Origin of the sequence: Streptomyces sp. NBC_01707 (genome assembly GCF_041438805.1) — a bacterium.
In the GTDB taxonomy this organism is placed as follows: domain Bacteria; phylum Actinomycetota; class Actinomycetes; order Streptomycetales; family Streptomycetaceae; genus Streptomyces.
In genome coordinates this window covers 1,604,903-1,720,245 of record NZ_CP109190.1, presented here as the reverse complement: position 1 = coordinate 1,720,245, position 115,343 = coordinate 1,604,903, and the positions used below count along the sequence as shown (strand labels likewise).

The following is a 115,343-nucleotide window of genomic DNA, read 5'->3' as shown; positions in this document are numbered from 1 at the left end:
GGACCGTGCTGGCCGATCCGGAGGGGAACGAGTTCTGCGTCGTTCGCCCTAAGGAGACCCTCATCGGCTGAGGGGCTTCTTCTGATCCCTGGTGGCCGGAGACTCCGGTGTCACCGGTACCGGTGACACCGGTCGGCGACGGCTCGGAGTTCATGGCGTTCTCGGCGCGCCCGACCGTACCGGGCGCACGTCGGTGCGATGCCGCCGGACTACGGGGGCGCGACGTACTACTGGGGGGCCGGTCCGTAGTGCACGGTGACCCGGTCGAACCCCAGTGAGCCGAGCAGGCCCTTGAGCATGTTCGTGGTGTTCTTCTCGGCGCGGGCGGTCAGGCCGCTGTCCTTGGCGGCCTCGCCGATGTGCCGGGCGGCGAGTTTGTTGACCGCCTGCTCACTGCTGGGGTTGTCCGAGAAGAAGTCGCCGATTCGGTCGAGGAGCCCGCGTTGCTTGGACACGGCGTAGGAGCGGTCCGGGTCCAGTGCGGGCTTGCCCAGTACGGCATGCGGCAGTCGGATGTCGGCCGTGGTGCGCTCCTTGTTGATCACGACACCGTCACTCGCCACCTTCCCGAGATCGACGGACGCACCGACGGTGCCGGCACCCACGTACAGGGTGCGGGTGCCACGAATGGCATCCGGCAGGAACTTCGCGTCCTTCTCCAGATCGACGACGACCTGGAAGTTGCCGGAAGCGGCCTCGTACGAGCTCATGTCCTGAATCGACTTCAGCACTGCCGGTCCCGAGCGGTCCTGTGTCTTTTCGCCGAAGAAGTCACCGATGCCGGGAAGCACGCTGAGACGGGTGCCCACAAGCAGCAGAGCGAGTGCGGCCGCGCCGAGCACGACCGCTTTCACCCACCGCCGGGGGCGGTAGGGCCTAGGGTCACGCTCTCCCGGCCTCCCCGATGATCCGAGGTGTTCGGAACTCCCGCGTTGCTTGCCGGCTCTCCTTGCGTCAGTGGACGTCATGGCATCCGTGTGACCCGATCGCCACCTTCCAATCAGGTTGACCGGTCACAATCAGACAGATCCTGTACCTCGAAGCAGACGCCGGCTCCGGCGGTTCGACTGGACCGGTTCGGGCCGCTGGTCACGCGGGCGGCGCACCTCGGCGGGTCTGCCGGCCGCGACGTTTCCGCCGCTTCCGTCGACGGGCTCTCCGGTACGACGTCCTCCTCAGCGATGCGGTGTCGAGTGTCTTGCCGGCCCCTTTCGGAAGCTGGGGGCGTGTCGGTTGTGAAGGGAGGCGTTCGTCGTAGGGTGAGAGGCGGCCGAAGGAGGCCGACGGGCCGAGGGAGCCATGTATGACGCGGTACCTGATCTCGTTCGATGACGGCGCGATGACCTTCCCCGAGGAGGAGTTGCCCGAGGTGGCCGAGGCCTCGCACGCGGTGGTGCGCAAGGCTCAGGACGCCGGTGTGTGGGTCTTCGGTGGTGGACTGCAAAGGCAGCAGGCGAGCGTCGTCGCCACCGACGGGACCGTCACCGACGGCCCGTACCCGGAGACCAAGGCGGTGCTCGGCGGGTTCTCGATCATCGATGTGCCATCGCGTGAGGACGCGCTGGAGTGGGCTGCCGAGATCGCCGCCGCGTGCCGCTGCGCGCAGGAGGTCCGGGAGATCATGCCCGACGCGGCCGTCTGATCGAAGACGATCCGCCGCGGCCGAAGCCTGGATCGGATGTGGCTTGTGACCTGCGGGATCGGCATGCTTCGGGCCTGTCGGCGACGCGGTTGGCCACCCGTTCGCGGACGGCCCGCCAAGACCACCCCGCACCCAGCCCCACCCCGCCACAGTCCCCGCACTTAAGCCGTTGACCAGCCGTGGTGGAGAAGCCCGGCCGGAGTGCAAGTCCGCTTGCGGGCCGTTCTCATGCAGTCCGTCACTCCGGCCGTCACCGCCTGTACCTTCCGAAGCGCCTGTGCCTGCGTGATCACGGCAAGCCCTGAAGGAGAGACCGCATGAGTACGACCGACCGACAGAGAAGAGCTGCCATGTTCGTCGGATCTGACGACGACCCCCGGCTCGATGCTCCCTCGACCGGCGACGAACGAGGCATGCTCGTCGGGTTCCTCAGGGCTCAGCGCTCGACGCTGGAACTGAAGTGCGCCGGTCTGCACACGGAGCTGTCGCGGCGCTCCGTGGGACCGTCCACGCTCTCGCTGCTCGGCCTCGTCCGCCATCTTGCCGACGTGGAACGGCGATGGTTCCGCCAGGTCCTTGCCGGTCAGGACGCACCACCGCGCTTCTCCTCGTCGGCCGAGCCCGACGGCGACTTCGACGGCGCGGTGTCCGATCCCACCGTTGTGGCCACGGCGTGGGAGGCATGGCGCGCCGAGGTGGAGTTCGCCGACGCCTTGGTCGCCGACGCGCCCCACCTGGACCTCGTGGGCGAGGACGCATGGCGCGGGACGGTCTCGCTGCGCTGGGTGCTCATCCACATGGTCGAGGAATACGCCCGGCACAACGGACACGCCGATCTGCTCCGTGAGCGCATCGACGGCGCGGTCGGCGTGTGATGCGACGGCTGACGGAGGCCGTGGTGAACCGGGGCAGGATGCGACGCGGTACGGATGTGCGATCGCTCCGGTCGATGGCCTGCCATGTGCGCTCCAGGAGGTCCGGGACCAACTCCGTGTCCGCCACCTTGATGTCCGCCACCTCGAGCTGCCGGGCAGAGGCGTCCGTCGTGTCCTCTCGGTCAGGCGGCCTGGTACACGTGTGCGCGGGCGCCCCGCCATTCGATCACGTCGGGATCGTCGAGAACCCGCTCCGGGGCAGCCAGTCCGGCGCCGGTCAGAAGCACGACAAGGTCGTGATCGCTGTGCACGGTCCCCAACCGCCGTTCGCAGCCGTCGGCGTGCATCGTCACAAGTCTGCCTCCGGAAGGCGTGGGGGCCTGAACGGTCCAGCGAGGTGTCACCATGGCTTCAGGGTGTCTCCAAATGCCCCTCGGTGTAACGCACTTGTGCGCCGTACACCCGTCTGGCCGATCGGCGTTTTGTTCGGAACCGTGTGATCTGGTTAGCTGCTTCTGCCGCCCGGTCTGAGCAACTGTCAGTGACTGACCGCGACCGGGCGCAATTCCGCCCCCCTTCCGGGGAAGGGGGGCGGAATTGAGCTGTCCGGGCTCAGATCTTCGTCCGCCCACGGGCGTTGCGCAGCAGAACTGCCCCACAGGGCGGGCCTTTCGAATCGGACAGCCGACTGCCTGGCCGGTCCGTGATCTTCGAGGCCCGGACAGTCTGCCGCTCCGGTGTCGGAGGGGCTGGACCGGTCGCCACTCGCCGCGGTGCTCGGAACGGTCGTCGGTCCGAGCCGTTGTCGTACCGTGCGGCGGGCGATCCGCGCCCGCGGCATGAGCGGGCCGTCCGCTACCGGCGGATGCCGCTCGGCGGGGCGGTCACGGTGAGCCGGGCGCCACGGGTCCGGTCCGAGGACGGGCCCGTCTCGATCGTGAACTCTCCCGGCTCCACCGCACGCTCCCACGAGCGGGTGACGGAGGCCAGGGTCCGCGCCCCCACCGGAAAGGAGACCTCGGCCCGCTCCCCGGGCACCAGCTCGATCCGGGTGAAGCCGCGCAGTTCCCGCACCCGCGGCCACGACGTCCCGCCGAGCACCCGGCGCACGTACAGCTGCACCGTCTCGCGCACGGACCGGTCGCCGGTGTTGTGCACTTCCACCGTGCACAGGAGAGGCTCCTCGGCTCCGTGCGCGTCCGCGTCGAACTCCGCCACCGCGACGCACGTGCGGGACAGCCGGGGTGCGCCGTACTCCACCGACGTATAGGTCAGGCCGTGACCGAACGCGTGACGTGCGGTCGTCGGCTGGTCGACATAGCCGCGGTAGCCGTGGTCCTTCCCGTTGTAGAAGACGGGCAGCTGGGCCGACGACCGGGGAACCGAGACGGGCAGCCGACCCACGGGATCCGCCGCACCGAACAGCACGTCCGCCACCGCGCGCCCGCCCCACGGGCCGGGGTACCAGGCGCTCAGCACCGCCCCGGCCCGGTCGGTGAGGTCCGGCAGCGCGTGCGGTCTTCCCTGGACCAGCACCACGACGACGGGGGTCCCTGTCCCGGCGACCGCGTCGAGCAGAGCCGACTGTCCTTCGGGAAGCCCGAGTTCGGCCAGGTCCACACCTTCCCCGCAGGTCATCTCCACGGGATTGCCGGAGGCGACGACGGCGGCTCCGTTGTCGTCGAATCGTGTCTCCGACGCCCGGGCGCTGGAACCGCCGAGCACCATCACCGCGACATCGGCACCGGCCGCGAGAGAGACCGCCTCGGGGAGGGCCGACAGATCGGCGCCGACGAGATCGCTGCCCCGGGAGTGTGCGACCTCCGTGCCGTCCGGAGCCGCCGCGACGAGGCCGTCGAGAACGCTGATGCCCGTGCCGGACCGCTGGGGAGCGGTGTAGTCGCCGATCTGGTGCGGTACGGAGTCGGCGTTCGGGCCGATGACCGCGATCCGGCGGACGCGGTCGGTGAGCGGGAGCGTCATTCCGTCGTGTGTGAGGAGCGTGACGGATTCCCGGGCGATACGCTCGCTCAGCAGTTCCGGCCCCGGAGCCGGCGCGCGCTCCCCGGTGTACGGGTGCTCGAAGAGGCCCAGCCGGAACTTCAGAGCGAGGATCCGCCCGACCGCGGTGTCGAGGCTGCTCTCGTCGACCAGGCCGCTCCGCACGGCCTGCTCCAGCCGGGGGAAACAATCGTCCCAGAGGCTCAGGTCGGTTCCCGCCTCCAGTGCCAGCGCGCCGGCCGCCACCGGGTCCCCGGCCAGCCGCACCAGGCGGTCGAGCGCGAGCCCGTCGGCCATCACGAGCCCGGTGAACCCCCACCGTTCGCGCAGTATCCCGGTCAGCAGCTCCCGGTTTGCCGCACAGGGGATGCCGTCGAATTCGTTGTACGCCGCCATGACACCCGCCGCCCCGGCCCGGATCCCTGCCAGAGCGGCCTCCAGATGGATCTCGTGCAGCTCGCGGGCGCCGAGCTCGGTGGCCGCGCTGTTGCGACCGCCGACCGTGGCTCCCTGCCCGGCGAAGTGTTTGAGTACGACTGCGGCCCGGTCCGGCCCGAAGCGACTCCCCGGCGGCCCCTGGACGCCGCGCACCAGGGCTTCGGTGAACCGCGCCGCCAGGTACGGATCCTCGCCGAAACACTCCTCCGCGCGGCCCCAGCGCGGATCCCGCACCAGGTCGAGCGCGGAGACCAGCGCCACGTGGCCGCCGCGTGACCGGAGTTGCGCGGCGGCGAGGGCGGCGGCCTCCTCGTACAGCTCAGGGTTCCAGGTGGCGCCGACCGCCAGGTTGACCGGCAGCAGGGTGCCGTCCAGCGCCTGGAGGCCGTGCGGCATCTCCTCGACCAGCAGTACGGGGATGCCGAGCCGGGTGTTTTCCACCACGTACCGCTGGACGGCGTCGGAGACCCGCGCGCCGTCCGCGGCGCCGATGCCGGTCTCCGCCGTCACACCCGACCAGGGGTCGGCGCGCTGCAACCCGTAGAGCGCGCCCATCCCGTCGTGGGCGGCCACCTCCGTCCGGAACGCCTCGGTCAGCTCGTGCCCCGAGGAGGTGCGTTCGTACGCGTCCCACCCGTACATCCGTTGGTTGACCTGGCCCACCTTCTCGGTGAGCGTCATCCGCGCCAGCAGGTCACGCACCCGGTCGGCGACGGGGGCCGTGGGATCACGGAAGAGCGGCTCGGACATCGGGTGGCTCACTTTCACGGGCGGCGGGACAGGGTGGGTGTGCGGTACGGCATTTCGTACGGCAGGGCTGCTCCCGTTCGGTGCGGTCCGGTCACGTGTGTCCCGACCGGACCGAACGACAAGGCCCCGGCCGTCAGCGCAGTTCGAGGACGCGCACCCCGTACGGGGCGATCACCACGTCCGCCACCGGCTCGCCGCCGGCCAGCTCGCGCAGTTCTCCGTCCGCCGACGGACGGACGGTCAGTTCCTCGCCCGACTGGCTCACCAGCCACACGTAGCGGCTGCCGTCCTCGTGGACCAGGGTGTCGGCGGCGACGTACGGCGTGTCGACCGTCACCGGTCGTGCGGCCCCGGCCAGTTCGGCGAGCGCCGCGTACAGGCGGTGCGTCTGCTCCGGGTTGGCGCGGGCCGTGCGGGCGGCCATGTGCTCCAGCGGATAGGTGGCCAGGACCGTACGTCCCTCGCCCGTCTCGTGGCACAGCAGCGCCGGGCGGCCGTGCGCGTCGGCGGCGACGACCCGTGCACCGGCCGGGACCACCGGCAGGTAGGCGCGGCTGTCCTCGTTGCCGGCGACCGGGAACGTCAGGGTCTCGCCCGCGACGATGGAGCCGAAGTCCTCGATGAACGTCATCTCCACGACGTCGTCCTCGATCGGCTCCGCGACACCGTAGGAGAGCTGGAGCTCCACGCCGAACAGGCCGTCCAGGTCGTGGAACCACGGGCCGCGTGTCGTCGGGTGCTCACCCGAGCAGAACGACAGGTAGACCGTGGCGCCCTCGCGGGCCCGGCGCTCCAGCGCCCGCCGCGTGCGGGTGGTCAACTGCCGCGTCGAGGGCAGCAGATACAGTGCGGCGTCGTCCGGCAGCCCGTCCGCTTCCCGGACGAACGCCACCGGCAGGTCCGCGCCGCGCGCGGCCACGTACCCCTGGTGCAGCGAGGTGAAGATCAATGGCCGGTCGGCGGGTCGGCTGTAGGGGTAGCCGCGCTCCAGGAACGCGGGCACGACCAAGGCGGTGTCGGCATCCGTCCGGCGGCAGCGTGTGAAGTCGATCCGCTTCAGCACTTCGGCGAAGTCGGCCAGTTCACGCAGCGGCTCCTTCGGCCGGCCGGTGTGGTCGGTGATCCCGAAGTGCATCTCGAAGGGGTGGTGGTCGTACGGCGACTGCTCCCAGAGCTCGTCGTAGTCCGTGTTGTTCCAGGCGATCCAGCCGGTGGCGCCGCCGAGCAGCGAGTTGTGCAGGGTCTGCCGGTAGAACACGCCCGCGTTCGCCGTCGAGACCGTGTCGGTGGAGAGCCCGAACTCCTCCAGCACGACCGGCCGGCCGGTGACGGCGGCGAGTTCGCACTCGAACGCGGCGCGGTAGTGCTGGCGTGGCCGGTCCGTGTCCGAGCGGTAGACGTGCGGCCCCACGAAGTCCACGTACTCGGCGGTCTCGCGCAGCGAGAAGCCGTTGTCGCGGCCGGTCACCTCGATGCCCCAGGCGCCGTCCCCGAGCGACACGGGCTGGGTGCCGCCCGCCGCGCGCACCGCGTCGCACATGAACTGCGCCCAGGCGGTGACGACCTCAGTGGAGGGTGGGTCGACCTGGTGGATCCGCCCGTAGCCCGGCATCTCGTTGGTGATCAGCCAGCCGGTGACCGCGGGGTGGTCCTTGAAGCGCCGGGTCATCTGGGAGACGAACCACGCCTGCCGCCCGACGAGCCACACGTCCTCGTACAGATCACGGTCCCCGCGCCAGGCGGGGTCCCAGTTCTCACCGGACATGTGGCCGACGATGAAGGTGGGTACCGTCCCCATCCCCGCCTCGGTGTGGGCGTCCAGGAAGTCACGGAAGCGGTCGCACAGCTCCTCGTCGATGCGTCCGGGCTCGGGGTGGAAGTCGGGCCAGTAGAAGAACGACCGGGTCATGTTCAGCCCGTGGTCCCGTAGGACGGCCAGCTCCTCACGTACCGTCTTCGGCTCGTAGTTCCGCCACATCAGCGGACCGCCGGTGCGGGACCAGAAGTTGGCGCCGAGCCAGGGGAGAACGGCGGAGTCATGGGTGAGCTGGGCGCTGTGGCGTCGCATGGTCTTTCTGTGACCTCTTCGATGTGCGGGGGTGGATCGGTACGGCCGGGGCGGGTCGTTCCGGGCCGGGCCGGGGGAGCCGCGGGACAAGGCGGGGCCGTGCACCGGCGGGCCGCGTGCGGTGCGGAGCGGATGACGCATGGTTCAGGGCGCTGACGGCACGGGACCGGTCGACTCCCGTACGACCAGGCGCGGACGTCCGTCGAGGACCGGCGGGGGTACGTTCTCACCGCACCGGACGAGCAACGTGCGGGCGGCCGCCGCACCGACACGTTGCACCTGCTGGTCCACGGTGGTGAGCCGGGGGTGCAGCCAGCGGCCGAGCGGCAGGTTGTCGTACCCCACCACCGACACCTCCCCGGGCACCCGGAGCCCGCCGCGCTGGGCCGTACCGATGCCGCAGACGGCCATGGAGTCGTTGGGGAACACCAGAGCGGTCGGCCGGTCGGGCAGGGCGAGCAGTTCCTCTGTGACGGCGACGGCCGCCTCCTCCGTGAAATCGGTGTGCCGGACGGCGACGGGACGCAGACCCGCCTCCGCGAGGGCTTCCTCGAAGGCGGCCAGACGGAGCCTGGTGTGCATCAGGTCGGCCGGACCCGCGACGTACGCGAGACGCCGGTGGCCGAGCTCCAGGAGGTGTGCGACGGCCTCACGGACACCGGCGCCCTGCTGCCCGAGGCCGACGCCGGGAACCGCCGACGCGGGGTCCGGTGCGCCCAGCAGGACGGCGGGCAGCCCGAGGTCCCGCAGCAGCTGCGGGCGCGGGTCGTCCGCCCGTGCGTCGGTCAGCACGGCACCGTCGATCCGGCCTTCGGCGACCAGCCGTTCGTACAGTGCGCTCTCCTGGGTCATGTCGGCGACCAGGTGGAGCAGCAGACCGTAGCCCCGGGGCGCCAGTTCGCCCTCCAGACCGGTGATCAGTTCGCTGAAGTGCGGGTCGGCACCGAGCACGTCCGTGGGGCGTCGCACGACGAGCGCGATCGTCCGGGTCCGTGCCCGGCGCAGGGCTGTCGCGGACGCGCTGGGCGACCAGCCCAGTTCGGCGGCCGCGTCCAGGACTCGGCGGCGGGTGGCCTCCGAGATGCGCCCCGTGCCGTTGACAGCCTGGGAGACCGCAGCGGTGGAGACCCCTGCCGCGGCGGCCACGGCCTTGATCGTGGGACGGACGGCCCCCTCGGCGCTCGCGCGGGTCCCGCGCTCTCCGGAGGGACCATCAAGGGTCCGGCCCGGACGCGCGACCGGGACGCCGGACCCCGGCGACACCCCCGCGACGCTTCCTGCGTCCTCGGGACGCCCCCTGAGACGTTCCTTCACATCTTCACCGCCCCGCTGACGAGAGCCTGCTGCATGCGCTTCTGGAGCACCGTGTACACCACCCAGACCGGGACCAGTGTGAGCACCGTGCCCGCGGTCAGAATGCCGTAGTCGGTGCCGGTCAGGGACTTCAGGGTGGGCAGGGCCACCTGCACGGTGCGCTGCTCGGGGTCGGGGCCGATGATGACGAGCGAGTACAGGTACTCGTTCCAGAAGGTCAGGAAGTTCAGCAGGAGGATGGTGGCGATCCCCGGCGTGCACATGGGCGTGTAGATGTGTCGCAGGACGGCGAAGGTGGACGCGCCGTCCATGCGCGCCGCCTCCTCCATCTCGCGCGGGATGGTCCGCATGAACTGCACCAGGATCACCACCGAGAGCGGCATCGCCGTGGCCGGCAGGAACAGCACCATGAACGCGCGGGTGTGGAACAGCCCGGTCACGGCGGCGAGCAGGAACGTGGGGAAGAGCGCGGCGAACGTCGGAACCAGGAACCCCAGCGAGAACACCCGCTCGACGGCCGCGCCGAGAGGTCCCTCGGTGCGGGCGATGGCGAAGGCCGCCGGAACGGCGAGCGCCAGTGTGAGAGCCAGCGCCAGCACGGTGACGAGCACCGAGTTGGCGACGGCGGGTCCCAGGTCCGCGGAGGAGAACGCCTCCCCGAAATTGCCCAGGGAGAGAGAGGTCGGCAGGGAGAACGGGCTCCCGAAGATCTGGTCGTTCGTCTTGAACGCCGAGACGAGCAGGTAGTAGAGGGGGACCACGAGCAGCGCCGCGTAGAGCCACGCGAGGATGTGCGCCGGCAGCCAGGACCTTCCGAACTTCATGGAACCGCTCCGATCAGTAGTTCTGGCGGAAGACGCGACGGATGGTCAGCAGCCCCGCCAGACCGACCAGGAACAGCACGACACCGACGGTCTGGCTGTAGCCCAGGTCGGCCGCGATGAACGCCTTCTGGTAGACGAGGAAGGACAACGTTGTCGACGAACTTCCGGGGCCGCCCTGGGTGAGCAGCAGCACGTTCTGCGCGGAGCCGAACAGGGTCCACAGGAACTGAAGCATCGTCACGACACCGACGAAGTCACGGATCACGGGGAAGTGGATGCGCCACATGGCACGCCAGTGACCGGCACCGTCGAGCTGGGCCGCCTCACCGATCTCGTCCGGCACGCTCCCCAGCCGGGCGGCGAACAGCACGGCCGTGAAGCCGATGCCGCTCCACACGTCGAGGATGATCAGACAGAACAGGGCGGTGGACGGCGAGGCGAGCCAGGCATCGGTCAGCGAGCCCAGACCGACCTTGTCCAGTGCGCCGTTGAGCAGCCCGTCCGGCGAGAGGACCGCGTAGAACACCATCGCCTTGGCCGGGGTGGAGATCAGACCGGGGACGAAGAGCAGGTACCGCAGGACGCGGTGACCTGGCGGCTTCTGTGCGACGTAGTACCCCAGCATGTACGCGCCCACGATCATCACGGGTAGCGCAATGACGAGTTGGGTGGCGGTGTTGCCCACCGAATCCCAGAACACCGGGTCGTCGAGGACGGTACGGACGTTGCCGAGACCGGCGAAGGAGACGGGCTGGAGCATGCCCGGCCAGTGCAGCGCGCAGATGACGAAGATGGCAACCAGTGGGCCGACCATGAAGACGAGGTACCAGGCCAGCGCCGGCACGGCGAGAACGACCCCGCCCTGCTGACGGCGCGAGGGAGCGGAGGGGTGCGGCGAGGGCGGGGCCGGCCGGCGGACCGAGGCGCCGCCCGGGGCGGACGAGAGCAACGTCATGAGGGGACTCGCAGAGGGCTCGGGCGCGCGGATCAGGCCGTGCGGTAGGCGGATTCGAGGGCGGAGCGCACGGCAGCCGCGCTCGTACCCCGGGTGAACGCGGTGCTGGTTGCCGTGATCAGAGGCTGGGTGGCCGTCGGGGGGACGTACAGGTCCGGCAGGAGGACCTGACCGACCCGGTCACCGAGCTGCTGGGCCTTGGCCACCAACGGGAACTCCTTGCTGACCGTGTCCGTCACGAGAGCCATGTCCCGGCCGCTCTCGGTGATGAAGCGCGACACCACGTCGGGCCGGTACATGAAGCGCAGGAACTTCTCGACCGAGGGCAGCTTCTTGACGCCGTTGGGGCTGATCCAGAAGCCGATGAGGGTGTACGAGCGCAGGATCGTGGGCTTGCCGTGCGAGGCGCCGGGAGCCAGCGGCCAGCCGCCGATCTCCGTGTGCCCGGCCGGCCCCGCGGGCACCTTCGCCAGTGCCGAGGACATCGCGGACTGGATGGCGGCCGCCTCGGTGTTGTACTGCGTGGTCATCGTGTCGGAGGTAAGCCCCTCCGCCTTGTCGGCGAAGACTCCGGCGTCGCGGAGCTGGACGAAGTAGTCGATGCCTTCGCGGGCACCCTTGCTGCTGAAATCGCCGGTCGTATAGACCTTCCGGGCCTCGTCGGGCGTGAGGAAGGTCTGGATGATCTGGGCCAGCAGTTTCTGTCCCGTCCAGTCGTTGCCGCCGACGGTGACCGGGGCGACCCCCTTGGCCCGCAACTTACGTGCGGCACCGATCAGTTGGTCCCCGGTGGTGGGAACGGAGTCCACGCCGGCCCGCTCCAGCAGGGCCGTGTTGTAGGCGACGGGCCAGTTGGTGGCGAAGTACGGGAAGGCGCGCAACCGGCCCTTGCTGTCGGTCCACTCCTCCAGCGCGGCGGGCAGGACGCGCTCGCGCAGCCCCCAGTCGTCGAGATACCCCTTCACGTCGACGGTGGCACCGGCATCGGTCCAGGCCAGGGTCTTGTCATAGAGATTGACCATGACCACGTCCGGCTCCTTGCGGGCCAGTCGGGAGGTCTCGTACACCTGGGGCAGATCGTCGCCGTTGACGAGGTTCTTGACCCGGAGGCCCGGGTTCTCCTTGTGGAACGCCTTCACGACGGCCGTATAGGTGGCAGAGCCCGGCGCGGTGGTGCCGAGCTGGGTGTGCACGAGCAGGGTGCCGGGGTCGGAATCGGCCGAGGCGAGCGTGGAACAGCCGGACAGGGCGGGGAGTGCGGCAGCGGTGGCGAGGCCGGAACCTGCAGCCAGGAAACCGCGCCGACTCAGGGATGAGCGCACAGCGGGATGTCTCCAACCAGGACGTCAATCATGTTGGTTAATCGATGTACCAGTGAGCTGCGAGAAACCTAGAGGCACTTACTGGAATGGTCAACCCCCGGTTGCGCATGGCGAAAACACGGACATGTCCGGCGATTGGAAGGGGGTGCTCGGCCGGTGTCCATGAGCCCGTCGGGGCGTTCCGGTGGAGCTTGACTCCTGGTCAGGTCATGAGTGTTTCCGTGCCGCCGGCAGGGGAGTTGACGGGGTGTCGGCGTCGGCCTTCCCCGCGGTCGGCGTGCGCGAGATGACAACTGCGGGCGGACTCACCACCGGATCGTGGCCGGACAGCAGCGCACGTCGAAATCGTCGTTCAGCCCTCGACTGTCCGGAGGCGCGTCCAGTGGCCCGAAGGGCCATAGGGGTCACACGCAGAGTGACGGCAACCCGGTGTGCCTCATGCATTTAGAGTATGAATGCCTAATATGTGCGGCATGTCGTGACTGCTGCAATTACTGAGAGTCATATACGGTGGCGTGCGTCGCGTCGGCCGGTCACCGGCGCATGTCTGGTCGTTCAGCCGGCCACATGTCTGGCCCTTCAACCATCTGGAAGGAGTGAGCGTGAAAGCTCGCTTTGGCGTGAGTCGGGGAAAGGCGCTTGCGGTCTCAGTACTGGCCGCGATCGTCACCTCGACCCTCTCAGGATCGGTTTCTGCACTCGCAGACACAAACCAAGCACGTTCAGAACACTGGGGCGTGATCGCCCGTAACACGATCGGCTCTCCTGTCGCCGATCTGAGGGACGGCCCGTACGGCTCGTACGACAAGACGGGAATCTACGCAAGGCCGCCCTACGGGCAGGGCAGCCTCGGGATCGCGGTGGCGGACAACACGGAGAAGGCCGAATTCGGCAACGAGGTCGACTTCTACGGCGATCCGGTGCTGGGCCTGAAGAGTGTCGGGTTCCGCGTCTTTCAGACCGGCGAGAACGTTCTCCTCGGCGGATCGGCCAACTTGCCGAACATCAGGTTCGAGATCGATCCGAACCTGACGTCGCTCCCCGCCACCAACTACGCCTCGTTGGTGTGGGTGCCGGCTGCATTCCCGACGACGTACGAGAACCAATGGAGCCCGTACATCGATGCCACGACGAACGGCCACTGGTTCCTCACGGGCGCCGCGGGCGGCGCGACCGGCTGTGCCACGAACTGTACCTGGGCGCAGATCAAGAGCGCGCTCGACGACAGTGGCAGCACCGGTAGACCGACCATCCACACCGCCGCGGTGAGCAAGGGCCGCGACAACGCGTGGGTCGGCGCCATCGACGGTCTCCGGATCAATCAGAACATCTATGACTTCGAGGCCGACGGTGTGAGAGCTCGTCGCGTCAACTGATGCGGCTGTCCAGGCCTGGACCGTCAACAGCCGGTCCAGGCCTGGACATGACGTCGCGGGTGCGCGGTCGCTCCCTCCCTCGCACCACGCGCGATGAGGCTGCTGTCGGTCGTCCGGTGCCGCCGCAGTCCACGTCCGGGACACCGCACACATGCACATTCTCGGTCTGCCTGATCAGGGCCCGCGAACCGACCAGCAACGTCGCGGCCTTCTGCGACACACATGGGGCCTGCTCCGGGCCACTCCGGATCCGGCGTCAGACGGATCGATTCTCCGCGCTGACCATCCAGGCGTGCTTCTCCAGCGAGTCGATGATCGCGTGCAGCAGGTCGGCCGTGGAGGGATCTTCGCTGTCGACCTGGTCATGGCGGGTGCGCAGCGTATCGACGGTGGCGCGCAGGCGTGCAGTGACGAGGTCGACAACGGCGCTCACACTCTGCTCGCCCTCCGGAAACGCGGGGAGAGTGGTGGTCGCTGCCACGGTGTCGGTTCGGCCGTCCGGGCAGGCTGCGAGAGCCCGCATGCGCTCGGCGATGGTGTCGGCGGCCTCCCGCGCCTCGTCGACGATCTCATCCAGTTGCAGGTGGAGGTCGCGGAAGTTGTGGCCGACCACGTTCCAGTGGGCCTGCTTCCCCTGGAGGTGCAGTTCCACCAGGTCCACCACGATCTGCTGCAGGGCCTGGGTGAGCTGCGGCGACGCCGTGAAGCCGGTGGCATCGGCCTCTGAACGCCGGGAGCCCCCAGAGGCAGAGGATGCGGTCATGGCGTCGCTCCTTCGAAAGCACAAGGGACGGGCACTCGAACGCGAGGCCCGTCGACTGACATCGACAAGCCTACGAAGGTCCTTCCGCGCCGCCACCGGGGTTCGGCCGCGCGGCCGTTCGGCCGCGTCGGTGCCAGTTCGCCAGGTATGTCCCGCACATATGGCGTGCTTCCGAACCCAAGCTGCCGCGTCATCCGGCATCACCCGCGCCGACGCCCTGAGCTTCGGTGCGTACCGGCCCGAGCTCTCTGGACCGCGGCCGGGTCGCCCGATCGGACGCACCCTTCCGGATCGTGGCCCGGTGCCGGCCGAGGCCACGGCTCGTGGTGGTGGCCCCAGGTGGTGCCTGCCGACAGGGGCGCCATGACGATGGACTCGGCGGATGCGGCCGATGGGGTCAACACGCTGACGGACCGGCTTCGGGGCGTGTGCCGGTGCGGGGGAGTGGTGGTGTTGCGCTGTGCCACGGACGGAGGAGCGGCAGCAGCAGGAGGACCGAGCCGAACGGCAAGGCCGGACTTGGACGATGGTCAGGGTTGACGCCCGCGCGGTCTCCGGCCACTCCCGGTCCCGTGCGGGACAGTCCTCAGTGCGTGAACTCCACTCCCGGTCGCACCACGCCGGGGGCGGTGGGCGGCGGTCGGGCGACCCCGGGCCCTGCCGGGTTCGTCCGACGCCACCTGAATCGAGAGCGCGTCCGTCACCCGAATTGCCCTGGCCGGTAGTCGCCCCCGCGCTGTCGAGTGATGACATTCAGTCGGTTGAAGGCGTTGATGACGGCGATCAGGGACACCAGGGCCGTGAGCTGCTCCGCGTCATGATGCTTGGCCGCGTTCGCCCAGACTTCGTCTGTGACGCCACCGGTGTCGGCGAGGCGGGTGCCCTGCTCCGTGAGTTCCAGAGCGGCCCGCTCCGCGTCGGTGAAGACCGTCGCCTCCCGCCAAGCCGCGACCAGGTTCAGCCGTACCGGTGTCTCACCTGCGTGCGCGGCATCCTTGGTGTGCATGTCGAGGCATCCTCCGCAGCCGTTGATCTGGCTGGCGCGGATCTTCACCAGTTCCTGTGTTGCCGCCGGCAGCGTCGAGTCGGCCACGACCTTGTTCGCCGAGACGAGGTACTTCGCGAACTTCGGCCCGAGGACGGTGCCGTAGGGGTTGAGCCGGGCTTGCATGAAGATCTCCTTCGTTGTCCGTGAGGTTCCACCTACTTGGACGAGAAGGACTTCCAGTACGTAACACCGCGCCGATCGACAACGCCCCGTGGACGACCGGACGGCGAGCACCGGGCGACCCAACGGTTTACGGCGCAGGCAGCGACAGCGCAACGCCGCGCGCTCCTGCGAGGTCCCGTCAGGGGTGCAGAGTTGTGGATGGCTGCTCCGACGGCCGGTTGCCCCCTGGTGCCGGTGTCTGGATGCAATGGCATGGTCGTCAGCCATGGACAATTGGTTTTTGCAGACAGGCAGTGGGGCGCGATTCGATTGGGGGCCCGTCGGCGCGCGACGGCTCGCGGTGGATATCGCGTGTTTGGTGGTCGTCGACGTGTTGTCGTTCACGACCTCGGTGACGGTGGCTGTGGAGTCCGGGACGCGAGTCTTCCCTTACGCCTGGCGTGACGAGTCCGCGTCGACGTTCGCTGACGACATGGACGCGCGGTTGGCCGTCGGGCGGCGCATGGCCACGTCGGCGTCGCCGTGGTCGTTGTCTCCGGCGGCCCTGAGAAGCGCTCCGTTCGCCCCGCGGCTGGTCCTGCCCTCTCCCAACGGTTCGTCGATCGCCGCCGCGGCCGGTGGGTCGATGGTGGTTGCGGGTTGCCTACGCAACGCGTCAGCGGTGGGCCGTTGGCTTGCCCAGCACGGTTACGGAACCCTCGACCGCCCGGTCGCCGTGATCGCCGCGGGCGAGCGATGGCCCGACGGCAGCCTGCGCCCCGCGCTGGAGGATCTGCTCGGCGCCGGAGCGGTCCTCGCGGCACTGCGAGAGCAGTGTGGCGGCCCGCTGTCGCCCGAAGCGGCTGCCGCCGCCGACTGCTTCGAGGCGACGCCGGATGTCATGAGCGCGGTCACCGGCAGTGCATCCGGCCGGGAACTCACGGGCGGAGGCTTCGCCGGGGACGTGGACATCGCGACCGAACTGGATGTCTGCGACATCGTTCCGATCCTCACCGACGGAGCGTTCACGGCGGCCGGATGACCACGCCTGGCCGGCTTCGACCATCGACGCGGCGCTGCACCAAGGGCTTTCCTGTAATCCCTGGCGGGCGCACGACGACAGTCACGGCACCTCGCCGCGTTGTCGGAACGCCTGAATACGTCCACCATGAGGACGCCCCTCCGCCTTGCGATGCACTGCATCTGAGGCCGCGCGCTGAGCCACCAGGCATTACGCCTGGCCGGGATGTTCCGGCAGTCCTATCGACGCGAGACGTTCCCGGTCGCTCACCGACAGGATCTCTACGATCCGACCATCGACCACGGTGCACGCCATCACGCCCAGCAGCTTGCCGTTCGCGCCCCACGCCACGACCCCGGGCTCACCGTTGATGAGGGCGGGACGCGCAGTCACCGTGGCACGAGCACCGCGCTGAGCCCTGTCGGCCACCTCGGCCGCCCCCAGCCTGACGACCACGCCACGCGTGGTGCAGGAGCGCCACGCCACGTCCGGGTCGAGTATGCGGAGCAGCCCTTGGAAGTCACCGCTCCGGGCTGCGGCGAGGAACGCATCGACCACTGCGCGCCGCTGCTGCCGATCCTCGGCGGTACGAGGTGTGTCCTGTACCTTCCGACGGGCCCGGCTGGCGAGCATCTTGGTAGCGTCCGTGGACCTGCCGATGATCCGACCGATCTCCTCGAACGGTACGGCGAACATGTCGTGCAGCACGAACGCCAGCCGCTCGGTGGGGCGGAGGGTGTCGAGCACCACCAGCAGTGCCAGCCCGACGGATTCGGCGAGCAGCGCGTCATCCTCGGGCGCTCCGCCGTCGTCCTCGGTGACCACCAGCTCGGGCAGTCGGTCGTCGTACGACGCCTCGGGCCGGCTCTTGCGCGAGCGTAGGACGTCAATGCAGATCCGGCCGACCACGGTGGTCAGCCAGCCGGCGAGGTTGTCGATCGCGGCCGTGTCCTGGCGCGCCAGCCTCAGCCATGCCTCCTGCACCGCGTCCTCGGCGTCCGCGCGCGATCCGAGCATCCGGTGGGCCACCGCCACGAGGCGCCCACGCTGCTGCTCGAAGGCTCCCGCCAGAGCTTCATCCGGACCTGGGCCGGTCATGTTGTCACCTTCCGCGAGCGAGTTCCGTCATGACTGTGACGGGCCTGAAAGGGCCGAGGTAACCGATCGACGAGCACCCTGCTGCGCCGCTCCTCGGGGTGTCCAAGTCCGCCGCCGACTGTATTGTCGTCCGCCGCGTGTCGTCATCCCGCACCGCGTGTGAGAAGGGCCGGAAGGTCAACTACCACAGGATATGGGGAACTTGATCACCATCCCGCTTGAGTTCCCGGTCCGGAAGTAACGGCTCGAACCCACTGCGCGGCGGTCAACGGCACACCTGGTCCGACGACCGACCGGTGTCGACGAAACGTTCTGGAGTCGACACATGATCGGTCGCCTGGAGAAGACAGTGCTCGACTGCCCTGATCCTCGTGCGCTCGCAGCCTTCTATGCCGAACTCCTGGGCATGCGGGTCAACGAGGACTCGGAGAAATGGGTCGTGATCGGTACTGAGCCCGGCTCGCGACAACTGGCCTTCCAGCACACCGACCACTGGAGGCCCCCGGTCTGGCCCGATCCGCAGCACCCGCAGCAAATGCATCTGGACATCCGCGTGGAGGATGCCGACGCTGCGGAGCGCGCAGTTCTGGCACTGGGAGCCAGGCGTCTTCCTGGTGAGTGGGAAGGGCGCTACCGGGTCTTCGCGGACCCGGTGGGCCACCCGTTCTGCCTGGTGTTCGGCCGCCGTGGGGTTGCACATGCTCATCCACACGACAGGCCTTAGCGCCGACCGACATCGTCCGAACATGGTCCGGCGCCGGGCGGCCGGTACCGCTGGGTGGGGGCGTTGGCGTACCACGGTGTGGTTGTGGTTCCGGTGGTGGGCGTTGACGTCGGTGCAGGGGGTTCTCGCCCTGGGGCCAGGTCGCCCGGCCCTTGCGGCCGCGGTCTCGTTGTTCGGTGTTCACGGCAAGCTGCAGGTCGCAGCGGCCTCCATGGATTGCCGGAGCGTGGGCGACGGGTCGGCAGACTTTCAGTCGGCGACGTGGCGGGGTGCCTTCTGCGGGATGCAGAAAAGCGCGAGGGCGGCGGCCGCCAGGTATGCGGTCGCGCCGATGGCCATGCTGGTCCGCAGTCCGGTCGTGAAGTCGGCCGCCGCGGCCAGTAGCGAACCTCCCAGCGCTACGCCTGCGGCGCTGCCCACCTGGCGGGCGGTGTTGAACAGGGCGGAGGCGGTGCCGGAGTACTTGTCGGGGGCGGCTGACATCGCGGTGGCGGTCGATCCGGTGAGGGCGAAGGACGTGCCGAAACCCGCCGCCATCATCGGCGCCACGAGCAGGAGGTAGTCCGGGTTCGGTCCGGCCGCGGCCCAGCCTGCCAGGCCCGCCGATCCCAGGAGCATGCCGGTGACCACAAGCGGGCGGTGTCCGGTGGTGCCTGCCAGTCGCCCCGACAGGACGGAGGCGAACATGGTCATGGCGACTGCCGGGAAGAGAGCGATCCCGGTGCGCAGCGCAGTCAGACCGCGCTGGTGCTGGAAGTACAGACTGGCGGTGAAAATCATGCCGTAGAAGGCGAAGTTGAACAGCAGGCCGACGGCCGCGCCCCCGCTCATCGCGCGGGAGCGCAACAGCCACAGGGGCACCACGGGTGTGCGGGCCAGGCGCTCGCGCAGGACGAACGCGGCGGCTGCCAGCAGACACAGGCCGGCCCCGATGAGGATCAGTGGGTCCGCCCAGCCACGTCGTCCGGCCTCGTTCAGCGAGGCGGTGAGCAGGGCCACCATTGCGATGAGCGCGCACTGAGCCGGCCAGTCCATGGGTCGGTCCGGGCGCCGGGCCGAAGCGGGCACGCGGCGCAGTGTCAGCAACAAGCAGGCGCATCCGACGGGCAGGTTGATGAAGAACACCCAGCGCCAGCCCAAGGTGGTGACCAGAAGGCCGCCCAGAAGAGGGCCTGCGCAGGCGGCGATACCCGCCATGGAGCCCCAGATACCGAAGGCCCGGGAGCGCTCGGCGGGTGAGGGATACGCCTGTTGGAGCAGGGCGAGGGAGCCGGGCACGATCAGTGCCGCGCCGAGTCCCTCCAGGAGTCGCGCGGCGACCAGGGCCCCGGCACTCCGGGCCAGTCCGCAGCCGGCCGAGGCGGCGGTGAACACCACCACTCCGGTACAGAAGATCCGGCGGTTTCCCAGCCGGTCGCCCAGCGCGCCGCCGGTGAGCAACAGGCCGGCGAAGACCAGGGTGTAGCCGTCCGTGATCCACTGGATCCCGGTGAGCGAAGCCGACAGTTCCCGTCCCACCACCGGAGCGGCGACGTTGATGACCGTCACGTCCAGGATGACCATGAAGTAACCCGCGCACACCGCGAGGAGAGGGGCCAGGGAACGGCCGGACTCCGCAGTCACCTCCGGTCGATCGGCTCGGGGACCACCGGCGCGCACCATGGCGACAGGGTATTCCTGGGACAAATGCATCCCGCGGCTTGAACGGCTCAGCGGCGCGCCGAACTCCCGGGCTGCACCATGCCTCAACGGCGCGCTTCCGGACCCCGATCACTCGACGCCGTACGTGGCCGGTCCTGCGCCGGTGAGGCCTCGGTTCCACGCAGGTCCTTGCGCAGGATGCTGCCGGAGGCCGACCTGCCGGGCCGCGGCGACGAACTCGACCCGGCATACGTTCTCGTACGGCGAGACGCGGGCGGCGACGACTGCAGGCCGGCCGCTTTCCATCCGCGGTCCGGATGCCGGTCGACGAAGGCTTCGGCCGTCTCCTTCGCCCTCCGCGTCGAGGACGCCGATCACGGCAGCGTCCTCGATCTGCGGATGGTCGGAGACAGTGCCTCGAGCCCGGCCGGGGGAACCCGGCAACCCTGGTGCTCGATGAGCACCTTGAGACGGTCGACGGGGTCACCCGTGCGGAGCGCGTCCAGGTCGGCCGACGGGGCCGACCTGGACGTCATGATCAGGCGAGGTCGAACCGGTCGAGGTTCATCACCTTGTCCCACGCCGCGACGAAGTCCTTCACGAACTTCTCCTTCGCGTCATCGCTCGCGTAGACCTCCGCGAGCGCGCGCAGCTCCGAGTTCGACCCGAAGACGAGGTCGGCGCGCGTGCCGGTCCACTTGACCTCGCCGGTGGCGTCGTCGCGGCCCTCGAAGGTGGTCGCGTCCTCGGACGTCGCCTTCCACGTCGTGCCCAGGTCGAGCAGGTTGACGAAGAAGTCGTTGGTCAGCTTCCCGGGGGTCCCGGTGAGGGCACCGTGCGAGGACTGCTGGTGGTTCGCGCCCAGGACGCGCAGGCCGCCGACGAGGACCGTCAGCTCCGGAGCGCTCAAGGTCAGCAGGTTCGCCCGGTCGAGCAGCAGGTACTCGGCCGGCAGCCGGTTGCCCTTCCCGAGGTAGTTGCGGAAGCCGTCCGCGTTCGGCTCCAGTGCGGCGAAGGACTCCGCGTCGGTGTGCTCGTCCGTCGCATCGACGCGGCCCGGGGTGAAGGGCACCTGGACGTCGTGACCGGCGTCCTTGGCGCCCTTCTCGACGGCGGCGACGCCGCCGAGCACGATCAGGTCGGCCAGGGAGACGTGCTTGTCACCGGAGTTGAAGGCACGCTGGATGCCCTCCAGCGTGCGCAGTACCTCGGCCAGCTGGTCAGGTTCGTTGGCCTCCCAGCCGCGCTGCGGCTCCAGCCGGATGCGCGCGCCGTTGGCGCCGCCGCGCTTGTCGCTGCCGCGGAACGTCGAGGCCGACGCCCATGCGGTGGAGACCAGCTGCGAGACGGTCAGGTCCGAGCCGAGGATCTTCGCCTTGAGGGCGGTGATGTCCTCGGCGTCGATGACCTCGCCCTCCGCCTCCGGCAGCGGGTCCTGCCAGAGGAGGGTCTCCTCCGGGACCTCCGGGCCGAGGTAGAGCGACTTCGGGCCCATGTCGCGGTGGGTCAGTTTGTACCAGGCCCGCGCGAAGGCGTCCGCGAACTCCGCGGGGTTCTCGTGGAAGCGGCGGGAGATCGGCTCGTAGATCGGGTCGAGGCGCAGCGACAGGTCCGTCGTGAGCATCGAGGGAGCGATCTTCTTCGAGGGGTCGTGGGCGGCGGGGACGGTGCCCTCGCCCGCGCCGTCCTTCGGCTTCCACTGGTTGGCGCCCGCGGGGCTCTGGGTCAGCTCCCACTCGTAACCGAAGAGGTTGTCGAAGAAGCCGTTGCTCCACCGGGTGGGCGTGGTGGTCCAGGTGACCTCCAGGCCGGAGGTGATGGCGTCGGCGCCCTTGCCCGTGCCGTACGTGCTCTTCCAGCCCAGGCCCTGCGCCTCGATCGGGGCGGCCTCGGGGTCGGCGCCGACGCTCTCCGCCGGGCCCGCGCCGTGGGTCTTGCCAAAGGTGTGACCGCCCGCGATCAGGGCGACCGTCTCCTCGTCGTTCATCGCCATCCGGCGGAAGGTCTCACGGATGTCGCGGGCCGCGGCGATCGGGTCCGGGTTGCCGTTCGGGCCCTCCGGGTTGACGTAGATGAGGCCCATCTGCACGGCGCCGAGCGGGTTCTCCAGCTCGCGGTCGCCGGTGTAGCGCTCGTCGTCGAGCCAGGTGGTCTCGGGCCCCCAGTACACGTCCTCCTCGGACTCCCAGACGTCCTCGCGGCCACCGGCGAAGCCGAACGTGTCGAAGCCCATCTGCTCCAGGGCGACATTGCCGGTGAGGATCATGAGGTCGGCCCAGGAGAGGCTCCGGCCGTACTTCTTCTTCACGGGCCACAGCAGGCGGCGGGCCTTGTCGAGGTTTCCGTTGTCCGGCCAGCTGTTGAGAGGGGCGAAGCGCTGCTGGCCGGCTCCGGCGCCGCCGCGGCCGTCGCTGATCCGGTACGTGCCCGCGCTGTGCCATGCCATTCGGATCATGAACGGCCCGTAGTGGCCGAAGTCGGCGGGCCACCAGTCCTGCGAGGTCGTCAGCACCTCTGCGATGTCCTGCTTCACGGCCGGGAGGTCGAGGGTCTTGAACGCCTCGGCGTAGTCGAACTCCTCGCCGAGAGGGTTGGCCACGGCGGGGTTCTTGGCAAGGATCTTCAGGTTGAGCCGCTCCGGCCACCACTGGCGGTTTCCGCCGCCTTGAGTCGGGTGCGGGGCGCGCCCGTGCGCGACCGGGCAGCCACCGCCGCCCTCCGCCTTCGCGTCTACGACGATTGCATCATGGTTCTCAGACATGGGAATCCTTCCGGACCAGGCGGATCACGGTGCTCAGGAACTGTGGATGGTCGAACAGTTGGGCAAGGGCCCCAGTGGTCGACGTCGGCCTTGTCGATGGAGAAGGCTCGGACATCGGATGCGACAGGAGCAGGAGGCTTCGCCGACCGCGCACCCGGCCTCGACGACACGGTGCGCCCCTCGAACCGGGCCGGGTTTCCGGCCGGTTCGATGCGACGTACGAGTCGCGCCGAAGTGAGCGCGTGGAGGGTCTCGCAGACGTGAAGGGAGTTGCGGCCCATGCGATCGCGCACCCTGGCGGTGATCGTCTCGACGCCGAGGTGGTCACCGTCCTGGACGGCCTCAAGCAGCGCGACGCGGGCGGCTGTGACCCACAGGCTGGCACTGCGCAGCTCCTCGGCGGTGATCCGTCACGGCTCTTTCTCCTGCGGTACTGGAGTGTTCCTGTCCCTTGGCCGGCAACGAAACCGATCCTACAATGGACAGAATCCAAGTCAAGAAGCGCGCCAAACCCATATCCAGCAGGAACCCGGACGTGCGTCGGCAACTTCGGGTGTCCGACCGAACCTGAATAGGTGAACCGATATGAGTGACCTGCTGGAGCGACTGCGAGGGCGTGACTGGCGGATGACCTCCCAGCGGCGTGTCGTTGCGGAGGTCCTCGATGGCGAACATGTGCACCTCACGGCCGACGAGGTGCACGCCCGTGCGGTACAGCGGTTGCCCGAGATCTCCCGGGCGACCGTCTACAACGCCCTGGGCGAGCTGGTCGCACTCGGCGAGGTCCTGGAGTTCTCCACCGACGGCCGTGCGAAGCGTTACGACCCCAATGCACAACACCCGCACCAGCACCTGGTGTGCTCCGGCTGCGGGATCATCCGTGATGTCCACCCGACCGGCAATCCGCTGACCGACCTCCCGGCGGACGAGCGGTTCGGCTTCACGGTGTCCAAGGTCGAGGTCACCTACCGCGGGTTGTGTCCGTCGTGCGCCCAGGCGGCCGTGTCCGATCATTGATCCTGTGCCGGGTCGTGGTGGATGGACGGATGTGGCATGGAGCCGGACTGCGCCGTCGCAGCCGGTGGCGCGACCGGGGGAAAGGCTGCGGCTGCAGGTGACCGACGGTCCGGTCCGGTGAGGCGAACAGCGCAGGAGCGAGGACCGACCATGCCCTACGAGTAAGGTCGGCACGGTGATCGAGACCATCGTCCTGGACATCGGCGAAACCCTCATCAGGGACGACCGGTACTGGCGGTCCTGGGCGGAGTGGCTCGACTTCCCACAGCACACCGTCAGCGCTCTCGTCGGGGCCGTCGTCACCCAAGGCCGCGACAACACGGACGCGTTGCGGATCCTCCGCCCCGACATCGACGTCGGCGCCGAGTACCGTGCGCGCGAAGCTGCCGGCCGGGGCGAGCACCTCGACGAGACGGACCTCTACCCGGATGTTCGGCCGGTCCTCGCGGCCCTTCGCGAGTTCGGCATCCGCGTCCTCGTCGCCGGGAACCAGAGCGAGAAGGCCGGCATCATGCTGCGTGCCCTGGACCTGCCCGCGGACCTCGTCGTCACCTCGGCGGAGTGGGGGGTCGCGAAGCCCGATCCGGCATTCTTCCAGCGGGTTCTGCAGGAGTCCGGTGCTGCTCCCCACGAGACGGTGTACGTCGGTGACCACCCGGTGAACGACGTGTTCCCCGCCAAGGCGGCCGGGCTGCGGGTTGCTCACATCCGCCGTGGACCGTGGGGGAATTGGTGGGGTGACGACCCGGACGTCGTCGCGACCGCGGACTGGTCCATCGGCTCACTCACGGACCTGACCGCCATCGTCGGCGAGTGACGCAACCGGACGGCCTCACCCGGGACCCTGCTTTCGGGTGGGGCCGTCCGCGTGTCCGAGGCGTGGCCGCGCAGCAGGTGCGGTGGGCAGGCGCGCCGCCCACCACCGCGGCATCGCCGGCCCCCGGCCCGACAGCGTCTGTCCGGGGCGGCCGGTACGCGGGAGGCGGTCCTGCGCGAGCCGTGCCGCCCGACGCGGCCGGACCCACCGACGTGGTGGGGAGGTGCTCGGTGGTGCCGTCGCAGGTCGAGGGCCTTGGGCACCGGGGTTTTCACCGGCCGTCCGGATTCCGTCTCCCCGGCGGTCGGCTGCCGGTGGCCCGGGCAGAGCTACCGTGCGCGCATGCTGGTACCGGACGCGATCGTCGACCCGCGCCGCTGCCGGTGGCTCGGGTTCGCGGGCTCGGTCGCGATCGCGGTGGGCGGGCTGACTGCAGGGGCGTTGCCGGTGCGCGACGCGGCAGGTCCGTACGGCGGTCGGCTGGGGCTGGCCGGGGCGTACTTCGGGCTGGTGCTGTTGGTCGCCGCGTGGTGGTGGCTGGGGCGAGCGGTGCGCGGGCCCGAACCCCCGGGCGAGCGGTTCCTGTTGGTGACACTGGGAATCTGGGCGATGCCGTTGGTGCTGGGGCCGCCGCTGTTCAGCCGGGACGTGTACAGCTATCTGGTGCAGGGCACGATGGCCGCTGCGCACATGGACGTGTACGCGCACGGCGCCGACCGGCTCGGCGGACCGCTGGCCGCCGAGGTGCCGCCGATCTGGCAGCACACGCCGACGCCGTACGGCCCGGTCTTCCTGGTGGTGGCCAGGGCGGCGGTACCGCTCGGCATCGTCGGCATGCGGCTGGTGGCGTTGTTCGGCGTCGCCCTGATGATCGCCTTCCTGCTCGTACTCGCCGAGCGCTGCGGCACGGATCGTTCGGCCGCGCTCTGGCTGGGTGCGCTCAACCCGCTGCTCCTGCTGCACCTCGTCGCGGGCGCGCACAACGACGCGGTGATGCTGGGGCTGCTCGGTGCGGGCCTGGTGGCGGCGTCCGGACGGTGGCCGGTGTCGGCCGCGGTACTGGTCACGCTGGCCGCGTTGGTGAAGGTGCCCGCCGTGCTGGGGCTGTTCGTGGTCGCGTCGATCTGGTCGAACAGGCTGCACGGGCGTGCCCGGCTGGTCAGGACCGGACTTGCCACCCTCGCCGTCGCGGTGGCGACCACGGTGGCCGCCACCGCCGCCACCGGCACCGGCTACGGCTGGATCGGAGCCCTCGGTACCCCCGTCTCCGCCCACAACTGGTCCCTCACCGGCACTCTTGGCCGCCTTACCGGAGCGGTGCCCGCCTGGCGCTTCCTGGGTGTCGCCGCGATCGCCGTCGTACTGCTCCTGGTCTGGCGCCGCCGCCACGGCCTCGGCCCGGTGTACGCGCTCGGGCTCGGCCTGGCCGCCGTCGCCCTGCTCGGCCCCGCGATCCGCCCCTGGTACGTGCTCTGGGCGCTGTTTCCCATCGCGGCCGCCGCACCGCGCGGCCGGGTGCGCCGCTGGGCTGCCGCCGGCAGTGGTGTGCTCGCCCTCGCCGTCCTCCCGGACGGTTTCGCCCCGGACGTAAGGCAGTTGGTGCTGGCGGTGAGCGGCGGCGGGCTGGCGGCGCTGGCCCTGCTGACCTGGCGGGCAGTGGCCCGGCTGCAAGCCGTCGACGCCCCGGGAACGCTTCCGTGACCCGGCCGCAGAAGCTGCTCCGCACGGTGCTCCCCGTCGCCGGCGCCGTGCTCTTCATAGCGACGGTGCCGTACCACCGGGACTGGTTCGACCTCTACATCTACTACGGGACCGTCGACGACTGGATCCGGCACGGCGGCCGGATCTACGACTACCTCCGGCCCGGGACCGGGTACGGCTTCACCTACCCGCCCTTCGCCGCCGTCTGCATGCTGCCCATGCTCCTGGTCGGGCGCACCGGCGCGGTGGTGGGCTGTGTGCTGCTCAGTGCGGCCGCGTCGGTGCTGCTGTTGCGCGGTCCACTGCGCGAACTGCCCCTGGGCCGAGGCGGCCTGGTGGTGACCGGGTGCCTCTTCGTGATGCTGGAGCCGGTGCGGGACACCTTCAGCCTGGGCCAGGTGAATCTGCTGCTGATGGCGCTGGTGTACGCGGACGGCGGGCGCGGCCGTTTCGGTGGCGTCGGCATCGGTCTGGCGGCGGCTTTCAAGCTCACGCCGGCCGTCTTCATCGGATATCTGCTGCTCACCGGCCGCCGCCGGGCCGCTGCCGTCGCCACGGGTACGGCGCTGGCAGCGACCGCGCTCGGTGTGCTGGCGGCGCCGCGCGCGTCATGGGTGTTCTGGACCCGGGCGCTGTGGGACACACATCGGGTCGGCGCCTTGGACTACGTGTCCAACCAGTCGCTCCAGGGTGCGCTGGCCCGGCTGGGCGCGGGCCGCCCGGTATGGGTGCTGGCCGTGCTCGCGGTGCTCGTCCTCTGGGCGTACCGTGTGCGCCGGGCGACCGCGGTCGGTGACGACGAGACCGGGATGGCACTCACCGGCCTTGCGGCATGCCTGGTCAGCCCGGTGACGTGGGTGCACCACCTGGTGTGGGCGGTGCCCGCCGTCGCCTTGCTCGCCAGAACCGGCCGTCGCGCCGTTGCCGCGGTCCTGTACGTGGTGCTGTGCAGCAGCGTCGTATGGCTGTGGCGTGATGACCCGTCCGGCGTGGACGGTTTCCTCGGCGGGAGCACGTACGTCTGGATCTGCCTGGGGCTGCTGGCGCTGTGGCCGCAAGCGTCCTCCCGGCCTCCGTCGCGCAGCTGTGCTGGGCGCGCGGATGAACCGGGTCTTGAGGCAGCCCCCTGAGCCGGCCGGCCACCGGCTCACCCAGGGCCGCGCGTACTGCTCGGCGTCCCGGACGATCCGGCTGACGCACCGCCTGCCGTGGGCGGTGACCGCCGCACGACCGACCAACTTTCAGACCACCTTCGAGCGCACCAGGGCGCCGAGCACCAGCGCCCCGGGGATCAGCGGCAGCCATACCGTGATGATGCGGTAGCCCAGGACCACGGAGCCGGCGGCTGTGACCGAAGCCCCGGCGGCGACGAGAGCGACGACCAGCGCCGCGTCGACGGAACCGATGCCACCGGGCGTCGGGACGGCGGCGGCCGCGATGCTGGCGGCGAGATACGCGAGCGCGACATGCATCACCGGTACGGCTACGCCGACGGCCAGCGCGACCGCGACCAGTCCGGCGGCCTGCAGGACGGGAAAGGCCAGAGAGCCGCCCCACAGGGCGAGCGCCCTGGCGGGCCTCGCATGCAGCGCACGCGCGTCGGTCAGAGCGGTGCCGAGAAAGGCACCGATGACCCTGCGGAGCGGCCGTACGGCGACCACCGCGAGCGCTGCCGCGCAGACCAGCCCGCCCGTCGCCCACACGAGCGGAAGGGCAACCGTATTCGGGACGAGGCCGTCCAGCCGGAGCGCGCCGGGGCAGGCGGTCAGAAGCGTGAGCAGGAGCACGACCCGCGCCGCTGCCTCCGCCAGCAGGTACAACGCGAGTGCGGCCGACGACTGGGCCAGCGGGATCCCGCAGCCCCTGAGGAAACGCAGATTGACCGCGCCCGCGCCCAATCCGGCCGGCAGGACGTGATTGGCGGCACCTGAGGCGAACTGGGTGGCGAACAGCCGTCGCGCAGGGAGCGGTTCGAGCACCGCGCCCTGGCGCGCGAAGGACACCGCCACCCAGCCCAGCCCGGTGACCGCCAGCGCGGCCAGCAGCCAGTAGCGGTCGGCGTCGAGCAGTCCGCGGCCGCCGGAGGCGATGACAGGCCAGTTCAGGACCATCCAGACGCCGATGACAGTGATCGGGACCAGGCAGGCAATTTGTCGCAGGAACGGCATGTGGGGTAGGGCCATCGGTCTCGGTCGTCCCTGCTCGTCGTGCACCCGTCGAGAGCGGGCTCGCCGTCAGCGTCCCCGCCCTGCACGACGTCCCGGCGTCGCGCGGCTGACGTCCGGTGGGCGGGGTGGTGGCCGCAAGGGGAGTCGGCACCGCGTAGGAGGCATCGGCTCCGGTCGTCGGGGGCCCGCCCCGCTGCCCGCCGGACCGCGGGTGGGGCAACGGACCGGGCAACGGTGCCCGGCGGCTGCCGCATACCCCAGCCGATGCAACTCCCCTCGCGCCCTCTCGGCCCACCGGCCGGAGGGCGGTACGGCCCGGGAGGGACAACCGCGTGACTCCCGGGCCGGGCACCGGACTCAGGCGGCCGTCCGGCCGCCCGTTGCGGCCGGTTACGCGGACGGCGCCATGAAGTCCTTCGGCGCCAGCGCCCGGTTCACGATGCGGGTGTCGCCGATCCAGCCGTAGAAGCCCTGGTCGAACTGCTCGGCGAACTGGGTGCCGCCGATGACGAACGGCTTCCCGAGCGTCGCGATGCCGGTCGCCGACCGGGTCGGGTTCCGGGCGATCTTCGACCCGTCGACGTACATCACCGTGCGGTGACCGTTGTTGACGACCGCTATGTGGGTCCAGCGGCCCACGGGCAGCGCGTGGCTCCAGGAAGTCGGGTCGGCGTCCTGGACGTGCGGGTAGAGCACGAACTGCAGGAAGCGCTCAGGCGTGACATTGAGGCTGCAGGTGGGCTCCTCCGTCGACCAGCCGGTGGTTTTTCCGGCGTCGCCGTTGCGGCCCTCCCAGCTGAGGATGCCCATCCAGGCGTGGTCGCCCTCGAACGGCTCCGGCAGCTTGATGAAGGTCTCGATGGTGAAGCCCGAGGTGAACGTCAAGCTGTTCAGCGGTGCCTGGGCGGACGTGGTGAGGATCGCGCCCCGGTCCGGCGACTTGCCGCCGTCGAAGCGGAGGCTGGCGTGGGCCGGCTGCTCCGTATGGTGGTCGCCCGACCAGGTCAGGGCCTTCGAGGGGCTGTCGTGGAGCAGTTGGACCCGCAGGTCGTTGCCGTGCCCCGACAGATCGCGTGCCACGGTGCCCGCGGCCACCGCGGTGCCGGCGGTGCCGGCACCCGCGAGACCGGAGGAGTCGAACCGCCAGTAGGCGACGGTGCCCCGCGGCATGACCCGGGAGGCCGGACGCGGCGCCGGAGGAACCACCGGTGCGAATGCCCGGAACCGGTCCGCGAAGTCGATGTCGAGCGAGAACCGGTCCACCGGACCGGTCAGTTCGATGGTCTCCGCCTCCAGCGGCGTGCGCTTCTCCGGGTCGCGGGCGAGGAACCACGGGGAGAACGTCTCGACGTCGACGACCTGCCGGACCAGGTCGAACGAGTAGAGCCGGACCATACCCGCACCGCCGTAGTAGCGGTCCTGGTAGTTGGTGATGTGCACATGCACGTCATGGCCGGCGTCGTTGGTGAGCACAGTGCGCCCCGGAGGCCAGTAGTGGCCGCCGAGTGCCATGAAGATCTGGTCGTTGCCGCGGATGATGCGGTCCCAGAGCAGCTGTCCGTTGTCGGACAGGTGCGCCTGGCCGTTGTCCTCGGCCCAGGCGATGTCATGGGTGGTGAGGATGACCGGCAGCGTCGGGTGGGTGTCGAGGACGCCCTGCGCCCAGGCCAGCCCCTTCTCGGAGGCGCGCCAGTCGAGGGCGAGCACCAGCCACTCGCGCCCGGCCGCCCGCAGCACGTGGTAGCTGTTGTAGCCGTCGGGCGACGCGCCTCCGAAGGTCGGCATGGAGGTGAAGCGCTGCGGCCCGAACGCCCGGAGATAGGCGGTGTCACCGCGCTGGTCGTCGGTGCCCGAGTTGATGTCGTGGTTGCCGGCGAGGACGCTGTAGGGCACCTTGCCGTGGATGGTCCGGAAGGTGTCCGCCGCGAGATCGATCTCCTCCTCGCTGCCGTGCTCGGTGACGTCGCCCAGGTGCGTCATGAAGGCGATGTTCGCCTCCTGGCGCTGGGCCACCAGGTAGTGGAATGTCTCCTTCAGCGGCTCCGGGTCCGCGCTGTCCGCGTCGAAGAGGTACTGGGTGTCCGGCAGGACCGCCAGTGCGAAGCGCGGACTCTCCGCGTCGAAACGGTGGGTGCCGGAGCCGGCTGTCGACGGCTGCCCGGTGGCGGCCTGCGCGGACTGCGTGCCCAGCACCGTACCGGCCGCTCCGACCGCCGGTACGGTCAGTGCCGCCTGCAGCAGGCTGCGGCGACCCGGTCCGGGATGACTGGTTCTGCTCATGCGATCTCCCTGAACTACCCCCGTATGACAGCAGGGACGATGCCGATCGCCGATAGCCGGAAGTTGAAGGTGGTCTAAACCACAAGGGCCGGATGGCGGACGCCTTCGAGCGGCGAAAGTCGGGCGGGCGGCCGCCGTGGATGGGCGAACGGTGCGTACCGGGCACCCGGTGACCTTGCGCGTCGTCTCGGGGGTCGGTGGTCGCCGGAGCGCGTATCGAAAGTGGATCAGTGGCCGGGCCGCCGGGAGGGACAGGGCCGGTCCGCGCGTCAGTTCCCGTCAGCCGGCCTCCCGTCGGGCACCATGCGGCCATGGCACAGAAGATGAGCGACGCCGAGTGGCGCGCATTCGTCATGTCCGGCACCCGAACCGGCAAGCTCTCCACCGTCCGCGCGGACGGCGGCCCGCACATCGCCCCCGTCTGGTTCCTGCTCGACGGCGACGATCTGGTGTTCAACACCGGTCAGAACACGGTCAAGGGTCGCAACCTCGCCCGGGACGGCCGGGTCGCGCTGTGCGTGGACGACGAGCGGCCGCCGTTCGGGTACGCGGTACTGCAAGGTCGCGCGGAACTCGGCGACGCCCTCCCGCAGGTACGGGAGTGGGCCACCCGGATCGCGGCCCGTTACGTGGGTGCCGACCGCGCCGAGGAGTACGGCGCCCGCAACGGCGTCCCCGGCCAACTGGTCGTCCGGGTGCGGATCGACAAGGTGCTCGCGATGTCGGGCATCATCGACTGAAGGACCGCTCCAGGGGTGGGCATCGCAGTGCCGTGTCGTGGGCGGTGGAGGCCGTCGCCGGTGAGGTGCCCTGGTCCGGGACCGTGTCGAATCTCACGACCTCGTCCGGCAGGTGTTCTTGTCGACGGCCTCCCACGCCACCTTCAGACCTTCGTGGGGGGTTGCGCGGCTCGCCCGCGTACCGCTCTTCGATTCGGGGCCCCGGTGGTCGATGCGGCCGCCCCGGCCTGCCCGGGCACTGGTCCCACCACGTGCCTCTTGTCCGGCTCTCCGTGTATTGGCCGATCCTTCATCACTTCGTCACCTCACGGTGTTCGGCCCGGTCGCCGCGCGATTCAACCTGATTGTGATGGGCATGCCAATCACAGTCGCGTGCCCCCGCCACGCGTCGACCAGGAGGACGCAGTGAAATACAGAGCACGGACCCGCAAGGTCTCGCTCGTCGTCGGCAGCGCCATCGCGCTGGTCATCGCTGTTCCCGGCAGCGCTCTCGCTGCCCCGCCCACCGCCCTGCCCGCGAACGCGGACGGACTGGAGCAGACGTTCCAACCCGCATACGACTACGACACGGACGGCTGTTACCCCACTCCCGCCATCGGCCCCGACGGAGCCATAGCCCCCGGCCTCAACACCAGCGGGGCCGTCAACGGTCAGTGCCGCGACTCCTGGGACCTCGACAACACCAACGGATACGCGCGCTACAAGTGCAACAACGGCTGGTGCGCCATCCTGTACGGACTCTATTTCGAGAAGGACCAGGCCGTGGCCGGCAGCGGGCTCGGCGGGCACAGGCACGACTGGGAGCACGTCGTGGTGTGGGTACAGGACAACGAGGTCCGCTACGTATCCACCTCCGCCCACGGCAACTTCAACGTCTACGGCCGTGACCAGATCCAGTGGGACGGGACGCATCCCAAGATCGTCTACCACAAGGACGGCGTGGGCACGCACTGCTTCCGGCCCGCCAATTCAGGTGACGAGCCGCCGGAGAACCACTACCACGCGTGGCAGTTCCCCCGCCTGATCGGCTGGAACGGCTTTCCCGACGGCCTACGGGACAAGCTCAGCCAGGCCGACTTCGGTAGCGCCGTCTTCGGTCTCAAGGACGGCAATTTCAACTACCACCTCGAAAAAGCCAAGCCGGCGAACATCTCGTTCGACCCCAACGCCTGACGGGCGGAAGGGACGCAGATCCCGACCGACGCGCGCACGAACCTCCACGGTGGGCAAGGGCGCGCGTCGGCAGCGGTGGGGCCGGCCGCGGATGTGGCCGGCCCCGAAGCGGACGCTACGCGTGGGTCACCGTTCGCCCGCTGTTGTATCCCTCGGTCAGCAGCGCGGGCCGCCCCGACCGCAGCGCCTCCGCGGGCCAGGAGAGCGTCACCGTGCGCGACTCACCGGGCAGCAGCCACACGTAGTTGTCGCTGTAGAGCGTCGGCAGCACGCGCCCGCCGCCGTCGGCGTCCAGCAAGGACAGCCGCACCATCGATGCGACCGCCGAGCCCCGGTTGCGTATGGTCGCGGTCATCGTGCGGCGCTCACCCGACCGGGAGACGTGGCCGAGGTCGGCGGTGACCTTGACGGTCCTGGCCTTGTTGAGCGCCTTCATGTCGGCTGTCTCGCGATAGCGCCAGTAGGTGTTCTCCGACAGGGTTCTGCCATGGCTGTCCTCCAGGGTCAGCCGCAGGAGGTGCAGGCCGGGCAGACTCTTCCCGAAGGCGGCCGTGAACGCCGGTGTCGTGCCCGAGGAGGCCACATCCACCTTCGTACGGAGGGTGGACCCGAGCTGCCGACCGTTCAGGTCGAAGAGCCGGGCCGTGACCGTCACAGCCTTCAGGCCGCGCGCGGTGTGGTTGACCGCGACGACCTTCCACTCCTGCGGGTCCGCCTGCACATGGACGGCCTCGCAGGCCTTGCGCGCCCCGTAATAGGTGCCGTTGACATCGAAGTCGTAGTCGTAGGTCTGCCATACGGTGCTGTGCCATGCCGGGTGGGACATCCAGAGCATCAGGCCGCTGGCGTCCTTCCACAGATTGGCGTTCCAGGCCTCGAACATGGCCCGGGTGTTCTCGTAGTTGACGAACTGAGCCTTGCGGGCGAAGTCGTCCAGCCCGTCGGCGGTGTCGAGCCTGGCCTCGATTGCGGCACGGTAGTTCTGCGGCGCCTGGTTCCCCCTGGTGCTCCAGTCGTGGTAGTACCACGCGTCACCGATCGGCCACTCGGGCTCGTCGCCGACGAGGCTGCGCATGCTCTCCGCGGTGGACACCACAGGCATGCCGATCTCGGTGTGGAAGCCGAAGTGACCGCCGCCGTAGGTGGACCGGGAGAAGTAGCGCTCCGGCTCCACCCAGCCGTACGGGCCGCCGCCGGAGATGATGCCGCCGGCCGAGTTGTTCTGGTAGAAGACGCCGGGTGCCTCAGACCGGACCGCCTCGCGCATGCCGGTATCGATCGCCGCGGGCGGGTTGCCCTCGTTGGCACCGCACCAGACGACGACACTGGGGTGGATGCGGTAGCGCCGTACGGTGTCCCGTGCCAGGCTGTTGAAGGCGTCGTGGTCCGGTGGATCCATGGCCCACGCGTTCGGGAAGTCGTTCCACACGAGCATGCCGTACGCGTCACAACTGGCGAAGAACTCCTCCCTGTTGCTGCTGCCGAGCCAGTTGCGGATCATGGTGAAGTTCATGTCCCGGTGCATCCGCACCGCCGTGTCCATCCGCTCGGCCGGCATCCGGCGCAGCAACTCGTCCCAGCCCCAGTTGCCGCCCCGGCAGAAGACCCGCACGCCGTTGACGCTGATCTTCAGCGGTTCCGGGGTGTTGTCGATCGACTTCACGTCCGTCCAGGTGTCCCCGTCGTCGGAGATCTGGACGACATACGTCTTGGGGTAGGCCGACTCCCACACGACGACGACACGGTCGAAGGAGACCGACTCGCCGAGGTCCACCCGGATCCACTGGTTGTCCTCGTACGCCGAGGACCAGCGAGTGCCGGGCTTGCCGTCGGTGGCGTTCTGAGCCGTGTTCGAGCCGTCCTCCGTCGAGGCCGTGGCGGTCTTGTGCAGGGCCAGGTCGGTGCCGGGCGCCGCGCTGTCGATCACCGCCAGACTCCACAGCGACGTTCCCCAACTCGTCGCCCGCTCACCGCCATTGAGTCGCACATACCGTGCGGTGCGGTGGCCGAGATCCACGCTCTGCAGGCTTGCGTTGGCGTTCTGGAACGGCAGCGGAACCGCTGAGTTGTCGACGGACTCCGCATCTGTCCAGGTGTCACCGTCGGCGGATACCTGCACCACGTACGTCTTGGCGTACGCCTGCTCCCAGACGAGCTCCACCCGGTCGAAGGAGACGGACTCGCCGAGGTCCACCTGGATCCACTGGTCGTCCTCGAACGCGGACGACCATCGAGTCTTCGCGTCCCCGTCCGTGACGTTGGCGGCCTCGTGGCCCGGCTCGTCCACGGTCGAGGCGGTGGCGGTCTTGTGCAGGGCCAGGTCGGTGCCGGGCGCCGCGCTGTCGATCACCGAGAGACCCCACAGCGACGAACCCCAGTCCGTGGAGCGCGTCAGGCATCTGATCCGTACGTACTGCGCCGTCCTGGGGCCCAGCGCCACCGACTGCGTGTACGCGTTGGTCCCGCCGTCGAAGGGCAGTGGCACCGCGTACTCGTAACCGAACTGACGGATGCCGAAGCGTGTGGTGCGCCGGTCACTCTCCTCGCCGTCGACCGAAGCGACGAGCGTGAGGTCGTGCAGGGCCGGCTCGCCGTAGCCGTTCGGCCACCACAGCTCAGGGTTGCGCAACCGCAATTGCGCGTGGTCGGTGGGAGTGAAGATCACGTCGGTGCTCTCACCACCCGGCACGGTGACGGTCCGCGAGACCCGCACGTCGTCGAACGACGCGTTGACCGTCACGCGGCGCTCGGCGGAGTCGGCGTTGCGCACCGGCACCACGATCGTCACCTCGGCAGTGCCGGTGTCGGGCAGGTGGGGGAGCGTGGTGTCGACGCGCGGGTCGCCGATGACCGCGTGCCCGGTCGAACGCAGCCGCACATGGTTCCAGATGCCGGAGACGCGGTCGCGTACCGCCGGCATCCAGTCCCAGCCGGAGGCGGCCAGGTACGTGGGCGAGTTGCGGTTCATCATGGTGGCACCGGCGTCCACGAAGGCCAGGCCCGCCTCGCTCTTGTCCCCGGGGCTGCCGGGGAAGGGCATCGGCGTGATCCGTACGGCCAGCGCCTGCTCGCCGGACGTCAGCAGACGTGTCACGTCGTGGGCGGAGCGGGCGAAGGGGTAGGTCAGCCCGCCCACCTGCTGCCCGTTGAGCCAGATGTCGGCCTTGTGGTTGACGCCGTCGAACTCCAGCCAGACATGGCGCCCCGAGCCGGTGCGCAGGCCGCGCGGCAGTCGGAAGCCGCGCCGGTACCACCACGCGTGGCGCGACAGGGCCTCCGGGATGTGGAGGTTGTTCATCCCCGCGACCGGGTCGGGGAGGTGGCCCTGGTCCACCAGGGAACCGAGCACCGTACCCGGTACGGTCGCGGGCAGCCAGCGACTGGTGTCCACCGAGGGCAGGGACAGCTCGGCGCCCTCGGCCCCGGCCCAGTCGTCCATCGTCAGGGTCCAGCCCGACTCCAGCGGGACCGTACCGTCGGCGGCGGCCTTCAGCGCGGGTGCCTCGTGGTCGTGCGTGCCCCAGTCGGTCCACCCGGTGGCGGCGGGCCTGTGACCCTTGACCGTGCCGTACACCTCGAAACCGTTGAGACCCAGTGGGTTGGAGTTCGACCGCTTCGTCACGGTCATCCGAACCCAGCGTGCCGTGGAGGGACTGTCCAGCTCGATCTCCACCACCCCTCCGACGCCGGAGGCGGTCCGGTACACCGTGGTCCACGCGTGGTGGTCCCGCGACGTCTCGATGGTGAACTCCACCGCGCAGCTGGACAGGATCTCCTGCCCGGTCGTGCTGTCACGCGGATTGCCGCTGGTGGACGGCGTGAAGACGGGGTCGTCCTTGGTGGCTTCGAACGTCAGCCGCAGCGAGTCGACCACGCACTCGGACTGGAGGTCGACGGAGATCCACTGCGGGTCTCCGTCGGCGGCGCGCCACCCGCTGCCCTTCACGCCGGTGGAGTTGAGCCTGTCCACCACGAACTCGGCGGGTGTGGGGGCGTAGTCGACCGACGACACCTCGACCGGGCGGTACATAGCGAGTTCGCCGCGGGAAAGGCTTGCGCTGCCGGTGGATGTTGCGGACCCGGCCGCATGGCTCGTGCCGGGGAGCGCGACCCCGAGCCCGAGGCTCGCGAGCAGTGTGGAGCCGGTCGCGACAACTGCTCTGCGGGAAGGGTGAGATGACTGGTCAGGCATGAGTGACGTGATCCGTTTCAGGTGAATCCCTCAAGAGCAGGCGGCCTGCACAGCCCGCCTGACAACGTTGCCATAGGCTGTAATCCTGTGGAGGTTCTGTCAAGAGTCGGCACGATCTCCGGCTCGTGGAACCTGGGAGTCCGGTCCGATCCGCCGGGAGGGGCGGGCGATGTGGGGCGCGGAATTCGCCAGGACCTCGGTGGCCACCGTGGCGACGTCCCGGGCGGCCGGCGAAGAGGAGCGTCGGGCTGCCGTGCGGGTCGTCAGGTGGTCCCGCGGCGCGTGACTCGGTGGACAAAACGCCCTCCGTAAATGCGTTTTTAAGTTAATTAGCAATTAATGTTGACAGGTTTCGAGGGTCCGACCACAGTTTCCGCCGTGGCACCGACGCCCTGCGCGAACGCCGGGCGGGGTTGCCTCATGGACCCCAACTCTCGGGAGATTCAAGTGACTTCGCATCGTGCAGGGATGGCGCGAGTGCGGCGTACCGCGGTCGTGCTCGGCGCCGTGGTGCTGGTCGGGACGGCAGTGCCCGCGGCGCAGGCCGCGGACGACCAGGGCGCGCCGCAGTACTACGACAGCGGCCTCGCCCCCACGCCGTACATGGGATGGAACACGTACTACGGGCTCGGCGCCCCGACGGAGGACCAGGTCAGAGAGGTTGCCGACCATCTGGTCGGCAGCGGGCTGCGCGACAGCGGCTACAACATCGTCTGGCTGGACGGCGGCTGGCAGGCGGACGCCCCGCGTGACGAGGCGACCGGCCGGCTGGTGGCGAACCCCACCCGCTTCCCCTCGGGGATTCCGGCACTGGTGACCTACCTTCACCAGCGGGGCCTGAAGGCCGGGATCTACACCGACGCCGGCACCTACGACGGCGGCAAGAGCTGTGGGCTGGGCAGTCGCGGTCACTACGAGCAGGACGCCCGCCAGTTCGCCGGGTGGAAGATCGACGCGATCAAGGTGGACTTCCTGTGCGGGATCGGCGAGAAGCTTGATCCCGGACCGGCGTTCAAGGAGTTCAGCGACGCCGTGGCCAAGTCCGGGCGGCGGATGCTGCTCAACCTGTGCAACCCGCTCACCGACGACTGGGGTCTGCCGCACACCCCCGAGCAGGACGCGCACAACTCCTTCGTCTACGGGCCGACGACCGCCGATTCCTGGCGCACCGGCACCGACATCGCCTGGGGCACCCCGACGGCGGGGGAGTGGCCGAACATCCTGCGCAACATGGACGCCAACGCCTGGCACCCCGAGGCCCAGGGGCCGGGCCACTACAACGACCCCGACTACCTCATCCCCATGCGCAAGCTCGCCGAGGGCGGCTACGAGCTGTCGGAGGAGGAGTCCACCACGCAGTTCGTGATGTGGGCCGAGATGGCTTCGCCGCTGGTGCTGGGAAGCGACCCCCGCACCCTGCCGCAGTCCATGATCGACACCCTGCGCAACCCCGAGATCATCGGTGTGGACCAGGATCCGCTCGGCATCCAGGGCGTGCGCGTGGCGACCGACTCCGTCGGTGACGTGTACAGCAAGGTGCTGAAGGGTGCCGGCAAGCGCGCGGTCGTCCTGCTCAACCGCTCCGACCAGGCGCAGGAGCGTACCGTGCGGTTCTCCGACGCCGGCCTGAACGGCCCGGTCGCGGTGCGCGACCTGCGGGCCCGTGCGGCCCGGGGTACGCACACCGGCTCGTACACGGTGTCGGTGCCCGCGCACGGCACCGCGTTCCTCGAGCTGACGGGTACGGATGACGCCCCCGGTACACAGCTGCCCGGACGGTCGTCGGCGAGTCCGGCGCTGGTACGCGACGGCGACCGGCTGACGGTGTTCACCCGCGGCACGGACGGCGCCCTGCGCGCGCAGACCGCGCGCGGCGGCGACTGGTCGAAGGCCGCGACCACCGATCTGGGCGGGCCGACGCACGGCCGCATCCTGGGCCAGCCCGCGGCCTACGCGTCGTCCGGCGGCCGGATCGACGTCTTCGTCCGCGGCACGGACGACACGGCCTACCGGCGGGTCTACGCCGACGGGCGCTGGGGACGCTGGCAGAGTCTGGGCGGGACGCTGACGGACGCGCCGACCGCGGCCTTCGCCGCCCCGGACGACTGGACGCTGTTCGCGCGCGGCGCGGACGGCAGCGTGTGGTCGCGCGGCGCCGCCTCCGGTTGGACGTCGCTCGGGGCGCCGCAGGACCGGCCGTTCTCCGGGAGGCCGTCAGCCGTCGTCGACGACGCAGGGCGGCTCCACGTGGCCGTGCGTACCGCTGACGACGCGGTGTGGTGGCGGACCCGCGACACCTCGGGGACGTGGTCGTCGTGGACCGCGCTGGGCGGCACGATCAGCGGCAGTCCGACACTGGTCGCCTCCGGCGGCACGGTGCACCTGTATGCGCGGGCCGGTGACTACACGCTCTGGCAGCGCAGTTGGACCGCGGCGGACGGCTGGGCCGGCTGGACCCCGCAGAACGACTTCGTGAGCGGCGTCTTCGACGGCGCGCTCGGCGCCGTCGCGGGGCCGGACGGCAGCGTGCTGGCCGCCTTCCGTGGGGTGGACGGCCGCGTCCACCAGAGCGAGCTCTGAGCTCGGTCTCACCCGCCCCGTCCCGCTCCATCAGTTCCACCGGGTGTGCCTCCGGGCCGTTCTGGGGCCAGAGGCACACCCTCCGAAGAATAAATTAGTAATTAATCTTGACGGCGCTCCGACCTCTGCGACAGGCTGTGTCTGCCGCACCCAGAGCCGGGCCGTCAGGGGGCCTCAACTCCGTTCCGTGGGCACATAGGGAGTGCACAGATGACCGCCTTCAACGCCACCCGCCGCAAATTCATCGTAGGAGCAGGCGCCGTCGGCGCCGGCACGCTCCTCAGCGGCTGCGTCACCCAGAGTCCGTCCGCCACCGGAGGAAAGTCCGGTGGCCCGGTGACCCTGCAGTCCAACCTCTCCTCCCCGCAGGCCAAGACGGCCATGAAGGCGATCACCGCCGCATTCGACAAGCGCGGGGACGCCAAGGCGCAGCTCAACACCGTCGCCTCGGAGACCTTCCGCACCCAGCTGCCGACCTACCTCACCTCGGCCACCCCGCCGGACGTCTACACCTGGTACCCCGGGTCGGTCGCCGAATCGTATGCCAAGAAGGATCTCCTCCTCGACATCAGCGACATCTGGGAGAAGCCGGAGCTCGCCGGCTACTCCGACGCGCTGAAGAAGCTGTCCACCTCCGCCTCCAGCGGCAAGAAGGTCTTCGTACCCACCAGCTACTACTGGTGGGGCATGTTCTACCGGAAGTCCAACTTCGCCAAGTGGGGCGTGCAGGAGCCCAAGAGCTGGGACGAGTTCCTCGACCTGTGCGACAAGCTCAAGAGCAAGGGCGTAGCCCCGATCGGGCTCGGCGCCGGCGGCGACACCCCGTGGGTGGCCTCCGCATGGTTCGACTACCTCAACATCCGCGTCAACGGCGCGACGTACCACCGCGAACTTCTCGCGGGCAAGCACCGTTTCGACGACCCCGAGGTCCGGAAGGTCTTCGACCGCTGGGACGAGGCCCGCCCCTTCTTCGACCCCAACGGCACGGCGATCCCCTTCCAGGACGCCACCACCGCGCTGCTCCAGGGCCGCACGGGCATGATGCTGATCGGCACCTTCTTCGCCGACGCCGCACCCAAGGACGCCCTCGGCGACCTGGACTTCTTCCAGTTCCCCATCATCGACCCGAAGATCCCGGTGGCCGAGGAGGCTCCCACCGACGGCTACTTCGCCAGTGCCCGCACCAAGCGCATCGACGGCGTCAAGGAACTCCTGCGCTACCTGGCCACCGCCGAGTCCCAGGAGATGTACCTCAAGAGCTCCTCGGGCACCACGCTGCCGACCCACCCCGACGCCAAGGACAGCGGCACGCCCCTGGTGCTCAAGGGCCGCAAGCTCATCGAGGGCGCCGCCGACCTCACCCAGTTCTTCAACCGCGACTCCAGCGACGCCCTCCAGCCGACCGCCGACACGGCGCTGGTCCACTACCTGGCCAAGCCCAAGCAGATCGGCTCCATCCTCACCACCTGGCAGCGCGGCGCCCAGAAGATCTGGAGCCAGTGACCATGGCGCTGATCGGCTCCGCACGACGGTCCAGGGCCACGCGGGTGCCCCCGGTGGTCCTGGCCTTCGTCCTCCTGCCGCTGCTCGCCGAGGCCTTCTGGGTCTTCTGGCCCGCCATGCAGGGCTTCTACCTCTCGTTGACCTCGTGGGACGGCCTGTCGGCGCCGACCTTCGTCGGACTCGGCAACTTCAGCGAGATGGTGCACGATTCGGTCTTCCGCACCGCCGCCTGGAACACGGTGCTGTGGTTGGTGCTCTTCGGCGGGCTGTCCGCCGCCCTCGGACTCGGTGCCGCGCTGCTGCTCCAGCAGGAGCGGCGCGGCGTCGGGTTCTACCGGGCGGCGCTGTTCCTGCCGGTGGTCTTCTCGCTGGTCGCCACCGCGTTGGTGTGGCAGGCCATGTACCAGCCGGACGGCCTGATCAACAATGTGCTGTCGGCCGTCGGCCTCGGGAACTGGCGGCACGCCTGGCTGGCCGACCAGGACACCGCCTTCTACGCGGTGATCGTGCCCGCGCTGTGGCGCCAGGTCGGTTACGTCATGGTGCTCTACCTCGCCGGCCTCAAGGGCATCGACCCCGCACTGTACGAGGCGGCCAAGGTCGACGGCGCGAGCCGGCTGCAGCAGTTCCGGCACATCACGCTGCCGCAGCTCAAGAGCGTCAACGCGGTCGTCCTGTCGGTCATCGTCATCGACTCGCTGCGGTCGTTCGACGTCGTGTGGGCGCTCACCCGTGGCGGCCCGTACCACTCCTCCGAACTGCTGAGCACCTACATGTACTCCACCGCGTTCCAGTCCCTGCGGCTGGGCTACGGCTCCGCGCTCGCCGTCGTCATCTTCGTGCTGGCCTTCGGTGTCATCGCCAGCTACCTCGTGCGCGCCTTCCGGGAGGCCGACTGATGACCGCGACCCACGTCTCCGAAACCGTGAAGGACCGATCGGAGCCGGCCCCCGTGCCGACGCCGGCGGCCGGCCGGCCGTTCGCCCGCGGCCGCGCCTGGCGCACCACCGGTTTCCACGTCTCGGCGGGCCTGCTGTCCGCTCTGTGGCTGCTGCCGATCGTCCTCGTCCTGGTCACCAGCACCCGCACCTTTGACGACATCGCCGCGCACGGGGTGGGCAGTTGGCCGCACTCCTTCACCTTCGACGGCTTCCGTCAGGCGTGGGTGGACGGAGGCCAGCAGCAGGCCCTCATCAACAGCGTGCTGGTCTCCGTCCCCACCGTGCTGCTCTCGCTGGGCCTGGCCTCCATGGCGGCGTTCGCACTCAGCCGCTACGACCTGCCGCTGCGCCGCGTCCTGCTGCTCCTGATGCTCGGCGGCAACCTGCTGCCCCCGCAGATCCTGCTGATCCCCGTCTCCAAACTCAGCGAGATGCTCGGCATCTACGACCAGTTGTACGCGCTGATCGGGGTGCAGGTCGGCTTCGGCGTCGGCTTCTACGTCTTCGTCCTGCACGGCTTCATGCGGTCGATCCCCGGAGAGATCCAGCAGGCCGCGGTCATCGACGGCGCGAGTCCCTGGCAGATCTACTGGCGGATCATCCTGCCGCTGGCACGCCCGGCGCTCGCCGCGCTGAGCGCCCTGTCGTTCACCTGGATCTTCAACGACCTGCTGTGGGCCATCACCGTGCTCCGTACGGACACCCAGATGCCCATCACCGCGTCCCTCATCGGGCTGCAGGGTCAGTACGTGTCCATGTGGAACGTCATCGCGGCCGGATCGGTGATCGCCGCCGCCCCGACCGTGGCCGTCTTCCTCCGCTTCCAGCGCCACTTCGTGGCCGGACTCAACCTTGGGGCCGTCAAGTGACCGGGCACGAGCAGTGGTTGCTGCGCACCGACACGACCACCTATGCCGTCACCCTCGGCGGGGACGGCCGCTGGGCCGAACTTGCCGCGTGGGGGCCGCAGGGCGTGGAACAAGGTCCGTCGCCGATGGACTGGTCGCGGCGCACTCACTTCATCACCCCGGCCGATGCGGCGCCCGCCGAGTACATCCCGTACGGGCTGCGGCCGTTCACCGGAGCAGACCTGATCGCCCAGCTCCCCGGCGGCGACCGCGGCAGTTGGTGGCGGTTCACCGGTGCCACTGCGGACGGTGACCGAGCGCTGCGCCTGGACTTCACCGACGAGGTCCTCGGTCTGCGCACGACGCTGTGCTACGAGACGGTCCCCGGCACCGATGTCATCCTGCGCTGGACGGAGCTGACCTGCATCGGCGACCGGGAACTGCGCGTCGAGCGCTTCGACTCCGCCGCCGTCAACGTGCCCGCCCAAGGCGGCGCCCGGCTGACCTACCTGGCCGGCCAGTGGTCGCAGGAGTTCCAGCTGAAGCAGCTGGAACTGGAGCGCGGCCGCTTCGAGATGGAGAGCACCCAGGGCGCCGCCGGTCACGCGTACGCCCCCTGGCTCGCGGTCCAGGACGCTGCCGCCCCGGCCGAGGGCGCCACCCCCACCTACGGCATCGCCCTGGAGTGGTCCGGGAACTGGCGGATCAGCGCCGACGCCGAACCCGGCGGTTCGGTGCGGGTCCGCGCCGGCCGGGTGCCGCACGAGGGCGCCGTCCGCCTCGCTCCTGGCGCCACCCTCACCACGCCCCGGCTGGCCTGTGCCTTCAGCGCGGACGGCCTCGACGGGCTGGCCCGTGTGTGGCACCGCTACGAGCGTCGGCTGACCGGCGACCGTATGGACCGGCCCCGCAAGGTGCTCTACAACTCCTGGGAAGCGACCGGCTTCGACGTCGACGCCGCAGCGCAACTGGAGCTAGCCAAGGCCGCCGCGGACCTCGGCGCCGAACTGTTCGTCGTCGATGACGGCTGGTTCACCGGACGCCACGACGACACCGGCGGCCTCGGTGACTGGGAGCCGGACCCGGCCGGATTCCCCGACGGTTTCGACCGGTTCGTCGACGAGGTCCGCGCGCTCGGCATGGACTTCGGCCTGTGGGTCGAACCCGAGGGGATCAGCCCCCGATCCAAGCTGTACGCCGAGCACCCCGAGTGGGTCTACCGTCTCGACGGCCGCCCCGCCACGCTCGTACGCAATCAACTCCTGCTCGACCTCGGCCGCACGGACGTGCAGGACTTCGTCATCGCCACCCTCGACCGGCTCCTCGGCGACCACGCCATCAGCTACCTGAAGTGGGACATGAACCGGCCACCCACCGAGCGCGGCCGCCCCTCGGGCGACGATCCGGAACACCTGGATCTGGACGCCGCTCACGTGGCCGGCTACCTGCGGGTCCTGGACCACCTGCGTACCGCCCACCCACACGTCACCGTGGAGGGCTGCGCCGGCGGCGGCGCCCGTGTCGAGCACGCCACCCTCGCCCGCACCGACGTCGTATGGCCCAGCGACAACACCGCGCCGCTGGACCGGCTGCGTATCCAGTACGGCTACCTCCATGCCCATGCCCCGCACACCATGAGCTCCTGGGTCACCGACGCCCCCGGCGTATTCGACCCGCGGCCCCGCTCGCTCGCCTTCCGGTTCGTCAACTCCGTCGCCGGCGTGCTGGGCATCGGCGCCGACATCCGCGAGTGGACCCCGGAGCAGCGCGCGGAGGCGACCGGGTGGATCGACCGCTACAAGGACGTCCGCGACGTCGTCCACCACGGCGAGGTCCACCTGTTGGGCAGCCCGGCCGACCCCACCTGCGGCATCCAGTACGAGGAACCCGGTGGCGGACGCCTGGTGGTGACGGCCTGGAGCACCGGGGCCCTGGACGGCGCGCCCCTGGTGCCCGGCAGGGCTGCCCGGCTGCGGCTGCGCGGCCTGGCGCCGGACGCGGTCTACACGGACCAGGACTCCGGCACCCGCTACAGCGGCACCCATCTGCTCCACTCCGGACTGCCGTTCGCCTGGACCGCCGGGCACGACGCGGAACTGGTCGTCCTGGTCCGGCAGTGACGACCGCGACAGAATCTGCACTCCCACCCACCACCCTCGGACAGGAGACGAACCGCCCCATGAACCCAGCGGCCCGCTTCACCAACCGTGTTGCCGTAGTCACCGGCGCCGCCTCGGGCATCGGGGCGGCCACCGCGGCGCGCCTCGCCGCCGAGGGCGCGGCCGTCGTCCTCGCGGACATCGACGCCGAACGCGGCGAGGACACGGCGGCGCGGCTCCGCAAGGACGGCGCGAAGGCCGTCTTCGTCACCACCGACGTCGCGCAGGAGGAGGACTGGCAACGGGTGATGGACGCCGCCCACACCTTCGGGCCCGTCAACGTCCTGGTCAGCAACGCCTTTACGGTCCAGGTGCTGCCCGCCCACGAGATGACGCTCGCCTCCTGGGAACGGCAGCTGTCCGTCAACCTCACGGGGGCCTTCCTCGGCTTCAAGGCGGCGCTGCCCGATCTGCGCGACCACCGGGGAGCCGTGGTGCTCACCTCCTCCGTGCACGCGCACCGCGGCATCCCGGGCCACCCGGCGTACGCGGCGAGCAAGGGCGCCCTGCTCTCGCTGTGCGGACAGCTCGCGGTCGAGTACGGCCCGCAGGTACGGGTCAACGCCGTGCTGCCGGGGCCCATCCTCACCGCCGCGTGGGACAGGGTGCCGCAGCACGAACGTGAGTCGAGCGTCGAGGAGACCGCGGCCCGGCGCTTCGGCACCCCCGAGGAGGTCGCGGCAGCCGTGGCCTTCCTCGCCGCCGACGAAGCCTCGTACATCACCGGATCGAGCCTGCTCGTGGACGGCGGCTGGAGCGTCGTCAAAGCGTCCGCCTGACGGGCCCGGCCGGCCCGCCACCCCAGCCCCCGACCGACCAGCAAGAAAGGCAAACACATGACGCCATACGCGCGCCGCGGAGTGCACGGCCAGACCGTGGAGACCCTCGCCCGCCGGGTGCTCAGCGGCGAGATCCCCGAGGGAGCGACGCTCGACATGGCGGCCCTGCAGAGCGAACTGGACGTCAGCCTGACGGCCCTGCGCGAATCTCTGAAGGTCCTCGCGGCGAAGGGCATGGTCGACGCCCGCCAGAAGCGCGGCACCTTCGTGCGGCCGCGCGCCAACTGGAATCTGCTCGACGCCGATGTCCTGCGGTGGCAGTTCTCCGAGAGCAACGGCACCGGTGCCGACCTCGCGCTGCTGCGCAACCTCGGAGAGGTCCGCGGCATCATCGAACCGGCCGCCGTCCGGCTGGCCGCGACCCGCCGTACCGAGGCCGACCTCGAAGCGCTGGAGGCGGCACTGGCCGCCATGGGCGAGGAGAGCAGCGCGAGTCACGCCGTCGAGTCCGACCTCGCCTTCCACCGGGCGCTGCTGGCGGCCACCCACAACGAACTGCTGGAACGCATGGAGATGGTCATCGAGTCGGGCCTGGCCCAGCGCGACCAGATCGTGCACAGCGCCCCGCACAGCGAGGACCCGGTGCCCAGCCACCGGGCCGTCCTCGACGCCGTACGGGACCGGGATCCGGACGCCGCCGAGCACGCCATGCGCGCCCTGCTCGACCAGGCGATGCGGGACCTGGACAAGGTCAGCGGCCCGCACGGGGCCGAGAGCGCGGACGGCTCCGCCGAAGCGAAGGACGGCCAGGCAAAGTGAAGATCGCGCGTGTCGAGACCTTCCTCATCCCGCCCCGCTGGCTGTTCTGCCGGATCGAGACCGACGAGGGTGTGGTCGGCTGGGGCGAACCGGTGGTCGAGGGCCGGGCCGAGGTGGTGAGAGCCGCCGTCGAGGTCCTGGCCGAACAGCTCGTGGGCCAGGATCCGCTGCGTATCCAGGACCACTGGCAGGTGCTGAGCAAGGGCGGTTTCTACCGGGGCGGACCCGTGCTCTCCAGCGCCGTGGCCGGCCTCGACCAGGCCCTGTGGGACATCGCCGGCCGCACCCTGGGCGTGCCGGTCCATACCCTGCTCGGCGGGCCCGTCCGCGACACGGTCCGGGTGTACGCCTGGGTGGGCGGCGACGAACCCGCGCGGCTCAAGGACGAGATCACCGCACAGGTCGAGGCGGGCTTCACCGCCGTCAAGATGAACGCCGCCGGGCGCACCCCGCCACTGACCAGCCCCGCCGAGACGGCCGCCGTCGTCGAGCGGGTGGCGGCGGCCCGCGAGGCACTCGGCCCGCACCGGGACGTCGCCGTCGACTTCCACGGCCGGTTCAGCGCCGCCAACGCACGCCGTGTCCTGCACGAGATAGAGCCGCTGCACCCGCTGTTCGTCGAGGAACCCGTGCTGCCCGACCAGGCGCACCTGCTCGCGGGCCTGGTCGCCGCGTCGTCGGTCCCGCTCGCCACCGGCGAAAGGCTCTACGGACGCGCCGAATTCCTCCCGGCACTGACCGCGGGCATCGCCGTGGCCCAGCCGGACCTGTCGCACGCCGGCGGGATATCCGAGGTCACCCGGATCGCCTCGCTCGCCGAGACCTTCGGGGCCCACCTGGCACCGCACTGCCCGCTCGGGCCCATCGCGCTGGCCGCCAGTCTTCAGGTCGCCTTTGCCACGCCCAACTTCCTGATCCAGGAGCAGAGCCGCGGCATCCACTACAACAAGGACGCGGACCTGCTGTCGTACGTGGTCGACACCGAGCCCTTCCGCTTCGTCGACGGTCAGGCGCACCGCACCGAACTGCCCGGCCTCGGCATCACCGTCGACGAGGACGCCGTCCGCGCGGCCGACCGCACGGGCCACACCTGGCGCAACCCCGTGTGGCGTCACGCCGACGGCTCCTTCGCCGAATGGTGAGCGGCACCCGGCTCCCCGTGTCCGTCGCCACCGACCCCGGGCACGGCGGACGCTGGACCTCGCTGACGGCCGGCGGACGCGAATGGCTCTGGCACCGCGGCGAGCCGCGCCGCTCCCGGGTCGTGCCCGGCGATGTGTTCGCCGACGCCGGAGGGCTGGAGGAGTGCGTGCCCACGGTACGCGGGCTCCCCGACCACGGGGACGTCTGGTCGCGGCCGTGGCGGCGGGACGGGCGCCGCGACGTCGTCGACTGCCCCGAGTTCCGACTGACCCGCCGTCTCGGCACGGACGCGGGGGCGGCCGTCGCCGACTACACGCTCACCGCCGAACCGGGCTACCGATTCGTCTGGGCCGCGCACGCCCTGCTGGACCTGTCCACGGACGCCCGGATCGGCATCGAGGGGCCCGCCGTGACCCGGCTGTATCCGGACGAGGGCGCGCGCTGGGTCACCGGCACCTGGCCGCGCGTCAGCGGCATCCCGCTGGACCGGCTCGGACCGGACGACGGCACCGCCGTCGGCGCCGTCGTGCTCGCCCCGCACGTATCCGTGCACGACGGCCAGGACACACTCCACCTGTCCGTCGAGGCCTCCGGCCAGCCGGTCTCCATCGCCCTGTGGCGCAACCTCGGTGGCTTCCCCCGAGGTGCGCCGTACCGATCGGTCGGCGTCGAGCCCCTGCTCGGCCGCGTCTTCGACCGCACGGCGGCGCACGACGGCGACACGGCCGTCGTGCCCGCGTCCGGCGAGGTCACCTGGCGGCTCACGATCACCGCGAACCGCCGCTCCTGAACCCCAGCACAGAAAGGGATGTCCGATGGACCTGCTCACCGCGCTGCGCGCGCACCGGCTGCTCGCCATCGTCCGCGGCAGCGACCCGGACGCCGCACTCAAGACCGTCCTCACTCTCGTGGAGGAGGGCGTCACACTCGTCGAGGTGTCCCTCAGCGGGCGCGACGCCCTCGACGTCATCGCCCGGGCCCGCGCCGCGCTCGGCCCGGAGGCCACGCTCGGCGCGGGCACCGTCCTCACCGCCGACGACGCGCGGGCCGCCCACCGGGCCGGAGCCGCGTTCCTCGTCACCCCGGCGGTCAGCGACGGCATCGCCACCGGCAGGGAGCTCGGACTCCCGGTGCTCGCGGGGGTCATGACACCGACCGACATCCTTCAGGCGCTGCGCCTCGGCGCCGAAGCCCTCAAGCTCTTCCCTGCCGGAAGCGCCGGAGGCCCCGGATATCTGCGCGACCTGCGCGGCCCCTTCCCGGACCTGCCCTTCGTGCCCGTCGGAGGAGTGGACGCCCCGGCCGCCGGCGAGTATCTGCGGAGCGGGGCCACGGCCGTCGGCGTCGGCTCGCCCCTGATCGCGGACGCGGCCGACGGAGGCAGCCTCGCCGGCCTTCGCGAGCGCGCACGGGAGTTCCTGGACGTCGTACGCCAGGAGCCCCGCCCGTGACCACGCCCACGGTCCACGGGACCGATCGCCTCGAACTCGGCGAGGGCATCCGCTGGACGGACGGGGGCGCGGTCCTGACCGACATCCTCTCCGGGCGGCTGCTGTCCGCCCCCGACGACCCCGCCGCATCGCTCGGGCTGATCGTCCGACTGCCCTTTCCGCTGGGCGCGGTGGCCCCGGTCGAGGGACGGCCCGGCCGGTGGATCGCGGCGGCGGGTACCGGCATCTGCCGTATCGACGAGGCGGGACGCGTCGACTGGATCGCACGCCCCGAGGACGAGGCCCCGGTGCCGATGCGGATGAACGACGGCGTGGCCGACCCGCACGGCCGTTTCTGGGCAGGCAGCATGGCCTACGACGCGACCGAGGACGCGGGCTCGCTCTACCGCGTGGACCGCGACGGCCGCGTCACCCGGGTGCTGCGGGACATCACCGTGCCGAACGGCCCGGCGTTCACCACCGACGGAACCGTCATGTATCTCGCCGACAGCGCCCGCGGCGTCATCCGGCGCTACCCCGTCGACCCCGACACCGGAGACCTGGGCGAGCCCGGCCTCTTCGTCACGCTCGGTTCCGGCAGTCCCGACGGCATGACGGCCGACGCCGAGGGCGGGCTGTGGACCGCCGTCTGGGGCACCGGGCAGGTCCACCGCTACCACCCCGACGGCACCCTCGACCGGGTCGTGGAACTGGCCGCCGTCCAGCCCGCAGGGCTCTGCCTCGGCGGCCCCGACGGCCGCACCCTCCTCGTCACCAGCGCCCGCATCGGTCTGCCCGAACCCGGTCCGCTCGACGGCGCCGTCTTCGCTGCGCGCGTGGACATACCCGGGGCGCCTGCCGCGTCGTACCGCCCGGTGGGCACCGCGGACGCCACGATCTTCGCCGACACCCGCTAGGAGAGACCCACCATGAGCACCCCCCGGCCGCTGCGTCCCGGCCCCGTGGTCTGCGTCGGCGAGACCATGGCCGCCCTCGCCCCCGACCCCCTCGGCCCGCTCGATGCCGCGGACCTTCTCCGGGTCGACATCGCGGGCGCGGAGTCGAACGTCGCTCTGTACCTCGCCGACCACGGCATCCCCGTCCGCTGGGTGTCCGCGCTCGGCGACGATCCCTTCGGCAGGCGTGTCCGGGAGCGGGTCGCCGCGGGCGGCGTCGACATCAGCGGCGTCCGCACCGACCCGGACCGGCCCACCGGACTGCTCCTGAAGGACCCCGGCAGGAACGGCACGCGCGTCCACTACCACCGCCGCGGATCCGCCGCCTCGGCCCTCACCCCCGAACTCCTCGACGACCCCACGGTGGCGGACGCCGCGCTCCTCCACCTCAGCGGAATCACTCCCGCCCTGTCCTCCGGCTGCCACGCCCTCGTCGAGCGGGCACTGCGCCCCGACCGCTCCTACAGCGTCAGTTTCGACGTCAACCACCGCCCCGCCCTCTGGTCCGGCCGCTCGGCCGCCGACGTCCTGCGGCCCCTCGCGGACCGGGCCGACATCGTGCTCGTCGGACTCGACGAGGCGCAGGACCTGTGGGGAGACGCGCTCACCGACCCCCGCGCGGTCCGTGACCTCCTGCCCGGCCCTGGCATCCTCGTCGTCAAGGACGGGGCCCGCGCGGCCACGGCCTTCGTCGGGCCGGACGCCCACAGCGTGCCCGCCCTGACCGTTCGCGTGGTCGAGCCGGTCGGCGCCGGCGACGCCTTCGCCGCCGGATTCCTCAGCGGCCTGATGCGACAGCTGCCCGTGGAGCGCTCGCTGCGCCTGGGCCATCTGAGCGCGGCCTCCGCTCTCCGGGTCGCCGCCGACCACGGCCCCCTTCCGGACCCCGCCGTCATCGCCACGCTGCTCGACGCCGACGAGACGACGTGGCGCGCCGCCACCATCGGCTCTCCGCTCCGCTGAGAAGTAGATCGCGGATCCGCAGGCCCAGCTCATCGAGCGTGGTCCGTCCTCACGGCACGTCGCCACCCGGCTGATCCGAGAACACCTTTCGCCACTCGGCGCCGGTCCGCGGGGGTTCCCGCGCCGGATGCTCGCCGGGCCGCCGCGCAAGAGCGCCCGGCCGAGCGACGCGGGCGTCGTCGGCCGTGTCCCGACGAGCGGTGCGACGGTTTTTGCGAGACCTTGAGTGGGAGCGCGCCCCACGGTGGCGACGCATATCCAGGGTGACACCCGCACCCAGCGAGGAAGGCGGGCTGTGGTGAGCGATTCGGATACGGGCGCCGCGGGGCGGAGCCAGGGCGAGACGGCCCAACTCTCGGCGATCGAGTTGAACGTCAACGATCAGGTGCGAGGGCTCGAGGTGGATCCACGGACCTCTCTGCTCGACGCGCTGCGCGAGCACCTGCGTCTGAGCGGGACCAAGAAGGGGTGTGATCACGGGCAGTGCGGCGCCTGCACGGTGCTGATCAACGGCCGACGCGTCAACTCCTGTCTGACGCTCGCCGTGATGCATGAGGACGACGAGATCGTGACGATCGAAGGCCTGGGCGATCCCGACGGCCTGCACCCCATGCAACGCGCCTTCGTCGAGCGTGACGGCTTCCAGTGTGGCTACTGCACCCCCGGCCAGATCTGTTCGGCCGTCGGCATGCTTGCCGAGGTGGAGGCCGGCTGGCCCAGCCATGCCACCGCCGACGTGGCCTCACCGCGGATCGCGTTGACCGACGAGGAGATCCGCGAGCGGATGAGCGGCAACATCTGTCGGTGCGCCGCCTATCCGAACATCGTCGCGGCCATCCGTGGCATCGCGGAGGGAGCGGAATGAGGTCCTTCACGTACGAGCGGGCGACGGACGCACAGGCCGCCGTCGCTGCGGTGTCCAGAACCGGCGCGAAGTTCATCAGCGGCGGCACCAATCTGCTCGACCTGATGAAGCTCGACATCGAGAAGCCCAGCCATCTGGTCGACATCAGCCGACTTCCGTTGCGGGACATCGAGGATCTCCCGGACGGCGGACTGCGCATCGGTGCCCAGGCGGCGAATTCCGACGTGGCCGCCGACGCCCGGGTGCGTACCCGCTACCCGGTGCTGTCGGAGGCGCTGGTGGCCGGCGCCTCGGGCCAGCTGCGCAACAAGGCGTCCACCGGGGGAAATCTGTTGCAGCGCACTCGCTGCCCCTACTTCTACGACACGGCTGCGGGCTGCAACAAACGGGATCCCGGCTCCGGATGCTCGGCGATCGACGGCTTCAACCGGATTCACGCCCTCCTCGGTGCCAGCGACTCCTGCATCGCCACCCACCCCTCGGACATGGCTGTCGCGATGACCGCGCTGGAGGCGGAGATCGAGCTGCTCGACGCCGACGGGTCGGTGCGCCGCGTCGCCATCGGGGACTTCTACCGGCTGCCGGGCGACACGCCGCACATCGAGACCGTGCTGCGTCCTCGCGAGATGATCACGGGCGTGCTCCTTCCCCCGCCCCCGTCGGGCGGGCAGATCTACCGCAAGGTGCGAGACCGGGCGTCGTACGAGTTCGCGCTGGTCTCTGTGGCGGCTGTCGTCTCGACCGATCAGGGAACGATCAGTGAGGCGCGGGTGGCTTTCGGCGGTGTGGCGCACAAGCCCTGGCGGTCCGTCGAGGCCGAGGCCGCGTTGACCGGCCGTCCAGCCACGATGGTCACCTATCGGGCCGCCGCCGAGGCCGCGATGCGCGATGCCGTGGGACAGGGGCAGAACGACTTCAAGATCGAGCTGGCCAAGCGCACGCTGTGCCGCACGCTGGCGCAAGCAGCTCAGGCGAGCTGAGGAGACGAGATGATCGGGCAAGCTCTGAACCGCGTCGACGGCCCGTTGAAGGTCGCCGGACGGGCCACCTACGCCTACGAGCAGTGGGGGGCCGGCCAACCTCTCTACGGGTTCATCGTGGGCGCGACGATCGGCAAAGGCCGCATCACCCGGATCGACACCGAGAACGCCGAACGCGCACCCGGCGTGAAGATGGTGATGACCCATCACAATGCGCCCGCGCAGGGTGCCCGTGACGAGTCCGTTCCGTCCGAGTACTGGCGCGCCCAGCCGGTGCTGACCGGCCCCGACATCCACTATTACGGCGAGCCGGTGGCACTCGTCGTCGCCACGACCCTCGAACAGGCCCGAGCGGCGGCCGATCTGGTCGAAGTCGAGTACACCGGCGGGCGGGGACGTTTCAAGTTCGACGAGCAGGATGACGAGGTCTACATCCCGAAGGTGGTCAACGCCGGTCTCCCCACCGACACCGCGGTCGGCGATTTCGATGCCGGGTTCGACAGCGCGGCGGTCAAGGTCGACCAGCATTACTCGACGCCGTACGAGTTCTCGATGCCGATGGAACCGCACGCGTGTCTGGCGGAACCGCGCGACGAGGACCTGGTCGTCTACGTCAGCTGCCAGATCGTCGACGCGGCTCAGTCCTCGGTCGCCGCCACGCTTCAGATCGACCCGGAGCGGGTTCACATCGTGACCCCCTTCGTCGGCGGCGGATTCGGCTCCAAGCTGGGCATCCATTCCGAGACGATCCTGGCGGCGCTCGCCGCTCGCGAGCTGCGCCGACCGGTCAAGGTCGCGATGACGAGGCAGCAGATCTTCCAGCTCGTCGGCAACCGCCCCACATCCAGCCAGCGGGTTCGACTGGGCGCGGAGCAGGACGGACAGCTGACCGCGATCGCCCATGACGTCACCATGCACACCAACCCCGACGTGGAGTACGCCGAGCAGACCGCCGCCACCACCCGCAGCCTCTACGCCGCGCCCCACCGGTTGACCAGCCACCGGCTGGCGCCGCTCGATCTGCCGCCCGGGACGGACGTACGCGCACCGGGCGAGGCGCCGGGCATGCTGGCGGTCGAGTCGGCGATGGACGAGCTGGCGCATGCGATCGGGATGGACCCCGTCGAGCTGCGGATCCTCAACGAGCCCACCGTCGATCCCGAGCGAGACGTGCCGTACAGCGACCGGCACCTGGTCGACTGCCTGCGCGAAGGCGCACGCCGGTTCGGCTGGGAGCACCGCCCCGCCACTCCGGCGAGCGTGCGCGACGGGCGGTGGCTGGTCGGCTACGGCATGTCGGCCGCCATCCGCGGGCACTTCCAAGGGCCGACAGCGGCGCGGGTGCGCTTGGAGGCCGACGGCACCGCCGTCGTCCAGACGGACATGACCGACCTCGGCACGGGCACGTACACCGTCCTGACCCAGGTCGCGGCCGACGGGCTCGGACTGCCGACCGATCGGGTGCGCATCGAGCTCGGGCGTTCCGACTTTCCCACCAGCTGGGGGTCCGGCGGCTCGTGGGGCGCCGCAAGCTCGAGCAATGCGGTGCATGGTGCGTGTATGGGCCTGCGCGAGCAGCTCCTGGACGCGGCGTGCGGCGACATGCGCTCCCCGCTGCACGGCCTGGACCCGGCGGACGCCGTGTTCTCCGACGGCAACGTGGCCATCGGCGGCGCGTCCGAGGCGCTGAGCGAGATCGTCGCACGCAACCATCCGGAAGGTGTCGAGGCGGAGGGTGGTACCCGCTTCATGGGCGACGATCCGAACTACACGGACTACTCGATCAACACCTACGGGGCCCATTTCGCCGAAGTGGGGGTCGACGCGGATACCGCCGAGATCCGTCTGCGGCGGATGCTCGGCGTGTTCTCGGTGGGCCGCGTGCTCAACGCGAAGACCGCTCGATCGCAGCTGATCGGCGGCATGATCTGGGGAACCGGCGCGGCCCTCGAGGAAGAGGCCGTGGTCGACCTGCGATCCGGCGCCTTCGTCAACCGGGACTTCGCGCAGTACCTGGTGCCGGTCCACGCCGACATCCCCGACGTCGACGCGGTCATCCTCGACGGGTACGACGACAAGGCCAACGTCCTGGGCGCGAAGGGCGTCGGCGAGCTGGGCATCTGCGGGGCCGGTGCGTCGGTCGCGAACGCGGTGTTCAACGCCACCGGCGTGCGCGTGCGTGACTTCCCCATCACCATCGAGAAGGTGCTGCCCGGGCTACCGCTGATGGACACCTGAACCGTGACGGCGGTGCCGGTTCGCCGGCCGGTGCACGTGAGCCGGCGAAACCGGGACCGTCGCCGGCCCGACCGGCTCAAGGCCCGTCCACGATTGGGTGTCCCGGCGCGCCGGCCTGTCCGGCAGAGGGCACTCTGAACGAATGAGTGATGCGAATCCTGATCCGCACAACGGCCGCCGCGCCCAGCACGAGCGGACGGTTCCGCCGGGGGAGACTCCACCCGCCGAGAGCAGCACAGGGCCGGAAACGGGACCACGTGGTGACGTGACCCGTGGCTGGACCAAGGGGCCCATGATTGCCATCGGCATCGTCGTCGTGCTGTGCGCCGCGTTCTTCCTCGTGTACGCCATCATCGTGGCGCGGTGACCGCCGCCTCGGTGCTCGATGCCCGGTGCGTTGTCCGGTCGAGTCGGCCGAACGCGCCCCGGCCCGCGCGCCCGCACCCCTGTCAGTGGTTCGTGCGCGCCAGTCCCTCGACGGTGTCCCGCGCGCCGGTGACGGCCCCGGTCGGCACCGCGCCGTCCAGGGCGCTCAGCTCCGCTGCGGTCAGGGTGATGTCGGCCGCTGCGACGTTCTCCTCCAGATAGGTCCGCCGCTTGGTCCCGGGGATGGAGACGGCACCCTGTGCCGCAACCCAGGCCAGGGCGATCTGTCCCGGAGTCGCCCCCCGCACCTCGGCAATCGCACCGACCCGGTCCACGAGTGCGAGATTGGCGGCGATGCTCTCGGGTGAGAAGCGGGGCAGGCCCCGGCGCGCGTCGTCCGGGTCGAGGTCGTCGACGCTGCGGATGGCTCCGGACAGGAAGCCGCGACCGAGGGGGGAGAAGGCGACCAGGCCGATTCCCAGCTCGTCCAGCACCGTCTTGATCCCGTTCTCCAGAAGATCCCGGCTGAAGAGGGACAGCTCCGACTGCACGGCGGTGATCGGGTGGACGGCGTGCGCGCGGCGGATCGTCGCGGCGGCGGCCTCGGAGAGCCCGAGGTGACGTACCTTGCCTGCCGTGACCAGCTCGGACATGGCGCCGACGGTCTCCTCGATCGGGACGGCGGGATCGACACGGTGGAGGTAGTAGAGGTCGATGGTGTCCGTCTCCAGATGACGAAGCGACCGTTCCACCGCTCGGCGGACGTGCGCGGCCCGCCCGTCCAGCGGTGTGCCGTCGGCGTCGAAGTCCATGGCGAACTTCGTCGCGATGGTGACCTCGGAGCGGCGACGGCCCAGAGCCCGGGCGATGAGCTTCTCGTTCTCGAACGGCCCGTACGCCTCGGCCGTGTCGATGTGCGTCACTCCCAGATCCACCGCCCGGTTGAGAGTGGCCACCGCCTCGGTCTCGTCCCGCGCCCCGTAGAACGCACTCATGCCCATGGCGCCGAAGCCCTGCACCGGTACCCGCAGGCCGTTACTGCCCAGATCAATCGTCTTCACGGTTCGTCTCACTTCTCGTGCTCGCAACGGTTTCCGGTGGCTCGTACCGCTACGGGACCTGGGCCCCGGTTCTCGCCAGGAGCAGGTGGTGCGGCGCGGCCACGTGCCAACCGTGCCTCCTGGAGCGCGCTCCAGGTCAAACGGAAGACGGCCGTCCGTGATGTTCCGTGGCCCGAACCACCGGTTACGGCGGCGCTTGACCTGGAGCGCGCTCCAGGTTGCATAGTGGTGCAATGGACGAGGTGATATTGCCCGATGTGTCCGTCGAGGTGCCGCCGGACGGGCTGCCGATCGGGGAGGCGGCAGCTGTCTGTGGTCTCAGTGTCGACACCTTGCGCTACTACGAGCGCGAGGGCCTGACACTCCACCCCGCGCCGCGCTCTTCGTCCGGGCGCCGCCGCTACGGCACCAGCGACCTGGCGTGGCTGGCCGGGCTCGTCATGCTGCGGGAGACGGGCATGCCGATCGCGGACATCCGGCGGTACGCCGCGCTGACCCGCCGGCAGGGAACCGACGCCGAACGGCTGCAGATCCTCGAACAGCACCGCCGCGCGGTGATCAAGAGCATGGAGCAGACGCGGAAGCACCTGGCCGCGATCGACCGGAAGATCGCTGCGTACAGGAATGTCATCGGATCACACGAACCGTGACACCAGGCGGCTTCCCCCGCAGCCGACGCGGTCGGCCGCTCTCTTCTCCGACTGCGCGAGTCAGGTGAGGCGATGCCGAGGGTGCGAGCGAGGAAGCACTGCGAAAGCCTGATGACGTCCATGCGGCTCACGACGGGCGGGCAGCGTGCTTCGCGTCTCCGTCCCTGATCGGTTCCGCGTTCCTGATCGGTCGCGTGAAGATCTTGGCGATGCAGGCCGGGACGGCTGCGTCCTGCTCGTGCGGGCGCGCCCGGTACGCGCTCGGGGTCTCGCCCACCAGCTCGGTGAACCGCGAGCTGAACGACCCGAGCGACGTGCACCCGACCGCGAAGCAGACCTCCGTCACCGACTGGTCGCCCCGCCGCAGCAGGGCCTTGGCCCGCTCGATCCTGCGGGTCATCAGGTAGCTGTACGGCGTCTCCCCGAACGCGGCGCGGAAGCTGCGGGAGAAGTGGCCGGGCGACATGTGGGCCGCGCGTGCCAGCGCGGGGACGTCGAGGGGCTCCGCGTAGTCGCGGTCCATCATGTCGCGGGTCCGGCGGAGCCGAACCAGGTCCGGTAGCGTCACCGGACCAGCATCGCACGGCCGCCCTGCGTTCCGGCAGCGTCGCGGTGGGACAGGGCCTGTGCCACCGCGACGCGGGACCAGGCCCGTCAGGCGGATCGCCCACGCGGCACGTCGCACGTCGCTGCACCGGACGTCGGGGGCCGATCCTCGAAGATCCGCCCGAACGTCGGCCCCCTCGCTCCGGGTCCTGGACATCGACGGCGGCTCGTTCGCCCTGCGGCCGTCTCATGTGCGGCCTGGTGGCGGCACGGCCATGGCCACCGTGTGCGTGAGCTCCTGCGACGATCCGCGACGTCGAACACCGCCGACGTACCCGCGGTTGCCACCGTGGGAGCATGATCCGCAGACACACGGACGGCAGCGCAGACGGAAAGCGGTGGCGATGACCTCGGACAGCCCTACCTCGCAGCGAGCAGTGTTCGGGACCTGGCCGACCCCGCTCGAGCCCATGCCGCGTCTCGCCCGGGCGATCGGCCTCGGCGCGGGCGACCTGTGGGTCAAACGTGACGACCTCACCGGCCTGGGCGGCGGCGGAAACAAGGTACGCAAGCTCGAGTGGACCTGCGGCGCAGCGCTCGCCGATGGTGCCACCGCGCTCGTGACCACCGGTGCGCCACAGAGCAACCACGCCCGTCTGACCGCCGCGGCCGGTGCCCGGCTGGGGCTGGATGTCGTCCTCGTGCTCGCCGGCGCACCGGGATCGTCGGCTTCCGGCAACCTCGCACTCGACGGTCTCTTCGGCGCCACGGTCGTGTGGGCCGGTGATGTCGACGACAAGGCGCTCGACTCCGCTGCCGAGCAAGTGGCGGAGGAGCTGCGGGGGCGTGGAGCCGTCCCGGCGCTGATTCCCTTCGGTGGTTCCAGCGTGCTGGGCGCTCGTGGTTACGCCGAGTGCGGGCGTGAACTCCTCGTCCAGGCCCCCGACCTGGCGACCGTCGTCGTCGCGGTCGGCTCCGGTGGGACGATGGCAGGACTCCTCGATCCGCTCGGGTCCGCGCGCGTGCTCGGCGTCCATTGCGGTGCCGTGGCCGATCCTGCCCGGACCGTGTCCGAACTGGCCACCGGCCTGTCCGGCACACACTGCGCGCCGGAGATGTTGAGACTGCGGTTGGACCAGGTCGGCGACGGTTACGCCACATTGACCGAGGCGGCCATGGCCGCTCTGACGCTGACCGCCCGCACCGAAGGCATCGTGCTCGACCCGATCTACACAGGACGCGCGATGGCCGGCCTGATCGCCGCGATCGAGGAAGGAGACGTGGTGCCCGGCCAACGCACGATCTTCCTGCACTCGGGCGGCATGCCCGGACTCTTCGGTCACGCCGCGACGCTGGCGGCACTGGAGGAGGCACTGAAGCCCTCGAACCCGTAGACGGCAGGTCAACCCCCTCGCCGTCCGGCGTTCCCGCCATATCGTGCCGTGCAGGCGGGAGCGCCGCCCGGGCAGAAGTCAGCAGGCGCGGAGCAGCTTCGGTGCCATCGACTGCGGACCGGCCCAGCTCCGACGACAGCGGAGCGGACCGCCGGGGTACGGGGTCTCAGGGATGTTCGCCCCGCGCGTTTTCGCTGATCAGCGGCCAACCGGTCGGACGGACGGTCGGTAAGCTCGACGCCGACCAGGGCCCAGGACGTCGGCTTGCCGGTCACCTGGCCGCGCGACTGTGACGCACGTCTCGGGAACCCCGCGCTCGGAATCGACAGCTGACTGATGTGACGACAACTATGCGAGCCCGCATTCGCGCAGGGGATCCGGAGGCCTTCGCGGAACTCTTCGACGAGTACGCGCGAATCCTCTACAACCACGCCTTTCGGCTGACCGCGGACTGGGCGGCTGCCGAGGACGTGGTGTCCGCGACATTCATGGAGGCATGGCGGGGCCACCAGCGGGTCGACGCCGACGGCGGCAGCCTGCGTCCCTGGCTCCTGGGCATCGCCACCAACCTGGTCCGTGCCCAGTCGCGCAGCAACCGCCGCTTCAAGGCGGCGGCTCTCGCCGCCGCCCAGGCAGAGACCGCGGTGGCCGATCACGCCGACGAGGTCGCCGGCCGGATCGACGACCGCCGGCGTCTGGCCGCCACCGCCACCGCTCTGGCCGGGCTGCGGCGCACCGAGCGCGAAGTGCTCAGCCTGTGCCTGTGGCAGGGCCTGGACTACACCACCACCGCCCAGGTCCTGGGCGTCCCCGTCGGAACGGTCCGCTCCCGTCTCTCCCGGGCCCGGACCAAGCTGCGCAAACTCGCGGATACGGAAATGCAGGCAGATTTCCGGGAACCCCGGCCGGTGGATCGACAGGTAAGAGGAGACCGCAACCTCGCGGCCCGGCCCGTCCAGGAAGGAACCCGGTGAACATGAACCAGTCCCGTCTTACGCCTGATGAATGGCAGGAGACCGCGCGTCTGGTCTCCCTCGACGAAGCCGACTTTCCTGCGGGCCGGCACGCCTTCCACAGGGAAGAACTGATGAACTTCATCGACCAGGAAACCCGGTCGGCCGCCTCGGCCTCCACACCCGCGCCCACCGCGCCCGCGCGACGCCGTCGGTTCGTGCGGCCCCTGATCGTCATCCCGGCCGCCGCCTGCTCGCTGGCGGTGATCGCTGCAGGTGTCCTCGTCCTCGCCGATTCCGGCGGTGGATACGAATCCCCGCTCGCCGGGCCGGCACTCACCGCACAGGTCGGTGCCGGAACCGCCCAGGGCGTCCCGCATCTGCTCAACCAGATCTCGCTGGCCGCGGCGAAGAGGCCGGCGCCCACCGTGCGTGCGGGACAGTACATCTACATCGAGAGTCAGGTCGGCACCACCTACGAGAAGACGGTCGGCGACAAGACCACCGTGGTCGGCGATCGCATCCATCGCCGACAGGTCTGGAGCTCGACCGACGGTGCGAAGGGCTGGCTCATCGACCCGGCGGTCTCCCCGCCCGGCGGCGAGACCCTCGACCACATCAACGAGAAGGGCGAGATCGAACCCGCACGGCTGGGCGGCCCGTCCTACGACTATCTCGCCAACCTGACCACCGACCCCGACACGCTCCTGGCGAAGATCTACAAGGAGACCGAGGGACAGGGCAACAGTCCCGATCAGCAGGCCTTCACCACCATCGGGGACCTCCTCAACGAATCCATGCCCCCCGCCGACCTCAACGTCGCCCTGTTCAAGACCGCAACAAAGATCCCTGGTGTGGTCCTGGTCAAGGACGCCGTGGACGCGGCCGGCCGCCACGGCGTGGCCGTCGCACGGCTCGACGAGACCTCCGGCGCCCGCACCGAGTGGATCTTCGACGCCAAGAGCTACACCTACCTGGGGGAGCGCACCATCCAGGTCCGCCCCCACGGCGGCGAATCCGGCAAGATCAAGCCCGGCACCATCCTCTACACCTCGGCCATCACCGCGCGACAGGCCGTCGACGAGATGAAGCAGGTTCCCTCCTCCGCCGCGTAGCGCCGCTCCCGACGAGGGGTGTGCCGGCCTCACCGCAGGAGGCAGGCACACCCGCGGCGCCGACCGGTCGTGGAAGGGTCCCGTCTGCGACCCCGCCAGATCTTCTCGGACGGTGACGAGGAAGAGGTCGGCGCGTGCCGAGCGACGACGTGCCACAGGTACAGAACTCCCGGCGCACCTGCCGATTCACTGATCGATGACCCACCCGGCTGCAGAGGCAAGTGATATATAGCGCATATGTCTCGTTTCCGTCTTCTGCTCCCTGCTGTGATCGGGAGCGGTCGGCGGCCTTCGGCAGCCCGTGTGCGGCGCGCGCTCTCCCCGCGTGGCGCGCTCGCCCTGCAGAGCGTGGACGGTGCCCTGTCCTTCGCTCTGCGTGCCGCGCTGGCCATGGCGTTGCCGGCGCTCCCGATGGCACTGGCCGGGCGGGCCGATCAGGCTGTCTACGCCATGATGGGATCCTTCACCACCACGTTCGGCCGCAACCTGCCTTACGCGCGTCGTGCCCGTGTCCTCGCGTTGGTCGCGGCGGCCATGACAGCCTGTGTGGGCTGCGGTTCGGCACTCGCCGCGTGGGCCCATCCCCGGGACGGGGGAGCAGGCGCCGCCGTGGTGGTCGCGGCCATGGCCGTGGTGGCCGGTGCGGCGAAGCTCGCCTGCGACGCGGCACGTCTCAGCGGGCTGGGCGCGGTGCTGCTGCTCTTCTCGTTCGCCGTGGCGGCCAACGGTTCTCCGGCCCCCGCGGACATCCTTCCCCAGACCGCCCTGGCCGCATCGGGGGCGGCCGTGGCCTGGGTGCTGGCCGTGTCGGGGTGGTTCGTGCACCCGGATCGTCCGCAGCGTCTCGCCGTGGCCTCGGCGCTGCGCGAGCTCGCAGAGCTGTTGGAGGCAACCGGCGAAAAGGACGGAAGTGGGCTCGTCCGGCACCGGGCGACGGCTGCTGTCCTGCAGGCGTACCGGACTCTTGGCGTCATGCCTCCGACGGCCACCGAGTGGGGCGGCCGGGGCGGTACGTGCGTGCGTCTGACCGATCTCTCCTGGTCGCTGCTGATCGGTTCCGCCCGTCGGCCACCCGAAGACCCAACGAGTCTGGCCCAACACCTGCGCGGCCAGGTTCGCGTGCTCGTCAGCCGTCGCCACCGGGCTCCGCAACTGCTGCCCGAGCTGGTGCGCCCGTCCGTGATCGCCCGGGCCGGCCTGGTCTCCGTGACCGGTCGCGAGCCGGTTCCGGTCGATCCCACCACCCGGCGCGCCGCCGAACTGCGTGCTGCGGAACTGGTGTCGGGGAACCGCCATGGCGGCCACGGTCACGCCTCGGTCCTGCTCATTCCCGCCCTGCGGATGGTCCTCGGCACCGGGCTGGCGGGAGGAACGGCCCTTCTCCTGGGCCTCGGCCACGGCTACTGGGCGGCGATCTCCGCCGCGGCGGTTCTGCACTCGATCAACGTCCGTACCGCGGCACAGCGCGCCGTCCAGCGCACCTTGGGCACAGTTGCCGGACTGATGCTCGCTCTCGGCGTGCTGGCCGCGCGCCCCGAACCCGTGGTGCTCGTCCTCGTGATCGTTGTTCTGGAGTTCATGCTGGAGTACGTCGTGGCCCGCAACTACGGTCTCGGCGTCGTCTTCCTCACGCCGCTGGCGCTACTGCTGAGCGACCTGGCCTCGCCCTCACCTGCCGGAGCCCTGGTCCAGGACCGGGCACTGAGCAGTGTCCTCGGGATCGTCATCGGTCTGGGGTGTGCGCTTCTCGTGGTCCATGACCATGCCGCGGTCCGGGCCGAGCGCGCGTTGGCCGCATGCAGGGAGGCGTCCGAACGTGCGGAGCACACGTTGGACGACCGCGCGGAGCCGTCGTTCCCGATCGTCCAGACGCACCTCGCAGCAGCCGTGGTGGAGTTGCGTGAGGCCGATGACGCCGCGGCGGGCGAGCTCTGGCCGGCGGAGATCGATCCCACCGAATTCGCCGCCGCGGAGCAGCGTGCCTACCTTCTCCTGGAGCGGCTCGTCCGGTGGCGGTGACGCCACGCGGAGCTCCGCCCGTGTGTGTTCCCCCGCTCAGGCGGCGGGGTCGATGGTGACCTTGACGTGCTTCATGATCGGCTGGTCGCTCTGGGTGCTGTAGTCGCTGAGTGCGCAGAGCACGTTCATCTCGGGCATGTAGCCGGCCGCGCAGCCGCGGGGGATGTCGTAGGGGATGGCGAGGTAGCCGCTGAGGGATCGCTGACTGCCGTCCTTGGCGGTGCTCGTGATGTCGACCGGGCCCAGGTCGGCGATACCGCGCTCGCGCATGTCGCCTCGGTTCATGAAGACGAGCGAGCGCAGGTTCTTGACGCCCCGGTAGCGGTCGTTGTCGGAGTAGATGGTGGTGTTCCACTGGTCGTGGGAGCGCATGGTGCCCAGCGCCAGGGTGCCGGGGGCGGGGACGACGTCGGGCAGGACGGCGGTGGAGAACTCGGCGCGTCCGGACGGGGTGAGGAACACCAGCTCACGGGCGGGCTGCTTGATGCGGAAGCCGAGAGGAAGGCGCACGCGGCGGTTGAAGTCCTCGAAGCCGTCGAGGACTTGGGCCATGGTGTCCCGGATACGGTCGTAGTCCTCGATGTACCAGTCCCAGGGCGTGGCGCTGTCGGGCAGGGCGGCCCGGGCCATGCCCGCGATGATGGCCGGCTCGGACAGCAGGTGCGAGGACGCTGGGCGCTTCATCCCGATCGAGAGGTGGACCATGCTCATCGAGTCCTCGACGGACGTGCTCTGGATGCCCTTGCGCTGATGGTCCTTCTCGGTACGGCCGAGGCACGGCAGGATGAGGGCCTGGCGGCCGTGCACGACGTGGCTGCGGTTCAGCTTGGTGCTCACCTGGACGGTGAGGTCGCAGTTGCGCAGCGCCGCGTAGGTGTACGGGGTGTCGGGCGCCGCGAGGGCGAAGTTGCCGCCCATGCCGACGAACACCTTCACATCACCGCTGTGCATCGCCTTGACCGTGTGGACCGTGTCCAGGCCGTGCTCACGGGGCGGCTCGATGCCGCAGACCTCGGCGAGACGGTCCAGGAACTCGTCCTCGGGCCGGTGGTCGATGCCGCAGGTGCGGTTGCCCTGGACGTTGCTGTGCCCTCGGACGGGGGACGGGCCCGCTCCTTCCCGCCCCAGATTGCCGCGGAGCAGAAGCAGATTGACGATCTCCCGGACGGTGTCGACGCCGTGCTCGTGCTGGCTGATGCCCAGGCACCAGCTGACGATGCTGCGGTCGGCCTCGCCGTACACGCGCGCCGCTTTGAGGACGTCGGCGCGGCTCAGCCCGGACTGGTGCTCGATCTCATCCCACGAAGTCGCCTCGCAGAGCGCGCGGTATTCCTCGAAGCCGGCGGTGTGGCGGTCGATGAACTCCCGGTCCAGAGCCTTGGGATCGGAATCCGCCTGCTCCAGGACCGCCTTGGCCATGCCGCGCAACAGGGCCATGTCGCCGCCGATACGAGGCTGGAGGTTCAGGGTGCTGGTGCGGGTCGTCTTGAAGAGAGCCATGTCCGTGAAGTCGTGCGGGACGATGGTGCGCGTGGCCGCCGCCTCGACGAGCGGATTGATGTGCACGATCTGGGCGCCGCGGTGGTAGGCCTCGGCGAGGGCCGTGAGCATTCGGGGCGCGTTGGACGCGGCGTTGACTCCCAGGATGAACAGGGCGTCGGCGGTCTCCCAGTCCTGGAGGTCGACGGTCCCCTTACCGGTGCCCAGGGACGCATGGAGAGCGCGACCGCTGGCCTCGTGACACATGTTGGAGCAGTCCGGCAGGTTGTTCGTGCCCAGTTCACGGGCCATCAACTGGTAGAGGAAGGTGGCCTCGTTGCCGAGCCGGCCGGAGGTGTAGAACGATGCCTGATTCGGGTTGTCCAGCTCGCGCAGAGCACGGCCGACCACCTCGAACGCGTCCTTCCAGCTGATCGGGACGTAGTGGTCCGAGTCGGGGTCGTAGACCATCGGTTCGGTCAACCGGCCCTGGTTCTCGAGGTCGTAGTCGCTCCACCCGGACAGCTCGGTCACCGAGTGGGTGGCGAAGAACTCCCGTCCGACCCGCTTGCTGGTCATCTCCCAGGTGACGTGCTTGATTCCGTTCTCGCAGATGTCCAGGTGCAGCCCCTTGGTGTCGTCCGGCCACGCGCATCCGGGACAGTCGAACCCGGTGTTCTCGTGATTCATCCGCATGATCGCCCGTGGGCCGTCCACGAGTGCGCCCTCGCGTACCAGGAAACGTGTCACGCTCTTGGCTGCGCCCCAGCCCGCAGCGGGGTGGTGGTAGGGGTGAAACTCCGGATTCCCCTCGGGCGTGGGCCCCACGTTGGGCTCCAGGCGTTCCTGCTCATCACTGTCGGCGCTCAAGACTCTCGGCCCTTCCACCATGGGGGCATGGGTGACAAAACGGTACTTTCGGGCAGGCTATGTCCGTCGATCGATGGACGCCACTCGGCTTTCGCAGCCGCAGCCGCAGCCGCAGCCGCAGCCGCAGCCACGCCTGCGGCAGAGCGTGTGGTTCCGCACGCCGCGAGACCGGTCGGGTGAGGCGTGGCGCGACCCCGGGGGAGCCATCCCGAGCGGACGCGTCGTCACGTTGCAGGGCTGCCGTCCGGTTCGCACGCGGATACTCTGACGCCGTCCTCTCTGTTCGCATTGCGTCCTATTGCTCGACGGGAGTCACATGGGCGTGGCCCAGCCCGTCGTCACGGTGCCTTTCAGGGCAGCTGTCTTTAGACGCTGACGTATACGGACGAGACCGTTTCCGTACTCGAAGTCTGAGACCCTGCACCGAGCTGCCGAGGGAGTCATTGTTGAGGTCCATGAACCGCCGGTTGGTGATTTCCGCCGTTCCTCGACTCGCCGGTGCGACGGTGGTCGGAGCGGTGATCGGTTCGGTGGTCGGTGTGCTGACCAACATGCCGCTGGGCATTCTCGCCGGTATCGCCGCGGCGGAGACAAGCTTCGTCGTCGCAGGGTGGATCGTCCTGTGGCCCATGGACGCCGCCACCACCCATCGCCACGTCCGAAGCGAGCAGTTCCGTCCCGTCACCGAGGAACTCGTCGTCGTCGCGTCCGCCCTGTGCGGACTGGTCGGCATCGTGATGCTGCTCCTGGTCGGCGACTCCGGCCTGAGCCACGCAGCGGCCGCGACGGCACTCTGTGGCGTGTTCCTGGCCTGGGCGGCGCTCCACCTGATGTACGCCACCCGATACGCGTACCTCTATTACCTGACTCCCGAAGGCGGGATCGACTTCAATTCCGACGACCCGCCGCAGTACAGCGACTTCCTCTACTTCAGTTACAACCTCGGAATGACCTATCAGGTCTCCGACACCGACGTCTCAAGTTCCACGATCCGCGCGGTCGCCCTCCGGCACTGCCTGCTGTCCTATGTCTTCGGTGCCAGCATCCTGGCCACCACCATCAATCTCGTCGCCGGAATCGTCACGGGCTGATGCGAGGGCGGTCCCTTACGGTGAGGGCAGGTCTTCCCGCACGGGCCGCACCGATCGGCGCCGCGCGTTCGGCTACGACCTGTCGCCCGCGTCGCCCAAGGACAACACGACCGCCGTCGACCGCCCCTCGGGCGTCTCGTAGTTGATGGTGTCGCCGGCGCGACAGCCGAGCAGCGCGCGGCCGAGCGGGCTGTCGGCGGTGACCAAGGTCCGGTCCAGCACCTCGGCGACCTCGCCGATCTGGACGGTCGCCTCCGTGGAGTCCGCGAACCGTACCGTCACGGTGCTGCCCACGCCGACCCTGTCGGTGCGGGGAGGCCCCGCGACGGCCGCCTCGCGAAGCCGCCCGTCGACCTCGGCGATTCGGGTGTCCAGGCGGTCGAGTTCCGTGCCGCGCTGCAACTCGTCGGCCTCGTCGGCCATGTCGCCCACCCGCTCACCACCTCGCAAGGTGGCGGCGACGGTTTCGCGTTCGGCACGCAGATCGGCGAGCTCTCGCTCCAGCGCCTCGCGGGCGACATCGCTGATGGGTTCGGGTCCACCGGTCATCTGAATTCCTCCGTGGATACTCCGCACGTCAGGGCGGAGAGCAAACGGACGCGCCGCAGCAGGCAGGAGGACAGGCGGCAGGCGGCGCCACGGTCGCGTGTCGCAGGGCAACTCCGACATTTTTACGCTACCAGGCAAAATGCCGCGCCGTGGTGGTGGGCCGGGGTCATGGGGCCGGGCCCGTACCCGACGTTTTGGACAAGGCCGGGCAGCAGCGGGTGCCGAGGGCGCGCGGCGTGCGGCTCGCCCGGCTTGGGAGGGCCGGCCCTTCGGCCGGACGCCCTTGACCGGGTGTCCGGCCTCCTCGGCCACCTACTGCGGAGTCAGCCGAGAGGGTTGCCCTTCTCGCGCGGAGCGGCGAGGGCGGGGGCGTACATACGGGCCTTGATGGTGCCGAGGGTGTCGGCGGCCTTGCTCACCTGCGCCTCGGCGATCTCGATGGTGGTGGAGCGGAGGGCGTCCTCGTCCACCGCACGGTCGACGATCCGGTCCGGCGACGGCACCGGCCGACAGATTGCGGGCGGGGTGTGTGCGGGAAGAGACGGACGGCGCGGACCCGCCGACGCGTCACCGGCCATGGAGACCGACGGCACCCGGACTGTACGACCCGGCGCCCGCCGGAGGCCGGGCGGTGCGGCGTCACCATGCGGCGACGGTGCAGCGCCCACTCACGGGATGAGATCGAGCTGGCGCAGCATGCCGAGCTCGTCGCTGCTGCCCCACCGTTCCACGAGCTTTCCGTCGGCGAACCTGCTTATCTGCATGCCTCGGTAGGACACCTTCTTCCCGGTCGGACCGTGTCCCATCAGCTCACCGAGGTGTGTCCCGCTGATGGTGTAGGCGAATGCCAACTCGTCGTCCGTGGTGACGAGATGCTCGACATCGACGTGCAGGTCGGGAAAGGCCGCCCTGATCTCGGCGAACATGGCCTGATATCCGGCCGGGCCCGGAGCCTGGCCGGCAGCCGGATCGTGGTCGACCGAGTCGACCGCGACGACCGTGACCAAATCCTCCAGATTGCCGCTGTTCACGGCCTCGGCGATGGCGTTCTGGGCAGCGAGGTTCTCGTCGCGGGACATGGCTCTCCTTCGACGCTGTACAGGGAGATCTGGGCGCCCTGCATGGTGAGGCCGGCGGCGAATGCGTCGGCCCCTACTTCAACGTAATGAGTCCCCGCTCCTTACGCCTGTTCAACCGGTGCCCCTCAATCCGGACAGCCCCCAGGAGGGCATCGCGATGTCGTGTGTCGGCTCCCCGCGTAGGATGGGCCCAGGCGGAGTTACGTACAGCCCACCTGCTCGGACGGGGATCCTGGTACCCCTGGAGCCGGCGTCGCTCGTGGCCCGGTCGGCCGGTGACGAGGCCGCCTTCATCACCGGTGCGTCGTGGCCACGGGACGAGGTCGGAAAGCCCGCTGAGCGGTCGCATCGTCCCCGACAGTGAACAGGCCATGGAAGATCACGGGCCATGAGGCGCCCAGCCGACGTCGCACCCGGTGCCGAGCAGAGGCCGGGTGCCCCCACGCACGGCATGCGCGGTCTGCCGGCTCCTGCGGTGGCGGTGATCGACGGCGACGGTACGGTCCTGGCGTGGGCCGACGGAGCGCGACAGCTTCTGGGCCACCGAGCAGTGGACGTCGTCGGGCGGCCCGCGGCGCGCCTTCTGGCAAGCCGGCAGGAAGGCGCGGAAGGCGGTTCCTGTCTGCCGCCCCGGGCGCACGACCCGATGTGGACGGAGCGGCCGGGCCCACACGAGCACAGGCCCCGCGCGGTGGTGGACGTCCGGCATCGCGACGGCCGCATCGTACGGGTGCAGCTGGACGTCACCGCACTCTCCGGCCCCGACGGTGAGAGATGCTGGCTCCTGGCGGCGACGGACATGCCGGACGCCGACGCGCGGCAGAAGGCGGGCGAGCCCGCCGTCCACGCGCTGCTCGACCGTTCGCCGTTCTCGGTTGCCGTCTGGGACACACGGCTGCGTTGCGTCTGGCTGAACCAGGAGTCCAGACGGACGGTGGGCCTGCCCCCGGACGGTCCCCCGGGACTCTTGATGCGGGAGGCGCTGCGGGGCTTCGACCTCGCCGCGGTGGAGCCGGTGATGCGGAGGGTCCTGACGTCCGGCGAGCCGGTCACCGGACACGAGGCGCGCTGGGTCTCCTCGGGCGGCGGCCGGGAAGTCGTCTTCTCGTCCACCCTCATCCGTCTCGAGCGCGCGGACGGTACACCCCTCGGGCTGTGCACGATCTCGACGGACATCACCCAGAGATGGACGCGCGAACGCATGGCGCTGATGAGCAGGGCGGCGAAGTGCGTCGGCACCACACTCGATGTGATGACGACCGCCCAGGAACTCACGGACCTGGCCGTCCCGGCGTTCGCCGACTACGCCACGGTCGATCTGGCCGAGTCGGTGCCCCTCGGCGGCGAGCCGCTGGAGCGGATGCGGCCCGGGGACTCCGGCATCCCGGTGTTCCGCCGCGCGGGACTCGCCTCCATCCACGAAGGTGCGCCGGAGTCCGCCTTCGCCCGGGGCGCTCCGGTGTACGTGCCCCCGGGATCTCCCTTCCTGTACGTGCTTCACCACCGCGAGTCGCATGTGGAGCCCGTGATGGACACCGGCCCCGGCAGCTGGCTCGCCGGCGATCCCAGGCGTGCCCGGATCATCCGCGAGACCGGGATGCACTCCGTCATGATGGTTCCCCTCATGGCGCGCGGCACCATCCTCGGCATCGCTGTGTTCGTCCGTACCGAGAACGTCGCTCCGTATTCGAGGGACGACCTGCTGCTGGCCGAGGAACTCGCCGTCCACGCCTCACTGAGTCTGGACAACGCCCGCCGATACACCCGCGAGCGGGCCGCCGCTCTCGCGCTCCAGCGGAGCCTGCTGCCCGGCGCGTTGTCCGGTGGCGACGCCGTGGAACTGGGTTGGCGTTACCTGCCGTCGGACCGGCACGAGGGGGTCGGAGGGGACTGGCTCGATGCCATCCACCTGCCGGGCGGGCGGATCGCTCTGGTCGTCGGAGACGTCATCGGGCACGGCATCAATGCGGCCGCCACCATGGGCCGTCTGAGTACGGCGGTGCTCACGCTGGCCGCCTTGGACCTGCCGCCGGCCGAGGTGCTCGTCCACCTCGACGAAGTGGCCACCCAGCTGACGGGGGATGCCGCCCGGTCCGGCGACCCCGTCCCGCAGATCGTAGGGGCCACCTGCATCTACGCCGTGTACGACCCGGCCACCCGCGTGTGCTCCTTCGCGCGTGCCGGACACCCGCCACCGCTGCTGGTCTCCCCGGACGGCCAGGTCACCGCGCCCGACACCCCGGCAGGCACGCTGATCGGCGTCGGCCTCGGCTCGTTCGAATCGGTGGACGTGGAGCTTCCGGAGGGCAGCCTGATCGTCCTTTTCACGGACGGGCTCATCGAAACGCGGAACACCGACATCGACGCCGGACTCGACCGGCTGGCCACCGCGTTGCGCCGAGTGCCATCGGAGCTGGACGGCCTCTGCGCCCAGGTGATCGCGGAGATGGCGACGACGTCGAAACCGGAGGACGACATCGCGCTACTGGTCGCCCGCACTCGCGTTGCCCGGCCCTCTGTGTACGCCGCTCGACCGGAACGACACCGGTCGCGGTGAGGTTGTCGGCACGGAAGTTGCCGCTGCGGAGGTCTCTTCGGTGGCCTGTGGAGCACGGGCGCAGGAGTGCTGCGGTGCGGCGCGGATCGTGCCCACAGTTCCGGTCCGCGATACAGGCCGACAATCCGCACATGTCTTAGAGTGGTGGCATATCGAGTGGTATGCACTTGAATGGCCCGACCGAGTCCGACCTGTAGCGGCCCCGCACCAGGAATGCCGGGCCGACGGGTGCGCTCCAACGGCGGCACGGCGAACACCCGGTCCCGGTACTGCCACGGGGGCTCCGTTCCGGCCGGCTGTCTTTGGTGGTCGCCTTGGTCGGCACCCGACCACCGCACGATGGCGAAGCGCGGCGGCGCGAGGCCTTTCCGAGCTGAACGCGTACCGATGCTGCCGAGAGTGTCCCTACGGCTGCAGATCTACGAGAGGTGGTGCCATGGAAGGGATCGCCGACATGGGGGGAACCGAGGGGTGGGGCCCCACCCATCCGCCGCGCGCCGACGAGGCTGTCTTCCCGGAACCCTGGCAGGGCCGGGCGTTCGCCCTGACGCGCAGCTCGGTCCAGCTGGCCGGACTGAACCTGGACGCGTTCCGGCACGCTATCGAGCGCCTGGACCCGACTGCCTACCTCGCCGACGGCTACTTCGGCCGCTGGCTCAACGCCGCCGAGCTGATACTTGCCGAGAGCGCCATCCTGGCACCGACCGCGATCCAGGCCCGCGCCCGCAACCTGCGCGGCGAGCAGGTCGAGGAACCGCCGATACCCGAACCCACGAAACCCGGTTACGCGCCGACCGCCAAGGGGTCGTTGCGCACCATCGATGCGGCCCCGGCGTTCGCGGAGGGCGAGCGGGTGCGTGCCAAGAACATGTCGCCGACCGGACACACCAGGCTGCCGGGCTACGTGCGCGGACACACCGGAGTCGTCGCGCTCCTCCAGCCGGCCTCTGTCCTGCCCGACACGAACGCGCACTTCCAGGGCGAGAACCCGGAGTACGTGTACTCGGTGCGATTCGACTCGCACGAGCTGTGGGGTGCCGAGGCCGAACCGTTCACACTCACCATCGAGATGTTCGAGAGCTATCTGGAGAGGACCGCATGACCGCCGGCGAATCCGCTGAACGCATTCCCGCACCGCTGCGCACCGAGGCTCTTGAGCAGCTGCTGACCGAGCGGGGCCTGGTCGACCCGACGACGCTGGACGCGATGATCACCGAATACGAGACCAACGTGGGCCCCCTCAACGGAGCCAAGGTGGTCGCCAAGGCATGGACCGACCCCGAGTACCGGCGGCGGCTGCTCGACGACGGCACCGCCGCCATCAAGGAGTGGGGCTTCATCGGGGCGCAGACCGAGCACGTCGTTGTCGTCGAGAACACCGCGACCAGCCACAACGTGGTGGTCTGCACGCTGTGCTCGTGCTACCCGTGGCGGCTGCTCGGCCTGCCGCCGAGCTGGTACAAGGACCCGGCCTACCGCTCGCGAGTGGTCAAGGAGCCGCGCAAAGTGCTTTCCGAGATGGGGCTCGAACTCGCCGACGACGTGCGGATCACCGTCCACGACTCCAGCAGCGAGGTGCGCTGGCTGGTACTGCCCGAGCGCCCGGCCGGCACCGAGGGCATGTCCGAGGAACAGCTCGTGCCGCTGATCACCCGCGACGCGATGGTCGGCGTCGCCAGGATCGAGGCGCCGTGACCGCCCCGCTGGACATCGAGGGACCGGCCGCGCCGCCGCGTTCCAACGGCGAGCTCGTGTTCGCCGAGCCGTGGGAGAGCCGTGCCTTCGGTATGGCCGTCACCCTGTGCGAGGCAGGTGTGTTCACCTGGCCGCAGTTCCAGGCGGCGCTGATCGCCCGGATCGCACACTGGGAATCGGCACCGACCGAGCACGCGCACTGGAGCTACTACCAGCACTGGCTGGGCGCACTCGAAGACGTGCTCGACGGCGGCGCCGTGTCGGCCGTCGAGGTCACCACCCGCGCCCGGACACTGGCCCAGCGCCCCATCGGTTACGACCACGACCACCAGCACTGACTCGCAACCACCATGACCTGGTCCCGTGGCCGGTCGCCGGCACTCGCGTGCCGTGAGAGGTCGTACCTCACCGGAGTTACGCCGAATCGGTGCCCGCGTCGTCATCGCGGTACTCACCGCGCCCTGTCGACAAGATCCACGGCCTGACGGTGCATTACGCTCTGGCTCTCCTGCGATGGCTGGGCAACCCATTCGGCCGCACCATGAAGCGCCTGCGGAGGACGGCCAGGTCGCATTCCGTCGAAAACATCGGCGCCTGTCGGTTCAAGACCGGCGAACCCGAAGGAAGACTCCGATGAAGGCATTCCAAGCTGTCACCGACGCGATCGCCGCCGAAGGTCTCGACCACATGTTCGCCGTGATGGGCGACGCGAACCAGGACATCATCGTGGACCTGGGCGAACGGCACGGCGCGAGATTCGTCCACGCCCACCATGAATCCAGCGCTGTCGGCATGGCCGACGGCTACGCCCGGTTCAGTGGCAAGCCCGGTCTCGCGTCGGTCACCCAAGGCCCTGGCTACACCAATGCCACGACCTCGCTGGTGGCCGCACGGCTCCACCGCACACCCCTGATGCTGATCGCCGGACACGCCTCCCTCCGCGACCCGTACAACCCGCAGGGAATGGTGGACCAGCAGGCACTCGCCAGACTCACCACCGAGGCCACCGTCCGACTGGAGTCGGTGCACAACGTGGACTACTGCCTCGGGGAGGCATTCCGTCAGATCAAGGTGCGGAGAGGTCCCTTCATTCTGAATCTGCCCCAGGACGTCCAGCAGACGGAGCTTCCGGATCCCGACTGGACGTACCGGCCCATGTACGCGCCCAAGACCCTCCAGCCGCCGCGTACGCAGGACGTCGAGGAAGCGGTCAGGTTGCTCGCGTCAGCCCGGCGGCCGACGATTCTCTGCGGACTCGGGGCGCGTAACTCCGGAGCGGAGGCCGAGGTGCGCAGACTGGCCGAGCATCTTGGCGCACCGGTCGGCGTATCCATTCTGGCCGCCGGATTCTGCGCGAACTATCCGCTGTACATGGGAATCAGCGGCGGACTGGGTTCCCGTCTGACGGTGGAAACACTCGCCGAGAGCGATGTGATGGTGGTTGTCGGCGCCAGCCTCAACGAATGGACGACCGACTTCGGAGCGATTCTGGCGAACGGTAAGAAGATCATCCAGATCGACGACCGGCCGGAGGCATTCGGCTGGTTCGCCCGTGTGGCCGTCGGCATGACGGCCGACGCCGGAACGGCCGTGGCGGCCCTCGCGGAGCGGCTCGCCGGGACGGTGGACGTACGCCGGCCCGACCCCGGGCTCGTGCAGAAGCTCCAGGACGACCGGAAGCCGGAGACCCTTCAGTACGACGACGGCGACGCCACGGATCCACGCAGGGCGGTATGTCACCTGGAGGGCGCACTGCCGAAGGACGACCGCATCCTGGTGCTCGACGGCGGTCACGCGGCCATGGTCTGCGTGAAGATCCTCACTGTCCCGCGCGCGGAGAACTGGGCGGTCGGCTGGGACTTCGGCGCCGTCGGCCAGGGTCTGGCCCTCGCCATCGGTGCCTGCTTCGCACGCCCCGGACAGCGCGTCACGCACACGACCGGGGACGCCTCGTTCATGATGAACGTCGCCGATTTCCATACGGCCGTCCGCCACGAACTGCCGCTCACGGTGATTGTCTTCAACGACAACGCGGTGGGCCAGGAGAAGCACGATCTGGTCCACAAGAATCTGAATGCGTCCTACGCCGACATGCCGGAGCCCGACTTCGCGAAACTCGCGGCAGGCTTCGGTGCGAAGGGCTTCACCGTACGCAAGCCCGACGACCTCGGCGAGATCGACAGAGCACTGGCCGTCGAGAACGGTCCGGTCCTGGTCGACGTACGGATCAACGGCGATGTGGAACTGGCGGCGAGCTGGGAGATCGCCAAGCACCTCGGCTGAGACGCAAGGGCGTAGGGCGCGCGATTGTCCGAGCGCAGCCTGGGCCGGCCGTTCGGCTGCGTCAGGCGAGGTAGGCCGATACCGCCAGCGTCTCGGCGAGGACTCGCCACAGCGCCCAGGCGCCCACACGACTTGCCACATTGCACGCTGTCTTCTCGGTGCAGGCGGTCGGCTTGTTCTGCCAGGCAGTCACGATCAGGTACTGGAAGCCGAGACCACGGGTGAAGGTGAACCGGATGTGCAGGCCATCACCCAGAGAGTGGCCGGGCAGGGTCGCGATCTGAAGGTGGTCGTACCCGATCGCTTCCACCAGGACCGGGTTTCCACCCAGCAGCTCGCACTCGTCCTTCGGGCGGATCCGGGTGGGACACGCGCCGCGCACCGGGAACAGCCAGAAGTTACCGGTGAGCTGCTCGCGCACATCGTGAGGGCTGGTGAAGGGGTGGATCCCGAGGGAGTAGATGTACTGGTACAGCCGGTTCGAGCCGTGGCACGAAGAAGGATCCGCGTCGCACTCCTCGGACTGCCCGGGACCGCCCGAGCTCTCGTCACCCGGCTGAACAAGGGGAGCGGCCGGGCGTGCCCCGGCGTGCGCAGCAGGCGGCAGCGCGGTGAGCATCAGGGCCGTACCGATCAGGGTGGCCGACGCGGCACGACCCGCTGTCCGAGTGAATGCCCGCACGACTCGGGGGGACGGCCTGTCGACTCGGCCGGGCCGTAGGGCGGACGCGGCGGGCGTGTGGTGCCGAGTGCGCCCCGGCTTCCGCCGGCGGGACGGCACAGGCATCAGAAGGGACGGGGCGCGATCGGGACGAGACCCACGAGGTTGACGGGCGCGTGAGGCCGGCCGTCACCTCCGGCGCCGTCGTAACCGATCACGACGAGAGCGGACATCAGCACCTCCCATGGTGCACTACGCACCAAATGGACGGTATGCCCTGGTCGAAGATTCGGCATCTCAGCGCCTGGCCGGCCTCTCCCTCGCGGCCACCCGTCGAGGGCCCGAGGTCGTGTGGCGCTGTCGAGGAGCCGGGCGGCGCAGCGTGAGTCGCGGCAGTACCGCCCGGCTCCCCCTCCCGATGGTTCTCAGGCCATGGGGAGGAGGAGACTCGTCCCTCTACGGGGCGCCGGGTCAGTCCGAACGCTGGGTGCGGGCCAGACGATCCGCGCGGCTGCGCCGGGACGGGGACAGAACGTTCACTTCCACGCCGGCGCCTTCACCGGGTGTCGCGTCCCAACCGCGAAGCTTGTCCGCGACCTTGCGCACCCGCTCGTCGTTCGGGCCTGCGTCGATGTAGAACAGCGATTCGTTCACCGTGCTGTCGTCGCCACCCCAGCGCACGACACCCTCGCAGTCGGCGAGGATGTCGCGGAGCACCAGTTCCTGCAACGGGAACAGCCCGCCCTTCGCGCCGGCGCCCGGTCTGATCTGCACCGCGGTCCCGGAGGCAAGGTTCGATTCCGGTAGGTCCTTGTCGAGCTTGCCGATGGCCCGCCAGCCGGCCAGATCGACCCGCTGGATCTGTTCGACTTCGTAGTGGAAGCGGCGTATCACGTGGACGAGAATCAGCTCCACGTCCCCGATCCGGACGTCGACCTTGAGCCCCGTGCCTGCCACCGGGCGCGTCCACACGGTCGAGACGTGGTTCGCCTCCTTCTCGAGGATCCACCCGTTCGCGGACGTCGGGAGCTTCTGCGACTTGCCTTTCGGCGCAGCCGACGCCGTCCCCGGAACGAAGGAGCCCATCGCGGCCACGGCACCGATCACCGCGGCGCTCTTCACGACGGTGCGCCTCGTCATTTCGTTCTGCACGTCTTCAATTCCTTTCTCAAAGAACGATCATGAGTGTGATCGACGGCACAAGGGTCATCAGGGCACTCACCGGCCAGTACAGGCGAGGGTCCAGCGCTGTCCTGCGTCGTAGAGGGCGGTTGGCAAGCCACCAGAGCAGAGCGAACAGCGCCACCACCGGCCCCCCGAGCAGTAGCCACGGCAGCATGCCGTCGTTCTCCGTCGGTTCCCGCTGCGTCCAGCCGACGGCCGCGAGCGGCCAGTTCACCGCGAAATACGACAGCAGCCACACCGGAACGACGCCGGGAATTCCCAGCACCAGGTTCACGCCCACGGCTGTCGGCAACCACTTCCGCATGCCCCCAGTATTCACGCCCGTGATCGGGGTCATTGGTTGCGCGACAGCTGGTTGTAGTTCTCCAGCACGTTGTACAGGCCGACCAGCTCGCGGCCGTACTGCTCGGCGTCGTCACCGGTCCCGTTGTACCGGGCCAGCAGGGCCTGGGTGTCGGCCAGGCTGGTGGTCAGGCTCGGCCTGGCGATCCCGAGCTGGTGCGAGTTGTAGAGCGTCAGATAGGCCACCGACCGGATGTTGTAGGTCGGGTCCTGGAGGTCGTCCCACACCGCCCGCACATCGGAGTCGGTCAGCGGAGTTCCGTTGATGATGCCCTGCTGCATGCAGTAGTTGCGGGCCTCGATGGTCACCCACGCGAAGATCTGCCCCCAACCGGTGCTGGAGTCGTCCTTCAGACCGTGCTCGACGGCCTCGTCGGCGACGAAGTCCAAGGGGTTCAGCTTGCGCAGCTCCCACAGTACCGGCGCCTGGATCAGGGCCTTACGGAGCTTGAGCTGCCGTGCCAGCGAAGTGAACAGCCAGTCCGCGCTCAGCACGAGTTCGAACGCCTTGGTGGTGGAGATGCCGCCCAGCGTCGCCCAGTCACTGTCGGTCCAGCCGTCGCCACCGGTCTCCGGAACGCCGATCGACGTCAGATAGTTCTGGACGTCCGTCAGCATCATGTCCTGGTAGGTGGCCTTGTCCAGGTCGACGTCCAGGCCATCGGTGTAGGAGCCGGGATCGAAGTCGCCCTGGCCGGTGTCACGGCCCGAGGCGATGTTGTTGTCGATCTCGATCGCGCCGGAACCCGAGCCGACGGTGACTGTGGCGATCTGGTCGAATGCCCAGTTCGTCGGCATCGGATAGCCAAGGTTCCCCGAGAACCCGCTGGACATGTCCGACACGAAACTCGCGGCCGCGTAGCCGGCGTCCGCGACACGCTGGCACACGTTGCGCGGCCCGTAGACGCCCACGCCGTAGCTGGAGTTCTCCCCGACCGTGCGCATGACGCCGCGGAAGTGCGGAATGACGTAGTCCGTGACCTCACCGTCCATCGCGTCGTAGTCGACCGCGAAGTAGATGATCGTGCCGGCCTTGAAGCCGTGGTACTGAGCCCACTCGATCGCCCTGAACGCGTCGTTGGTGCCCTGGTTGTAACTGAAGTAGTCGGCCGAGCGGCTCCACGTCTGGAAGATCGGGAAGCAGCGCAGCCCGTACTCCTTGATCGTGGCGAGCTCGCCGGGCTGGATCTGCTTCTCCGGCAGGCTCGTGCTGGACGGGTTGAAGAGATAGCGGCCGATGTACTTGTAGCCGGCGTCCTTCAGGGCCTGCGCACGCGGCGGCGTGACCATCGTGACGCCGTCGCACGCCGTGCCCTTGCGGGACTGGTCGCCGTAGGAGACCAGCAGCGAGGCCCAGGTCTGGAAGTCGCCCTGGCCGGTGACGGAGAGCTTGATGAACGACTGGAAGCTCTCCACGCCGGACTTCACGTCAGCGGTGAAGTCCCCGAAGGAAACGCTCCGCTTGTTCAGGATCATTGCCGCGGTGAACAGCTGCGCCCAGGTGCCGGTGGTGCCGAGCGAAACCGTGTGGGACTTCAGGCCGGACTGCGTGCCGGGTCCGAACACGCCGTTCGCGGTGCCGTCGGCCATGCCCAGCTCGTACTGGATCGCAAACAGCATCGACTTGGCGACGTCGCGGGAGTGGTGGCCGTCGCAGGGGATGACGTAGAAGTCCTTGCGGAGGATGTACCGGCCGTTGAGCCACTGCTGAATGGAACGGATGGCGTCGGAACCGTTGTTGACGGTGACGTAGGCGTCCATGTTGAACAGGCCCTTGACCACCTTCGGCCACAGGGAACTGCCCGGATACGTGACGCCCAGGCCCATGTTCTGGTTCAGCTTTTCGACGGCGGCCTGGACCCGGGAGTTGTACGTGCCGTCGATCTCGCCGCCGTCGTAACCCTTGCAGTACAGGGCGGACTGGATGATTCGGCAGAAGTTCGCCGAGGGGATGGTTGTTTCATCCAATTTGCCGTACTTCGCGCCGATCGTCGACAGCGTGGTCGGGCCGAAGGAGTCCGACAGGGCGGTGATGCCCATTTCGTACTGGAGCGCCCGGGTCAGGGCATACATGGTGGGCCAGCCGGTGACGCCGTTCTCGTCCAGTTTGGATATGCCGAGCGTCGCGCCGTTGTTGTAAGTGGTGTTCACGAATCTTTGGGCGAGACGAACCATCTCGTCGGCCATGAGCTGTCTCCTGACATCTGGATGTGCATGAAGAGTGGGATAGGTCGAACGGGCTCAGCGGCCGTCCCTTATCGGGTGGTTGACACTCTTGTGCCACTTCCACCGGCGGGATCGTCGCTCGCGCGGACGACGAGCGCGCAGGACGTGCGGCAGCCGTGGTCGTGCGAGTCGACCGGGGACGGGATGAGTCCTGTGGGGACCTGAAGGGACGCGGTGTGGGCGGAGCGCTCCACCTCCATCAATGCCTGTGCGCCTCCACAGCGTTCTGATCTTCGTCCTCTGTTGATCAAACCTTAGTCCGCGCCCACTGCTTCGAGTTGATGGTTTCTGGCCACCTTCTGCACGCTCGCCTGCGTCATCCGAGCGGGGTATTCACGTCGGAAGGATGGCTGCATCCAGGGCGAAATCAGGCGAGTGGGGCCTGGGAGCATGCACCTGTGGCCAGGTGGCTCGGAACGTTATCCTGCTGCCTTGACCGCACTTGTTCTGACGGCAGCAATGGCCCTGAGGCGTCAACCGGTGTCGCCCACGGCGGACGTGCACCGCCGCAGATTTGATTGGCACTCAGATTGTGTGAGCCGCCTGGGATTTGTGTTCCGGTAGCGGGAGACTGCTTCGTATTCGACGGGCCGACGTAGCCGATCTCATGTGCGGTCGGCGATGGTTGAACCATTCGAATCGCGGAGACGACCGGTTCGACCTCGGACAGCTTCCTCAGGGGTCGCTGAGGCTTGATCAGCTCGGTCTTTCATTGTCCGATCGTTTACGCCGGCAGGGCGTTGTCGTAGGGGAGGATGCAACCGGTCGTCGCAACACCTGATTGGTGTGGTGAGGCAACGGGGATGAGTGGGCGTCGAGCGGCTGATCGTGCCGGGGCACGGACCCGGGAACCGGGGGAGGAGATGCCGAGAACGTGTCTCCCGGCCCATATGCAACCGCGTGCCGACACCGGTCTTCTCGATCGAGGGGACTCGTCATTCTGTTGACGTTCCCGCGATGGTCAAGGCGGCCGGACACAGCCACGCCGAGTGCCGCACCGGTGTGATCGGGAAGGAGCACAGCCACCAGAGGGGTCTGCAACGGCGAAGGTGATTCCGGGGGGTGGGGCGGGAGTATTACCTGGCTGATCAGGGCGTGTCCCTGTTCGGCCGGCCCTGTCCGGGAGACGGCGTGCTCCTGGCCGAAGCGGCGAGTTCTTGACGGAGACGGTCAGGGCGGCGTCAAAGGTGCCGCGAGCCGCGTCAGCGGCGCATCAATAACCTGCCGGGGTGCGGGAACCTATTTAGCGTGGGTTGTATGGGACGAAATGTGACTCAATGTGTACCGCGGCACGATGCCGACCGGGGCAACCCTCCAGGAACGACCGCGTCGGACGACGGCTGGTCCGCTGAGGTACGGGCCGCCTGCGGCTGCTCCGCTTTGCTCCTGGGACTGTTGCTACTGATCGACGTGGGCTCCGGCCGAATTACCGGGTTGCGCGCCCTCATGTGGGTTGCGCTCGCTCTCCTGCTGCTAGTGGTGCTGGTGCCGCCGCGGGTGACTGCCGGCGAGGGCTGGCTGGCTTCCCGCGGTCTGCTGCGCAGGCGCCGGGTGCGGACGGACCGCCTGGTGGGGGTGCGCTGGTCCGACGGGGTCTCGCTGCGACTGGTGCTGCGCGACCTGGACGGCGCACGTGTCGAATTGGACCCGCGGGTACTCATTGCCAATCCCCAGCTGTGGCAGCTGCTGGACGCGGGCGCCCGCTCGTCCCTGGGGCGAGGAACGTTGCTGTGCGGGGCGACCGCGCTCAGCCAGCTGTCCGAACGGATCGACAGGGAGGCGGCGCATTCGCGTTCGACCCGGGCGGGTATGCGCCGGCGCCCCGAAGACACTGGTTCAGACCGGAGACCTTGAGGACTGAGCGCGCGGTCTCGCCGTCGATCCGGCGCGACGGTGGGGTCGCCACGCAGCGGCACGCGATCCTGGACGAAACCGCACGACCTGCGGTCGGTCGGGCCGGCTCACCGGTGGTGGGGTCCGGTGGGCCGGACATGCTGGGCCAGGGCTGCCCGGCGGGCGCGGCGGTGGGGAACCGTGCAATGCACGCGAGGAGTCGGTGCGATACACGCTGGAGCATGTGGTGTTCCGCCCGGGCTCGACGCGAGGCGGGCGGCCTGCCCTGTTGACAGGCCGCCCCCAGTCGGGTTCAGCTCGCGCCGGCCTTGCGGCCGTGGTTCGCCTTCCTCTTGCGGCGGGCCTTCTTCTTACGTGCGCGCTTCGACATGAGCGTTCGTGGTCCCTTCAGGTGAGCTGGCCGACGAGGACGTCGGCCAGCTTGTTGAGCCGCTGGACCGTGCGGTCTTCGGTGGCGGCGGGAGCGGGCTCGACGCGCTGGTCGCAGTCGTAGTACGCGCCGTTGACGATTTCCGTGGCCGGGTCGCAGAGGCGTACGACGTGGGCCGCGCCGTCGGACGCGGTGGCTCCGTGGTGGGCGTAGAGCGGGAGCAGGGCGGTGTCGCAGATGCCGGGGTGGATGGAGACGGCAGTCACGCGCGGGTCCGCTGCGAAGACGGTGAGTGCCAGCTGGGACTGGGCGTAGGCGGCGAGGCGGGAGTAGCGGCGAGCGCGATTGGGGTCACTCCACTGGATGGAGCCGGTGCGGTGCAGAGAGGAGGAGACGTTGACGACGCGGCCGCCCGGCTCGCTGGTGAGCGCATCGTCCAGCAGGTTGGTGAGCAGGTAGTGCGCCAGGAAGTTGACCTGGAACGCGATTTCGTTGCCGTCCACGGTGACGGTGTGACGCTCGGGGGCGGCGATGGCCGCGTTGTTGACGAGGACGTCCAGGTGCGGGTGTTCGACGGCGACTCGGTGGGCGAGTCGTTCGACCTCTTCGAGGCTGGAGAAGTCCGCGCCGAAGGGGCACAGATGCTCGGCGGGGATTCCGGCCGTGGCGACGAGCTTGTCGGTCGCAGCCTGCGCCTCTTCGGCCGTGCGGCCGTGTACGAGGACGGTGTCGCCGCGCTCGGCGAGCAGCCGTGCCGTCTCGTAGCCGATACCGGAGGTGGCCCCGGTGACGAGGACGGTGCGGGAGGAAACTTTCGAGTCGGACATGGTCCATCCATGGCTCTGGGCACGCTTTGCCACCCGCCGCGTTTGCGGAGGGGTCGGGCGTGTACGGATACGGCGAAGGGGCGCCGGACCAGGTCACGGCGCCCCGAGGGCTACGGACTACGCGTCAGGGGTCTCCCCGGCGCCCCGAAGGCGTGGGGGAGAAACGGGCGTGTCCGGGCAGCGGGGCACACGACGAGGCGACGCCTGATGAGGCGGCCGGTCGAGAAGGAGCCACTCGCTGTTCACGCTCTCCATCCAAATGGCTCGCGGACAACGGCTCAAGACCTCCCGGCTGTTCCTGACACCCCTCTGATGCAGGTCAGCCGAGCCCAGGACTCGACGGGCATCCGCCCCGCCGGCGGGTCCTGAAGCCGTGCCGACCGGGTGGTCCTGGCGACCACGCGCCGGGGATTGAACACCCACGTGGCGAGGGCGCAGCCGCCTCGGACAGTTCAGCGCGACAGGTGACCGGAAACCGACGGGTTGTTGGACCGTGGACCGCCGTCCGACGTGCGCAGGACCTGCATGTTCCTGGTCCGGGGACGGCTGCGTATGGGGTCCGTCAAGAGAGCACCGATGGTCGTAAGGGACCCGTCAACGGAGCGTGTGCCCGCTCGGAGCGGGGGTTTCCTCTAAGCGTCCGTCCGATCCGAATCTCATCCAGGAGGACACGGTGGCCGACATGGCCTTCGTCGTCACCACGATCGCGGTCTTCGCGCTGGTGGCTCTCGTTGCCAAGGGGGTGGCGAAGCTGTGACTGCCGAGAACGTCGTCGGTCTGATCGTGGCCTTCGCCCTGCTGGGCTATCTCGTCCTCGCCCTTCTCCATCCGGAGAGGTTCTGAGCCCGATATGAGCCCCGTCCTCGCCGGTGTGCTCCAACTGCCTGCCCTGGGGGCCGTCGGCTCCCTCACAAGTCCATGACGTGACGCTCCTCGTGCACAGCAGAAAGGCGGCACAGCCATGACTCGGGTGCTGGTGGTGGAGGACGAGCTACAGCTCGTACGGGCTCTCGAGATCAATCTCAAGGCACGCAAGTACGAGGTGCACGCAGCCTCTGACGGAGAGACGGCGCTGCGGCTGGCCGCCGCGTGTCCTCCGGACGTCGTACTGCTGGATCTCGGCCTGCCCGACATGGACGGTATCGACGTGATCAAGGGACTTCGCGGCTGGAGCCGGGCGCCGATCCTCGTGGTCTCCGCCCGACGGACCTCCGACGAGAAGGTGGTGGCACTCGACGCGGGCGCCGACGATTACATCACCAAGCCCTTCAGCATGGACGAACTTCTGGCCCGGCTTCGTGCCGCATCCCGTCGAGCCGCCGCTGTATCGGCCACCGAAGATTCGGTGATCGTCGCGACCGAGGCATTCACCGTCGACCTGCTGAAGAAGAGGGTCAATCGGGAGGGGCGCGACGTCCGTCTCACCCCGACCGAATGGCACCTGCTGGAAGTGCTGATCCACCATCGCGGGCGACTCGTCGGCCAGAAGCAACTCCTGCAGGAGGTGTGGGGTCCCACCTACGGCACGCAGGCCAACTATCTCCGGGTCTACATGGCCCAACTGCGTCGCAAACTCGAGGCGGATCCCTCGCATCCCCGGCATCTCATCACTGCCCCTGGCATGGGCTACCGATTCGAGATGTGAGGCGCTCCGCGGTCCGGCCGACCGCGTCGGACCTGTAAACAAGCCCCTCAACTGCAAAGATCGGAACCATGGGACGCGGCAAGCTCCGGATCTACCTCGGCGCGGCACCCGGTGTCGGCAAGACATACGCGATGCTCTCCGAGGCGCACCGCCGGATCGAACGCGGCACGGACTGTGTGGTTGCGTTCGTGGAACACCACAACCGGACCCGCACCGAAGTGATGCTCCACGGCCTCGACCAGATTCAGCGCCGCGAGATCGAATACCGCGACACCGTCTTCACCGAGATGGACGTCGACGCGGTGCTGGAGCGCCGCCCGGCCGTCGCCCTCGTCGATGAACTGGCCCACACCAATGTGCCGGGCTCCCGCAACGCCAAGCGCTGGCAGGACGTCGAAGAGCTCCTCCAGGCCGGCATCGACGTCGTCTCCACCGTCAACATCCAGCACCTGGAGTCGCTCGGTGACGTGGTGGAGTCGATCACGGGCGTCCGGCAGCGTGAGACCGTCCCCGACGAGGTTGTCCGCCGGGCGGACCAGATCGAGCTGGTCGACATGTCACCCCAGGCGCTGCGCCGCCGGATGGCCCACGGCAATGTCTACAAGCCGGACAAGGTCGATGCCGCGCTGTCCAATTACTTCCGGCCCGGCAACCTCACCGCGCTGCGAGAGTTGGCGCTGCTGTGGACGGCGGACCGGGTCGACGAATACCTGCAGGAGTACCGCACCGAACACCGGGTCTCCAAGATCTGGGGCTCCCGCGAGCGCATCGTGGTCGGCCTCACCGGTGGCCCCGAGGGACGTACGCTCATCCGCCGCGCCGTCCGGCTTGCCGAGAAGGGCGCCGGCGGCGAGGTGCTCGCGGTCTACGTCGCCCGCAGCGACGGCCTGAGCGCTGCCTCGCCCAAGGAGCTCGCGGCCCAGCGGACCCTGGTCGAGGACCTCGGCGGCACGTTCCACCACGTCATAGGCGACAACGTCCCGTCCGCCCTGCTCGACTTCGCCCGTGGTGTGAACGCAACCCAGATCGTGCTCGGCGTCAGCCGCCGCAGGACGTGGCAGTACGCCTTCGGCCCCGGCGTCAGCGCCACCGTCGCCCGTGAGTCGGGACCCGACCTCGACGTCCACATCGTCACCCATGGAGAAGCAGCCAAGGGCAGAGGCCTGCCCGTGGCCCGTGGTGCCCGCCTGGGCCGAGCCCGGATCATCTGGGGCTGGCTCGTCGGTGTCGTGGGCCCCGTCGTGCTCACTCTCCTGCTCAACGGCGTCGCACCAGAGGTGGGACTCGCCAACGACATGCTGTTGTTTCTCACGTTGACGGTGGCTGCGGCACTGATCGGCGGGCTCCTCCCGGCACTGGGCTCTGTCGCCATCGGCTCATTGCTGCTCAACTACTACTTCACTCCTCCGCTGCACGAGTTCACCATCGCGGACCCCAAGAACATCGTCGCCATCGTGATCTTCGTCGGCGTGGCCGTCTCGGTCGCCTCCGTCGTGGACCTGGCCGCCCGCCGCACCCATCAGGCCGCCCGGCTTCGCGCCGAGTCCGAGATCCTCTCCTTCCTCGCGGGCAACGTGCTGCGCGGCGAGACGAGCCTGGAATCGCTCCTGGAACAGGTGCGCGAGATCTTCAACATGGAGTCCGTGGCGCTGCTGGAGCGCGAAAGCGACGTCGATCCGTGGACCTGCACCGGCAGCGCAGGGACGGCCCGTCCGCTCGCACGCCCCGAGGACGCGGATGTGGACATGCCGGTCGGCGACCACATGGCGCTGGCCCTCTCCGGCCGTGTCCTGCCCGCGGAGGACCGCCGGGTGCTGGCCGCCTTCGCCGCCCAGGCCGCCGTGGTGATCGACCGTCAGCGCCTGGTCGGGGAGGCGGAGCACGCTCGAGAACTGGCCGAGGGCAACCGCATCCGGACCGCCCTGCTCGCCGCGGTCAGCCATGACCTGCGTACGCCACTGGCAGGCATCAAGGCCGCCGTCTCCTCCCTCAGGTCCGACGACGTGGAGTGGTCCGAGGCGGACCACGCCGAGCTCCTCGCAGGCATCGAGGCGGGCGCGGACCGGCTCGACCACCTCGTCGGCAACCTCCTCGACATGTCCCGCCTCCAGACCGGAACCGTCACCCCGATCATCCGGGAGATCTATGTCGACGAGGTCGTCCCGATGGCGCTCGGCGGCGTACCGGAGGACAGCGTCGTCCTCGACATCCCTGAAAACCTTCCGATGGTCGCGGTCGACCCGGGCCTGCTGGAGCGCACCGTCGCCAACATCGTCGAGAACGCGGTCAAGTACGCCCCCGAAGGTGAGCCCGTGGTGGTTTCGGCCAGCGCGATCGCCGAGCGTGTGGAAGTCCGGGTGACGGACCGCGGTCCAGGTGTCCCGGACGAGGCGAAGGGCCGTATCTTCGCGCCGTTCCAGCGCTACGGAGACGCCCCGCGCGGGGCGGGCGTCGGCCTCGGTCTCGCGGTCGCCCGCGGGTTCGCAGAGGCGATCGGCGGCACGCTGACCGCCGAGGACACCCCCGGCGGCGGCATGACCATGGTCCTGACGCTGCCCGCAGCGGTCGGTCATCCCTCGGGCCACCCGGACCTCCCGGCTGCAGCCACATCCTGAAGGGGGTGCTGCGGGCTGCCGGCCGTGCCGCCTGCGGCCCTGCTCGATCGGTGACTCGGCCGGCCGCGACCGAGCACCCGAGTCGGCGCCGTTCGCAGGTTGGCATGCGCAGTATCAAATACTGGCTGAGGGGCCGGCCGGCAGGTGGACGGTCGTGATCAGATGGCAGGTCTCGTCGCCTGCGCCGCGGTAGGTATGGGAGGTGTCGCCGTCGAGGGTGGCGGTCTGTCCGGCCTCGACGGGGTGCTCGGTTCCGTCGACGATCAGAACCATCTTCCCTGAGGTGACGGTTTCGACGACTCCGGCCTGGGGGTGACCGGGGTATTCAGCCGACGTGGACGGCGGGGCGGCGGGCCCGGTCGGGTTCGGCCTCGCGGAGGACCTCGCGGGTGACGGGGGCGACCTCGCCCTGGCCGAAGAGGAAGAAGCGGAGGAAGTTGGTGAAGGGGTTGCCCTCGGTCCACTCGAAGTAGATGTGCGGGGTGCAGCCGGTGGTGTCGCGGACGTGCAGGAGCAGGGCGGCGAGGGCGTTGGGGATGGAGGAGCTCTCCAGGGTCAGGACGCGGTACCGGCCGTGCAGGACTTCGCCACGTACGTTCAGGCCCGCCTCGAACTCCGAGGGGTCGAGGACGGTGACCTCGACGAAGACGAAGTCCTCCGGGGTCGGGACGTCGTTGTCGTGACGGATCTGCTCGATCTTGTTGCGGTACTCGGCTCTGTCGCGGTTGTCGGGCTCATTGGCGATGAACCGGATTCTGCGGCTGGCGACGTCCCGCACGAAACGTTCCGCCATGTCGTCCATGGTCACGCTGGTGACCCGCAGTTCGAAGGCGCGGGCGAGTCGTGAAAGCAGTGAGACGAGGATGATTCCGGCGATGAAGCAGGCACCGATCTTCACGCCGTCGGGGCGCTCGATGACGTTGACCACGGTGGTGTAGAGGAAGATCGCAGAGATGACGGCGAAGGCGATGGTCCAGTTGCGCTGACCGGCCTTGCGCGCGGCGATGGTGACGGCGATGGCGGCGGAGCTGATCAGCACGAGGACGCCGGTGGCGTAGGCACCACCCTGGGCGTCGACGTCGGCGTCGAAGATCCATGTGACCAGAAATGCCACCAGGGTGAAGACGATCACCATCGGGCGTACGGCGCGCGCCCAGTGCGGGGCCATGCCGTACCGGGGCAGGTAGCGAGGCATCAGGTTGAGCAGGCCGGCCATGGCGGAGGCGCCGGCGAACCACAGGATGGCGATGGTGGAGACGTCGTAGACCGTGCCGAAGAGGTTTCCGAGGTACTCGTGCGCCAGGTACGCGAGTGCGCGGCCGTTGGCCTGGCCGCCCGACTGGAACTCCTTCTCCGGGATGAGCACCGTGGTGATGAAGCTGGTGGTGATCAGGAACACGCTCATGATCACCGCGGCGGTGGTCAGCAGCTTCTTCGTGTCCCGGATACGGCCGGCGGGCTTCTCCTCGGTGTCGTCGGGGTCGCCTTCGACGTGCGGCATGACCGCGACGCCGGTCTCGAAGCCGGACAGGCCAAGGGCCAGCTTCGGGAAGACCAGCAGCGCGACGCCGACCATCGCGATGACGTTGCCGTGCTCGGTGGTCAGGGCGGCGGTCCAGTCGGTGACCACGTGCGCGGCGGTGGCGACGTGCCACAGGCCCACGACCACGACCACGACGTTCAGGGTCAGGTAGATCCCGACCAGGACGACGGCGACGCCGATGGCCTCCAGGAAGCCCTTGAGGAACACCGCCCCGAGCAGTGCGACCAGCAGCAGTGTGATCAGCATCTGCTTGTCGTGCAGTACATCGGTCAGGTGCGGGTTCTCCACCAGGTGGGTGGAGGCGTCAGCCGCCGACAGCGTGATGGTGATCAGGAAGTCGGTGGCGGCGAAGCCGAGCAGAGTCAGTACGAACAGCTTGCCCTTCCAGAACGACAACAGTCGTTCCAGCATCGCGATGGAGCCTTCGCCCCGCGGACTCTCCTCGGCCACCCGCCGGTAGACCGGCAGCGCGCCGGCCAGAGTGACGATCACGAGCACGACGGTGGCCACCGGGGACAGGAGTCCGGCGGCAAGGGCGGCGATGCCCGGCTGATAGCCCAGCGTGGAGAAGTAGTCGACGCCTGTCAGGCACATCACCCGCCACCACCGCTGCCCCTTGTGCGCGGGCTCCGGCTCTGCCTGCTGCCCCTGCTGGTGCCTGGCCATGTCGGACAGGCCCTCCAACATCCACGCCCGCAATCGACTCGTACGGGCGTGTTCGGCGGTGACCATCTGCGTGCTCTCCTGACGTGCTGCGCGGCGTGCGGATCCGGCCATCACGCGGACGGCTGGGCCAGCGTATGCAGACAGTGATCCACGGCCTCAGGGGGGCGCGCATGCTGAGAGATACGTCCCTGTTCGTCCCGCTGGTGACTGCCGCCGACAGCAGCGCGCCATCAGGAGCGCATACTCGACGACATGTCGTACGACGTCTCGCGGTCGCCCTGCACGACGGCGAGTGCACGAGGCGATCGCGGGCTTTTGACCGGGGGCACCGGTCGTGCGCCGGGCACGTCGGGCGAACAGTCCCCGGGGACCCCGGCGCCGCTGACAACCCGCTGAACCAGCCGTGCAGGTCACCGGCGCCCCGGGGCCGGGGCGTCATCGCGTCAGGGGTTTCTAGACGTCCGTGAGGCGCGCCTCCTCCAGGTCCAGTGAGCGTTGCAGCCGCCGGCGGGTCGTGTCGCCTATGCGGTGCTCGTCGTACAGGCGCTGGAGCTCGGCCGCCTCCACGGTGATCAGGTCGCGGCGCAACTGGCGGTAGGTGAGGTCGGCGGATTCCGTCGGGGCCCCGTCGCCGTCGGCCTGCGTGAGACGGTCGTGGGCGTGGTCGAGCCGAGCCGTCAGGCCGCGGCGGAGGCGGTCGAGCACGACCTCCGGGACGGCCTCCAGGTCCGAGATCTCCTCCAGGCGGCCCAACCCCGCGGTCGCAAGGCTGTAGCGGGCCTCGGCCTCCTCCCGTTCCGTGTGGTCGGGCTCCAGGGCGATGCCGGATCGGCGGACGACCGGGGCGAGGGTGAAGCCCTGAACGACGAGGGTGGCGACCACGACCGAAGTGGTGAGGACGAGGACGAGGGGGCGTTCGGAGAGCGTGGCCCCCGCCTTCGTGGTCACCGGGATCGACAGGGCAGCGGCCAGCGGTACGACACCCCTGGTACCGGCCCAGGTCAGTACCACCGGCACGCGCCAGTTCATGCGCTGGATACCACCCTTGCGCTGCACGACCGCCGACAGCGGCGCCAGCCACAGCATGCGCATGCCGATCAGCGTGCCGGCAACGGCGAGCGCGTACAGCGGCCACGCCCGGTCACCGTCGGAGAGGGCGCGTACTTGGGCGGGCAGGGCCAGGCCGATGAGGCTGAAGACGACACTCTCCAGCAGGAAGACGACGGTGCCGTAGACGGCGTGCAGCTGGAGCCGTACGCGGGCGTTGGTGAGCCGATCACCCCGGCCGCCCAGGACGACGCCGGCCACCACCACGGAGGTGACACCCGACGCGTGTGCCGTCTCGGCCAGAACGTAGGCCGCGTACGGGGTGACGAGGGAAATCACCGTCTCCAGCACAGGGTCCTCCGTGCGCCTGCGGATCAGAGCCACCACGCCGGCAACAGCAGCCCCGATGACCATGCCGCCGCCCGCCAGCAGCGTGAACTCCCGTGCCGCCGTACCCCAGCCGACCGCCGCCGACGCCACGGCGACGCTCACCGCGACCCGGAACAGGACGAGCGACGTCGCATCGTTGAACAGGCTCTCGGCCTGGACCAGTACCTGCACCTTGGGTGGGAGCGCCAGTCGTCTGCCCAGCGCGGTGACTGCCACCGGGTCCGTACTGGCCAGCACCGCGCCCAGCACCAACGCCATCTGCCACGACAGTGGGGTGACCAGGGAAGCCACCGCGCCGACGGCTGCCGCCGAGGCCAGCACCAGGCCGATAGACAGCACCCCGACCGGCTTCCACACCGCGCGCAGCTCGCGCCAGGACAGCTCCTCGGCGCTCGCGTACAGCAATGGCGGCAGCACGACGAGCCCGATGATCTCGGGGCTGATCAGGATTTCGGGAGTGCCCGGCAGCAGGGCGACGACCAGGCCGGCGACCACAAGGAGAGATGGAGCGGGAATCCGCCGGCGGCGCGCGAAGGTCGCCACCACGGTGGCGAGTACCACGAGAGCCAGGACCGTCCCTACGCTGCGCATGCCGTCCCCTTGGTCGTGAGAAGGAGACCTTGAGGACCCCTGCCGACCAGACTTCCCGGCGCACCACGTTCACTCTATCGGTCCCGTGCTTGTCAAAGTGGTGTCAACGTCCACGTGACCGGCGCCAAGGATGTGTCAAGGGGCCCGCCGAGCGACTCGCACAAGCGCTTCGGTAGGAGGAAGGAACCCTTCCCTCCGGGGACTTGAACGCCAGTGAGCGGAGCACGTTGGTTGCGATGAGTGACGTACGGGCCAACAGGGTTGGCGCACGGACCGACGGGGGTGAGGTACGGACCGGTGGCGGTGATGTACGTCGCGGTCGCCTGAAGGTCTACCTCGGGGCCGCCCCGGGGGTGGGCAAGACCTACCGCATGCTCGACGAGGCGCGACGCAGAGCGGCACGCGGCGCCGATGTCGTCGTGGGGTTCGTCGAGTGCCACGGGCGCCCCGGCACGGAGGCGATGCTCGACGGCCTGGAAGTCGTCGAGCGAGCGCCGTGCTCCTACCACGGCGCCGAGTTCACGGAGATGGACCTCGCCGAGGTCCTCGCGCGCCGACCGCAGGTCGCGATCGTGGACGAGTTCGCCCACAGCAACGTCCCTGGCGGCGACCGCAACCCCAAGCGCTGGCAGGACGTCGAGGAGCTGCTCGCGGCAGGGATCGATGTCATCAGCGCGCTCAACATCCAGCATCTCGAATCCCTCAACGACGTCGTCGAGAAGATCACCAGGGTGCCGCAGCACGAGACCGTGCCCGATGAGGTCGTCCGCAGAGCGAACCAGATCGAGCTGGTGGACATGCCGCCCGAAGGGCTGCGCCGCCGGATGGCGCACGGCAACATCTATGCGCCCGCGAAGGTCGACGCGGCGCTCGCCAACTACTTCCGACCCGGCAATCTGACGGCGCTGCGTCAGCTTGCCCTGCTGTGGGTGGCCGACCGCGTCGACGAGGCGCTTCAGTCGTACCGCTCCGAGCACGGCATCGGTGGGATCTGGGAGATTCGGGAGCGGGTCGTGGTCGCGCTGACCGGCGGCCCCGAGGGCGACACCCTCATCCGGCGGGCTGCCCGCATCGCCGACCGTTCGGCCGGCGGTGACCTGCTCGCCGTCCACGTCACGCGCAGCGACGGGCTCGCCGCGGGCTCCTCGCACGCATCCCTGGTCCGGCAGCGGCGGCTGATCGAGGACCTCGGCGGCAGCTACCACTCCGTGGTCGGTGATGACGTCGCCACCGCCCTGGTGGAGTTCGCGCGTGCGGAGAACGCCACCCAGCTCGTGCTCGGCACCAGCCGCCGGGGCCGCCTCGAACGCTTCGTCACCGGACGCGGCACCGGCGAGACGGTTGTCGAACGCTCCGGCGACATCGACATCCACACCGTCACGCACGAACGCGCCGGGCGCGGCACGCTGCTGCCGTCGCGCAGACGTACCCTGTCCACCGCACGCCGGATCGCGGGCCCGGTCGCCGGCCTGCTGCTGCCGGTGGCGCTCACCCTCCTGTTGGATCTGGGCGCAGCCCGGGACAGACTCAACCTCACCAGCGAGGCCCTGCTCTTCCTGCTCGCCGTGGTGGGGGTGGCCTGCATAGGCGGGGTCGCGTCGGCGGTCATCGCGTCGGTGACGGCGTCCCTGCTGCTCAACTACTGGTTCATCCCTCCCGTCGGGCGATTCACGCTGAACGATCCGAACGCCCTGCTGGCGCTGGCGGTCTTCGCGGTGGTGGCCGCCATAGTGGCTGCTGTCGTCGACCGTTCCCTGCGTCTGTCGCGGCGCTCGGCGCGGGCCACCGCCGAGGCGGAGACCATGTCGTCCCTCGCGGGCACCATCGTGCGCGGCGGCGCGACGATCCCGGCGTTGGTGGAACGCACCCGCGAGACCTTCGGCATGGACTCGGCGGAGCTGGTGGACGACCCGCCCGCAGGGGACGACGTGACGGCTGTACCCGCGGGCCCCGGCTCCTTCCTGGTGCTGCACGGCCGTCCCCTGCCGTCCTCCGAACGGCGCGTCCTGGCCGCCTTCGCCGCGCATGTGGGTGCCGCCGTCGAACGGGCCCGGCTTGCCGAGGCCGCCGCCGAGATCGAACCGGTCAAGGCCGCCGACCGGATGCGTACGGCGCTGCTGCGGGCGGTCGGCCACGACCTGCGCACCCCGCTCGCCGCCGGCTGGGCAGCCGTCTCCTCGCTGCGCAGCCGTGACGTGGAGTTCTCCGACGAGGACCGGGGCGAGCTCCTCGCCACTGCCGACGAGTCGATGGCCAAGCTGAACCGACTGGTGGAGAACCTCCTCGACCTCAGCCGACTGCAGGCCGGGGCGCTCGCCCTGGACCTGCGCGCCACCACGTTCGAGGAGATCCTGCCGGCGGCGCTGGCGGACACGCCTGAGGTGGAGGTGGGGGACCTGGAGGAGGTTCCGGCCGTGCTGGCCGACCCGCCCTTGCTGGAGCGAGTGGTCGCCAACCTCGCGGGTAACGCCGCCCGCCACAGTCCGGCCGGGCACAAGGTGCTGCTGACCGCCAGCACCCACGCAGGCCGCGTCGAACTGCGCGTCGTCGACCGCGGACCGGGCCTCCCGCCCACCGACCGCGACCGCCTCTTCGAACCCTTTCAGCGCCTCGGCGACACCGACAACACCACCGGACTCGGCCTGGGCCTGGCCCTGTCCCGGGGCCTGACCGAGGCCATGGACGGCACCCTCACCCCGGAGGACACCCCCGGCGGGGGCCTGACCATGGTGCTGTCCCTGCCCTTCGCCGAGCGGGCGGAGCACCGCGGTGGTACGCGGAGCGTAGGAGGGCGGCGGGGCCGGTGAAGGACGGCAGAAACCCGGTAGGGCGTGGGCGGCCGGCTCGCGGTACGCCCGACACGCTCCACCGTCGGCGGGCACATACGGAATGTTGACGCCGAACCGCTCGCTCACCCGGAACCGGGCACGTCTGCCTTGTCGTTTCTGACTGATGTGACGTCAACTCTCCATACTCAAACCGCGCTTGGTCCGCGATCCCAGCACATGGTGATTTGCGGCGACGACGGGCTCGCGCGCCGGCTCGCCGTCGAACTGGACGCCGTGTGCGGCGAGGCCGTCACCGTCGTACTGCCGTCACGAAGGGACGAGCACGGCGCCGAGATCGCCGCGCTGCACCGCGACCCGCATTCGCCCATCGAGCTGCTGGTGGCGACACACCTGGACGAACAGACCCTGCGGTCCGCGGGCGTACAGCGTGCCGCGGCCCTCGCGCTGACCTACGCCGACGACCAGGTCAACATGACCGCGGCGCTGCTGGCTCGAGGCCTCAACCCCTCCGTACGCCTGGTCATCCGCATGTTCAACCGCGAGCGCGGACGCCATCTGGAACGCCTCCTGGACCGCGCGGCCGCTGAGGCCAGGGCCGGAAACGACGACGATCCCCGGCCGGACATGTCGACCACGGTGCTGTCCGACGCCGACACCGCCGTGCCGGAGCTGGTGGCCGCAGCCGCGGTCGGCTACGGCCACACACTGCAGGTCGAGGGCAAGGTGTTCCGCGGCGTCGTACGAGCCGCGGGCGCGCCGCCCCGGTCGACCGATCTGGCCACACTCGCCGTGCTCTCCGGCGCGCACCAGGACGACCCGGCGAGCGACGACAGCCCCGAGACACCGGGCGAGGACGGTACCCAGCTGCTGCCGGACACCCGCACCGCCTACCACCGGCAGTTCACACACGGTCGCCTGATGCTCGAAGAGGTCACCCATCACCACGCGCCCGAGCCGGCCGCCCGGGAGCGGCGTGGCCGCGTCGGTGGCTGGCTGAGGGCTCGGCTCGCGCATCTGCCGTGGAGGGTCTTCCTCTCCCGCGAGGTCATCGCCGTCTTCGGCGCGCTGGCCGCGATCGTCGTTGCGCTCGCGGCCGCCACGGCGTTGTTCGCGCACGAGCACCCTTGGTGGAAGAACGTCTACCTGCCCTTGCTGGACATCTTCACCATGGGAGATCCGGCCACCGACGAGACGGTGTCCCGCCGGGTGCTGCAGTTGTTCGCGGGCTTCGTCGGACTCGCCGTGCTCCCGCTCGTCGTGGCCGCGACCATGAACGCCACCGAGGCGTTCCGGACCGCCTCCGTCGGTCTCCCGCCCGCCGACGACCTCACCGACCACATCGTCGTGGTCGGCCTCGGAAAGATCGGCACCCGCGTGCTCGCTCAGCTGTGCACCACCGACCACAAGGTCGTGGCCGTCGAACGGGACCCGCACGCGCGCGGCGTCGCCCTCGCCCGTGAACTCGACGTACCGCTGGTGCTGGAGGACGCCGGAGGGCCAGGTGTCCTCGACCGGGCGCGCATCCGGCACAGCAGGTCACTGCTGGTGCTCACCCGCGACGACAGCGAGAACCTCGACATCGTGATGGCCGCACGCGAGACCACCCCGAGCGTGCGAGTGGTGATGCGGCTGTACGACGACGACTTCGCGGCCACTGTCCAGCGCACACTGCGCGCCTCCTACCCTCAGGCCCCCACTCGCAGCCGCAGTGTCTCGGCGCTCGCCGCACCGTCCTTCGCCGCCGCGATGATGGGCCGTCATGTGCTGGGGGTGATGCCGGTCGAGCGCGGCTCGCTGCTGTTCACCGTGGTGGACGTGGCCGGACACCCCGAGCTCGAAGGACGCTCGATCCACCAGGCGTTCCGGGAGCACGAGTGGCGGGTCCTGGCCGTCGGTTCGGCCGTGGTCCCGCCTACGCCGTCGTCGTCGGATACGCTCACCGGCATCCGGTTGCGGCGACCCGGATTCGACTGGCGCCCGTCGCACGGGCGAGTTCTACGTGCGGGCGACCGCGTCGTGCTGGCGACGACGCGGCGTGGCCTGGACATCCTCATGACTGGGGTACAGCCGCATCCGGCGGACAGGCGGGGATGAGGTCTGCCGCTTTCGCCGCCGTCGGTGCTGCGGCCACCCGACCGGTCCGCGGTTCGGGTGAAGGGCGCGGCGGGCTCGACCGGCAGCAGAAGGACGAACAGCACGGGCGAGCAACGGATCGAGCTGCGCGGATCCCCTGCCCAGCGGCGGTGTCCCGCCGTACGACCGCGTGGCCCTGGCCGCACATGCGGCTTGGAGGATTACCCGCAAGGGAGTGTCAGCCTTGGCGCGTCCTTGATGCCTCGCTGCGAAGTCGTCGCGCTCGCGGTACACGGTGATCCCGCCAAGGTAGGTGCACTGGGGGCGAGTTGGGCCCGCTGGGATCCCGGTGCACGTCTGGATGTCATCGACGGTCCGCAGCGTTCGCTGGTGCGGCCCGTCGTCGACTACGTCCAGCGCGCGGCGGACGGAGGGCGGCAGGTCGCCGTCCTCATCCCCGAGTGGAGCCCCTCCACCATCGATACCAGATCCTGCAGAATCAGCGGGGGTCTGCCGCCGGCAGCTGCGCTGAGGGCCCGTACCGACGTCGTCGTTGTGTCGTGCCGTACCGGCTGAGTCTGTGAGGATCCGCAGGCTCAGCCGGTACCCGGGCCGTTACGACAGTCCGTCGGCGATGGTGCCCAGGGACAGCGCCGGAAGGTAGTTGAGCAACGCCAGGATGACGGCCGCCGCAGTGGCCAGGACGACGAAGTTGACTCCCTGGGCGCGCAGCGTGCCGGCTGTGACGACGCCCGGTTGCTGCTTGGCGAGACGTCCGGCCAGGGCCAGGACGCAGGCCATCGGGAGGTAGCGGCCGGCCAGCATCGCGAACACCATCAGCAGGTTGTGGAAGTCGGTTGCGCCGTTGAAGCCCGCCATCGAGCTGCCGTTGCTGTTGGTGTTGCTGGTGTAGGCGTAGATGAGCTCGGTCAGGCCGTGTGCTCCCGGATTGCCCATCGAGGTCCGGCCGTCGTCGAAGGCGAGTGCGATACCCGTGGACGCGAGGATCACCGTGGGCGGGATCAGCGCGTACACGACCACCCACCGCATCTCCCCGAAACCGATCCGTTTGCGCAGGTATTCGGGCGTGCGGCCGACCATCAGGCCGCCGATGAAGACGGCCACCAGAACCACCACGATCAGGCCGTAGAGCCCGCTGCCGGTGCCGCCGGGCGCGATCTCGCCTAGCATCATCGCGGACAGCAGCACCCCGCCGCCGAGGCTGGAGAAGCTGTCGTACGAGGAGTTGGCCGCGCCGTCCGCCGAAGCCGTGGCCCCTACGCCGAACAGTGTCGAGCCGGGGATGCCGAAGCGGGTCTCGGTGCCTTCGTACTGTCCGGCGACCGCCTGGGTGACGGTGCCGGTGTGGGCACTCTGCGCGAGCGTGCCCGCGGCGAGGAGCAGGCCGAGGAGGATCCCGACGACGGTGAGCAGGGTCCAGCTCTGCTTCAGACTGCCGATCATCCGGCCGAACATGCGGATGCAGGCCGTCGGGATGAGCAGCATCAGCACGATCTCGACGGCGTTGGTCCAGGCGCTCGGGTTCTCGAAGGGGTGGGCGCTGCTGGCGTTGAAGACACCGCCGCCGTCGCCGGAGAACAGCTTCAGCGGCTCCCAGGAGCCGACAGGTCCCTCGAGGATCGTCTGCTTGTCACCCGTGACCGTGGTGAAGGTGTGCCCGGCGCCGAGGCTCTGGACGACACCGCCGGCCATCAGGATCAGGCCGCCGACGACCGCGATCGGCACCAGGACGCGGAAGATCGTGCGCAGCAGGTCGACCCAGAAGTTGCCGAGGTCGTCCGTGGACCGTCGGGTCAGGCCCCGGACCAGGGCGAGGGCCACACAGATGCCGACCGCCGCCGACGCGAACGCCTGGACACCCAGGCCCGCCATGACGGCGAGATGCCCGGTGGTCGACTCGCCCGCGTAGTTCTGCCAACTGGTGTTCGTCGTGAAGGAGACGGCGGTGTGCAGTGCTAGCCGCCACGGCATGCCCTCGTGCCCCGTCGACCAGGGAAGCCTTCCCTGAAGGGTGAAGAGGGCGAAGAGCGCCGCGATGCTCATGACGGAGAAGGCGACCACGGCGGTGAGGTAGTGCCGCCAGGTCTGCTCCTTGTCCGGGTCGATTCCGCAGACGCGGTAGAGGGTTCTCTCCCCCCGCCAGTGCTTCCCGCCGTCGAGGACGCGGGCCATGTGGTCGCCGAGCGGGACGTGCAGCCCCACGACCACGGCGAGGACGAGCGATGCCTGGATCCAGGCCGCCATGATCAGGCTCCCTGCTTCGGATACGTACGGTCGAGGGCGATGTTGAGCTCGACGACATTGACGCCGCGCTCGCCGAGCACGCCGAGCGCGCGGCCGGTGGTGTGTTTTTCGATCAGCTTGCGTACGTCGGACACGCTCGCTCCGCGCTCACGAGCGATTCGCTGTGCCTGGAGCTTCGCGTACGCCGGGCTGATGTGCGGGTCGAGTCCGCTGCCGCTCGCGGTGACCGCGTCGGGGGGGACGACAGGGTCCGCCGGGGCGTTGCCGCGCACGGGGACGATCACGGCGTGGCTGTAGTCCGCGCCGGGTTTCGCGCATGTGACGCGAAGTCCCCTGTAGGAGGCGAGGAACGGCTTCGCCGGACAGGCCTGGTCGAGACTGACGGCCCGGGTGGCACGTCCGCTCGTACCGCCGTCGTAGAAGACGCCGAGGACCGCACCCACGCCGTCGTCCGTGCAGTACGGGCGCGAGCCGTCGACACCTTCGAGATCGCCGACCGCCTTGCTGCGCCCGCACACCAGGGTGAGCAGGCTCGGCCTGTCCTTGGTGTCGACGACGGACTCGGGGCCCTGGTTGCCGGCGCCGGACGCCGTGGCGTCGTATCCCGTACCGGCGTTGGAGGGCCGGGACTGGAAGTACTTCTTGACAGGGTTGCCCTTGGCGTCGGTGAACGTCTGGCCGATCAGCGAGGATCCGGCCGGTCTGCCGTCGGCGCCGATCACCTCCGACGTGCCGCCGAGGCCCGGGACCTGGGCTGCCGCCACCATGGCCAGCGGATAGGCCAGACCGGTCAGAAGAGTCAGCACGAGGACCACCCGCAGCGCTGCGACGTGCTGGGCTAGCCAGTGTGGGATGCGTGTCATGGTCAGATCCCCGGGATGAACTGGACGAGGGCGAAGTCGATGAACTTGATGGCCAGGAACGGGGCGATCACGCCGCCGAGTCCGTAGATCCACAGGTTGCGGGTGAGCAGGGTGGAGGCGGAGGAAGGCCGGTAGCGCACACCGCGCAGGGCGAGCGGGATCAGCGCCACGATGACCACCGCGTTGAAGACGACCGCCGAGAGGATCGCGGACAGTGGCGAGTGCAGATCCATGATGTTGAGCCGGTCGAGCCCCGGGTACACCGCCGCGAACATCGCCGGCAGGATCGCGAAGTACTTGGCGATGTCGTTGGCGATCGAAAACGTCGTCAACGCGCCCCGGGTGATCAGGAGTTGCTTGCCGATCTCGACGATCTCGATGATCTTCGTGGGGTCGGAGTCGAGGTCGACCATGTTGCCGGCCTCCTTGGCGGCCGACGTACCGGTGTTCATCGCCACGCCGACGTCCGCCTGCGCGAGTGCCGGGGCGTCGTTCGTACCGTCCCCCGTCATGGCGACGAGATGACCGCCGGCCTGCTCGCGCTTGATCAGCTCCAGCTTGTCCTCGGGAGTAGCCTCGGCCAGGAAGTCGTCGACACCCGCCTCCTCGGCGATCGCCCGGGCCGTCACCGGGTTGTCTCCGGTGATCATCACCGTACGGATGCCCATGCGGCGCAGCTCGTCGAAGCGTTCGCGCAGGCCCGGTTTGACGACGTCCTTGAGGTGGACGACGCCGAGTACCTCGGCGGTGCCGTCACTCCTCGACTCCGCCACGGCCAGCGGCGTACCGCCGGACGCGGAGACGTGATCCACGGTGGCGTCCAGCGCCAACGGTACCTCGCCGCCCTGCTCGCGCACCCATGCCGCGACCGATGCCGCGGCGCCCTTGCGCAGCCGCAGACCGCCGGGGAGGTCGACCCCGGACATACGTGTCGCGGCGGTGAACGGCACCCACTCGGCGCCGTTCGCGGTACGGGTGTCCTCGACGACCGAGCGGTGCTCGGTGCGGGCGTACTCGACGATCGACCGGCCCTCGGGCGTCTCGTCGGCCAGGCTGGAAAGGAGCGAGGCCTTCGCCAGCCGCTCCGTCGAGGCTGTCCCGACCGGCAGGAACGCGCTCGCCCGCCGGTTGCCGAAGGTGATCGTGCCGGTCTTGTCGAGCAGCAGGGTGTTGACGTCGCCCGCGGCTTCAACTGCCCGCCCGGACATGGCCAGTACGTTTCTCTGCACCAGCCGGTCCATGCCCGCGATGCCGATCGCCGAGAGCAGCGCGCCGATGGTCGTCGGAATCAGACAGACCAGGAGCGACACCAGCACGATGGCGGTCACGCCGTCCGAGGTCAGCGCCGCGGTGTCGTGCGCGGCGGCCATCGCGTCCTTGGAGAAGATCGCCATCGGCTGCAGGGTCACGACGGCGACCAGGAAGACGAAGGTCAGCATGACCAGCAGCAGGTTGAGCGCCAGCTCGTTGGGGGTCTTCTGCCGGTTGGCACCCTCCACCAGGGTGATCATCCGGTCCAGGAAGCTCTCTCCGGGCTCTTGGGTGATCCGTACGACCAGGTGGTCGGAGAGTACCCGGGTGCCTCCGGTGACGGCACTCCGATCGCCGCCGGACTCGCGGATGACCGGCGCGGATTCACCGGTTATGGCGGACTCGTCGACGCTGGCGGCGCCCTCGATGACGTCGCCGTCACCGGGGATCAGGTCCCCGGCCGGTACGGAGACGATGTCGCCGCGCCTGAGCTCGGAGGCGGCGACGGCCTCTTCGAGGCAGGAGTCCTCCGCCGCCCCGGGCTCCCAGCCCGCGAGCCGCCATGCGGTGGTCTGCTGCCGAGTCTTGCGCAGAGCGTCGGCCTGCGCCTTGCCGCGGCTCTCGGCCACGGCCTCGGCGAGATTGGCGAAGACCACCGTCAGCCACAGCCAGCCGGTGATCAGCCAGCCGAAGAGACCGGGGTGGACGACTGCCATGCCGGTGGTGAGCGCGGCACCGACCTCGGTGACGAACATGACCGGATTGCGGAACAGGGTCACCGGATTCAGCTTGCGGAGCGCCTGGGGGAGCGCGAGCCACAGCTGCTTGGGATCGAGCATTCCGGCACCGATCCGACGCGGCCGTTCTTGGCGCGGAGGTGGCACGTCCTGGACGGGGGCGGGTTCGAGCGTGGCGGGGGCGGACATCAGAACTTCTCCGGCTTGATCAGGGCGACGATCAGATAGGCGAGCAGTGCGACGGCCACGACCAGGCCGACGGCGTTCCCGACGGTCATCGAGACCTCGTCCTCACACATCGGGGTATGCGAATTGGGGTACTTGGGGATCTGTCGGGGCCATCAGTGGCGTGTGTCGAGCGGCGTCCGCCGAGAGGGGGTCTTCGGCGGACGCCGGGAGTGCGGGCCGGTGGCACAGGCCGATGTATCTCCTCGCAGAAGCGACTGGCGTCGCCCGGTCGGACCGGCCGGGCGTTCCACCGAAGCTATGCCCGCCCACCGGCGACGGGCCCCCGCACTGACGGATGCTTGACGCCGAGCCGCCACCCCGTAACGCGACGCTGACGGGCCACGGCGGTCCTGGTCGGCGTGGCGCCAGGACCTTCGGACGGAACCCACAGGGTCGGCCTCCACGGCAGGTGTCGCGGACCTGGGCGAGGTCGGCGACAAGGCCGACCGGCCACTCGCCCCGCAACAGGCTCTCGACACCCCTGCGGGGGCGATACAGCTGTGCCGTGGCCTGCCCGAGGGCTCCACGGAGCATCAGCTGCGCGACGCCACACGTTCTGGTGCACCGCACCACACGGTCGATCAGCAATGTGCCGGGCGGATTCGGATCGTCCCCTCGGTGATGCACCCGATTCCGAGTTCTGCGACCGGCGGCGGCGACATCCGGCCGCGCCGGGTGGATTCCGGCACCTCACCGTCATCCCATCGGCCCACAGAGCATCAAGGCATTCTCGAAGTCGACTGATATAGCGTCAGAAACGAATCAAACCTCGCATTCCACATCAACGCCATATCCCAGCCGGGCGGGCCGGACAGGTCTGCCCCCGATGACTCTGCGGGGTGCCTCGCGCATGTCGGACGTCGCGTACATCGGCCTCACGATCGTGGTGTTCGCCCTCGTCGGTCTGGCGGCCAAGGGGGTCGGACGCCTGTGAGTGTGGAGAACATCGTCGGCCTGATCGTTGCCGCGTGCCTCGTGGTCTACCTGGTCGTCTGCTTGATCTTCCCTGAGAAGTTCTAGGAGGCAGCCCGATGAACGACACCCTCGCGGGATGGCTCCAGGTACTCGCCCTGGTGGTCGCGCTGGGTCTCTCGTTCCGCCCGTTGGGCGGCTACATCGCCCGCGTCCTGACCACTGATCACCATTGGGCGGCTGAACGCCTGATCTACCGGGCCGGCGGAGTGAACGCCGACGCCGACCAGAAGTGGTCGGTGTACCTGCGCAGCATCCTTGCCTTCTCCGCGGTGTCGGTCCTGTTCCTGTACGCGTTCCTGCGCCTGCAGAACCATCTCCTGCTGTCCCTGGGAATGAAGCCCGTCAGCACGGACCAGTCGTTCAACACCGCGGCATCCTTCGTCACCAATACCAACTGGCAGTCTTACTCAGGCGAGTCGACGATGGGTCATCTGGTCCAGATGGCCGGGCTCGCGGTGCAGAACTTCGTCTCCGCGGCCGTGGGCATCGCGGTCGTCGCGGCGTTGATCCGGGGCTTCAGCAGGAAGATGACCGATCGCGTCGGGAATTTCTGGGTGGACCTGACACGAGTCGTGCTGCGCGTTCTGCTGCCCCTCGCCTTTGTCTTCGCGATCGTTCTGGTGGCCGCCGGTGCCGTTCAGAATTTCCATGGCGTCCACGACATCACCACCATCGCGGGCGAGCACCAGAGCATGACCGGCGGCCCCGTCGCCTCGCAGGAGTCCATCAAGGAACTGGGCACCAACGGCGGCGGGTTCTACAACGCGAACTCCGCGCACCCCTTCGAGAACCCCAACGCCTTCACCAACCTGATCGAGATCTACCTCATGCTGGTCATCGCGTTCTCGCTCCCGCGGACCTTCGGGGCGATGATGGGTGACAACCGCCAGGGTTACGCGATCGTCGCCGTGATGGCATCGATCTGGGTCGCATCGGTCGCCATCGTGACCGCCAACGAGTTGCACAGTGTAAGCAGCGCGGCCGGTCATGCGGCCGGCGGAATGATGGAGGGCAAGGAGACGCGGTTCGGGATCTGGGCCTCGGCTCTGTTCGCCGTGTCGACGACTCTCACGTCGTGCGGAGCGGTCAACTCCTTCCATGACTCGTACACGCCGGGCGGCGGCGGAATGACCGTCTTCAACATGATGCTGGGGGAGATCGCGCCCGGGGGTGCCGGCTCCGGGCTCTACGGGATCCTGATCCTCGCAATCGTCGCGGTGTTCGTCGCCGGACTGATGGTCGGCCGTACGCCCGAGTACCTGGGCAAGAAGCTTCGGGGCCGGGAGATGAAGTTCGCCTCGCTCTACATCCTGACCACACCGGCCCTCGTGCTGGTCGGTGCGGGGCTGGCGATGGCGTTCCCGGGGGAGAGGGCGGCGATGCTCAATTCCGGGCCGCACGGCTTCTCCGAGGTCCTGTACGCCTTCGCGTCGGCTGCGAACAACAACGGCTCGGCATTCGCAGGACTGAGTGTCAACACCGTCTGGTACAACACCGCACTCGGTGTGGTCATGCTCCTCGGCCGGTTCCTTCCGATGGTGTTCGTCCTGGCACTCGCCGGCTCGCTCGCCGGGCAGCAGCCCGTACCGGTCACCGCGGGCACCCTGCCCACTCACCGGCCGCAGTTCGTCGGGCTGTTGACCGGAGTGATCCTCATCGTTGTCGGTCTGACGTACTTCCCGGCGCTCGCGCTCGGCCCCCTCGCGGAGGGTCTGCACTGATGTCCACGACCGCCACGCCCGCTCCCACCCCGCCCAGCGCCGGGCGTCAGCAGCACCGGGTCTCGGGCGGGCTGCTCGATCCCAAGCAGCTACTGACGTCCTTCCCCGACGCCCTGCACAAGCTGGATCCGCGCTCGATGGTCCACAACCCCGTCATGTTCGTGGTGGAGGTCGGCGCGGTGCTGACCACGCTGTCGGCCATCAGGACGCCCAGCGTCTTCGCCTGGGTGATCACGGCGTGGCTCTGGCTGACGGCGGTCTTCGCCAATCTCGCCGAAGCAGTGGCCGAGGGACGCGGCAAGGCCCAGGCGGAGACCCTGCGCCACGCCAGGACGACGACGATGGCCCGACGTCTCGCCGGCTGGCGGCCGGGCGCGACCGACGCCGCGGAGGAGGAAGTCTCAGGTGTGGATCTGCGACTGGGCGATCACGTCGTCGTCGAGGCCGGGCAGATCATCCCCGGCGACGGCGATGTCGTCGAGGGCATCGCGAGCGTCGACGAATCGGCCATCACGGGTGAGTCGGCGCCGGTGATCCGCGAGTCGGGCGGCGACCGGTCGGCGGTCACGGGCGGCACCAAGGTGCTCTCGGACCGGATCGTCGTGAGGATCACCTCGAAGCCGGGGGAGACCTTCATCGACCGGATGATCGCACTCGTGGAGGGGGCCGCGCGGCAGAAGACGCCGAACGAGATCGCGCTCAACATCCTCCTGGCATCGCTCACCATCGTCTTCCTGATCGCGGTGGCGACGCTGCAGCCCTTCGCCCTCTTCGCAGGGGCCGAGCAGACCATCGTCATCCTCGCCGCCCTCGTAGTCGCCTTGATCCCCACGACCATCGGCGCGCTGCTGTCTGCGATCGGGATCGCGGGCATGGACCGGCTCGTGCAGCGCAATGTGCTGGCGATGTCCGGGCGTGCGGTGGAGGCCGCGGGTGACGTCAACACGCTGCTGCTCGACAAGACCGGCACCATCACCCTCGGCAACCGCCAGGCCGCCGAATTCCTGCCGGTGGACGGGGTGAGCGTCGAGGAACTCGCCGACGCCTCCCAGCTGTCGTCGATCGCCGACGAGACGCCCGAGGGCCGTTCGATCGTCGTCCTCGCCAAGCAGGAGTACGCGCTGCGCGGCCGTGGCGAAGGAGAGCTGGCCCAGGCACAGTTCGTACCCTTCACCGCTCAGAGCCGGATGAGCGGCGTGGACCTCAACGACCCTCAGGAGAACCGGTTCCTGCGCAAGGGAGCGGCGACGGCAGTGATGCGCTGGGTCCGCGAAAACGGCGGCCACCCCACGGCGGAGGTCGGCGGCATCGTCGACGGCATCTCTGCGAGCGGCGGCACCCCCTTGGTCGTCGGCGAGGTGATCCGGCACGGCGATGCGCCCGGCGCCCGCGTTCTCGGTGTCATCCACCTCAAGGACGTCGTCAAGGAAGGGATGCGGGAGCGGTTCGACGAGCTGCGCCGCATGGGCATCAAGACGGTCATGATCACGGGTGACAACCCGCTGACCGCGAAGGCCATCGCCGAGGAGGCAGGGGTGGACGACTTCCTCGCGGAGGCCACGCCCGAGGACAAGATGGCCCTGATCCGGCGTGAGCAGGCGGGCGGCAAGCTCGTCGCGATGACCGGTGACGGTACGAACGACGCGCCCGCGCTCGCTCAGGCGGACGTCGGCGTGGCGATGAACACGGGCACCTCGGCCGCCAAGGAGGCCGGGAACATGGTCGACCTGGACTCCAACCCGACGAAACTCATCGAGATCGTCGAGATCGGCAAGCAGCTCCTGATGACCCGTGGTGCGCTGACCACCTTCTCGATCGCCAACGACGTCGCGAAGTACTTCGCGATCATCCCGGCGATGTTCGCGGTGGTCTACCCGGGCCTGGACAAGCTGAACATCATGCGCCTGCACAGCCCGACCTCGGCGATCACCTCCGCGATCGTCTTCAACGCGCTGATCATCATCGCGCTGATCCCGCTCGCGCTGCGTGGCGTGCGCTACCGGCCGTCCTCCGCCGCGAAGCTGCTCAGCCGCAACATCTGGATGTACGGGCTCGGCGGCCTGGTACTGCCCTTCGTGGGCATCAAGCTGCTCGACCTCGTCATCCAGTTCATCCCCGGCCTGCGCTGACAGTCGGCCCGAAGAGAGAGGAAGGCGATCCCACGGTGCGCACCGATCTTCCCCGCGTACTGCAGCGCTATCTGAGCGCGTTGCGGATGCTGCTGGTTCTCACTGTGATCACCGGCATCGGCTATCCGCTGCTCGTCACGGGCATCGCCCAGGCCGGCCTCCCGCACCAGGCCAACGGTTCCCTGCTGACGACTGACGGTACGCCGGTGGCCTCGAGGCTGATCGGCCAGAACTTCGCCCTGCCGAAGAAGAATCCCGGCGACGCGCTGGAGCCGCTGCGCCCTGACCCCAAGTGGTTCCAGCCGCGGCCGTCCGCGGGCGGCTACGACCCCATGAACTCCGGTGCCTCCAACCTGGGCCCGAACAACACCGACCTGATCAGGACCATCAGGATCCGCCGCGCCGCCGTCGCCGCCTTCGACGGGGTCCCGCCCGCATCGGTCCCCGCGGACGCCGTCACCGCCAGCGGTTCCGGGCTCGACCCGGCGATCTCCCCGGCCTACGCCTACGAACAGGTCGGCCGTGTCGCCAAGGCCCGTCACCTCGCCCCCGCCGAGGTCAAGGCGCTGGTCGCCCACCACGTCCAGGGACGTGTTCTCGGGTTTCTGGGTCAGAGAAGCGTCAACGTCGTGGAACTCAACCACGCGCTGGCCGCCCTGATGTGACCAGAATGTCGGGGTGCCTGTGCGAAGGCGGCCGGGCGAGGACACACATCGGAGTGAGGCGTGACATGGGCGTGGGGGCCGTGGCCGTGCCGGCAGGGATCGCCGCGTTCGGCGGCATGTTCGCCGTCCTTGTGGGGGCCTACGGCTTGCGCCAGGCACGCCGATTGAGCGAGACGGGTGTGCGTGTCCAGGCGCTCGTCAAGCGGCACCCGGCAGCGGTCCGTGAGGAGTCGGCCATGCTGCGCCCGCTGCTCCAGTTCGTGACGGAGGACGACAGGGTGATGGAAGTGGTCTGTCCCGTTCCCTCCACCCGGCGACAGCCGTTGAGCGACGGCGACAACGTACATGTCTCCTACGATCCGGCCGACCCGCGAATCGTCGTGGTCCACGGGCGGGAGCGCTTGGGTGCTGAACGCGCGTTCATGGCCGGGGGTGCCCTCGTCGTGCTGCTCTCGGTGACGCTGTTCGCTGTCGTGATCGCGGGTCGGTGACGGATCCGGAGCGCTTCTCGTCGCGGTTCGTGGACGGCGTCCAGGAGGAGGTGCGCCGAGCCCGTCGATGCGGACCACGTCGACGCCGAGACCGACGAGCATCACATGAGGGAGATTGCACTGGTCCAAATCGGCTTTAACGGAACATTTTTTCCCATGCGGCGACCCATTCCCGTCGCGGTGTGGCCATGGAGCCGATCGCGGGATGCGCTCAGGTGGCACCGTTTGAATGATCAAAAGAGCGGCGGGTTAGCATATGAGCACCGCCTAGCTCGAAAGATAAACCTGTGACTGTCAATGAGGACTCGTTCACCAGCTGGAAGAACCGCGAGAGGATCGCGGAGTCGATGATCCCGATCATCGGGAAGCTGCACCGGGAGCGGGACGTCACGATCCTGCTTCACAGCCGCTCCTTGGTGAACAAGTCAGTGGTCAGCATCCTCAAGACCCACCGATTCGCCCGGCAGATCGCCGGTGAGGAACTCTCGGTCACCGAGACGATGCCGTTCCTGCAGGCTCTCGCCTCGCTCGATCTCGGCCCTTCCCAGATCGACATCGGCATGCTCGCCGCGACGTACAAGACCGACGACCGCGGTCTCTCGGTGGAGGAGTTCACCGCCGGCGCCGTCGCCGGCGCCACCGGTGCCAACAAGATGGAGCGCAGCGAGCCGCGCGACGTCGTCCTCTACGGCTTCGGCCGCATCGGCCGCCTCGTCGCCCGCCTGCTCATCGAGAAGGCCGGCTCCGGCAACGGCCTGCGGCTGCGCGCCATCGTCGTCCGTCAGGGTGGTGACCAGGACATCGTCAAGCGCGCCTCCCTGCTGCGCCGCGACTCCATCCACGGCCAGTTCCAGGGCACGATCACCGTCGACGAGGCGAACAGCACGATCAGCGCCAACGGCAACGAGATCAAGGTGATCTACGCCAACGACCCCTCGGAGGTCGACTACACGGCGTACGGCATCAAGGACGCCATCCTCATCGACAACACCGGCAAGTGGCGCGACCGCGAAGGCCTGTCGAAGCACTTGCGCCCCGGTATCGACAAGGTCGTCCTGACCGCGCCCGGCAAGGGTGACGTCCCCAACATCGTGCACGGCGTCAATCACGACATGATCAAGCCGGACGAGCAGATCCTGTCCTGCGCGTCCTGCACCACCAACGCGATCGTGCCGCCTCTGAAGGCGATGGCGGACGAGTACGGCGTCCTGCGCGGCCACGTGGAGACCGTCCACTCGTTCACCAACGACCAGAACCTGCTGGACAACTACCACAGCGCCGACCGCCGTGGCCGCTCGGCGCCGCTCAACATGGTCATCACCGAGACCGGTGCGGCCTCCGCCGTCGCCAAGGCGCTGCCCGACCTCAAGGCACCGATCACCGGCAGCTCGATCCGTGTCCCGGTGCCTGACGTCTCGATCGCGATCCTCAGCCTGCGGCTCGGGCGTGAGACCACCCGCGAGGAGGTCCTCGACTACCTCCGCAACGTCTCGCTGACCTCGCCGCTCAAGCGCCAGATCGACTTCACCACCGCTCCCGACGCGGTCTCGAGCGACTTCATCGGCTCGCGCCACGCCTCGATCGTCGACGCCGGCGCCACCAAGGTCGACGGCGACAACGCGATCCTCTACCTCTGGTACGACAACGAGTTCGGCTACTCCTGCCAGGTCATCCGCGTCGTCCAGCACGTCTCCGGGGTGGAGTACCCGACCTACCCGGTTCCGGCGGTCTGATCCCGGCAGGTGGGGCGGCACCCGGCCCGATGTGCACCCGGTTGCTCTCCCACCGCCGGCTGAGCCGGTGTCGGTCCTCGCACACCGGCCGTCGTCGGCTTCCGGGGCCGCTACGGCTTCGAGTTCCGCTCCAAAGGGGCGCAGGCGCTGGCCTGCGCCCCTTTGCCGGACCTGGACGCCGCCGGAGAAGAAGTTGGCGAGGCGATGGCCTCGGCTCGGGGCGTCTCAGACTTCAGATGTGTGAGCAGATCCTCGCCCCAGGAATGTCGTAGTGGTCGCCACGAACCGGTCGGCGTCGTCGAGCCAGGGGTAGTGACCCGCCCCCGGCTGCACCACGAGCGTGGCGGCAGGGAACAGACCTGCGAACTCGGCCGCCGACTGAGGGGGGCTGTTCAAGTCGCACTCTCCGGCGAGCAGCAGGACGGGGGCCTCGAAGGAGGCGAGTGCCGCACGAGTGGACTCCGGACCGAAGGCGCCGTCAGCCGCGAAGAGAGCGACAGCTTCCTGGTTGCTCGGCCGGCCGGCTGCATGGTGCCTCTGTGCCGCGGCGTCCCAGCGACCGTAGAAGAAGGGGGCGATGGCCTCCGGGTCACTGCCCTCACCCGTGGTGATCGCCTCCAGGGCGGCGAACGCCGCCGGGAACCACGGCTCGTTTCTACGAAGCTGTGCGAGATCGCGTCGCGTCTCCCCGGTGATCGCTATGCCGACAGCTCTCGTGCTGGGGCCGATCAGGGCGAGCTTGCTGACGTTCTTCGGGTACCGAGCCGCGTATTGCGTCGCGATGTTCGTGCCCGCGGAGTGGCCGAGCAGGTCCATCCAGGGAAGTCCGAGGTGTTCGCGCAACGCCTCGACGTCGTCGACCAGACGATCGCAGCGGTAGGACGAGGTGTCCTCGGGACTCGCGGACCGGCCGGTGCCGCGCAGGTCCAGGACGATCAGCCGGTGGTGGGTGGAGAGGCCGCCGAGGTCGCCGAGGTAGCGGGAGTCCGCGGGGCCTCCCGGGAGGCACACGACCGGGTCGCCCTCCCCGATCATGCGGTAGGCGAGCCGGGTTCCGTCAGGTGCGGAGAAGGTAGGCATGACGGGAACCCTGCCATTCATAACCAGGTTGTACAACCCGGTTATGGCTGCGGGGTCCCCGGGTGTATAACCGAACCATGCCAGGCGAAGAGAGCGCGCGTCAGAACCCCGAGACGCTGACCGAGGAGCAGGCCGAGCGGATGCTCGCCGGCATGAACGAGGTCATCCGTGCGGGCGAGGAGATGCGGAAGCTGCGCACCGAAATGATCAAGCTGTTCGCCGGCTTCGGCTGGACCCAGGACAGGATTGCCCAACTCACCGACATGAGTCAGCCCGCCGTGTCCAAGCAGGTGACGAAGTACAGGACGGGCGACCCACTGCCCCCGACGAACCTCTCCCTCGACCAGCACGACGAGCACTGGCTCGAAGGACGCCTGTGGGGCCTCGCCGAGGAGATCTCCGAGACCTTCTACGAGACCGCCCGCTGTACGCGCTACGTCAACGCCATCACCCGGGGGAAGAAGCGCTTCACGCCCCAGAACGTCGACGAGTTGCGACGCCTCGTCGAAGAGGACCTGAGGCTTCATCAGGCAGAGATACCGGGCAGCTATCGGGACGCCTACGACCAGATCAGCCGCGGTCTCGACATCCCCACGAAGGCAGCCACCACCGCCTCGGCCTCTGTGCGTCGCGCCCTCGCTCATCAGATCCAGCGCGACCGCCTCAGGGGCGATGCCTGAGGCGATCGCGGACGGGTCAGAGGCATCGGCCGGGACGGGTGCCCGAGCTGAGGCTGGTGGAGGTTCAGTGGCCGGCGCACCACGGTGAACGTGTCGGCGAGCGCGATGAGCGCCGCGATGACACGGCCCTGCGGCCGGTGCAGACACGCTTCCGGCGACCACGGTCGTGCGAGGAGTCGGGGCGCTCGACAGCCCGGCGGGCGCGGGCTCGGCCCTGTTCCGGCGCGGCGTACCAAGTAGCCTTGCGACGTGACGATGCACAGGATTGTCGAAGTGAGTGTCGACGCGATGATCGAGGACCTCAGGAAACTCGTCGAAATCGAGTCTCCCTCGCGCGACCGCGACGCCCTGGCGGCATCGGCCAAGGTCGTCGCCGCCCTCATCGAGAGCCGCCTCGGTGGGCAGGCCGTCCTCGTCGAAAGTGAAGCCGGGCCGCACGTCCACTGGTCAGCCGGTGACGATCCCCAGGTGCTGATCCTCGGTCACCATGACACGGTGTTTCCGCTCGGCACCCTCGAACGTCGCCCGTTCACGGTCGAAGACGGACACGCAACCGGCCCCGGGGTCTTCGACATGCTCGGCGGGTTGGTCCAGGCCGTTCACGGTCTGGCGACGCTCGATGACCTGTCGGGCGTCGAGATCCTGGTGACGGCCGACGAAGAGGTCGGCTCCCGCTCCTCCCGAGCTCTCATCGAAGAACGGGCCCTCGCCTGCGGCGCGGTACTCGTGCTCGAGGGGGCCGCCGACGGCGGAGCCCTGAAGACCGCCCGTAAAGGCTGTGGCACCTTCCAGGTCTCCATCGCGGGCCGGGCGTCGCATGCGGGTCTTGAACCCGCAGCCGGGGTCAACGCCCTGATCGAAGCGGCGCACCAGGTGCTGGACATCGCGGCGCTCGGTCGACCCGATATCGGCACGACTGTCACCCCGACCGTCGCGTCGGCAGGAACACTGGACAACGTCGTTCCCGCGGAGGCGGCCGTCATCGTCGACGTCCGGGTCGAGTCGGCCGGCGAGAAGGACAGAATCGAGTCTGCGTTCGCGGCTCTGGCTCCGCATCTCGATGGGGCGGAGATCGTCGTCCAGGGAGCTGTCGGCCGCCCCCCGATGCCCGAGTCGGCGTCGGCCGAGCTCTTCGCGGTGGCCAAGCAGCTGCTTCCTGACCTCGAAGGCAAGGCGGTCGGCGGCGGAAGTGACGGCAACTTCACGGCCGCACTGGGGGTGCCGACTCTCGATGGCCTGGGAGCAGTCGGCGGCGGTGCCCACGCCGACCACGAGTACCTGGTGATCGAAGCCATGACCGAGCGGGCGAACCTTGTTGCCGCACTGGTGAACGCGATTCGGGTCAGGCGGCGGTGAGCACCGCGGCTCCGTTCACCCGGTCCGAGGCCAGGTCGACCAGTGCTTGATCGGCGCGGTCCAGGGGATACCGGCTCACGGTGACCTGGATGCCGATGCGTTCGGCGAGCTCGAGGAACTCGCGGCCGTCCTGGCGGGTGTTGGAGGTGACGCTGCGCAGATTCCGTTCCTGGAAGAGATGTCGCTGGTAGTTGAGCACGGGGATGTCGGAGAGATGGATGCCGGCGATCGCGAGCGTGCCCGACCGGTCCAGCGCCTCCAGAGCCACCGGAACCAGGTCACCTACCGGGGCGAACAGGATCGCCGAGTCCAGCGGCTCAGGTGGGCTCTCGTAGGCACCGCTGACCGATGAGGCGCCCAGGGACATGGCGAGTTCACGCGCCTGCGCGGAACGCGTCATCACATGCACGGTTGCGCCCTCGGACAGAGCCACCTGGGCGGCCAGATGGGCCGACGCGCCGAAGCCGTAGATTCCGAGTCGGCCGCCCGTCGGCAACGCGCTCCGCCGCAAGGACCGGTAGCCGATGATTCCGGCGCACAGGAGAGGAGCGAGCAAGGCCGCGTCCTGTGCCTCCGGGAGACGATAGGCGAAGGCCTCGGGAACGAGTACCAGGTCGGCGAATCCGCCGTCCGCGTCCCATCCCGTGTACGTGGAACCGGGGCAGAGATTCTCCTGTCCCGCTCTGCAGTACCGGCAGGTCCCGCAGGTACCGCGCAACCAGGCGCCGCCCGCCCGGTCGCCCACGCGGAACGTGCTGACCGCTTCGCCGACGGATGCCACACGGCCGACGATCTCGTGGCCGGGAATGGTGGACGGACGGTGAGGGGTGAGATCACCCTCCGCGAGGTGAAGGTCCGTGCGGCAGACACCGCACGCTTCCACCTCCAGCAGAAGTTCGTCCGGGCCGGGCGCGGCCACCGGGCGATGTGTCGGTACGAGGGGGCCGGTACGCATGGGCCCCGGTGTCCCGACGGCCCAGCCGCTGAGCATCTGTCTGGCGTGGTCGGATCGCCCCATGGCTCCAGCCTGCGGCTGTCGGCCGGGTCCGGCAAACCGGCCGTTGTCCCGCTCGAGTACAACACGGCTCGGCACTGGACGTAGGCGGCGACGGATCGGAGGGCAGCCTGTGGGCACCCGTCCGGCCGGTGTCCGGCGCAGCGCGGATGACCACCGCGCCCCGCTCGTCGTCTCTCGGCCCGCCTCGCGACGCTCGGTCCGGGACGGTTCTAGGGTTCGATCGTCAGAACCTGCGCCCAGGGGCGGCGCGGTGTGTGCGGCCCTGCCGGGCCGTAACCCATGCGGATGATCATCTGTGCGTGTCCCGTGCCGAAGACGGGGTCACGCAGGATCCACCGCAGGTCGGGCCCCTCGAGGGGCTGCGTCGCGAACGACGCGGATACCTCTTGGAGTGTGGCGGTGAGCAGGACACGTTCCGGGACCCCGTCGACGGGAGCCTCCGCTTGCGTGTCCCGGGTCCAGTGGTGCTGCTCCGCTTCCCGCGCCGGGTCCCCTCGGTCGTATCCCTCGGCGTCCCGGATCAGTTCCAGCACGGTCTCCAGATGCGTCGGGGTCGGGAACGAGAAGTCCGCTCCTTCGGCGCGGGCCGCGTCGGCGAGGAGCAGGCGGATGTCCTCAGGTATCGCCCGGGCGTCGAACGGGTACCGGCTGGTATGCCGGTCCCGGATCGCGCGGTGGAGCCCGACGAGCACGGCATCCCGGGGCTCTTGGGGGGAGTCGCTCAGCTGGTTGCTCGCCAGGAGCGCCTGGTCCGAAGGGACGGGCAGCAGCGCGGTCACCATGGAGAGGCCGTGGTGGGCTGCGGAGACCCGTAGGTTCAGGAGGGCCGCGCCACATCCCACGTGCAGCGCGCGGGTGGAGGGGTCGGCCTCCGGCATGGCCCGGTCGAAATCCGCCCGAAGAGCGAGAGTGCGGCTGGATCGTTTGTAGTCGAAGTGCCAAGGCTGGGCGTTGTGCATCGACGGCGCTGCGGTGGCATCGGAGACGAGGTCGACCAACATCGTGTCGTCGAGCGTCTGCGCGAGCATCGGGGGCCTCCCGGAGAGCAGGTAGCGGTTGACGCACCTTCAGGATGAAGTGGGCGTCCTCGCCGGAGGTATGGGCCGTTCGTCCCTGGGCCGGTCCGGACAGGACAGGCCTCTTCGGAGGGGCCCGTCCTGTCCGGGCCGGCCGGCACGAAGGTCCTGCGACGTGGACGTGTTTGCCCCCGCAGGATTGTCGCGGACGCGCCTGGGCACATACCCGGTGAGCGCCAGGAGGTGGTGGCAGTGAGCCGCATCAGAATCGTCCGCCGTCCACCGCCTGTCTCGGGGCCGCCGCCCCTCGACCTGCGAACCCCGTCCGGGCGCCCTCTGCCCTACTGAGAACCACGACGCGCCCGCGTCCTGGAACCGTGATGCCATGAATGAAGACCCTGACGAAGGGAAATCCCCATTCATGGCAGCCGTACCGTCCCCGGCACCGTGCCTGCGACCTTTGCGGGCCGTGGCCTTCGACACCGGCGGAGTGATCACCGACTCCGCCCGGAGTCGCGCGGCGGCGTGGGAGCAAGCGTCTGACGCCCGTCCGCCGGAGCGCGAGGCGCAGCGGCCCCGCCGTGCGTCGGCCCCGTCGACCACGGCCCCGAACTGCTCGATGAGTCCGGTCCGCGACGGGCTGGGCCTTCCGGGAAGGCCGGATCCCGCGCTCCTCGGGGAGGTGGCGCGGAGCCTCCATGTCCCGGTTCCGGAAACCGCGGTGGTGGAGGACTCCCTGGCGGGTGTCGAAGCCGGCCGGCACGGCGGATTCGGGCTCGTGGTCGCCGTGACCGGGACAGAGGGTCCCGGCGGCGCCGCGGACCGGGGACGCCGTGGCGCCGACGACGTGGTGTCGGATCCCGGCGAACTGCTGAGCGGCATGGACGACTGATGGCGGGGGCCTGGGAATGGTCGTACGAGGGGTACGAGCCGGATGAGGAGCGGCTGCGCGAGGCGCTGTGCACACTCGGCAACGGCTACTTCGCCACGCGTGGAGCCGCATCCGAGGCATCCACGAGCGGCTCTCACTACCCGGGCACCTACCTGGCGGGGTGCTACGACCGGCTGATCTCATCGGTCCAGGGCCGGACGGTGGAGAACGCCGACCTGGTCAACCTGCCGAACTGGCTGCCGCTGCGCTACCGTATCCGCCCTGCCGGCGCAGACCCCGGACCGTGGCTCTCACCGGACCACGGACAGCTCATGGAACACCGGCAGACTCTCGATCTGCGTCGCGGCACGCTGAACCGTCGGTCCGTCTACGTGGACGAGGCAGGCCGTCGCCTGGACGTCGAGCAGCGCCGTCTGGTGCACATGGGCACCCCGCATCTCGCCGCCCTGCACACGGTTTTCACCGCGGACGGCTGGACCGGCGCGATCGAGGTGGAGGCGGCGATCGACGGCGACATCCGGAACACCGGTGTCCCGCGGTACCGGGACCTCTCCGACCGTCATCTGACCGGCTGGTCGACCGGAACGGAACCGGACGATGTGGTGTGGCTGGGATGCCGCACCGTGGAGTCGGACATCGGCTTCGCGCTGGCCTCCCGCACCGTTGGCACGTCCGGCGGTCGTGGCCGGCACACGGA

96 protein-coding genes and 1 pseudogene (2 of these 97 running past the window's edge) are annotated in these 115,343 nt (G+C 69.5%); 57 read left to right on the top strand and 40 right to left on the bottom strand.

Annotated features, from left to right (window positions below):
* On the top strand, window positions 1-71 hold the 3' end of the coding sequence (locus OG963_RS07875; RefSeq protein ID WP_030924184.1) for a VOC family protein. The gene continues 301 nt to the left of window position 1, outside the view; only the last 71 of its 372 coding nucleotides appear in the window; its start codon lies beyond the left edge, outside the window; its stop codon occupies window positions 69-71.
* Window positions 72-227: 156 nt separating this feature from the next.
* On the opposite strand, the gene OG963_RS07870 is transcribed toward OG963_RS07875, so the two are convergent.
* Window positions 228-968 carry a DUF4230 domain-containing protein gene (locus OG963_RS07870; protein ID WP_093770168.1) on the bottom strand — a complete coding sequence of 247 codons (741 nt, stop codon included), beginning with the start codon at window positions 966-968 and terminating at the stop codon, window positions 228-230.
* A gap of 335 nt (window positions 969-1,303) precedes the next feature.
* Between OG963_RS07870 and OG963_RS07865 the strand changes: the two genes are divergently transcribed.
* Both OG963_RS07865 and OG963_RS07860 read left to right on the top strand, forming a co-directional pair.
* Complete coding sequence (locus OG963_RS07865) at window positions 1,304-1,642, top strand: YciI family protein (RefSeq protein ID WP_093770169.1); 339 nt, start codon at window positions 1,304-1,306, stop codon at window positions 1,640-1,642.
* A gap of 317 nt (window positions 1,643-1,959) precedes the next feature.
* The gene (locus OG963_RS07860; protein WP_176902010.1) at window positions 1,960-2,517 is read left to right on the top strand and encodes a DinB family protein; all 558 of its coding nucleotides are present in this window, start codon (window positions 1,960-1,962) and stop codon (window positions 2,515-2,517) included.
* 182 nt (window positions 2,518-2,699) lie between these two features.
* Here OG963_RS07860 and OG963_RS07855 read toward each other — a convergent pair whose 3' ends face one another.
* The 7 genes from OG963_RS07855 to OG963_RS07825 form a co-directional block, all read right to left on the bottom strand.
* On the bottom strand, window positions 2,700-2,924 hold the full coding sequence (locus OG963_RS07855) for a hypothetical protein (protein WP_030924195.1): 225 nt from the start codon (window positions 2,922-2,924) through the stop codon (window positions 2,700-2,702).
* Between the two features lie 448 nt (window positions 2,925-3,372).
* A complete protein-coding gene (locus OG963_RS07850; protein ID WP_093770172.1) occupies window positions 3,373-5,706 on the bottom strand; it encodes a glycoside hydrolase family 3 N-terminal domain-containing protein in 2,334 nt (777 codons plus the stop codon).
* 133 nt (window positions 5,707-5,839) lie between these two features.
* Entirely contained in the window at window positions 5,840-7,774 is a 1,935-nt protein-coding gene (locus OG963_RS07845) for a cellulase family glycosylhydrolase (RefSeq protein ID WP_093770173.1), read from the bottom strand.
* A gap of 144 nt (window positions 7,775-7,918) precedes the next feature.
* Window positions 7,919-8,920: a LacI family DNA-binding transcriptional regulator gene (locus OG963_RS07840; RefSeq protein ID WP_093772065.1), complete on the bottom strand. Its 1,002-nt coding sequence runs from the start codon at window positions 8,918-8,920 to the stop codon at window positions 7,919-7,921.
* A gap of 164 nt (window positions 8,921-9,084) precedes the next feature.
* Window positions 9,085-9,912 (bottom strand): carbohydrate ABC transporter permease, encoded by an 828-nt coding sequence (locus OG963_RS07835; RefSeq protein ID WP_030924206.1) that lies wholly within the window; start codon window positions 9,910-9,912, stop codon window positions 9,085-9,087.
* Window positions 9,913-9,925: 13 nt separating this feature from the next.
* Window positions 9,926-10,867 (bottom strand): carbohydrate ABC transporter permease, encoded by a 942-nt coding sequence (locus OG963_RS07830; RefSeq protein ID WP_093770174.1) that lies wholly within the window; start codon window positions 10,865-10,867, stop codon window positions 9,926-9,928.
* Between the two features lie 32 nt (window positions 10,868-10,899).
* On the bottom strand, window positions 10,900-12,189 hold the full coding sequence (locus OG963_RS07825; RefSeq protein WP_371798692.1) for an ABC transporter substrate-binding protein: 1,290 nt from the start codon (window positions 12,187-12,189) through the stop codon (window positions 10,900-10,902).
* 515 nt (window positions 12,190-12,704) lie between these two features.
* Here OG963_RS07825 and OG963_RS07820 point away from each other — a divergent pair.
* The gene (locus tag OG963_RS07820) at window positions 12,705-13,565 is read left to right on the top strand and encodes a hypothetical protein (RefSeq protein ID WP_319330064.1); all 861 of its coding nucleotides are present in this window, start codon (window positions 12,705-12,707) and stop codon (window positions 13,563-13,565) included.
* A 256-nt stretch (window positions 13,566-13,821) separates the two neighbouring features.
* On the opposite strand, the gene OG963_RS07815 is transcribed toward OG963_RS07820, so the two are convergent.
* A complete protein-coding gene (locus OG963_RS07815) occupies window positions 13,822-14,328 on the bottom strand; it encodes a Dps family protein (protein WP_093770177.1) in 507 nt (168 codons plus the stop codon).
* A gap of 700 nt (window positions 14,329-15,028) precedes the next feature.
* A complete protein-coding gene (locus OG963_RS07810) occupies window positions 15,029-15,499 on the bottom strand; it encodes a carboxymuconolactone decarboxylase family protein (protein WP_093770179.1) in 471 nt (156 codons plus the stop codon).
* Window positions 15,500-15,857: 358 nt separating this feature from the next.
* Here OG963_RS07810 and OG963_RS07805 point away from each other — a divergent pair, with 358 nt between their 5' ends.
* Window positions 15,858-16,520, top strand: coding sequence for a 2-phosphosulfolactate phosphatase (locus OG963_RS07805; protein WP_371127893.1), 663 nt, complete (start codon window positions 15,858-15,860; stop codon window positions 16,518-16,520).
* Between the two features lie 189 nt (window positions 16,521-16,709).
* Here the strand turns inward: OG963_RS07805 and OG963_RS07800 are convergent, their stop codons facing one another.
* Window positions 16,710-17,597 (bottom strand): sigma-70 family RNA polymerase sigma factor, encoded by an 888-nt coding sequence (locus OG963_RS07800; RefSeq protein ID WP_371798691.1) that lies wholly within the window; start codon window positions 17,595-17,597, stop codon window positions 16,710-16,712.
* 325 nt (window positions 17,598-17,922) lie between these two features.
* On the opposite strand from OG963_RS07800, the gene OG963_RS07795 reads away from it, so the two are divergent.
* Entirely contained in the window at window positions 17,923-18,321 is a 399-nt protein-coding gene (locus tag OG963_RS07795) for a VOC family protein (protein WP_093929178.1), read from the top strand.
* Between the two features lie 249 nt (window positions 18,322-18,570).
* Here OG963_RS07795 and OG963_RS07790 read toward each other — a convergent pair whose 3' ends face one another.
* The 4 genes from OG963_RS07790 to OG963_RS07775 form a co-directional block, all read right to left on the bottom strand.
* Window positions 18,571-19,983: an MFS transporter gene (locus tag OG963_RS07790; protein WP_371798690.1), complete on the bottom strand. Its 1,413-nt coding sequence runs from the start codon at window positions 19,981-19,983 to the stop codon at window positions 18,571-18,573.
* A gap of 353 nt (window positions 19,984-20,336) precedes the next feature.
* Window positions 20,337-20,498: a 4-coumarate--CoA ligase family protein gene (locus OG963_RS07785; protein ID WP_143019957.1), complete on the bottom strand. Its 162-nt coding sequence runs from the start codon at window positions 20,496-20,498 to the stop codon at window positions 20,337-20,339.
* Window positions 20,499-20,500: 2 nt separating this feature from the next.
* Window positions 20,501-22,723, bottom strand: a complete 2,223-nt coding sequence (gene katG, locus OG963_RS07780; protein ID WP_093770182.1) for a catalase/peroxidase HPI — start codon at window positions 22,721-22,723, stop codon at window positions 20,501-20,503.
* Window positions 22,693-23,130: a transcriptional repressor gene (locus tag OG963_RS07775; RefSeq protein ID WP_256223378.1), complete on the bottom strand. Its 438-nt coding sequence runs from the start codon at window positions 23,128-23,130 to the stop codon at window positions 22,693-22,695. The genes katG and OG963_RS07775 overlap by 31 nt, the downstream gene beginning before the upstream one ends.
* A 178-nt stretch (window positions 23,131-23,308) precedes the next feature.
* On the opposite strand from OG963_RS07775, the gene OG963_RS07770 reads away from it, so the two are divergent.
* The 4 genes from OG963_RS07770 to OG963_RS07755 all read left to right on the top strand — a co-directional run bounded on the left by OG963_RS07770 (window position 23,309) and on the right by OG963_RS07755 (window position 27,388).
* Window positions 23,309-23,740 carry a Fur family transcriptional regulator gene (locus tag OG963_RS07770; RefSeq protein WP_093929177.1) on the top strand — a complete coding sequence of 144 codons (432 nt, stop codon included), beginning with the start codon at window positions 23,309-23,311 and terminating at the stop codon, window positions 23,738-23,740.
* 175 nt (window positions 23,741-23,915) lie between these two features.
* The gene (locus tag OG963_RS07765; RefSeq protein WP_256327952.1) at window positions 23,916-24,557 is read left to right on the top strand and encodes an HAD family hydrolase; all 642 of its coding nucleotides are present in this window, start codon (window positions 23,916-23,918) and stop codon (window positions 24,555-24,557) included.
* Window positions 24,558-24,899: 342 nt separating this feature from the next.
* Window positions 24,900-26,258, top strand: coding sequence for a polyprenol phosphomannose-dependent alpha 1,6 mannosyltransferase MptB (gene mptB / locus OG963_RS07760; protein WP_093772075.1), 1,359 nt, complete (start codon window positions 24,900-24,902; stop codon window positions 26,256-26,258).
* Window positions 26,255-27,388 (top strand): glycosyltransferase 87 family protein, encoded by a 1,134-nt coding sequence (locus OG963_RS07755; RefSeq protein WP_093770184.1) that lies wholly within the window; start codon window positions 26,255-26,257, stop codon window positions 27,386-27,388. Before mptB ends, OG963_RS07755 begins: the two co-directional genes overlap by 4 nt.
* A 111-nt stretch (window positions 27,389-27,499) precedes the next feature.
* On the opposite strand, the gene OG963_RS07750 is transcribed toward OG963_RS07755, so the two are convergent.
* Both OG963_RS07750 and OG963_RS07745 read right to left on the bottom strand, forming a co-directional pair.
* Window positions 27,500-28,441 carry a lysylphosphatidylglycerol synthase domain-containing protein gene (locus tag OG963_RS07750; protein ID WP_371798689.1) on the bottom strand — a complete coding sequence of 314 codons (942 nt, stop codon included), beginning with the start codon at window positions 28,439-28,441 and terminating at the stop codon, window positions 27,500-27,502.
* A gap of 375 nt (window positions 28,442-28,816) precedes the next feature.
* Entirely contained in the window at window positions 28,817-30,706 is a 1,890-nt protein-coding gene (locus tag OG963_RS07745) for a LamG-like jellyroll fold domain-containing protein (protein WP_093770186.1), read from the bottom strand.
* A 311-nt stretch (window positions 30,707-31,017) separates the two neighbouring features.
* On the opposite strand from OG963_RS07745, the gene OG963_RS07740 reads away from it, so the two are divergent.
* Together OG963_RS07740 and OG963_RS07735 are read left to right on the top strand one after the other, a co-directional pair.
* Window positions 31,018-31,446 carry a PPOX class F420-dependent oxidoreductase gene (locus OG963_RS07740; protein ID WP_030924258.1) on the top strand — a complete coding sequence of 143 codons (429 nt, stop codon included), beginning with the start codon at window positions 31,018-31,020 and terminating at the stop codon, window positions 31,444-31,446.
* 405 nt (window positions 31,447-31,851) lie between these two features.
* A complete protein-coding gene (locus OG963_RS07735) occupies window positions 31,852-32,619 on the top strand; it encodes an NPP1 family protein (protein WP_319330301.1) in 768 nt (255 codons plus the stop codon).
* 115 nt (window positions 32,620-32,734) lie between these two features.
* On the opposite strand, the gene OG963_RS07730 is transcribed toward OG963_RS07735, so the two are convergent.
* Window positions 32,735-36,811, bottom strand: coding sequence for a discoidin domain-containing protein (locus OG963_RS07730; RefSeq protein WP_093770188.1), 4,077 nt, complete (start codon window positions 36,809-36,811; stop codon window positions 32,735-32,737).
* 468 nt (window positions 36,812-37,279) lie between these two features.
* On the opposite strand from OG963_RS07730, the gene OG963_RS07725 reads away from it, so the two are divergent.
* From OG963_RS07725 to OG963_RS07650, 16 genes are all read left to right on the top strand, one after another.
* Window positions 37,280-39,391: a glycoside hydrolase family 27 protein gene (locus OG963_RS07725; protein WP_327420786.1), complete on the top strand. Its 2,112-nt coding sequence runs from the start codon at window positions 37,280-37,282 to the stop codon at window positions 39,389-39,391.
* 210 nt (window positions 39,392-39,601) lie between these two features.
* Window positions 39,602-40,894 carry an ABC transporter substrate-binding protein gene (locus OG963_RS07720; RefSeq protein WP_093770190.1) on the top strand — a complete coding sequence of 431 codons (1,293 nt, stop codon included), beginning with the start codon at window positions 39,602-39,604 and terminating at the stop codon, window positions 40,892-40,894.
* Window positions 40,895-40,896: 2 nt separating this feature from the next.
* Window positions 40,897-41,793 (top strand): carbohydrate ABC transporter permease, encoded by an 897-nt coding sequence (locus OG963_RS07715; RefSeq protein WP_093770191.1) that lies wholly within the window; start codon window positions 40,897-40,899, stop codon window positions 41,791-41,793.
* The gene (locus tag OG963_RS07710) at window positions 41,793-42,704 is read left to right on the top strand and encodes a carbohydrate ABC transporter permease (RefSeq protein WP_256223309.1); all 912 of its coding nucleotides are present in this window, start codon (window positions 41,793-41,795) and stop codon (window positions 42,702-42,704) included. Before OG963_RS07715 ends, OG963_RS07710 begins: the two co-directional genes overlap by 1 nt.
* On the top strand, window positions 42,701-44,803 hold the full coding sequence (locus OG963_RS07705) for an alpha-galactosidase (protein ID WP_371798688.1): 2,103 nt from the start codon (window positions 42,701-42,703) through the stop codon (window positions 44,801-44,803). The genes OG963_RS07710 and OG963_RS07705 overlap by 4 nt, the downstream gene beginning before the upstream one ends.
* Before the next feature lie 59 nt (window positions 44,804-44,862).
* On the top strand, window positions 44,863-45,621 hold the full coding sequence (locus OG963_RS07700) for an SDR family NAD(P)-dependent oxidoreductase (protein WP_093770193.1): 759 nt from the start codon (window positions 44,863-44,865) through the stop codon (window positions 45,619-45,621).
* 57 nt (window positions 45,622-45,678) lie between these two features.
* On the top strand, window positions 45,679-46,440 hold the full coding sequence (locus tag OG963_RS07695; protein WP_371798687.1) for a FadR/GntR family transcriptional regulator: 762 nt from the start codon (window positions 45,679-45,681) through the stop codon (window positions 46,438-46,440).
* A complete protein-coding gene (dgoD, locus tag OG963_RS07690) occupies window positions 46,437-47,582 on the top strand; it encodes a galactonate dehydratase (RefSeq protein WP_030924283.1) in 1,146 nt (381 codons plus the stop codon). The genes OG963_RS07695 and dgoD overlap by 4 nt, the downstream gene beginning before the upstream one ends.
* The gene (locus tag OG963_RS07685; protein ID WP_093770194.1) at window positions 47,576-48,373 is read left to right on the top strand and encodes a hypothetical protein; all 798 of its coding nucleotides are present in this window, start codon (window positions 47,576-47,578) and stop codon (window positions 48,371-48,373) included. Before dgoD ends, OG963_RS07685 begins: the two co-directional genes overlap by 7 nt.
* A 25-nt stretch (window positions 48,374-48,398) precedes the next feature.
* On the top strand, window positions 48,399-49,034 hold the full coding sequence (locus OG963_RS07680) for a bifunctional 4-hydroxy-2-oxoglutarate aldolase/2-dehydro-3-deoxy-phosphogluconate aldolase (protein WP_371798686.1): 636 nt from the start codon (window positions 48,399-48,401) through the stop codon (window positions 49,032-49,034).
* Entirely contained in the window at window positions 49,031-49,930 is a 900-nt protein-coding gene (locus OG963_RS07675; protein ID WP_093770195.1) for an SMP-30/gluconolactonase/LRE family protein, read from the top strand. The genes OG963_RS07680 and OG963_RS07675 overlap by 4 nt, the downstream gene beginning before the upstream one ends.
* A 12-nt stretch (window positions 49,931-49,942) precedes the next feature.
* Complete coding sequence (locus OG963_RS07670) at window positions 49,943-50,932, top strand: sugar kinase (protein ID WP_093770196.1); 990 nt, start codon at window positions 49,943-49,945, stop codon at window positions 50,930-50,932.
* Between the two features lie 298 nt (window positions 50,933-51,230).
* Window positions 51,231-51,797 carry a 2Fe-2S iron-sulfur cluster-binding protein gene (locus OG963_RS07665; RefSeq protein WP_093929298.1) on the top strand — a complete coding sequence of 189 codons (567 nt, stop codon included), beginning with the start codon at window positions 51,231-51,233 and terminating at the stop codon, window positions 51,795-51,797.
* On the top strand, window positions 51,794-52,777 hold the full coding sequence (locus OG963_RS07660) for a xanthine dehydrogenase family protein subunit M (RefSeq protein ID WP_093770197.1): 984 nt from the start codon (window positions 51,794-51,796) through the stop codon (window positions 52,775-52,777). The genes OG963_RS07665 and OG963_RS07660 overlap by 4 nt, the downstream gene beginning before the upstream one ends.
* A gap of 9 nt (window positions 52,778-52,786) precedes the next feature.
* Window positions 52,787-55,015 carry a xanthine dehydrogenase family protein molybdopterin-binding subunit gene (locus OG963_RS07655; protein WP_093929167.1) on the top strand — a complete coding sequence of 743 codons (2,229 nt, stop codon included), beginning with the start codon at window positions 52,787-52,789 and terminating at the stop codon, window positions 55,013-55,015.
* Between the two features lie 142 nt (window positions 55,016-55,157).
* Window positions 55,158-55,382, top strand: coding sequence for a DUF6480 family protein (locus OG963_RS07650; RefSeq protein ID WP_093770199.1), 225 nt, complete (start codon window positions 55,158-55,160; stop codon window positions 55,380-55,382).
* 82 nt (window positions 55,383-55,464) lie between these two features.
* Here OG963_RS07650 and OG963_RS07645 read toward each other — a convergent pair whose 3' ends face one another.
* Complete coding sequence (locus OG963_RS07645) at window positions 55,465-56,442, bottom strand: aldo/keto reductase (RefSeq protein WP_093770200.1); 978 nt, start codon at window positions 56,440-56,442, stop codon at window positions 55,465-55,467.
* 233 nt (window positions 56,443-56,675) lie between these two features.
* Here OG963_RS07645 and OG963_RS07640 point away from each other — a divergent pair, with 233 nt between their 5' ends.
* Window positions 56,676-57,092, top strand: a complete 417-nt coding sequence (locus OG963_RS07640; RefSeq protein ID WP_371798685.1) for a MerR family transcriptional regulator — start codon at window positions 56,676-56,678, stop codon at window positions 57,090-57,092.
* A 127-nt stretch (window positions 57,093-57,219) separates the two neighbouring features.
* Here OG963_RS07640 and OG963_RS07635 read toward each other — a convergent pair whose 3' ends face one another.
* Window positions 57,220-57,660, bottom strand: a complete 441-nt coding sequence (locus tag OG963_RS07635) for a helix-turn-helix transcriptional regulator (protein ID WP_093770202.1) — start codon at window positions 57,658-57,660, stop codon at window positions 57,220-57,222.
* A 382-nt stretch (window positions 57,661-58,042) separates the two neighbouring features.
* Between OG963_RS07635 and OG963_RS07630 the strand changes: the two genes are divergently transcribed.
* The 4 genes from OG963_RS07630 (at window position 58,043) to OG963_RS07615 (ending at window position 63,119) form a co-directional block, all read left to right on the top strand.
* Window positions 58,043-59,032, top strand: coding sequence for a D-cysteine desulfhydrase family protein (locus OG963_RS07630; RefSeq protein WP_093770203.1), 990 nt, complete (start codon window positions 58,043-58,045; stop codon window positions 59,030-59,032).
* Window positions 59,033-59,382: 350 nt separating this feature from the next.
* A complete protein-coding gene (locus OG963_RS07625; RefSeq protein WP_319330281.1) occupies window positions 59,383-60,006 on the top strand; it encodes an RNA polymerase sigma factor in 624 nt (207 codons plus the stop codon).
* Between the two features lie 2 nt (window positions 60,007-60,008).
* A complete protein-coding gene (locus OG963_RS07620) occupies window positions 60,009-61,100 on the top strand; it encodes a CU044_5270 family protein (protein ID WP_319738116.1) in 1,092 nt (363 codons plus the stop codon).
* A 237-nt stretch (window positions 61,101-61,337) separates the two neighbouring features.
* The gene (locus tag OG963_RS07615; RefSeq protein WP_093770206.1) at window positions 61,338-63,119 is read left to right on the top strand and encodes an FUSC family protein; all 1,782 of its coding nucleotides are present in this window, start codon (window positions 61,338-61,340) and stop codon (window positions 63,117-63,119) included.
* Window positions 63,120-63,155: 36 nt separating this feature from the next.
* On the opposite strand, the gene OG963_RS07610 is transcribed toward OG963_RS07615, so the two are convergent.
* The gene (locus tag OG963_RS07610) at window positions 63,156-65,489 is read right to left on the bottom strand and encodes an FdhF/YdeP family oxidoreductase (RefSeq protein WP_093770207.1); all 2,334 of its coding nucleotides are present in this window, start codon (window positions 65,487-65,489) and stop codon (window positions 63,156-63,158) included.
* 434 nt (window positions 65,490-65,923) lie between these two features.
* On the opposite strand from OG963_RS07610, the gene OG963_RS07605 reads away from it, so the two are divergent.
* Window positions 65,924-66,559, top strand: a complete 636-nt coding sequence (locus OG963_RS07605; protein WP_030924350.1) for a DUF1345 domain-containing protein — start codon at window positions 65,924-65,926, stop codon at window positions 66,557-66,559.
* 72 nt (window positions 66,560-66,631) lie between these two features.
* Here the strand turns inward: OG963_RS07605 and OG963_RS07600 are convergent, their stop codons facing one another.
* The 3 genes from OG963_RS07600 to OG963_RS07590 all read right to left on the bottom strand — a co-directional run bounded on the left by OG963_RS07600 (window position 66,632) and on the right by OG963_RS07590 (window position 68,187).
* Window positions 66,632-67,108: a GreA/GreB family elongation factor gene (locus tag OG963_RS07600; protein WP_093770208.1), complete on the bottom strand. Its 477-nt coding sequence runs from the start codon at window positions 67,106-67,108 to the stop codon at window positions 66,632-66,634.
* A 323-nt stretch (window positions 67,109-67,431) separates the two neighbouring features.
* Window positions 67,432-67,611 carry a hypothetical protein gene (locus OG963_RS07595; protein WP_319330274.1) on the bottom strand — a complete coding sequence of 60 codons (180 nt, stop codon included), beginning with the start codon at window positions 67,609-67,611 and terminating at the stop codon, window positions 67,432-67,434.
* A gap of 165 nt (window positions 67,612-67,776) precedes the next feature.
* On the bottom strand, window positions 67,777-68,187 hold the full coding sequence (locus OG963_RS07590) for an ester cyclase (protein ID WP_093770209.1): 411 nt from the start codon (window positions 68,185-68,187) through the stop codon (window positions 67,777-67,779).
* 388 nt (window positions 68,188-68,575) lie between these two features.
* On the opposite strand from OG963_RS07590, the gene OG963_RS07585 reads away from it, so the two are divergent.
* From OG963_RS07585 to OG963_RS07565, 5 genes are all read left to right on the top strand, one after another.
* On the top strand, window positions 68,576-70,744 hold the full coding sequence (locus OG963_RS07585; RefSeq protein ID WP_371798684.1) for a SpoIIE family protein phosphatase: 2,169 nt from the start codon (window positions 68,576-68,578) through the stop codon (window positions 70,742-70,744).
* 436 nt (window positions 70,745-71,180) lie between these two features.
* A complete protein-coding gene (nthB, locus tag OG963_RS07580; RefSeq protein ID WP_093770211.1) occupies window positions 71,181-71,846 on the top strand; it encodes a nitrile hydratase subunit beta in 666 nt (221 codons plus the stop codon).
* Window positions 71,843-72,439: a nitrile hydratase subunit alpha gene (nthA, locus tag OG963_RS07575; protein ID WP_371798683.1), complete on the top strand. Its 597-nt coding sequence runs from the start codon at window positions 71,843-71,845 to the stop codon at window positions 72,437-72,439. The genes nthB and nthA overlap by 4 nt, the downstream gene beginning before the upstream one ends.
* Complete coding sequence (locus tag OG963_RS07570; protein ID WP_093770213.1) at window positions 72,436-72,777, top strand: nitrile hydratase accessory protein; 342 nt, start codon at window positions 72,436-72,438, stop codon at window positions 72,775-72,777. The genes nthA and OG963_RS07570 overlap by 4 nt, the downstream gene beginning before the upstream one ends.
* Before the next feature lie 295 nt (window positions 72,778-73,072).
* A complete protein-coding gene (locus OG963_RS07565; protein WP_371798682.1) occupies window positions 73,073-74,722 on the top strand; it encodes a thiamine pyrophosphate-binding protein in 1,650 nt (549 codons plus the stop codon).
* Between the two features lie 61 nt (window positions 74,723-74,783).
* Here the strand turns inward: OG963_RS07565 and OG963_RS07560 are convergent, their stop codons facing one another.
* From OG963_RS07560 to OG963_RS07540, 5 genes are all read right to left on the bottom strand, one after another.
* Complete coding sequence (locus OG963_RS07560) at window positions 74,784-75,341, bottom strand: hypothetical protein (protein ID WP_371126288.1); 558 nt, start codon at window positions 75,339-75,341, stop codon at window positions 74,784-74,786.
* A 167-nt stretch (window positions 75,342-75,508) separates the two neighbouring features.
* Window positions 75,509-75,643 carry a hypothetical protein gene (locus OG963_RS07555; protein ID WP_256327955.1) on the bottom strand — a complete coding sequence of 45 codons (135 nt, stop codon included), beginning with the start codon at window positions 75,641-75,643 and terminating at the stop codon, window positions 75,509-75,511.
* A 211-nt stretch (window positions 75,644-75,854) separates the two neighbouring features.
* Window positions 75,855-76,523: a hypothetical protein gene (locus tag OG963_RS07550; protein ID WP_176902093.1), complete on the bottom strand. Its 669-nt coding sequence runs from the start codon at window positions 76,521-76,523 to the stop codon at window positions 75,855-75,857.
* 28 nt (window positions 76,524-76,551) lie between these two features.
* Window positions 76,552-76,872, bottom strand: a complete 321-nt coding sequence (locus tag OG963_RS07545) for a hypothetical protein (protein WP_371798681.1) — start codon at window positions 76,870-76,872, stop codon at window positions 76,552-76,554.
* Between the two features lie 29 nt (window positions 76,873-76,901).
* Window positions 76,902-79,097: a glycoside hydrolase domain-containing protein gene (locus OG963_RS07540; protein ID WP_093770216.1), complete on the bottom strand. Its 2,196-nt coding sequence runs from the start codon at window positions 79,095-79,097 to the stop codon at window positions 76,902-76,904.
* 1,473 nt (window positions 79,098-80,570) lie between these two features.
* On the opposite strand from OG963_RS07540, the gene OG963_RS07535 reads away from it, so the two are divergent.
* Window positions 80,571-80,990, top strand: coding sequence for a hypothetical protein (locus tag OG963_RS07535; RefSeq protein WP_177309174.1), 420 nt, complete (start codon window positions 80,571-80,573; stop codon window positions 80,988-80,990).
* A 387-nt stretch (window positions 80,991-81,377) separates the two neighbouring features.
* Here the strand turns inward: OG963_RS07535 and OG963_RS07530 are convergent, their stop codons facing one another.
* Complete coding sequence (locus OG963_RS07530) at window positions 81,378-82,187, bottom strand: SDR family NAD(P)-dependent oxidoreductase (RefSeq protein ID WP_093929162.1); 810 nt, start codon at window positions 82,185-82,187, stop codon at window positions 81,378-81,380.
* Window positions 82,188-82,791: 604 nt separating this feature from the next.
* Between OG963_RS07530 and OG963_RS07525 the strand changes: the two genes are divergently transcribed.
* From OG963_RS07525 to OG963_RS07510, 4 genes are all read left to right on the top strand, one after another.
* Window positions 82,792-82,944, top strand: coding sequence for a hypothetical protein (locus OG963_RS07525; protein ID WP_176902020.1), 153 nt, complete (start codon window positions 82,792-82,794; stop codon window positions 82,942-82,944).
* On the top strand, window positions 82,941-83,030 hold the full coding sequence (gene kdpF / locus OG963_RS07520; RefSeq protein ID WP_093770218.1) for a K(+)-transporting ATPase subunit F: 90 nt from the start codon (window positions 82,941-82,943) through the stop codon (window positions 83,028-83,030). The genes OG963_RS07525 and kdpF (OG963_RS07520) overlap by 4 nt, the downstream gene beginning before the upstream one ends.
* A 118-nt stretch (window positions 83,031-83,148) precedes the next feature.
* The gene (locus OG963_RS07515) at window positions 83,149-83,832 is read left to right on the top strand and encodes a response regulator (RefSeq protein WP_093770219.1); all 684 of its coding nucleotides are present in this window, start codon (window positions 83,149-83,151) and stop codon (window positions 83,830-83,832) included.
* Window positions 83,833-83,900: 68 nt separating this feature from the next.
* Window positions 83,901-86,447, top strand: a complete 2,547-nt coding sequence (locus OG963_RS07510; RefSeq protein ID WP_093770220.1) for a sensor histidine kinase KdpD — start codon at window positions 83,901-83,903, stop codon at window positions 86,445-86,447.
* 114 nt (window positions 86,448-86,561) lie between these two features.
* Here the strand turns inward: OG963_RS07510 and OG963_RS07505 are convergent.
* The 3 genes and pseudogenes from OG963_RS07505 to OG963_RS07495 all read right to left on the bottom strand — a co-directional run.
* Window positions 86,562-86,774 (bottom strand): annotated as a pseudogene (locus tag OG963_RS07505) (cupin domain-containing protein); the annotation flags it as partial.
* Window positions 86,773-88,722, bottom strand: a complete 1,950-nt coding sequence (locus OG963_RS07500; protein WP_371798680.1) for an amino acid transporter — start codon at window positions 88,720-88,722, stop codon at window positions 86,773-86,775. The pseudogene OG963_RS07505 and the gene OG963_RS07500, both read right to left, overlap by 2 nt.
* Before the next feature lie 387 nt (window positions 88,723-89,109).
* The gene (locus OG963_RS07495) at window positions 89,110-90,684 is read right to left on the bottom strand and encodes a Na+/H+ antiporter (protein WP_093929160.1); all 1,575 of its coding nucleotides are present in this window, start codon (window positions 90,682-90,684) and stop codon (window positions 89,110-89,112) included.
* A gap of 236 nt (window positions 90,685-90,920) precedes the next feature.
* Here OG963_RS07495 and OG963_RS07490 point away from each other — a divergent pair, with 236 nt between their 5' ends.
* The 3 genes from OG963_RS07490 to OG963_RS07480 all read left to right on the top strand — a co-directional run bounded on the left by OG963_RS07490 (window position 90,921) and on the right by OG963_RS07480 (window position 96,122).
* Entirely contained in the window at window positions 90,921-93,491 is a 2,571-nt protein-coding gene (locus OG963_RS07490; protein WP_371798679.1) for an ATP-binding protein, read from the top strand.
* A gap of 198 nt (window positions 93,492-93,689) precedes the next feature.
* The gene (locus tag OG963_RS07485; RefSeq protein WP_093770224.1) at window positions 93,690-95,567 is read left to right on the top strand and encodes an NAD-binding protein; all 1,878 of its coding nucleotides are present in this window, start codon (window positions 93,690-93,692) and stop codon (window positions 95,565-95,567) included.
* Between the two features lie 237 nt (window positions 95,568-95,804).
* The gene (locus OG963_RS07480) at window positions 95,805-96,122 is read left to right on the top strand and encodes a hypothetical protein (RefSeq protein WP_319738151.1); all 318 of its coding nucleotides are present in this window, start codon (window positions 95,805-95,807) and stop codon (window positions 96,120-96,122) included.
* A gap of 39 nt (window positions 96,123-96,161) precedes the next feature.
* Here the strand turns inward: OG963_RS07480 and kdpA (OG963_RS07475) are convergent, their stop codons facing one another.
* From kdpA (OG963_RS07475) to kdpF (OG963_RS07460), 4 genes are read right to left on the bottom strand one after another with little or no spacing between them, the layout of a single operon-like run.
* Entirely contained in the window at window positions 96,162-97,811 is a 1,650-nt protein-coding gene (gene kdpA / locus OG963_RS07475) for a potassium-transporting ATPase subunit KdpA (RefSeq protein ID WP_371798678.1), read from the bottom strand.
* A 2-nt stretch (window positions 97,812-97,813) separates the two neighbouring features.
* Window positions 97,814-98,674 carry a potassium-transporting ATPase subunit C gene (locus OG963_RS07470; RefSeq protein WP_093770227.1) on the bottom strand — a complete coding sequence of 287 codons (861 nt, stop codon included), beginning with the start codon at window positions 98,672-98,674 and terminating at the stop codon, window positions 97,814-97,816.
* 2 nt (window positions 98,675-98,676) lie between these two features.
* Window positions 98,677-100,851: a potassium-transporting ATPase subunit KdpB gene (gene kdpB / locus OG963_RS07465; protein WP_093770228.1), complete on the bottom strand. Its 2,175-nt coding sequence runs from the start codon at window positions 100,849-100,851 to the stop codon at window positions 98,677-98,679.
* Window positions 100,851-100,961, bottom strand: coding sequence for a K(+)-transporting ATPase subunit F (kdpF, locus tag OG963_RS07460; RefSeq protein WP_093770229.1), 111 nt, complete (start codon window positions 100,959-100,961; stop codon window positions 100,851-100,853). Before kdpF (OG963_RS07460) ends, kdpB (OG963_RS07465) begins: the two co-directional genes overlap by 1 nt.
* 859 nt (window positions 100,962-101,820) lie before the next feature.
* On the opposite strand from kdpF (OG963_RS07460), the gene kdpF (OG963_RS07455) reads away from it, so the two are divergent.
* The 6 genes from kdpF (OG963_RS07455) (at window position 101,821) to OG963_RS07430 (ending at window position 108,604) form a co-directional block, all read left to right on the top strand.
* Window positions 101,821-101,910 carry a K(+)-transporting ATPase subunit F gene (gene kdpF, locus OG963_RS07455; RefSeq protein ID WP_107055367.1) on the top strand — a complete coding sequence of 30 codons (90 nt, stop codon included), beginning with the start codon at window positions 101,821-101,823 and terminating at the stop codon, window positions 101,908-101,910.
* 11 nt (window positions 101,911-101,921) lie between these two features.
* Window positions 101,922-103,586, top strand: a complete 1,665-nt coding sequence (gene kdpA / locus OG963_RS07450) for a potassium-transporting ATPase subunit KdpA (protein ID WP_319326333.1) — start codon at window positions 101,922-101,924, stop codon at window positions 103,584-103,586.
* A complete protein-coding gene (gene kdpB, locus OG963_RS07445) occupies window positions 103,586-105,715 on the top strand; it encodes a potassium-transporting ATPase subunit KdpB (protein WP_093929157.1) in 2,130 nt (709 codons plus the stop codon). The genes kdpA (OG963_RS07450) and kdpB (OG963_RS07445) overlap by 1 nt, the downstream gene beginning before the upstream one ends.
* A 35-nt stretch (window positions 105,716-105,750) precedes the next feature.
* Window positions 105,751-106,380, top strand: coding sequence for a potassium-transporting ATPase subunit KdpC (kdpC, locus tag OG963_RS07440; RefSeq protein ID WP_371798677.1), 630 nt, complete (start codon window positions 105,751-105,753; stop codon window positions 106,378-106,380).
* A gap of 65 nt (window positions 106,381-106,445) precedes the next feature.
* On the top strand, window positions 106,446-106,871 hold the full coding sequence (locus OG963_RS07435) for a DUF3592 domain-containing protein (protein ID WP_093770244.1): 426 nt from the start codon (window positions 106,446-106,448) through the stop codon (window positions 106,869-106,871).
* 287 nt (window positions 106,872-107,158) lie between these two features.
* Window positions 107,159-108,604: a glyceraldehyde-3-phosphate dehydrogenase gene (locus OG963_RS07430; protein WP_030924408.1), complete on the top strand. Its 1,446-nt coding sequence runs from the start codon at window positions 107,159-107,161 to the stop codon at window positions 108,602-108,604.
* Between the two features lie 225 nt (window positions 108,605-108,829).
* Here the strand turns inward: OG963_RS07430 and OG963_RS07425 are convergent, their stop codons facing one another.
* Entirely contained in the window at window positions 108,830-109,684 is an 855-nt protein-coding gene (locus tag OG963_RS07425) for an alpha/beta fold hydrolase (protein ID WP_093770246.1), read from the bottom strand.
* A gap of 77 nt (window positions 109,685-109,761) precedes the next feature.
* Between OG963_RS07425 and OG963_RS07420 the strand changes: the two genes are divergently transcribed.
* On the top strand, window positions 109,762-110,364 hold the full coding sequence (locus OG963_RS07420) for a sigma-70 family RNA polymerase sigma factor (RefSeq protein ID WP_371798676.1): 603 nt from the start codon (window positions 109,762-109,764) through the stop codon (window positions 110,362-110,364).
* Between the two features lie 255 nt (window positions 110,365-110,619).
* Window positions 110,620-111,720 carry a M20 family metallopeptidase gene (locus OG963_RS07415; RefSeq protein ID WP_371800274.1) on the top strand — a complete coding sequence of 367 codons (1,101 nt, stop codon included), beginning with the start codon at window positions 110,620-110,622 and terminating at the stop codon, window positions 111,718-111,720.
* Here the strand turns inward: OG963_RS07415 and OG963_RS07410 are convergent.
* Window positions 111,707-112,738, bottom strand: a complete 1,032-nt coding sequence (locus OG963_RS07410) for a zinc-dependent alcohol dehydrogenase family protein (protein ID WP_371798675.1) — start codon at window positions 112,736-112,738, stop codon at window positions 111,707-111,709. The two genes, OG963_RS07415 and OG963_RS07410, sit on opposite strands and share 14 nt — an antisense overlap.
* Before the next feature lie 209 nt (window positions 112,739-112,947).
* Complete coding sequence (locus tag OG963_RS07405; protein WP_371798674.1) at window positions 112,948-113,766, bottom strand: nitroreductase; 819 nt, start codon at window positions 113,764-113,766, stop codon at window positions 112,948-112,950.
* A gap of 457 nt (window positions 113,767-114,223) precedes the next feature.
* Here OG963_RS07405 and OG963_RS07400 point away from each other — a divergent pair, with 457 nt between their 5' ends.
* Together OG963_RS07400 and OG963_RS07395 are read left to right on the top strand one after the other, a co-directional pair.
* Window positions 114,224-114,646 (top strand): hypothetical protein, encoded by a 423-nt coding sequence (locus OG963_RS07400; protein ID WP_371126225.1) that lies wholly within the window; start codon window positions 114,224-114,226, stop codon window positions 114,644-114,646.
* Window positions 114,646-115,343 carry the start of a glycoside hydrolase family 65 protein gene (locus OG963_RS07395; RefSeq protein WP_371798673.1) on the top strand. 1,768 nt of this gene lie beyond the right edge of the window, so the window shows 698 of its 2,466 coding nt (coding positions 1-698); the start codon lies at window positions 114,646-114,648; the stop codon falls past the right edge of the window. Before OG963_RS07400 ends, OG963_RS07395 begins: the two co-directional genes overlap by 1 nt.

Bases quoted from the DNA above. Each gene is read 5' to 3' on its own strand.
- OG963_RS07490 (WP_371798679.1), top strand. From the start codon at position 90,921: ATGAGTGACGTACGGGCCAACAGGGTTGGCGCACGGACCGACGGGGGT.
- OG963_RS07745 (WP_093770186.1), bottom strand. From the start codon at position 30,706: ATGAGCAGAACCAGTCATCCCGGACCGGGTCGCCGCAGCCTGCTGCAG.
- OG963_RS07655 (WP_093929167.1), top strand. From the start codon at position 52,787: ATGATCGGGCAAGCTCTGAACCGCGTCGACGGCCCGTTGAAGGTCGCC.
- OG963_RS07495 (WP_093929160.1), bottom strand. From the start codon at position 90,684: ATGCGCAGCGTAGGGACGGTCCTGGCTCTCGTGGTACTCGCCACCGTG.
- OG963_RS07600 (WP_093770208.1), bottom strand. From the start codon at position 67,108: ATGACCGGTGGACCCGAACCCATCAGCGATGTCGCCCGCGAGGCGCTG.
- OG963_RS07835 (WP_030924206.1), bottom strand. From the start codon at position 9,912: ATGAAGTTCGGAAGGTCCTGGCTGCCGGCGCACATCCTCGCGTGGCTC.
- OG963_RS07565 (WP_371798682.1), top strand. From the start codon at position 73,073: ATGAAGGCATTCCAAGCTGTCACCGACGCGATCGCCGCCGAAGGTCTC.
- kdpA (WP_319326333.1), top strand. From the start codon at position 101,922: ATGAACGACACCCTCGCGGGATGGCTCCAGGTACTCGCCCTGGTGGTC.
- OG963_RS07700 (WP_093770193.1), top strand. From the start codon at position 44,863: ATGAACCCAGCGGCCCGCTTCACCAACCGTGTTGCCGTAGTCACCGGC.
- OG963_RS07625 (WP_319330281.1), top strand. From the start codon at position 59,383: ATGCGAGCCCGCATTCGCGCAGGGGATCCGGAGGCCTTCGCGGAACTC.
- kdpA (WP_371798678.1), bottom strand. From the start codon at position 97,811: ATGGCGGCCTGGATCCAGGCATCGCTCGTCCTCGCCGTGGTCGTGGGG.
- OG963_RS07560 (WP_371126288.1), bottom strand. From the start codon at position 75,341: ATGCTCACCGCGCTGCCGCCTGCTGCGCACGCCGGGGCACGCCCGGCC.
- OG963_RS07830 (WP_093770174.1), bottom strand. From the start codon at position 10,867: ATGACGTTGCTCTCGTCCGCCCCGGGCGGCGCCTCGGTCCGCCGGCCG.
- OG963_RS07695 (WP_371798687.1), top strand. From the start codon at position 45,679: ATGACGCCATACGCGCGCCGCGGAGTGCACGGCCAGACCGTGGAGACC.
- OG963_RS07415 (WP_371800274.1), top strand. From the start codon at position 110,620: ATGCACAGGATTGTCGAAGTGAGTGTCGACGCGATGATCGAGGACCTC.
- OG963_RS07420 (WP_371798676.1), top strand. From the start codon at position 109,762: ATGCCAGGCGAAGAGAGCGCGCGTCAGAACCCCGAGACGCTGACCGAG.
- OG963_RS07470 (WP_093770227.1), bottom strand. From the start codon at position 98,674: ATGACACGCATCCCACACTGGCTAGCCCAGCACGTCGCAGCGCTGCGG.
- mptB (WP_093772075.1), top strand. From the start codon at position 24,900: ATGCTGGTACCGGACGCGATCGTCGACCCGCGCCGCTGCCGGTGGCTC.
- OG963_RS07480 (WP_319738151.1), top strand. From the start codon at position 95,805: ATGCCTCGCTGCGAAGTCGTCGCGCTCGCGGTACACGGTGATCCCGCC.
- OG963_RS07800 (WP_371798691.1), bottom strand. From the start codon at position 17,597: ATGACCGGCCCAGGTCCGGATGAAGCTCTGGCGGGAGCCTTCGAGCAG.
- OG963_RS07410 (WP_371798675.1), bottom strand. From the start codon at position 112,738: ATGGGGCGATCCGACCACGCCAGACAGATGCTCAGCGGCTGGGCCGTC.
- OG963_RS07750 (WP_371798689.1), bottom strand. From the start codon at position 28,441: ATGGCCCTACCCCACATGCCGTTCCTGCGACAAATTGCCTGCCTGGTC.
- OG963_RS07550 (WP_176902093.1), bottom strand. From the start codon at position 76,523: ATGACGAGGCGCACCGTCGTGAAGAGCGCCGCGGTGATCGGTGCCGTG.
- katG (WP_093770182.1), bottom strand. From the start codon at position 22,723: ATGTCTGAGAACCATGATGCAATCGTCGTAGACGCGAAGGCGGAGGGC.
- OG963_RS07730 (WP_093770188.1), bottom strand. From the start codon at position 36,811: ATGCCTGACCAGTCATCTCACCCTTCCCGCAGAGCAGTTGTCGCGACC.
- OG963_RS07860 (WP_176902010.1), top strand. From the start codon at position 1,960: ATGAGTACGACCGACCGACAGAGAAGAGCTGCCATGTTCGTCGGATCT.
- OG963_RS07680 (WP_371798686.1), top strand. From the start codon at position 48,399: ATGGACCTGCTCACCGCGCTGCGCGCGCACCGGCTGCTCGCCATCGTC.
- OG963_RS07615 (WP_093770206.1), top strand. From the start codon at position 61,338: ATGTCTCGTTTCCGTCTTCTGCTCCCTGCTGTGATCGGGAGCGGTCGG.
- kdpB (WP_093929157.1), top strand. From the start codon at position 103,586: ATGTCCACGACCGCCACGCCCGCTCCCACCCCGCCCAGCGCCGGGCGT.
- OG963_RS07540 (WP_093770216.1), bottom strand. From the start codon at position 79,097: ATGGCCGACGAGATGGTTCGTCTCGCCCAAAGATTCGTGAACACCACT.
- OG963_RS07530 (WP_093929162.1), bottom strand. From the start codon at position 82,187: ATGTCCGACTCGAAAGTTTCCTCCCGCACCGTCCTCGTCACCGGGGCC.
- OG963_RS07405 (WP_371798674.1), bottom strand. From the start codon at position 113,766: ATGCTCGCGCAGACGCTCGACGACACGATGTTGGTCGACCTCGTCTCC.
- OG963_RS07785 (WP_143019957.1), bottom strand. From the start codon at position 20,498: ATGACGTCCAGGTCGGCCCCGTCGGCCGACCTGGACGCGCTCCGCACG.
- nthB (WP_093770211.1), top strand. From the start codon at position 71,181: ATGGAAGGGATCGCCGACATGGGGGGAACCGAGGGGTGGGGCCCCACC.
- OG963_RS07855 (WP_030924195.1), bottom strand. From the start codon at position 2,924: ATGGTGACACCTCGCTGGACCGTTCAGGCCCCCACGCCTTCCGGAGGC.
- OG963_RS07770 (WP_093929177.1), top strand. From the start codon at position 23,309: ATGAGTGACCTGCTGGAGCGACTGCGAGGGCGTGACTGGCGGATGACC.
- OG963_RS07485 (WP_093770224.1), top strand. From the start codon at position 93,690: ATGGTGATTTGCGGCGACGACGGGCTCGCGCGCCGGCTCGCCGTCGAA.
- OG963_RS07845 (WP_093770173.1), bottom strand. From the start codon at position 7,774: ATGCGACGCCACAGCGCCCAGCTCACCCATGACTCCGCCGTTCTCCCC.
- OG963_RS07500 (WP_371798680.1), bottom strand. From the start codon at position 88,722: ATGGTCACCGCCGAACACGCCCGTACGAGTCGATTGCGGGCGTGGATG.
- OG963_RS07685 (WP_093770194.1), top strand. From the start codon at position 47,576: ATGGTGAGCGGCACCCGGCTCCCCGTGTCCGTCGCCACCGACCCCGGG.
- OG963_RS07720 (WP_093770190.1), top strand. From the start codon at position 39,602: ATGACCGCCTTCAACGCCACCCGCCGCAAATTCATCGTAGGAGCAGGC.
- OG963_RS07590 (WP_093770209.1), bottom strand. From the start codon at position 68,187: ATGTCCCGCGACGAGAACCTCGCTGCCCAGAACGCCATCGCCGAGGCC.
- OG963_RS07795 (WP_093929178.1), top strand. From the start codon at position 17,923: ATGATCGGTCGCCTGGAGAAGACAGTGCTCGACTGCCCTGATCCTCGT.
- OG963_RS07605 (WP_030924350.1), top strand. From the start codon at position 65,924: ATGAACCGCCGGTTGGTGATTTCCGCCGTTCCTCGACTCGCCGGTGCG.
- nthA (WP_371798683.1), top strand. From the start codon at position 71,843: ATGACCGCCGGCGAATCCGCTGAACGCATTCCCGCACCGCTGCGCACC.
- OG963_RS07740 (WP_030924258.1), top strand. From the start codon at position 31,018: ATGGCACAGAAGATGAGCGACGCCGAGTGGCGCGCATTCGTCATGTCC.
- OG963_RS07870 (WP_093770168.1), bottom strand. From the start codon at position 968: ATGACGTCCACTGACGCAAGGAGAGCCGGCAAGCAACGCGGGAGTTCC.
- kdpF (WP_093770229.1), bottom strand. From the start codon at position 100,961: ATGTGTGAGGACGAGGTCTCGATGACCGTCGGGAACGCCGTCGGCCTG.
- OG963_RS07715 (WP_093770191.1), top strand. From the start codon at position 40,897: ATGGCGCTGATCGGCTCCGCACGACGGTCCAGGGCCACGCGGGTGCCC.
- kdpB (WP_093770228.1), bottom strand. From the start codon at position 100,851: ATGTCCGCCCCCGCCACGCTCGAACCCGCCCCCGTCCAGGACGTGCCA.
- OG963_RS07670 (WP_093770196.1), top strand. From the start codon at position 49,943: ATGAGCACCCCCCGGCCGCTGCGTCCCGGCCCCGTGGTCTGCGTCGGC.
- OG963_RS07515 (WP_093770219.1), top strand. From the start codon at position 83,149: ATGACTCGGGTGCTGGTGGTGGAGGACGAGCTACAGCTCGTACGGGCT.
- OG963_RS07640 (WP_371798685.1), top strand. From the start codon at position 56,676: ATGGACGAGGTGATATTGCCCGATGTGTCCGTCGAGGTGCCGCCGGAC.
- OG963_RS07815 (WP_093770177.1), bottom strand. From the start codon at position 14,328: ATGACCGCATCCTCTGCCTCTGGGGGCTCCCGGCGTTCAGAGGCCGAT.
- OG963_RS07710 (WP_256223309.1), top strand. From the start codon at position 41,793: ATGACCGCGACCCACGTCTCCGAAACCGTGAAGGACCGATCGGAGCCG.
- OG963_RS07545 (WP_371798681.1), bottom strand. From the start codon at position 76,872: ATGCGGAAGTGGTTGCCGACAGCCGTGGGCGTGAACCTGGTGCTGGGA.
- OG963_RS07850 (WP_093770172.1), bottom strand. From the start codon at position 5,706: ATGTCCGAGCCGCTCTTCCGTGATCCCACGGCCCCCGTCGCCGACCGG.
- OG963_RS07510 (WP_093770220.1), top strand. From the start codon at position 83,901: ATGGGACGCGGCAAGCTCCGGATCTACCTCGGCGCGGCACCCGGTGTC.
- OG963_RS07660 (WP_093770197.1), top strand. From the start codon at position 51,794: ATGAGGTCCTTCACGTACGAGCGGGCGACGGACGCACAGGCCGCCGTC.
- OG963_RS07810 (WP_093770179.1), bottom strand. From the start codon at position 15,499: ATGCAAGCCCGGCTCAACCCCTACGGCACCGTCCTCGGGCCGAAGTTC.
- OG963_RS07865 (WP_093770169.1), top strand. From the start codon at position 1,304: ATGACGCGGTACCTGATCTCGTTCGATGACGGCGCGATGACCTTCCCC.
- OG963_RS07630 (WP_093770203.1), top strand. From the start codon at position 58,043: ATGACCTCGGACAGCCCTACCTCGCAGCGAGCAGTGTTCGGGACCTGG.
- OG963_RS07425 (WP_093770246.1), bottom strand. From the start codon at position 109,684: ATGCCTACCTTCTCCGCACCTGACGGAACCCGGCTCGCCTACCGCATG.
- OG963_RS07435 (WP_093770244.1), top strand. From the start codon at position 106,446: ATGGGCGTGGGGGCCGTGGCCGTGCCGGCAGGGATCGCCGCGTTCGGC.
- OG963_RS07790 (WP_371798690.1), bottom strand. From the start codon at position 19,983: ATGGTGCGCGCCGGTGGTCCCCGAGCCGATCGACCGGAGGTGACTGCG.
- OG963_RS07725 (WP_327420786.1), top strand. From the start codon at position 37,280: ATGGCGCGAGTGCGGCGTACCGCGGTCGTGCTCGGCGCCGTGGTGCTG.
- OG963_RS07585 (WP_371798684.1), top strand. From the start codon at position 68,576: ATGAGGCGCCCAGCCGACGTCGCACCCGGTGCCGAGCAGAGGCCGGGT.
- OG963_RS07650 (WP_093770199.1), top strand. From the start codon at position 55,158: ATGAGTGATGCGAATCCTGATCCGCACAACGGCCGCCGCGCCCAGCAC.
- OG963_RS07620 (WP_319738116.1), top strand. From the start codon at position 60,009: ATGAACCAGTCCCGTCTTACGCCTGATGAATGGCAGGAGACCGCGCGT.
- OG963_RS07610 (WP_093770207.1), bottom strand. From the start codon at position 65,489: ATGGTGGAAGGGCCGAGAGTCTTGAGCGCCGACAGTGATGAGCAGGAA.